Source organism: Streptomyces sp. NPDC087787 (genome assembly GCF_044743035.1).
Lineage (GTDB): Bacteria > Actinomycetota > Actinomycetes > Streptomycetales > Streptomycetaceae > Streptomyces.
The window spans coordinates 122741-236346 of record NZ_JBIUVQ010000003.1 but is presented as its reverse complement, the minus strand read 5'-3'; the positions used below and the strand labels follow the sequence as shown (position 1 = coordinate 236346).

The window sequence follows — 113606 nt, the reverse complement described above, 5'->3', positions numbered from 1 at the left end:
GAGTGAGGTCGTGGAAGCGGCGCCGGGACCGGGCCTCTTCCGGCGAGTGGCCGCCGATGCCCGTGATCCCGGTGACGGTGTGCTGCTGCCCGGGCAGGCCCGCGACGGCGTCGCCCTTGCGCAGGCCGTGGCGGCGGATCAGCGCGGGGGAGACACACGGGTCGGAGGGCGTGGGCAGGAGGTCCGCGCCGCGCAGATGACCCCTGCCGGTCGCGTCGATGTCCAGGACACCGGTGACGGACCGGAGGGCCGCGGACGTCTGCCGCGGTGCGACGGGGCGTTCGAGTGTGGTGGTCATAGGGGGGAGGTCCTTTCGCGGACGGACGGCACGGGACGTGCGGGGGGAAGCGGAAGCCGCGACGGGGAGGCGTGGAGCGGGGCCTCCGACGGCGGAAGACACCACCTCAGCCGGCGGCGCGCTGCCCGGGAGGGCGGAGCGCCGCTCGGGGAGAAGGTGAGGAGAAGCAGATCGCGCCGACCGCGACAGACGCGGCGACCCGGTGAGCTGATGAAGAACCGCACCGGCGCCCGCAACGGGGCGTACACAAGTGCTGACACCACGATACCACCCGGCTCGCGGGCACGGCGGACAGATGCGCCGCCAGGTCCGGCAGCCGGCCCACCGTTCGTCCAGCGGCTACCTCGGCACCGCGGACGGCCTCGTCCGCATCAAGCAGCCCGCCCCCATGCCGGGAGCGGGAACACCGCGGGCCCGGCAGCCGTTCACGCGGCTGCCGGGCCCGCGGGCATGGCAGGGATGTTCCGGAGCGTCAGGCGTACGCCCGCAGCCAGCGGAGCTTGGCCGCCTCCTGGTAGGGGCCGCCGCCCTCGTGGTCGTTGAAGTCGTACACCTCGATCTGCTTGTCCTGGTGCGCCCAGGCGTTGAACGCGGCGAACACCGTGGAGGGCGGGCAGGTCTGGTCCTCCAGGGCCGCCGAGAAGAGCGCGGGCGCGCGGCCGCGGGCGGCGAAGTGCACGCCGTCGAAGTAGGACAGCGTGCGCAGGGCGTCCTCGGTGCGGCCGCGGTGGGTCTTCAGGTAGAGGCCTATCTCGCGGTACGGGTGACGGTCGGTCAGTGTCGTCCCGCGCGGGAAGTCGCACAGGAACGGCACGTCGGGCGCGATCGCGACCAGGTCCGGCACCAGACCTCCCACCGCGATCGTGATGCCGCCGCCCTGGCTCGCGCCGATCGCCGCGGTCCGGCCCGCGTCGGTCAGCGGGTGCGCGCGGGCCGCCTCTATCGCCCGCACCGCGTCGGTGAACACCCGGCGGTAGTAGTAGTTCTCCGGCGCGTCCAGACCGCGGGTCATGAAGCCGGGGTACGCCGGCGTGCCGCCGACCGGGTCGGAAGTGCCGCCACCGCCGCCCCAGGCGCTGCCCTGCCCGCGCGTGTCCATCACGAAGTGCGCGCGGCCCGTCGACGCCCACAGCAGGTGTTCGTGCGGCAGGCCGCGCCCGCCGCCGTAGCCGACGAACTCCACGATCAGCGGCAGCGGAGCGTCGACCCGCGCGGCCAGCGTCAGCCAGCCCTTGACCGGGTGCCCGCCGAAGCCGGCGAAGGTCACGTCGTACACCTTCACCGTTGCCAGTCCCGTGTCCACCAGGTCGAACCGGGCGTCCAGGTCGTGCTCGCGGGCCTCCTGGAGCGTCTTGGACCAGAAGGCGTCGAAGTCCTCGGGCTCGACGGACGAACTGCGGTACTCGCGGAGCTCGTCGAGGGGAAGGTCGAACAGGGCCATCAACAACCGCCTTCGCGAAGAGACTGAAGAGAGCGTGGGGGCCACACGCTACGGCCTCGGTGCGGGCCGCCGTCAGCGGAGGTGTTCGATCCGGACGCGGCGCACGGCGGCCCCCGGGTGCGTCAGGTGCCGTCCTCGTTCCGGCCGGGCCAGGCGTTGTAGCGGGTGAGATAGCCCGCGAACCGTTCGAGATCGTCCTTCGGCCAGCCCGCCAGACGCTCGTGGAAGGCCGCGCGGCGGCTCTCGGTGACCCGGGCGAGGATCCGCCGCCCGGCGGCCGTCAAATGGAGCACCTGGACCCGGTGGTCGCCGGGGTCGGTGCGGCGCTCGACGAGGCCGGCGCGCTCCAGGGCGGACACCTGGCGGCTGACGGTGGACTTGTCCAGCGCGTAGTGCGCGGCCAGGTCGGTGGCCCGGCAGCCGCCGCTCTCCTCCAGATGCCCGAGCAGCGTGTACGACACCAGCGACAGCTCGGGGTGCATGCGTCCGGCCGAGGCCCGGGCCCGGCGGGCGAAGACCGTCATCTCGCGGTGGATGGTCTCGACGGCCGTCTCCGCGGCCGGCGCCCGCCGCGTGACGCCGCGGTCGTCCGGTTCTGTCCCTGCGGTCACCGAATGCCTCCCCTGCTCTTCCGGTTGCATAGTACAACTGGCGGATGGAGAAGGGGCGGCGGCCGAGCGTTGGGGTAGGGTGACCTGCGGCCGAGGAGGGTCCCGGTCGCAGGAAGCCGAGGAGGTGAGACCCATTACCGCTGTGTCAGGTCGGGTGCTCTCCCCTCGCAATGGCGCGGATCACCGTCGGTAGGTGACCGCGGGAGCGCCCTTCGGCTCCCGAAAGGTCCCGGCATTCCATGCCCGTACTGCCTCCCCTCTCCGCTTCTTCCTCTTCCGCTTCTCCGCCCCCGCGCGCCGGGGTGGTCGCCGCGTTGCGCGCCGCAGGCTGCGTGTTCGCCGAGGAGGAGGCGGAACTGATCCTCGCCGGCGCCCGCACGCCAGGGGAGATCGCCGCCCTGGTGGAGCGGCGCGTCGCCGGTCTCCCCCTCGAACAGGTCCTCGGCTGGGCCGGGTTCCACGGTCTGCGGATCGCGGTGGAACCGGGCGTCTTCGTCCCGCGGCGCCGTACCGAGTTCCTGGTGGACCAAGCGGTGGCCCGGTCCCCGGAAGCGTCCGTCGTCGTGGACCTGTGCTGCGGCTCGGGCGCGGTCGGCGCGGCGCTGGCCGAGGCGCTCGGCCCGGCCGAACTGCACGCCGCCGACATCGACCCGGCCGCGGTGCGCTGCGCCCGGCGCAACATCGTCCCCAGGGGCGGCACGGTGCACGAGGGCGACCTGTTCGACGCGCTCCCCGGCAGTCTGCGGGGCCGCGTCGACATACTCGCCGCCAATGTGCCCTACGTCCCCACGGGCGAGGTCGGCCTGCTGCCGCCCGAGGCCCGCGACCACGAGCCGCTGGTCGCCCTGGACGGCGGCCCCGACGGTCTCGACATCCTGCGCCGCGTCACCACCATGGCCCCCACCTGGCTCGCGCCCGGCGGCTGCCTCCTGGTCGAGACCAGCGAACACCAGACGCCGCGGGCCCTGGCCGCCTTCACCCGGGCCGGCCTGACCGCCCAGCTCGCCGTGTCGGAAGACCTCAGCGCCCACGTGGTGACAGGAACCAGACACTGACCCGCATCCGGCCGGTCCGCAGCACGTCCGAGAACACCTCGATCACCGCGGAGACTCCTTCGCGCCGTGCCGGCCGCAGGAGCGATGTCTCCCGGGTGAAGGCGAGCAGACCGGCGGCGGTGGTGTTCCGCCGGAAAGCGGTGCTTTGCTGGATTGTGCGAGTGGAGCGCCGTGCGGAGGGAACTTTGTGCGGTACCCAGGCCACGAGAGGAGTGATCGCGATGGCGAGCGAGCCGGAGCACCCCGAATCCGTCTCGGTTGAGCTGAGCGGATGCACCAAGGAAGACGCCCGGACCGTGTTCGACGCCCTGTGCGCCTGCTTCTCCTCCGACCGGTGCGCGGACGACGTGCCCCGGGACTGCCACGAGGTGCGCCCGACCGTGTGGCTCGGCACGTTCGACGTGGCCGAGGAGCACGGGGCGGACTGCGGGCCCACCCGGCTCGACGCGTCCGTCACGGCCGACGTGCAGGGCGGCTACTGGGCGATCGACCGTTTCCGCACGACCCTGGGCTCCCTGTTCACCGTCGAGGACCTGAGCATGGCCTCCGGTGACCAGGAGCGCGAACTCCACGTCCGTCTGGAGAGCCGCTGACGGCGGACACCGGGAGGACCCCGGGCCGTTTATGCAACTAGTTGCATAAACGGCCCGGGGTCCTCTACAACTACAGACATGAGCCGTTACCCGCATCTGCTGCGCCCGCTCGACCTGGGCTTCACCACGCTGCCCAACCGCGTCCTCATGGGCTCGATGCACGTCGGCCTCGAGGAGGCCGACCGAGGCTTCGAGCGGATGGCGGAGTTCTACGCGGCCCGCGCACGCGGCGGAGTGGGGCTCATCGTCACCGGCGGCATAGCCCCGAACGAGGAGGGGCGGCCCTACGAGGGCGGCGCGAAGCTCACCACCGAGCAGGAGGCCGAGCGGCACGCGCCCGTCACCGCCGCCGTGCACCGCGAGGGTGGCCGGATCGCCCTCCAGATCCTGCACTTCGGCCGCTACGCCTACCACCGCGACCTGGTCGCCCCCAGCCCCCTCAAGGCCCCCATCAGCCGGTTCGTGCCCCGCGAGCTCACCGACGCCGACGTCGAGCGGACCATCGACGACTACACCCGCACCGCCCTCCTCGCCCGCCGGGCCGGATACGACGGCGTCGAGATCATGGGCTCCGAGGGCTACCTGGTCAACGAGTTCATCGCCGCGCGGACCAACCACCGCGCCGACCGCTGGGGCGGCTCCTACGAGAACCGGACGCGCTTCCCGGTCGAGATCGTGCGCCGGGTGCGCGAGGCCGTCGGCGAGGACTTCATCATCATCTACCGGCTGTCGATGCTGGACCTGGTGCCCGACGGCTCGACCCTGGACGAGGTCGTCACCCTCGCCAAGGCGGTCGAGGCGGCCGGGGCGACCCTCATCAACACCGGCATCGGCTGGCACGAGGCCCGCATCCCCACCATCGCCACCTCCGTACCGCGTGGCGCCTACGCGTTCGCCACCAAGAGGCTGATGGGCCGGGTCTCCGTGCCCCTCGTCACCACCAACCGCATCAACACCCCCGAGATCGCCGAGCAGTTGCTCGCCGACGGGTACGCCGACATGGTGTCCGTGGCCCGCCCGATGCTCGCCGACCCCGACTTCGTCGCCAAGGCCGCCGCCGGCCGCCCCGAGGCCATCAACACCTGCATCGGCTGCAACCAGGCCTGCCTCGACCACACCTTCAGCGGGCAGATCACCTCCTGCCTGGTCAACCCGCGCGCCTGCCACGAGACCGAACTGGTCCTGTCCCCGACCCGGCGGCGCAAGCGGGTCGCCGTCGTCGGCGCCGGACCGGCCGGGCTCGCCTGCGCGGTCTCGGCCGCCGAACGCGGCCACCAGGTCACCCTGTTCGACGCGGCGGACGAGATCGGCGGACAGCTCAACGTGGCCCGCAAGGTCCCCGGCAAGCAGGAGTTCGGCGAGACGCTGCGCTACTTCCGCCACCAACTCGACGCGCACGGCGTGGACGTACGGCTGAACACGCGAGTGAGCGCCGGCGACCTCGCGGACTACGACGAGACCGTCGTCGCCACCGGCGTCACTCCGCGCATCCCCGACATCCCCGGCGTCGGCCACCCGAGCGTCCTCGGTTACCTCGACGTACTGCGCGACGGCGCGGCCGTCGGCGAGAGGGTGGCGATCCTCGGCGCCGGCGGCATCGGCTTCGACGTGGCCGAGTACCTCACCGACGGCGGTGACCGGACGAGCGAGGACCCGGCGGCGTACTTCCGGCTCTGGGGAGTCGACATGGACCAGCGCGAGCCCGGAGGACTCACCGCGCCGCGGCGGCCCGCGCCGCCGCGCGCGGTGCACCTGCTCCAGCGCAGGACCACCAAGGTCGGCGCCGGACTGGGCAGGACGACCGGCTGGATCCACCGCACGGAACTCAGGCACCGCGGGGTCACCATGGTGCCCGGCGTGCGCTACGACCGGATCGACGACCAGGGCCTGCACATCACCGTCGACGGCACGAGCACGGTCCTGGAGGTCGACACGATCGTGCTGTGCACCGGACAGGAGCCCCGGCGCGACCTGTACGAGGAACTGGTCGCCGCCGGGCGCCGCCCGCATCTGATCGGCGGCGCGGACGAGGCCGCCGAACTCGACGCGAAGCGCGCCGTCAAACAGGGCACGGAGCTGGCGGCGGCCCTGTAGGAGACCGCCGGCGGCACCCTCGCGGGACCGGGTGTCTGTGCGGCCCGTCCCTAGGATGATCCCCATGTCACTTCCGCACGCGATCCTCACCGCGCTGCTCGAGAAGCCGTCGTCGGGGCTCGAGCTGACGCGCCGCTTCGACAAGTCCATCGGCTACTTCTGGTCGGCGACGCATCAGCAGATCTATCGCGAGCTGGGACGACTGGAGGCCGCCGGCCTGATCCGCGGCCTGCCGGCGAAGGAGCCGGCCCGCGGGCAGAAGAAGGACTACGAGGTGCTGCCCGCGGGCCGCGCGGAACTGGCCCGCTGGACCGCCGCCTCCCAGGATCCGAAGCCGTACCGTGACGCCCTGCTGCTGCGGCTGCGCGCGGCGGCCGTGGTGGGCACCGCGGGCCTCCGGGCCGACCTGGAGCGCCATCTGGAGCTGCACGAGCGGCAGTTGGCGGAGTACCGGGAGATCGAGGAGCGTGACTTCCCGCCCGGCAAGGACAGTCCGGAGGACCGGCTGCGGCATTTGGTCCTGCGGGGCGGTGTCGACCTGGAGACCTTCTGGACGCAGTGGCTGCGCCACGCGCTGGACACGTTGACCGAACTGCCCGGCGAACAGACGGAACGGTCCGGTCAGGACCCGGAATTGTCCGGCGACGGCATGGAATTGCCCGGCGGGAACCAGGGACCGCCCGGCGGCGTACCGGAAACGCCAGGCGGCGAGGCGGAATTGCACGGAGGCGAAGCCGAATGGCCCGGCCGGGGCCCGGAATGACGTCGGTCGGGCCCGGCGGGGTGGTCGGTACGGGTGTGGCTCGGAGGGCGGCCGGTAGTGGTGCGGCTGCGACAGGCCGTCAGTACCGGTGGGCCTTCGCACGGCGCCGCAGCACCCACCCGGTGGCGACCACCGCCGCCCCGACCAGGGTCCCGCCGGCCGCGAGCGTGAGGGTGCCGTAGTCCTTGACGCCCCCGCCCAGGCCGCCCAGCACACCGCGGGTCGGCACCGCCGTGGGCACGGCGTTCGGCGCGTACGTGCGCACACCGTTCGGCGCGAAGGTGGGTGCGACGTTCGGCGCGGCGGGCTGCCGGTACGTGGGCGCGGCCGGTTGCCGGTACGTGGGCGCGGCCGGTTGCCGGTACGTAGGTGCGGCCGGTTGCCGGTACGTGGGTGCGGCCGGTTGCCGGTACGTGGGTGCGGCCGTCGGGGTGGCGCGGCCGCCGGTGACGGCGACGGACTGAGTGCCCGCCGAGATGTTGTTCGCGCAGAGGACGGCCACGGTGTAGGTGCCCGGGCTCACGCTCTGCCAGGCGGCGGACTGACCACTGGCCGTCCCGGTGAGTGCCACCTGGCGTCCTTGGGTGAAGCTCGTCTGGCCGGCGGAGAGCAGCGAGGCCGTGCCCCAACTGCCGTTGACCTGGCTGCAGACGCTGGTCGTCACGGTCACGGTCGAACCGTTGGCGGTCACGGATATCCCGGCGGCGTGGGCGGCGCCGGTGGCGAGGCCGAGTGAGAGTGCGGCGGCCGTCACGGCGACGGCTATGGAGTGGGAGGGTGGCTGAGTGTGGCGCATGGGACTGTCCTCCGGCGGCACGGTCGGCGGACCATCCCATGTGCCGCCGGAGATAGGGGAATCGCCCGTGCTGCCTCGGAGCCAGCCAACGTCTCCCGGACGCCCCCCGCATGCGGGGCGCGGCCGTACGGGTGGGCACCGCCCGAGCGGCCGACAGCCGCTCGGGTGCCCGGGGCATCCCCGCTGTTTTCGGGCGGCCGGGAGTTCATGGCTTCCCGGTCGTCACCGACCGTTCGGGTGAGAAGCCGCCCCAGGTGCCGTCCGGGAGCATCGCCCGGATCCGCACCCGGTGGCCGACCCCGGCCTCGCGCCCCAGGTAGAAGCTGTACGAGGCCTTCTCGCGGGGCGCCGTGCCGCCCCAGACGAGGGAGGTGGCCGGCTGTCCGTCCAACTGGATCTGGTACTGCGTCACCGTACCGTCGGTGTGCGGTGGGACCCAGCTCAGGTCGAGGTAGTACGCCCCGTCCGCCCGGTGGGTCGCGGCGCGGAAGGACGACGGCGCGGTGGCCCGCCCGTCGTCGGAGCCCGGCGCGGTGGTGAGCCGGACGGCGGCACTGGCGGGGGACAGGTTGTCGGCCGCGTCACGGGCCCGCACGGTGAACACGTAGGACGTGCCCGGACGCAGGCCGGTGACCACGGTGGCGGTCTGGCTGCCGCCGACACTGTGGATCTTCGTACCGCCCTGGTGGACGCCGTACGACACCACGCCCCGGTCGTCCGTCGAGGGGGACCAGGACAGCTGGACGGCCCGGCTGCCCACCGCCCGGCCGCGCACGTCGAGCGGGCGGCTGGGAGCCGAGTGGTCGGCCGCGACAGCGGCCGGTGTCCTCGCCCGCACCGGCCGGCTGCGCGGACCGAGCCGGCCGTCGGTGCCACGCGCCCGGACGGTGAAGACGTACGTGGTCGACGGGCTGAGCCGGGTGACGTCCACCATGCGCTCACGGGCCGGTACGGCCGTCACCTCGGTGGCGTCGCGGTACACCTCGTACCCGGCGATGTCCGAGGGCGCGGGCAGCGCGTTCCACATCACGTGCACGCTGGTCGCGCTCCCCGCGGCGGCGGTGACGCCGGTCGGCGCACCGGGCAGCCGGCCGCCCTCCCCGTCGTCCGCGGCGCTCCGGCCGCAGGAGGCGAGCAGCAGCAGCGCACCGCACAGCGCCACGACACGCCCGGGCACGCGGAGACGGCGGGAAGCGGGGGCGGGAACGCGTCGCACGGGTCTGCCTCCCAGGAGTGGCGGCGTGGGCGGCCCCGCACACCGTGCGGGACATTGGTCCGGACCAATATGGCGTGTCGACTGGAACGCATCAAGGGGGCCGGGGTTGGTGGGAGTCCCGGGGCGTTACGTATGCTGAGGCTCCTTCCGGGCTGAACTCCCCTTCTTCAGGGATGAGTTCACGCCATGGCGCGGGCAGCTGTCGTCGCTGCCTCCCGCGTCGTCACGGGCGGTCCGGGGGCCGGGCCGGTAGGGACCCGGGTCCCCGGCCGCCTGATGGGCGGTGCGGGCCATGCGCCGCCCGTTCCCCTAACGTGGGCCGCGCGACCGATTGCTCCGCGATTCACCCCCTGTGGGGTGAATGCCCGTCATGTCCCGAGGAGAGGGGTCCTCACTGTGCGTGCCCAGCCGCTGACGCTCGTCGCGGCGAGTACCGCCCTGCTCGCCCTCACGACTCTGCCGACGCCCACCGTGCCGTACGCGTACCGCACCCGCGGGGAGCCCGCGGCGCACGGCGACGACGGTGTCCAGGCCGCCGACCTGCTGGCCAGGGTGCGTGACTGCACGCCGGTCTCCCGCGGCCGCTACCGCCTCGGCGCCGGGCAGCCCGCCACTGTCCCGGTGTGCGAACTGCCCGGCGCCGTCTTCTGGAAGGCCGACATGGACATCGACTGCGACGGACGGCCCACCGCGCGCTGCAACCGCCGCACCGACCCGCAGTTCTCCCCGACCGCCGCCTACGAGCAGTCCAACGGCCACCGCCTGGACGCCGCACGGCTGCCGTACGTGGTCCTGCCCGCCCCCAGCCGCATCTGGGACCACCGCGCCCACGGCGTGGGCGGGGGATCGGTCGCGGCCGTCGTCTACCAGGACCGCGTGCAGTACGCGGTCGTCGGCGACATCGGGCCGCGCGAGGTGATCGGCGAGGCCTCCTACGCCACCGCCCGGCGCCTCGGCATCCCCGCCGACCCCCACGGCGGCGGTGTCCGCTCCGGCGTGACCTACATCGTCTTCCAGCACTCCCGGATCGGCGCCATCGAGGACCACGCGGCCGCCGTCGCCACCGGCGAACGGCTGGCACGCCGACTGGTGAACAGCGGCACGGCGACGCCGCCGGCGGACGCCCCGCGTCGTCGGCCGCCTGTGGCGGACGGCGGGGAGGGCGTCCCCGCGGACGAGTGACCTGCGCCGCCCGCCTGTGGTGAACGGCGGGACGGCGACGTCTCAGGCGGGCGACCCGCGTCGCCCACCGTCGGCGGCACGGCGGCACGGCGGCACGGCGGCACGGCGGGACGGCGGGACGGTGACGTCAGAGGAGTCGCGTTCGCACCGCCCCGACCGGCCCTCACACCTTCCGGTAGCCGTACGCCTCCGAGGCCGCCGCCTCCACGGCGTCCAGGTCGGCTCCCGCCGCCGCCGTGACCACCGCGGCGACCGCGCCCTCGACGAACGGGGCGTCCAGCAGCCGTGTGTTCTCGGGCAGTTCGTCACCCTCGGCGAGCAGCGCCTTCACCGTGAGCACCGCGCTGCCGAGGTCGGTGAGCAGGGCCACCCCGGCACCCCGGTCCACGGCCGCGGCGGCCGCGGCGACCAGTTCGGCACTGGTGCCAAGGCCGCCGTCCTCCCGGCCCCCGGCGGCGGCCACGGGCACGCCCGCCGCGCCGCCCGCCAGTCCCTTCGCCAGCTCGAGAACCGAGGACGCCACCTCGGCGCTGTGCGACACCAGTACGATCCCGACCGCCTTCTCGCCGCTCATGTCACGCCTCCGACGCGGCGGATTCGGCCAGTGCGGCGATCAGCAGGGCGGACGAGGTGGCCCCCGGGTCCTGGTGCCCGATGCTGCGCTCGCCCAGATAGCTCGCCCGGCCCTTGCGGGCCAGTAGCGGCGTGGTCGCCTCGGCGCCCGCATCGGCGGCGGCGCGGGCCGCCGAGAAGCCGTCACCGAGCGCGTCCACCGCCGGGACCAGCGCGTCGATCATGGTCTTGTCGCCCGGTGCGGCCCCGCCCAGTGTCATGACCCCGTCCACGCCGGCTCGCAGCGCATCGGCGAGCTGCTTCTCGCTCACCTCGGCGGCGTCCCCGAGCGCCTTACCGGTGCGCCGCAGCAGCGTCCCGTAAAGCGGCCCCGACGCGCCGCCGACCGTCGAGATCAGCTGCCGCCCGGCGAGTACCAGGACCGCGCCGGGCGTCTGCGGGTCCTCCTTCTCCAGCGCGGCCCGTACGGCCGTGAACCCGCGCTGCAGATTGCTGCCGTGGTCGGCGTCCCCGATGGGCGAGTCGAGGGCGGTGAGCCATTCCGCCTCGCGGGCCACGGACACGGCGGTCGCCGTCATCCAGCGGCGGAAGAAGTCGGCGTCGAGCACTGGATCTCCCTTGCGTGGTAGGTACGGTCGATGCGCTCGCCGGCTCACCTGCCCCAGCGCAGGCCCGGTGTGCTCACCGGCGCGTCCCACAGCCGCAGCAGTTCCTCGTCGATCTGGCACAGGGTGACCGAGGCGCCCGCCATGTCCAGGGAGGTGACGTAGTTGCCCACCAGCGTGCGGGCGACGGGCACGCCTCGCTCGGCGAGCACCCGGTGCACCTCCGCGTTGAAGCCGTACAGCTCCAGCAGCGGGGTCGCGCCCATGCCGTTGACCAGCAGCAGCACGGGGTTGCGCGGGCTCATGTCCTCCAGGATCGCGTGCACCGCGAAGTCGGCGATCTCGTGCGAGGTCATCATCGGCCGCCGCTCCCGGCCCGGCTCGCCGTGGATGCCGATGCCGAGCTCCAGCTCACCGGCGGGCAGGTCGAAGGTGGGGCTGCCCTTGGCGGGGGTGGTGCAGGCGCTCAGCGCGACGCCGAAGCTGCGGGAGTTCTCGTTGACCCGCCGGCCGATCGACTCCACCCGCTCGAGCGGCTGCCCCTCGTCGGCCGCGGCGCCCGCGATCTTCTCCACGAACAGGGTCGCGCCGGTACCGCGCCGCCCGGCCGTGTACAGGCTGTCGGTCACCGCCACGTCATCGTTGACCAGCACCTTCGCGATCTGGATGCCCTCGTCCTCGGCGAGTTCGGCGGCCATGTCGAAGTTGAGCACGTCGCCGGTGTAGTTCTTCACGATGAACAGGACGCCCGCTCCGCTGTCCACGGCCGCCGCGGCCCGCAGCATCTGGTCCGGCACCGGCGAGGTGAACACCTCCCCCGGACAGGCCGCCGAGAGCATCCCGGGCCCGACGAACCCGCCGTGCAGCGGCTCGTGCCCGGACCCGCCGCCGGAGACCAGCGCGACCTTACCCGCCACAGGCGCGTCCCGCCGCATGACCACCCGGTTCTCCACGTCGACCGTCAGCTCGGGGTGGGCCGCCGCCATACCACGCAGCGCGTCCGCCACGACGGTCTCGGCGACATTGATGAGCATTTTCATCGATACCTCCCAGTGATCTTAGCGAGTGCGGCTCCGACCTGCGCCTTTGCTGGTCGGGGCACATGACGGCTGTTGTTGATCTTGACGGTCCGTGACGGTCGAAGACGGTGCCTGGCGGTACTGATGCTGACCTAATACTTTACTGATGGATCATCAGGTAATTCGGGCGGTCGGATACGGGGAAGCCGGAGCGTTCCTACCGGCAGTATCGACCTTGCGGCAGCGAAGGTCACCTGTGGCGGCCGTACAGGCGAACGAGGAGCGGCGCGCCCACAGGCTTACCGGCCGTTCCGCTTGCTCGGCCTGTACCTGCCAGGCTGGAGCGGGCGGAGGCTGGTCGAGTGGTGGATCTCGGTGCGGTGGACGGGCTCTTCAGCCGGGTGGCGTACGAGTCGTGGTCTCACTTCTGCCGGCGGCGGGTGCAAGCCTGTGACGTGACGGCCTCGGTGATCCGCTGCCTCGACTGCACCCGTCGGAGGGGAGGTCACTTCCTGACCAGGCACTTGAGGCGCTTTGCCATACGGCAGTGAGTATCTGAGCGAAGCGCTACGAGGGTCTGCGAACTGCTGCGCGCGGCGCTGGCGGAGCCGAACAAGGTGGGCATCGCGACCTTCGTCATGCGCAGCAAGCAGTACCTGACCGCGCTGCGGTCATGGAGTCCAGGGTGCCGTACGGTTCGTGGACGAATCCTGCTGTGTGGCTGGCGGGTTCGGCTCCGTGGTTTCCGTGGGTGCAGACGACTTCGGCACGCCCGGTGATGAGCCCCGCAGACCGCCGAGCGCCAGGACTGTCATGGCCACCGCGGCTCCCGCCGCCACACCGAAACCGCCGTGCGCACCGACCGCGTCCACCGCCCGCCCTGCGACCGCCGCGGCGACCGCTGTTCCTGCCGCATTTGCGGAGTTTCCCCAGGTGAACGCCTGAGTGAGGACAGTGCGCGGGACCGCCGACTCTATGAGGACGGAGGAGAGGATCAGCAGGACCGGCACGACGAGTCCGGCCACGGCAAGGGTGACACCAACCGCGAGGGGCGCATCGAGGAGAGTCAGCGGGAGGCTCGCGAGGGCGAGGCAGGCGGCGGCCGCGGCCTGGCGGCGCCGGGGTGGGCCGCCAGGCCGCCATGCTCCATAGGCCCAACCACCCACCAGATTGGTGCAGTTGAAGGCGAAATAGAGCAGCGCTGCCGCGTCCGGAGTGCCGCGTCCGACGGCGTACGCGGTGACGGACACCTGCATCGCGCCGAAGAACACCCCAAGCGCGAGGCCGAGCGCGACCTGCCGCAGGAATACGGAGCGGAGCAGGGCGCGTCCGGCGTGCTGGCGATCGGAGCGGCCGGTAAGGGGCGGCATGGTGCGGCGCTGGACGGCGAGGGCAAGTCCGCCACCGACGACGAGCGCCGCGGCGAGCAGCACCCCGGAGCGCGGGTGGCCCGCCGCACCGAGGATGCTCACCAGGGCCGGGCCGGCCAGGTAGGACACGCCGTTGGCCAGGGCCTCCAGGGCGAAGGCGGTAGGCAGCGCGACAGCCCGTTCGCCGGACAGCAGGGCGGACCAGCGAGCGGCGGACAGGGCACCGAGCTGGGGCAGCGTCGCCCCGACGAGCACTCCGGCGACGAGTTCCGGAACGGCGCCGGCGAGCAGCAGTGCCACGGCCCCGGCATGGGCGCCCAGCGCGCAGGGAAGCACCCGAGCCTGCCCGAACCGGTCGACAAGGCGCCCGATCTGGGGCCCGGCAACGGCGTCCGCGACAGCGAATCCGCCGGTGACGAGACCCGCGGCGGCATACGACCCGGTGCGTGCGTGCACCAGCCAGACGATGCCGATCCCCGTCATGGCAATGCCCAGACGCCCGACGACGGAGGGGAGGAAGAAGGCCGCGGCACCCGAAGCGCGCAGCAAAGTACGGTAGTTCGCCGAAGCCGAAGGCACGACGCATCCCTTTCGCCGCCCGGCGGGACGCGCGCCACACGGGGTCGTCGGCGTCCGGATGTGCCGACCCGGGGCTGCGCCTGAAGCCGTCCAGTGGTGACGTGGAGCGGGGACGCGCGCCCCACGCCGACTCCGTCACCGGGCAGATGTCATGCGGTAGTTGATGACCTCCTCGATGAGCGTAGAGGAACGGCGCACAGAAACGAACAAGGGAGGCCGACCGAATCGGTATCACGGCTTGTGGTTGAGGTCCTCGGCCTGCGCGCTCGCGCGGAGGCTGCCGGCCAAGCAGGGAGCATCGGCCCACTGAGCCGTCAATTACCCCCGGGGGGTAGCATGTGGAATCCGGTGATCGGTCGGCACGGCACGGGTGGAGCGCATGACGGGACGGACAGCTCATCGCGGCGGCGCAGCCGTCCGCTGGGCGTACGGGGTGTTTCTCACCCTGTGCGTCGTGCTGGCCGTGCTCGTCCATCACGAGACGGCCACGATGGGCTCCTCGTCCTCCATGCCGAGTGCTGCCCGTGCTGGGCATGTGATGCCGGGGTCCGCGCATGCCGTACCCGTGATGCCGAACGGTGCCGCACCGTCCATCTCTGACATCCCACCGCGCGACGCCGCCGGTGCCTGTTCCGGGCCCGGCATGCAGCACTGCACGACGGCGAGTGTCGACTCCGTGCAGCTCGCCGTCCCCGGCCAGAGCGTGTCCGGCTCGCTGGCGTCCCTGCAGCGAGCAGCGGATGGGCGCATGCCCGCCACCGCGGTCGGCCGCGCCCCGCCCGATCTGTCGGTCCTCTCCCAACTGCGTCTGTAGGCCGCGCCGGACGACGTGCGATGCGTCGTCCCTCCGCGACCACGTGGCAGTTACGACACAGAGGACAACAACACAATGAACAGCATCAACCGCCGCTCCGTCCTGCTCGCCGGGCTGGGAGCGGCCGGCGCCGGCGCGCTGGCCGCGTGCAGCAGCGGCTCCACGAGTGGTAACGCCCTCGTCGACCCGTCCGGCTCGGCGGTCGCCGCCGCCGAGAAGAAGCGCAAGAGCACGGGGCGGCAGCAGAAGCTCACCCTGACCGCGGCGCCCGCCGTGATCGACCTGGGCGGCGGCGTCATGCCCAAGACCTGGGCCTTCGACGGACGCGCCCCGGGCAAGGAGGTCCGGCTCTCCGTCGGCGACACCCTCGTCGCCGAGCTCTCGAACCAGCTCCCGAACAGGACCACCACCTCGATCCACTGGCACGGCCTTGCGCTGCGCAACGATATGGACGGCGTGCCCCCGGCGATCCAGACTGCGGTCCGGTCCGGTTCCAGCTTCACCTACAAGTTCATCGCAGACGCCCCGGGCACCTACTTCTTCCACCCGCACGTCGGCGTCCAGCTCGACCGTGGCCTGTACGCCCCTCTGATCGTCGAGGACCCCAAGGAGACCCTCGCCTACGACGACGAGTGGGTGATCGTCCTCGACGACTGGGTCGACGGCGTCACCGGCACGCCCGACGAGGTCTTCGCCGAGATCCGGCACGGCATGGGCGACATGGGGCACACGGGCGGGCACGCGGCCTTCAGCAGCAGCTCCCCGTCCGGCGGCATGGACCACGGTGGTATGGACCACGGCGACATGGGACACATGGGCGGGATGGACATGAGTGAGGCCGCCTCGCCCTCGGCCTCGTCCGGAGGCATGTCCATGAAGTTCATGCACATGGGCGCCACCAGCAAGCTGCTCGGCGGCGACGCCGGTGATGTGAAGTACCCACACCACCTGATCAACGGCCGGGTGGCGACCGACCCGGCCGTCTGCACCGGCAAGCCGGGCAAGAAGGTGCGGCTGCGGATCATCAACGCCGGCGGCGACACCGCCTACCGGGTCGCCCTCGGTGGCCACAAGCTGACCATCACCCACACCGACGGCTTCCCGGTCCGGCACCAGGAGGTGGACGCGCTGCTGATCGGCATGGGCGAACGCTACGACGTCCTCGTCACCCTCGGCGACGGTGTCTTCCCGCTGGTCGCCCTGGCCGAGGGCAAGGACGCAGGCGGCCTGGCCCTGGTGCGCACCGGCTCGGGGAGCAAGCCGTCCGCGACCGTCCGCCCGAAGGAACTCGACGGAAAGATCATGACGGCCTCCCAACTCCGTGCCGCCGACGACGTACGGTTCACGTCCGCCAAGACCGACGTCACACACCAGGTCGACCTCACCGGCGGCATGGCCAAGTACGACTGGGCCATCAACGGCAAGCCGTTCGACATGGCCGATCCCGAGGCGAACCCCATCCTCATCGAGGAGGGCCAGCGCGTGAGGCTCGACTTCGTCAACGACACCGACATGTGGCACCCGATGCACCTGCACGGCCACACCTACCAGATCGGCACGTCCGGGCCGCGCAAGGACACCGCGATCGTGCTGCCCAAGCGGAAGATCTCCGTCTTCTTCGACGCCGACAACCCCGGCCAGTGGATGCTGCACTGCCACAACGCGTACCACGGCGAGGCCGGGATGATGGCGAACGTGGCCTACCGGGCCTGACGGTCGACGTGCGCTGTCCGGGCGGGCTCATCGACTGGCGATCGATGGGCGCGCCCGGAGGGAGCGGACGCTTCCCGCTTCATCTCCGAGACCGTGCCGGCCACCTGGCTGCCCAACATCCGCTGAGCCGACCGCGCGCTGCCCGCGGGGCCGCGCGGTCAGCCTGCGGATGCGGCCTGTCATGGAATCAGCTCAGCCCGTGGCGTCGGCACCGGCCCGCTCGCGATGCTTCCTCCGGTGCCGGGACACGATGCCGCGTCGCAGCGCGGCACGCCCGAAGAACAGGTGGCCGCCCACGAGCAACAGCTTCAGCAGGATGAGGGCCAGGACGGCGTTGGCGGCCCAGCCGGTCCACTGCGCGCCGGCCAGCGTCGCGCCGCCGATCCCGAGGTGTACCGCGACGATCAGTGCCCCGCCTGCCATCAGGCCCAAGGTGGTTCCCCGCGGGCCGCGGATCCCGCCCGCGCTGGGGGTTCCGCCTTCCGTGTCGCGCTCGGCCTGCGGCAGGGTTTCGGTCCCGACTCGCTGCCAGTGCGCCTGCAGTCCGTCACGTCGGCCGATCTTCTCGATCCGTGCGGCGATTCCGTCCTGGAGGCGCCGCAGGGCCTCCTCGTCGTCGGCGTCGACGCGCAGCGTGAGCGTATCCGCGGTGGCGTCCAAGGTCCACTGGCCGTCGGTGAAGCGGACGGTGCCGTGGGTGTCGGTGTAGTCGACATGCTGGACCGCGGGCATCATCCGGCCCCCGCCGTGACCGCCGAGCGGCCGGTGGCTCATGCGGGTCATCTGGACCAGATGGCGGCAGAGTTGGACGAGGTAGCGGCTCGCGCGGTCGGTCGCGAGGTGGGCTTCGGCGGTCGGCATGACCGCTCCTTTCTCAGGTACGGGGCACTGCGTCACAGGCGGGTCAGGCAGGTGCGCCAGCCGCGGATCCCGCCGGCCAGGGCGGGCAGGGAGCTGTCGACCGTCACCGGGTCGATGGCGTGGATCAGCCAGCCGTCGGCGAACGCGGCACGGATCTCGTCAGGGGTCACCCGGTGCACGCGCCCGGAGCGGTTCGGCGGTTCGTCGCGGAAGGAGAGCAGGCAGCACTGCCCGCCCGGCGCGGTCACGGCACGCAGGCCGTCGACGTAGCGCGCGCGGTCCTGGCGCTCGGGCGGCCGTCGGGCGACCTGCACCCGGCCTCACGGGGTCCGGCACCTGTTCGCCGCCTACGACCTGGCCCGGGACTGGCTCTACGGCCGCATCAAGCCGAGGAAGAACCGGACGAGGTTCCTTCAGTTCTGCCGTTACCTGCGCAGCCTCTGCAGAAGTTCAACTCCCGCGCCAGCCACGGCAGCCAGGACCGATCCACCTTTGTTTCAGCCGCCGTCGGCGCGGTGGTGCGGGGAGAAATGGCGTGCGGGCTCACCGCGGTCTTCGGGCTCTTGTGCCACATGCCGACCTGGGCCGGCGCCGGACGGTTTCACCGGTACCTTCCGCGGTACTGGGCCGGTGAGCGGCCCATGTACCGAGTGAAGGCCGCGCTGAGAGCGGACGGAGAGCTGTATCCCAGGTCCGAGGCGATCTCCGCGATGCGGTGATCGCCGGTGAGCAACCGGTGGGCCACGACGTGCACGCGCCAGCGGGCGGCGTACTCCGCCGGAGGCATCTGAGGACTCCGACCGCGCCTACACCGTCGCGCGGCAGTTGCGGTCCGGAACGGTCGGCCACAACGGTGTCCGCACCGACGCGACGATCGCTTTCGGCGGCTTCAAGCAGTCCGGCATCGGCCGCGAAGGCGGCGTCGAGGGGCTGCGCCCGTACTTGGAAAGCAAGACGGTGCTGCTGGACCAGGCGCCGACGACGCTCGCCTGACGGGGGTCCCGCAAGCCCCGCCGGCCGTGCCCAAACCTCCACTTCCACAGCGCAGATACTGGTGCCGGCGAACATCTTGAGGAACGAACTGGCGATCACCATCGAACGCCCTTCCGACGTGGTCTGTGCCTACCTCGCCACCCCTGGCAACCACATGGGCCTACACCCCTCCGGGAGTACAGAGCTACCTGTCGAGTTCGGAGTGCCGGCAGGTTCGCCTGCGACAGATAGCCCGCCGCCCGCCGGAGCACCTCGTTCTCCTGTTCCAGCAGCCGGATCCGTCTGCGGGCCTCGCGCAACTCGGCCGACTCACCCGACGTCGTTGCGGGCCTGGTGCCCTCGTCGGTGTCGGCACGGCGCAGCCACTCAGCCGCTCGGGTCGTCCGAAGCCGCCTCGTTCAGCGCCGTGATATGGGCACACCCACCAGGAGCGGGCCCCTTTCTTTCATGCGCGGGCCGAACGGTGGTACACGGCCGCGCGGTGACCGGGCTGGACCGACCACCGCACGCCGTCACGCTCGCCGCAGCAGCCTGCGGGTCAGTACCACACCTGCTGGCCCTTGGTGATTGTGTCGTAGTAGCCCTGCCCGCCGCCGAGGTGCAGCAGGTGACGGGGGCGGGCGCTCTGCCCGCCGTAGACGCCGCCGGCCGCTGTCAGGGACGCGTTGTGCACCAGGGAGAAGTGCAGGTGCGGTGCGAAGCCGCCGGTGCCGCCCACGGCGCCGATCACCGTGTCGTTGGTGATGTTCTGTCCCTTGCTCACGTAGATGGCGCTGAGGTGGCACACCACGCTCCACCAGCCGCCGCCGTGGTCGACGATCACGTACTGACCGCAGGTCTCCCAGCCGCTCGGTGCCCAGCCGGCATACAGGACCGTGCCGGCGCCTCCCGGCGACAGCGCGGGGTCGCCCTGGTTCATGCCGAGGTCGATCGCGCAGTACTGGTTCATCTTGGTTGCGGTGCTGCAGTTGACGTGGTAGCCCTCGCCGTAGTAACTGCCGTTCTGCCAGGCGTAACCGGCGCGGTTGTTGGCCGCGGAGGTGAGCGGAGTCTGCAGGTACTTGGTTGACGGCCAGTCCACGCAGCCGGCCGCAAGCGGGGGCAGGCTGCCCGCGCCGCAGTGCGGGATGCCCGGGCTGTAGCCGTCGGCGCCGACCGTCGGGGTGTTCATGTACCAGTCGTAGACCCATGTGCCGTCGCCCAGTTGGTCCCAGGTGGTGAACGGCTTGCCGTTGTACACCTTGCCGTCCACCTGGTCCCCGTTGTTGACCTGGCACACCACGTTCAGCGATGTGCCGTTGGGGACGTAGCGCAGCACATGGTTGACATGCGGTTCGCTCTGGACGGCCAGGCCCTGGCTGTCCGCTCCGGTCACCTGATAGGTGGCGGCCTGGGCGGGCGAGACGATCCCGACGACCGCGGCCGTCAGCACCACGGCCAGGACGAGGCGTGCGACCAGGCGCGCGAACGCGCCAGGCGCTGCCGCCCGTTCTGCGGCGTGTCCTCTGCGGTTGGTTGAGAGAACGGTGCGTGGTGAAGGACGTTTCACTCTGCCTCCAGGAAGCTGATGGGCGGCAGTGGTCCGCGAAGTCGGGCCGCCGGCACGTGTATAGCCTGAGGTATCTCGCCCTTCGACGGACAAAAGCGACCGGTGAACAGCACTGAACACCATGGCGTTTGTGCTCACCTCTCTTTACTGTCTTCTCTCGTGCAGAGGGCACCGTCGTCTTTCGTGCAAAGCCGTTCGCTCTCAACCGCGGTAGCGACAGTGGCGTGATCCACTCTCCAGCCAGGAGGTGGGCAGGTGAACAATGCTGAACACCACTGGGCGGGATGCGAGGAGAGCCGTGGCCGGAAAGAGGAGAGCGGCCGTGTTTTCAGACGGTCCTCGGGCAGACCTCGCATGCCGGTTGCGAGAGTTGCGGGACGGCGCGGGAGTCACTTTGCGGGCGCTGGCTCAGCGCACGGGCTACTCCCCGGCCACCCTGTCCGCGGCGGAGAGCGGGCGCAGGGCACCGACTTGGGAGGTGACGGCGTCCTTCGTCCGGGCGCTGGGGCAAGAGCCCCTGCTGTGGCGCTCGTTGTGGGAAGCAGCCCAGAGCGACGGCGTTCCGGCCGGCTCGCCCCGCCCGCCAACGACGCCGTCAACGGACGCTTCCTTTCCGGTGTCCGGTGACTGGTTGGGCGCAGCCGTCGCGGTAACCGCCTTCTCCGATTCGGTCGGGCAGCCTTCCCCCGGCTCCGCATCCACCCGGCGACGCCGGATCAGTCTCACGTCGATCGAGGTGGTCGCCGCGCTTCTCGCCGCCGTGGCTACCAGTCTTGCGTTGGGCCATCCAGACGCGGCGGCGGAGCGGTCTTCGTCAGCCCGGCACGAGGGCGCGATCCGTAACGAGTGGCGCACACTGCCGGAGGCACGGTCCACCCCCGGCTCTCCCGCGGACGCCACCGACCCCATCGAGACCGGCTGCGGCTCACCCAACGTCGTGGCACAGGTCATAACGTTCGACGAAGTCCCCTTGCGACTGTCCAACGGCATGGACTTCGGCCGGCTCCTGCTGCGCCACCAACCGCGCTGCCGCACCAGTTGGGGGCTGGTCAAGGGGCCGCACAACGCCCAGCGCCGCGTGCATATCAGCGTGCGCCGCCCCCTGGATCACATCGTCGTGACCAGTTCCTTCGCCGGGCAGAGCGTGGACAGCTACGGTCAGCAACTGTCCACGGCCGCCGGCTGCGTGTACGTGGAGGCTTTCGTCGAGACGCCCGAAGGGCGGGGACCCACGGCCCGCACACGTTGCGCCTGACAACAGCCGACGAACCGCCATGCGGAGGGACACGTGCAGCCGGGTGCCGTCGTGCCGCAGGAAGGGCCGCCCGTAGCTCGAAGACGAGCTCGGCGAAGTGTTGGCTTGTTATACCCGTGAATGCAGGATGGGGCGGGGCGGCAAGATTCGGAGCAGTGTCACATCTCCATGGTGCCGACCACCACTGACGTTCCGTCAGCCCCTCTCAACCGCCCCAAGGCCGTACGCGGGCATCGCCTGGCGATGCGCATCTCCCCGGAAGTGAGGCACCCATGGCGCCGTACGACGTGAAGCGAGAGCGGAAGGAGTTCTACGCGCCCAAGAACACGGAGTGGGCCCTCGTGGACGTTCCTGAGCAGCAGTTCATCGCCGTCGACGGTGCGGGGAACCCCAACACGGCTCCCGCCTACGCCCACGCGGTCGAGGCCCTCTACACGGTCGCCTACACCCTCAAGTTCGCCGGCAAGCGCACAGCGGGCGGTGACTTCGTCGTCGCTCCGCTGGAAGGGCTGTGGTGGGCTGACCGGCCCGAAGCCTTCACCAGCGGAGCCAAGGACGCCTGGAACTGGACCATGCTCATCAGCATGCCCTCCTGGATCACCAAGGGGATGATCGAGGACGCCAAGCAGACCGCGCTGGCCAAGAAGAAGATCCCCACGATCTCCCAGCTCCGGCACCTCACCCTCCACGAAGGCCCCAGCGCCCAGGTGCTGCACATCGGCTCCTACGACGACGAGGCACCCGTGCTGCACGAACTCCACCACTCCTACCTCGACGCCAACGGCCTGCGTCCATCGGGCCTGCATCACGAGATCTACCTCAGCGACCCCCGAAAGACCGCCCCCGAGAAGCTGAGGACCATCTTGCGCCAGCCGGTCGAAGGCCTCGACAGGTAGCCGCATGGCCGCTGCCGTGCTCGCACCCGTCCGCACGACGGCCCGCTCAGTAGTGGTGGAGCCCGGCCGGCCATGAAGCCTCAGGTCGTCTGCCGGCGCGGTCGACGGATCCCGTTCTCGCTCCACGCCGGGCCGAACCGGGACCGCTGGGAATCCTTCCCGGCGCGTAACGACCGCTGAGGGTGTCTGACCGCGCCCGCACTGTCGCAGAAACCTCCCGCAGGTGTTCGCATCCCACCCCTGGCCACGGACCGTGAGGACCGGCCTGTTCACCGAGGGTGCCGACAGCGTTCCACGGCGGCAGGCGTGGCCGGCACGACGTTCGACGGCCCGTCCGTGGCGCCTGTTGCATGGCGGGCAAGCGGCATCGACCGATCGGCCATTGAGGCGGTGAGCGCGGCGGCCGTGCTGCCGACGCCGACTGCTGCGGGAGTGACTTCAGCCCGAGCCGGGCGGCGGCGATGTCCTGCCGTCGTCCGGCTCCGCGGATGTCGGATGCGGCGCCTCCTCGAACGACTTCCGCCGCGGCAGCCTCTCCGCCTTCGCCACCCCGGCAGCAGCCCGAGCCAACTGCGCTCGCAGCTGATCGAACGCTGCCGGCCCCGACAGCTCCCGCAATCTGCGACTCCTGCTCATACCGGCCCAACGCCCCGGCACACCGCACGTAACCACAATGCACCCGAACGGAGCACCGCCGCAGGAAGATCAGCGTCCACTGCCACGGCAGTCGCTTGTAGCAGCACAGAGCGGCGCGGGTCCGAGAAAGGCAAGGTGGTCGCGGAGTGGCAGAACGCTCTGACGCCACTGCTGCCCGTGGCAGCGCGGTGGGTGGTGTAGACGCCGATCGCCACTGCGGCAGCGTCGTGCCGCGTGTGCTTGGGCGTCTGCGTCATCGTCGGCTCGTCGGTCAGCAGTCGCCCGCCCAGCGGTCTCACACCGCAATCTCCGTGTCTACTGCGGCAGGTTGGCCTTGGCCGCCTCGCGGAAGATGTCTCCGCACGTGGGGGAGGGCACCGACTCGCGGGCTGCAAGAACGGTCAGCGTATGGCGTACTTCCGTGCCCAGCCGAAGGAGTCGGAGGCTGGCCCGGCCGCCCTGGTAAGCGTGCAGGCGGAGGACTTTGACCGCGATTTCGTCGCGGTCGTCGGCGAAGGTCTCCGGGAGCCCGGCGAGTAGTTCGAAGTCTTGCTTGCCGGTCGCCGCGTCGGCCACGGCGCTGAGGGGCAGGGTCTCGAACTCTGATGCGGACGAGGAAGTGTCCACCGCGACAGCGTGGGCGGCCAAGGCCGCGAAGACCTCCATGAGTCGCTCCCCCACCGCCACGTCAATGCCCCAGAGGTGCAGCCGGTCTCGGCGGCGGTCCTGGCGCCACGGCTCCTGGTCCAGCAGTGGCAGCAGGGCGCGACCCAGGTACGCGCAGCGACGCCACAGCGTGTCGTGGTCCGAGGCCATGAGCGATCCTCTCCGCAGTAGTTGGAGGGCCTGCCGCCCGAGCCACGCAGGCCCTCCGACTTCCCACTACACGCAGGCCAGGTACAGGACGGGGGACCCCGCCTCGGCGGTTGACGGTTCTACCGCCCGGCACACGAGTCGGGAGCCTCCTCCAGGGCCGCCGCGTCGAGGGCCATGGTCAGCCGGTCGAGGCGGGTGCGCAGCTCGCGGACCTCGTCGAGGGTGAAACCGGTCGCCGCGCCGATACGGTGCGGCACCCGGAGCGCGCGCTCGCGCAGTGCAGCGCCCTCCTCGGTGAGCCGTACCTCGACCGAACGCTCGTCGCGCGCGCTGCGCTCCCGATGCACCAGGCCGGCCGCCTCCAGCCGCTTGAGCAGCGGGGACAGGGTGCCGGAGTCCAGCCGCAGATGCTCCCCGAGCCGCTTCACGGGCGTGTCGCCGTGCTCCCAGAGCACCAGCATCACCAGATATTGCGGGTAGGTCAGCCCGAGTTCCTTCAGGATCACGCGGTACACGCCGTTGAAGGCGCGCGAGGCGGCATGCAGCGAGAAGCAGATCTGGCGGTCCAGACGCAGCCACTCCTCGTCCGGCCGGGCGCTGGGCGGAACCTCGGTAGTCATACGGCCAGGATAACCGGACACCACGCCATTTGATTGTGCACAACTCAATTGTGTGCTCTACTTGTGTGCGCAATCGATTCTCGTCTCGCTTCGAGAGGACTTGGTCCCCCATGGACACGCTCTACACCGCCGTCGCCACCGCCACTCACGGCCGGGACGGCCGCGCCGTCAGCTCCGACGGCAAGCTCGACCTGCAGCTCGCCGTCCCAGTGGAGATGGGCGGCTCCGGGCAGGGCACCAACCCCGAGCAGCTGTTCGCCGCGGGGTACGCCGCCTGCTTCGCCGGTGCCCTCGGCGTGGTCGGCCGGCGGGCGAAGGTGGATGTCAGTGATGCCGCGGTCACCGGTGAGGTCGGCATCGGCAAGCAGGGCGAGGGTTTCGCGCTCGCCGTCACCCTCCGCGTCGAACTGCCCGACGGCATCGACGAGGCCACCGGCCGCAAGCTGGTCGAGCAGGCCCACCAGGTCTGTCCGTACTCCAACGCCACCCGCGGCAACATCCCGGTGGACCTCGTTGTCGAGTAGGTACTCCTAGCGGAACCAAGCCCCGCGAACCAGCGTTGGGCGCCGAGTCCGGAGCCGTGCTCGCGGTGCCGGGGCGGGCGATCAGTGGCTTCACGCCGAGATCCAGGACCAGGCGGCGGTACTTGTCCCGGTCGTAGCCGCGGTCGTCCGGCACCACGCCCGGGCGGCGTCGTGGCCGGCCGCGCTTGCCCCGCACCGGCGTGCGCCAGTACTCCGGCGGCGGCGCGTCCCCGGCCACGCCGGGCCCACGGTGCGGGGCCGGCGGCACCGCGGGGCCCGCCACTCGCGCTGCAGCCGGCGCGGCCGCCGTCCGTTCGCCGGCGAGTTGCTCGGCCGTCCGGTGCCAGGGCCCGTTCGGGGACTGAGACCGGATCGTGGGCGGCACCGGGCCCGCGACGTGGAGGTACCGGCGAAACCGCCCTGTCCCGCCCCGTCAGACGGTCAAGCCCGCGGACTCCCGCCCGCGGCCGGCGCGAGTGCGCACAGGGAGCGTCACGCCGGCGCCCCCGGCCGGCACGTTCGGAGACGGCGAGGGCTCAGTGGACCTCGACGCCCGGGCGGTCGGCCCGCACCGACCGCCCCGCGGCGCAGGAGGAGGCCCTCCTCGACCTGCTCACCCCCGCGGAGCGCGAACGGCATGCCGCGATGCCGCATGCGGCGCGCTCCCCGTACGTCACGGCCCACGCCCTGCTCCGCCTCGGTGTGGCCCGGGTTCTGAGGGTGGCACCGCATCGCCTGCACATGGCGCGGGACGCCGTCGGCCGACCGGTGGTACCCGCCGCCCCCTGGCTGCGACTGAGCCTGTCCCACACCAAGGGCGCCGTTCTGGCGGGCTGTTCGGCAACGGGCCCGCTGGGCGTGGACATCGAGCGGGTCCGCCCGGTGCGCAGGGAACGGGAGCTGGCCGCCCGCGTGCTCGACCCGGCGGACTTCTCGCGTTGGTCGCGACTGACCCGCCCGGCGGACCGGCTCGCCCTGCTGGCCCGCGATCAGCGCCGGCGCGAGCTCGCCGCTGCCACGGCACAGCACGATGTCGGGCCGGTGCTCGGCGAGCAGTTCGCGGGCCGCCACCGGTCCGCTGCACGCCCAGCTGTCCTGGACCGAGGGCACCGTGCGCAGCATGCTGGTGACCCCGCACCGTACCAACTCGTTCTCGAGCACCACGAGCACCGACGTCCGCGCCGGTCCGGGCGCCACGGCCTGCGTCTGTGTCTGCGTCTGCGTCTGCGGCATGGTCATCCCCGGTCCCGGATCAGCGCCCAGGTCAGGGCCGCGACCTCGGCCACGCTCATGCCGTCCTCGCCTTCGCCGTCGAACTCGCCACGGGCCCAGCGGCCGATGACCGCCAGCATGGCCCCGCTGAGGAAGTGCGCGCGCACCAGCAACGCCGTCTCGTCGAACGCGCCCGCGGGGGTCTCGGTCAGCAGCTGCTCGAACCAGGCCTGCGCCAGCAGGCGTTCGAGGCGGGCGGCGAAGCGTGGACTGCCGTCCTCGCCGAGCATCCGGCGGTAGACGGCGCGGTGATTGTCGATCTGTGTGAACAGGCTGACCAGATGCACCGGAGCGGTGTCGGACAGGGTGTGCTCGTCCGCGAGCAGCCGACAGGCGCGGGCCGCCTCGACCACACCCTCCATCGTCGACTCGGTGGCGTCGAGCAGCAGGTCCTCACGGTCCTTGTAGTGCAGGTAGACCGTGGCCCGGTTCACCTCCGCGCGCTGGGCGATGTCGCTCATGGTGATGCTGTCCAGGTCCTTGTCCATCGAGAGGTCCAGGACGGCGGTACGCAGCAGCGCCCTGGTCCGCCGGGCGCGAGGGTCGAGTGAGGTGCCTCGGGTGCTCGAGTTGTTCGCCATGGGGCCACGGTTCCACATCGCGTGACGTAAATGCAACGCCTGTTTGTTAAGCGACATGTGTCGTACAGTCGGGGAGAGTCGGCCGCGCCAGGCCGTGCGCAATCCCCGCAGACCTTCCTCCCTTCTCTCTGACAAGGAACAGTCGAGATGAGCGCGATATCCCAGGCCTACATCGTCGACGCGGTACGCACCCCGGTCGGCCGCCGCAAGGGCGGCCTCGCGGGCGTCCACTCCGCGGACCTCGGTGCCCACGTCCTGAACGCCCTGATGGACCGCACGGGCATCGACCCCGCCGCCGTCGACGACGTCGTCTTCGGCTGCCTCGACCAGCTCGGCTCGCAGTCCGGGGACATCGCCCGCACCAGCTGGCTGGCCGCCGGACTGCCGGAAAACGTGCCGGGCGTCACCGTCGACCGCCAGTGCGGCTCCTCCCAGCAGGCCGTGCACTTCGCCGCGCACGCGGTCATGAGCGGCCTGTCGGGGCTCGTCGTCGCCGGCGGCGTGCAGAACATGTCCCAGATCCCGCTCACCGCGGCGGCCCTCGTCGGCGGCCAGTTCGGCCACCCGGACCCCTACTCGGGCTCCCGCGGCTGGCGCAAGCGGTACGGCGACCAGACCGTCAGCCAGTTTCCCGCCGCCGAGCTGATGGCCCGCCACTGGGACATCTCCCGCGCGGAGATGGAGGAGTTCGCCCTGGCCAGCCACCGCCGGGCCGCCCAGGCGGTCGACTCCGGCTGGTTCGAGCGCGAGATCGAGCCCTACGACGACGGCGAGCACGCCCTCGCGGTTGACGAGGGCCCCCGCCGTGACACCAGTCTCGAGTCGATGGCGCAGCTGAAGACCCTGGACCCCGCGGGACGGATCACCGCCGCCACCGCCTCCCAGATCTCCGACGGTGCGGCCGCCCTGCTCATCGCCTCCGAGGAGGCAGTGCGCGAGCACGGCCTGACCCCCCGGGCCCGTATCCACCGGATGACCGTCCTGGGCGACGACCCGATCATGATGCTCAAGTGCCCCGATCCCCGCCACCCGCAAGGCACTCGCGGACGCCGGCCTCACCGAGGACGACATCGACGCCGTCGAGATCAACGAGGCCTTCGCCTCCGTCGTCCTGGCCTGGCAGCGTGAGATCGACATCGCACCGGAGCGGGTCAACCCCGTCGGCGGCGCGATCGCCCTCGGTCATCCCCTCGGCGCCACCGGCGCCCGGCTGATGACCACGATGCTGCACCACCTGGAACGCACTGGCGGCCGCTACGGCCTGCAGACCATGTGCGAGGGCGGCGGCCAGGCCAACGTCACCATCGTCGAACGCCTCTGACAAACACCCGGGCGGCCCCGGCACCTCACCGGCGGTTTCCACCAGGGCGCCGCGGACGGGTTCGGGGTGCGGCCAGGGGCAGGTGCGGGAGCGCAACGCAGCGGGCGGCGCGGTCGACCGGGGTGCCGATCGCCGAGGCGCCGTCCTCGCCGATGACCGCACGGGCACCGGGACGGCGCAGAAGGCGGCACCATGGAGTTGATCGATGGTGCCGCCCTGTTCTTGCCCGACGCGTTGCGTCCGTTACGCCGGCGCGGTCCGAACCTTTTTCCGCGCGCGCACGAGACGGCATGGGCGTGGGCTCACGCGACGACGTCACCGGGCGAATGCCGACGGAGGTCAGCCGGCCCTGCCGTACTCGGGATTCATCGCCGCGGCGATCCGCAGATGCGGCGCGGCCTCCTCCCGCGCCCCCTGACGCTCCAGGGTCCGGCCCAGCAGCAGCCGGACGTACGCGTCGTCAGGGTTCTCCGCCACCAGCGTCTCCAGCCCGCTGCGTGCCCGCGACAGCTGCGCCGAGTGGAAGTGGGCACGCGCGGCGAGCATCCGTACGCTCCGCTCCTCGGGGTACTCCGCCATCAGCGCGCCCAACAGCGTCAGGCAGCCCAGCGGATCGCCCTTGTCGAGCAGCGCCTCGGCCAGCCTCAGCCGCTCGACCTCGGCCGGCAGTTCACGCCGCGGCTCGGCCACGGCCCGCGCCACGAACCGCGCGATCACCTCGGGTGCGTGCGCCCCGGCCAGCGCCTCCCCGCCGATCACCAGGGTCGGCGAGGTCGTCACCCCGATCGCCTTGCCCCGCAGCAGGGTCTCCCGTACGTACTGCTCCGCCCCGCCCTCGCCCAGAAGCCGGGCCCCCTCGGCGAACCCGGCCGCGGAGGCGATCTCATAGAGCGTCTCCGCCAGGCTGATGTCCCTCTGCTCCACGAAGTGGGCCCGCAGCACCCCCTCCAGTACGACGTCCTGAAGGGCGGCTCCACCCTGTTCGTACGCCAGGGCGATCAGTCGGTGCGCATCATGACTCGAGGGCCGCCACGCGGCGCCCCAGCGCGGTCCAAGCCCCTCGGCGGCGGCGATCTCCGAGACCCTGACCCGGTTCTCGGCTGCGGTCATCCCGGACGCGCAGCCTTGCAGCGCCGCATCCACCACCGGATCCCGCAGCACCTCCTCCAGCGGCTTCGCCCGCGCAGGCGCCATCGGGTCGATCCGGAACGGCCGCCACACCACCTCTACGGGCTCGCCGTCCCACTCCTCGAGCGCCACTGCCAGCCGCCGTTTGCCGATGTACGCCCAGGCGCAGACCACGTCCGCCCACACTTCGATGTGCCTCATGCCCCCAAGTTATTCAACGCGTGTCGCTTATTCAACATCCGTCGCACATGCTGACCGGAAAGGGAATCGCCTCCGGCGTGAACGCTGACCCTCCGCCACCGGGGTGTCGGCGGGCTTGGGGTCCGGTCGCTGTGGGGCGGGATGCGTCGGAGACTGGATATGAGAGCTCGCCGACGCCCCGCCCAGGAGCACAGGAACGGCAGGGTAATGACACGCGATCGCGCACCTCTGGTCAGCTGGAGCCGATGGCCTTTTCTCGTGCCTGCCGCGGTGCTCCTCGTCGCGGTCGTCGTCGACGTACTGACCCCGTCAAAATTCAGTGTGTTTCCGCTGCTGTCGGCAGCCCCCGTACTGGCCGCCCCCGTGTACTCGTTGGCGGGCACGATCGCCACCGGTATCGCGGCAGAGCTGATCGGGACAATCCTGACGTACTCCAAGAAGGGGGACGTAGCCTTTACCGACTACGCCGTCCAGTTCACGAGCATCGCGGTCCTGACCCTTCTGGCCGCGATCCTCAACCAGGTAATGGCCAGAGACCGCAAACAGTTGAAGGACACCCGCGAGGTGGCCGAGGCCGTCCAGCGAGCGGTGCTCCCCGCCTCCCCTGACCGGGTCGGGCCGCTGGACGTGGCCTCCCGGTACCGGGCCGCTGCGAAGGAGGCCGCCATCGGCGGCGACCTCTACGCCATCCATCCCACACCCGACAGCGTTCGGATGATGATCGCCGACGTGCGGGGGAAGGGACTGGGGGCGGTCCAAACCGTCAACAGGCTGCTCGGCACCTTCTACGAGGCCGCGACTCACATCCCCGGCTTGACCGACGTGGTCGACCGGCTGGAGGAGCTCATGCAGAGGGTCAATGCCGAGACGGAGGAAGGCCTTGAATCCTTTGCCACCGCCGTCCTCATCGACGTCCCCGACGACGGCTCCGCCATATACGTGATCAATCTGGGACACCCTGCGCCGCTCCTCGTCCACCGGGGCCGCGCGAGACCACTGGAGCCGGCCGCCCCGTCCCTGCCCCTGGGCCTGGGCAACCTGGGCCGCAACCGGGTACCGGTCGATCGGTACACACTGCCGCACGACGCGACCCTGGTGCTGTTCACTGACGGCCTGGTGGAGGCACGCGACCGCCACGGCACCTTCTACGACCCCGTGCCATTCCTGTCCCGTCCCCTCCCGGCGGACCCCGGTGTGATCCTGGACGCTCTCCTCGCCGACCTGACCCGGTACACCGAAGGACACCTGGACGACGATGCCGCCCTCATGGCCGTCACCCGCCCGCCGGACGCGTCCGGATGACGCCGCCGGAGCGCTGACGAGGCGCAGGGCGAGCGCGGGTCGCTTGCAGCTCGGCCCGCTCACCACACCCCGGACGCGTTGGACCGGATGGTGAGCGACGCATGCCACGCGCTGTTCCGCGACGAACGGTCCTCCAGCCCCAACTCGCCGAGGATCGGCGACATGCTCGTCTCCGATCTGGCCGAAACCGGCCTGGACTCGGACGCACAGCCTGCTGGGCATCGGGGCCCGGCTCACCGTGGTCCCCGGTTCCTCCGGGTACCGGCACCGCACGGATGGGACGGAGCGGCCCGCGTCCGACACCACTGCTCTCATCGCGGTCGACACGGACATCGACACGTTCGCGCCCCGCACGATCTCCTTGACCACGTCGTCCAACGTCGTCCAACTCGCGACGCGCGGCCCGGATCTCCTCGGCCTGGCCGTCGCAGGACACGGGGTCACCCTCCTGTCGGCGCCACGCCCTGGTCACCGATCCCGTCGTACATTCCTGTGGCCTGCTCCAGTCGCAGCACGGCCCGTTCGTAGCGGCTGGCCAGGTCGGGGCGAGCCGTGCGCAGCGTGTCCACGGCGAACCGCCCGCGGTCCAGGGCCTCGGCGAGGATGACGGCACGCACCGTCTCCAGGACGACGGCCGCGTGCTCCGGGTCGCCCGTCGCCGCGTGGACACGGGCCGACCGCCGCGCGACGGCGGCGGCCTCGACCAGCACGGTCTCCTTGTCCGCGCGGGCGATCTGGGTGACGGACATCTGGTGCAGCAGGCGGAGCATCCAGTCGTACGCCTCGGCTGCCTCGCGAGGCCGACGGCTGTCCCAGGCCCGCTGGGCCCAGTTGCGGGCGGCGTCCAGCGCGGTCGTGGGCATGATCGGGGCCAGGGTCCGCACGGCCTGCCGGGACCGGTTCGACGCCTCGGCCCAGTCGTCGCTCAGGCCCGTCACGGCGGCGCGCATGTGCAGCATCTGGGCGAGCCCGGCTTCGGCGTGCGCCCGCTTCGCGGTTCCCTTCCGCAGCCGTTCGGTGTCCGCCGTACGCAACTCCAGCGCCCGTGCGAAGTCCTCGGCACGGCCGTCCCTGACCCCGCGCAGCACCAGTGCCTCCGCGTAACGCAGGCGTGCCGAGGGAATGATGTCCCGCCGCTGACCGGGGGAGCGCAGGACAACCTCCAGCAGACGGACGGCCTCGTCGACGTCGCTCGGATCGGGTTCGGAGGTCTCCGCGTAGCGGTGGTACAGGCACTGCGCCAGCGTCACCGCGGCCCCCGCCTCGTGCAGGCCGACGGCCGTACGCCGCGCCTCGCGGGCCAACCGCACAGCCTCCTGCACGTCCTGGTCGGCGCGCTCCGGCTGGGCGCGCCGCCGGTGGTGGGCGCGGGCCAGGCGGTGGTGCGCGGCGTCGCAGAGCATCGGAGCCCGTTTCGGGTCGTCCGGCGCCATGGCCCGGAGGTTCCGTTCGGCCAGCGCGATCGCCCGGTCGGCCTCCGACAGCCGTCCGGTGAGAGCCACCGAAAGGGCGGACCGGGTAGCCGCCAGCTGGGTGGACAGACCGGACGAGGCCAGGCCGGGCGACAGCCGGCCGTCGGGCCCTCCCGCGGGTTCCGGCACGGTGTCCAGCGCGGTCGGGTCCGTGCCGACCCGGATCACCTCCTGGCGTGCCGCCTCCAGGTTGGTCTCCAGCGCGGCGGTGAAGCCGACGATGGTGGAGTCACCGTCCGTCCGCGCCAGTTCCTCCATCAGATCCACCGCCCGCGCGGCGTCCGCGGGGTCTCCGGTGACCCGGCGGCTGCGCTCCAGCAGGGCGGTCGCCAGTGCCATCGCCAACGGGGTGCGTTCCTTGTCCGGGAGCGGGACCTCGAGCGCCCGGCCGAGGTGGTCCAAGGCGTTTGCGAGGTCGTCCGGGTGGTGGCGGAGCTCGTGCAGGGCCAGCTGAGCCTGTCCGATACGGCCGAGAATGTCCGCGTGCCGCGTGGACCCCTCACGCAGGCCGTCCAGCAGACCCCGCCACACCTCCACCGCCTCCTCCTGGTCCCGCGCCGTGCGGCCGTAGGAGAGACAGCCCGCGAGGTTCTGGCTCGCCGTACGCCGCTGCGAGAGCCCCTCGGGCACGAGACGCAGCGCGTCACGGGCTGCCTGTACCGCGTCCTCCCAGTGGCTCCGGTCTCCCGTGCAGCGGTACGCGGCCAGATGCGCCTGGCTCAGGTTCGTCCGGGCGACCGCGTGTCGCAGCTTCGACGCGTCGGGGCCGGGCAGCGCCGCTCGTGCGCGGCGCAACAGTTCCGGTACGCGCTCGCACGGAACCTCTTCGTTCAGCAGCCGGTCCAGGTCCACCTCGGTCCCTCTCAGCGCATGCGCGGCCGACGACAGACACGGAACCATCAAGTATCGCCAGGAGTCGCCCTGGTGTGACCGGAATCGCGAACTCTGCCGCCCAGAAGGTGAGTTCTTGAGGAACGTAGGACAATACATCCCCGAACGCCGCTACAGTGCGGCCCCGGAAGGCGCGTCACGATGTCAACATCGCAAGAGCGGCACACGCACGAGCGCCGGTGGGGGGACCATGGCCGCCATATCAGGCCCAGCGGACGGGGAATCGGCAAGGAGGTCCCGGGAGGACGGCCCGGCCGTCGCCCCGGAGGACGCCACGCGGCACGATCCCGTGGACGGTGTGGGTGCTCGGGCCGGCCGTACCGACGCCACCCGACGGGACGTCGATCCCGCCGCGGGCACGGGGGCAGGGGACGCCACGCGCGTCGACACCCGGCGTCAGGGGTCCGCCGGGAGCGGGTCCCGCACGGACGCGGACCCCACGGCGAACTGGATGCACGTGCCGGCCGTCATCATGGAGCGCTACGAGGTCGTCAAGCCGCTGCGCCCCGGCGGCGAGACCCTCGCCGTACTGCACGCCAGGGACCGCCTGGACGGCTCGGAGTGGGTGGTGAAGCTCTACCGGGGCTCGCTGCGCCGCAACACCCCGGTGATGACGGCGCTGAAGGAGGCGGACCACCCGCACGTCGTCCGGGTTCGGGACTTCGGTACGTCACGGGACACGCACGGCACCGACTGGCCCTGGGAAGTACTGGAGTACGTGCCCGGCGGCTCGCTCGACGTGATGCTGCGGGAGAACGGCGCGTTCCCCGAGGACGACGTGCGCGCGGTCCTGACGCAGACTGCCGAGGCACTGCACTATCTGCACACCGAACTGCGCGTCGCCGATCGCCGGGGCGCGGCGCACCGGGACGTGAAACCCGCCAACATCCTGCTGCGCCGCCAGAACGGCCCCATCGAGGTGGCCCTGGCCGACTTCGGACTCGTCGCGGAGACGCGCGAGACCCGGCAGACCGACCTGGCGGCGGGCAGTTGGATGTACCAGGCACCGGAGACCTTCTACCGGCCGGACCGGCGCCCCGCCCAGGACTGGTGGTCGCTCGGTGTGCTGGTCGTCCGCATGCTCACCGGACGGAACCCCAATGACGGCGGCGCCGGGGACTGGTCCGGACCGCAGGGGCTCTTCGAGCATCTGACCACGCACGACGTCGACCTCAGCGGCGTCGAGGACCAGCGCTGGCGGCTGCTCTGCGCGGGGTTGCTGACCCGCGCGCCCGAACACCGCTGGGGTCACGCGCAGGTGCGTACCTGGCTCAACGGCGGGAGCCCCGAGGTGCACAGCGCACCGGCGTCCCCGGGCGGCAAGCCCCTGCGGGTCGGCGGTGAGACCTACTACGACCTGGAGAGCCTGGCCGAGGCCATGGCGGAGGCGACCTGGCCCGTGGCCAACAGCCCGTTCCTGTCCGCCGAATGGCTCACCGCCCTGCGCGCCTGGCTGGAGAGGGAATTCAACGGCGGTGGCGTCCCCGGTGAACTCGTCGACCACCCGGCCCAGGACGCGCGGGCCGCGGCCGTGCGGGCGGCGGCGTTCCGGGCGGCGGTCCTCAAAGAGGCCCTGCCGAGATTCGCCGGCCACCATGCCGACGCGGCCGGGCTGACCGCGCTGGCGGCAGCCTCCGCCCCCGAGAACCGGCAGGCCATCGCCGTGATCAGCGGCGACCTGCTGCACATCTTCGCGTCCTACCCCTGCGCCACCCCGACCGCACCCGGCCACCGGCGGTGCGACGGAGGGTGCCGGGTCCTCGCGCGCGCCGCCGAGACGTTGCCGGAGGAAGAGGCGAGGCTCAGGCGCGAGATCGGGGGCCTGAAATCCCGGGTCGGGAGCACCGCGTCGGCGGGCCTGGCCGACGCCCTGCGCGGACTGCACCAGGACCGTGAACTACGCGTCCTGTGCCTGCGGGGCGTGCTCGACCCGGCGACTTTGCAGCGGCTGCGAGCGAGCATCCGTGTCCAGAGGGCGCGGTCCGGATTGCGGTCCTGCGCCTGGTGGATGGAGCTGTCGGCCAAGGCCCTGCGCGACCAGGACTCGTCAACCCTCCTTCTGCTCGCCCGGGTTCTGCTGCCGCAGGCGAAGGCCGAAGGGGCCATGGAGCTGCGCAGGCCGGGCGGAGCCAGGGAACGCCGGCGCGCCCGGGCCAAGAACACCGCGCTTCGCGTGCGGACGCACGCGAAGCGGTTGTCGGGCGACCTCCTCACCGCGGCCCTGCTCTTCTGTGCCTCGCTGCTCGCGCTGTACGCGGCGGTCGTGGCCTGGTTCACCTGGTCCGGGGACCGCCCCGAGACCGACCTCGGGAAGTACGCGACGACGGCCGCGCAGCTCCAGTACACCCTGAGCGTTCCGCTGGCCGCGGTGCTGCTCTCGCTCGTCCTGCTCCAGCGTGATCCCGCTCCGGCGGCCAAGGCCGGAGCCTGGTGCGTCGCGGCGTCCGGCGTCGCGGCCGCCCTGACCCTGTGGCACGGTCATCGGGGTGACATCCGCTTCCCCTACCTGCCCGGAGCGAACTTCAAGGACTCCCTGCTGGACCTGGAGACCCTGCCGGGCGTCCACGACCACCCCGGGACCACCGCCTGCGTCGCCGCCGTGATCGTGCTGGTCCTGCTGTTCGGCGTCGGCAAATGGGCGGGCCGACGTCCCGCACGCCGCTTCACCGCATCCGCGACGTGGACGGTCTGGGCCCGCGCGGTGACGACCCTGGTGGTCGTGGCGATGCTGGTCGGTCCCGCCTTCGACTGGTGGCCGACGGATCTCGTACCCGCCGAGACGAAGGAGCTGTGGTGACTGACCGGCCGGACGAGGTGCCGTCTTGAGCTCGATGGGAGCTGCTTCCTACCGGGTGGAGACCCCGGAGGAGATCGAGGCCGGACGGCGACGGGCGGCCCGCGAGCGCTACCACCTCGCGGCGGTCCGGCACGCGGCGCTGGTGACCGAGAGCGCCGCCTACCGCGCCTCGTACGGCAGGGCGATCTCCGCGGTCCGGCGGGCCGGTGAACCGTCCCCGCACGCCTCGGCGGACGACCTGGAAGCGGCGGCCGCGCGCCTGGACGCCGAGCGTGAACAGGCCCGAGCTGTCCTCGACGGCCAACTGACCGAGGCGTTCCGGATGTCGCTGTTCGCCATGGCGACCCGCCCCGCCCCGCGCGTCGCCCGCCGCGCGCCGACGGCGTCCAGCAGTGCCCGACAGTCCCAGGAGACACGCCTCCGCCAGGAGCGGGAGTCCGCCGCCCGCGTACAGCGACTGGCGGAGCGGGCCGCGGTCCTGCTGGCCCGGCTGCCCGCCGCCGCGCCCGCGCAGTTGCGGGAGGCTTGCCGGGCGGACGCCGCCGAGATCGCCTCGGCCAGTGAGCAGCGGGCGCGCCTCGTTCTCGCGTCGCTGGAGGACCGGGTCCGCGCCGCCGAACGCACACAGCGGGCCGTCGACGCAGCGGCCGAGCAGGCCGCGGTGCTCGTGGCACGCCTGCGGGACGTGCCGGGGGCGCAGGCCGTTCAACTGGCCCGCAGGCTCACCGAGGTGATCGAGGAACGGCAGGAGGAGGTGCCGCGGGCCCTCGCCGCGGAGGTCGAGCAGGCGGTGGCCGACGCCGATGCCGCACGCACCCGCCGGATCGCCGCCCAGGCTCTCGCCAGGGTACTGGTGGATCTGGATTACCACGTCGCGGAAGGGTTCGAGACCGCGCTCGTCGACCAGGGCACGGCCGTCGTCGGACTGCCCGGCGAACCGGGATACGGGCTGAAGGTCCTGTTCGACCGGGGGAGCAGCCGACTGGCTCACATCGTCGTACGCGACGTGGAAGCGGACGGGGGAGAGCACGCCGACCGGCGGGCGCAGCAGGCGTTCTGCGACGGACTCGGCGCCCTGCGCAACGGACTCGGCCGCCACCACGTGCAGTTGAAGGAGACACAGCGGGAGGAACCGGGGAGGCGGCCGGTGCCCAGGGTCGCCGCGGGCACCGTGCCCCGGCGTGACCAGGAGCAGGCCCGGGAGCACGGTGGAGAACGGGAGGCATAGGCATGTCCGACACGTATGCGACGGCCGGCGGACGGACCGGGAAGCCGTATCCCGAGCGCTCCGGCCGCACGGAGGATCCGCGACCAGCGTGGGTGCGGGAGGTGGAACTCGCCGTCAGCGCGCACCCACAGATCCTGCTCACCGGAAACGTGCACGACCAGTACCTGCTGCCCGACCCCGAACTCGACGGACGCCCGCGGTACATGCACCTGGTGGAGGTGCTGGCCACCGTCCTCGCGCAGCGAGGCTACGCGGGGCTGCTGAGCTGCGCCGGCGGGGAGGGCCTCGACCTCGCGTGGCCCGAGGGCACCCGACCGGACGCGGTACAGCAGGTGCTGGCCCGCGCGCAGGCCGACCTGGGACACCATCTGTCGCTGGGGCAACTGCGGGAGGTCGTGGCCGCCGTCGCCGGAGAACATCCGCCAAGGTCCGCACCGGTCGCCTTCGTGATCACGGATGCCTCCCGGCTGCTCTCCGGCGAGCAGGCCACGGCCGAGGAGCGGCTCTTCCTCTCGGTCGCGGACCGACTGGCCTACCGGGCCATCCCGTCCGAAGCCGGATACCCCGTGGTCTTCTGGGTGCTCGACCGGATCAACGACCTGCCCAGCTGGTTCACCACGGGGAACCACACCCTGAGGGTGACCGCGATCCCCGAGCCCGACCTCGGCACCAGGCAGCGCGCGGCGGCTGAGTACGCCCCACGAATGCTGAACGCGCCGGCCGATCCGGGGCAGCGGAGCGACCTCGCCCGGAGATTCGCCGAGGCCACACACGGCATGCGCCTGCGGCAGATGCGCGACGTGGTGGAACTGGCCCGCGCCGCGGACATCCCGGCCGCGCGCATCGAGGACGCCGTACGCACCTTCCGGGTGGGAGTGCCCGACAACCCCTGGCAGCATCCGACCCTGCGCACCCGGCTGGCCGGCGCCGAGGAGTCGCTGGGGCACCGGGTGCTCGGCCAGCCGGACGCGGTACGGCGTGCCGTGGACATCGTGGCCCGTTCGGTGACCGGCCTCGCCGGAGCGCAGAGCGGAGGTACGGGCACCAAGCCGCGCGGTGTGCTGTTCTTCTCGGGCCCGACCGGTGTGGGCAAGACCGAGTTGGCCAAGGCGCTCGCCGGTCTGCTCTTCGGTGACGAACAGGCGTATCTGCGCTTCGACATGAGCGAGTTCTCGGCGGAGCACTCCGAGGCCAGGCTGATCGGCGCACCCCCGGGCTACGTCGGCCACAACGCAGGCGGCGAACTCACCAACGGCGTCCGTGAACAGCCGTTCCGGGTGGTCCTCTTCGACGAGATCGAGAAGGCCCACCCGCGGCTGATGGACAAGTTCCTCCAGATCCTCGACGACGGTCGGCTCACCGACGGACGCGGCGCCACCGTCTTCTTCACCGAGACCCTGCTGGTGTTCACCACGAACCTCGGCGTCATCACGGCCGACGAGGAGGGCAAGCCGAAGGAGAACGTCACCCCGGACGACGATCTGGAGACCATCGAAAGCCGGGTCCGCGAACACCTCCAGCTGTACTTCCGGTACCTGCTGGGGCGTCCCGAGCTCTACAACCGCATCCAGCAGAACATCGTCGTCTTCGACTTCCTGCGGCCTCCGGTCACCGGGCAGATCGCCGACCGCGCCCTGGACCGGGTCGCCGAGACCGTGCAGCGGGTGCACGGCGTCTCCGTGCACTACACGGAGGAGGCCCGCGAGCGGCTGCGGGACCTCGCCACCTTCGACCTGCGCAACGGCGGTCGCGGAATCGTGTCGGAGGTCGAAGCCGTGCTGGTCAACCCGCTGGCCCGGGAGCTCTTCCTGAATCCCAGAACTCCGGGCAGCGGCTTGAGGATCACGGGTCTGAAACAGGACGGACAGAACTGGAAGCTGCAGACGGAATGATCCTTCACCTCGCACGGCTGCATCAGCCGGTCAGCGCGCTCGGCCCCGGCACCCGACTGGGCGTCTGGACACAGGGCTGCGCCCTGGCGTGCCCCGGCTGTCTGTCCCGGGACACCTGGGAGGCCGGACCGGAGCACGCCGTCGACACCCGGGTGGTCCTGGAGTGGTGTGACCGGCCGGACCCCGACGGGATCGACGGGGTGTCCATCAGCGGCGGGGAGCCATCCGAACAGCCGGCAGCCCTGGCCGAGTTGCTTACGGGGCTGGCCGAGCGCAGGGAACGGCACGGCTGGGACCTGCTGTGCTGGACGGGCCTGGAGGAGGAGGCCTTCGCGGACCGGTGCCCGGAGGCGTACGCGCTGCTCGATGGGCTGATCACCGGACCGTACCGGGTCGCCGAGGCCGGCGGCGGGCGCTGGCGCGGATCCGCGAACCAACGTCTGGTGCCGCTCACCGATCTCGGACGACGACGTTTCGGCCGGTGGGCGGGCGACGGTGTGGGACCGGGACACCCGCCGGAGATGCAGTTCCAGGTCGAGGACGACCGGCTCTACCTGATTGGGGTGCCGCGCCCGGGCGATCCGGTCCGGATCCAGAAGGCCCTGGCGGCACAGGGCATATCGCTGGACGGTGTGACATGGCGGCCCTGATCTGTCCGCGCGGTCATGAGGAGCCCGGCGACGGCACGGTCTGCGCGCACTGCGGAGAGTATCTGCGCAAGGCTCCCGTCTGCGCAGGCGCAGCCGCCGGGCCGGCCGCGGGCGGCGGATCACCGCACGGCCCCCGGCCCACGGCGTCCGCGCTGGAGGTCTGCGCGGAGCCAGGCTGCGAGCTCGAACTCCACCAGGGCGCATGCCCGTTGGGTCATGACTCCTCGGGCCGGAGTCCGTCGGGTGATGACCTGCGGGACGGGGAGGGCTCCCCGCCTCACGGGAGGGCCGTGCCCGCTTCCGGGGACGGCCCGCGCGAAACCGTCCGGATCGGTGGCCCCGGACACACCCTGGTCGTGGTCTTTCCCTGGGGGAGGTATCCGATCGGTTCCGCACCGCTCGTGGTCGGCCGTTCCGTCACCGAGGCGGGCGAGCTCGCGGAACGGATGCTCGAATACGGCCGCTGGGCGGGCAACGACTACGGCAACGTCTCCCGTGCCCACGCGATCCTCTGGTCCGACGCCGAGGGCACATGGATCCGCCATGTCAGCGGGACCAACGCCAGCCGCGTCAACGGTGCCCCTCTTCTGCCGGACCGGCCGCACCGCCTCCGCCCCGGGGACGTCCTCGCGTTCGCCGCGCAACTGCGGGCGCACGTCGAGGAGGCCGGAGCGGAGTGATCGGCCTTCGCGAGGCCGGACGGCCTTCAGGACCATATGGGGCGATCGACCCGCACAAGGGTGCGCTCGCCCCGCCCTGAAGGGACGAGGCCTGCGTAAGATCAGCGGTCAGCGACTCATCGGTGCGCTGTCCGGGTGCTCGCGGTCGGAGCCGAGCCGGATTTCCCGTCCCTGCCAGCGCTCCCGCAGCCAGCGGTCGTGGCTGGCCAGCACGATCGCGCCGGGGCCGGTGCCCAGCGCCGCCTCCAGCTCGTCGCACAGGCGCGGCGACAGGTGGTTGGTGGGTTCGTCGAGCAGCAGCAACTGCGGCGGTCGCGCCACCAGCAGCGCCAGCGCGAGCCGCCGGCGCTGTCCGACCGAGAGCCGGCCGACCGGCTTGTCCAGGTCCGCCTCGTGCATCAGACCGAGCGAACCCAGCGGCACCGCCTCGGCCCGCTCGGCGCCCAGCGACAGCTCATAGGTGTCCCGGACGGACCGGCCCGGCCGGTCGAAGACGGTGTCCTGGGCGAGCAGGCCCACGGTCAGTCCGCGCCGCCGCCGCACCTCGCCCTCGGGCGCGAGCCGCCCGGCGAGCACGGCCAGCAGAGTCGACTTCCCGGCCCCGTTCCCACCGGTGACCAACAGACGGTCGGTCGCCGACACCTCCGCACTCACCGGCGCGAGCCGGCCCGGCACCCGCACCTCATCCAGGGACACCAGGGGACCGTCGCCCTGCGCCGCCTGAGCGGCGAGCGCCGTGCTCTCGAACCGCAGCGGCTTCGGCGGCTCGCCGGCCTGGGAGCGCTCCAGTTCCTCCAGGCGACGGGCGGCATTGCGCACTCGCCGGGAGATCTGGCTCTGCACCCGCCCGGCGCGGTGCCCGTAGCCCATCTTCTCGTTGTCGCGCGGTCCCCGGTCCGGTGCGACGCGGCGCGCGGTGATCCCGGCGGAGACCCGCAGCGCCGCCAGTTCCTCCTGGTCCTCGGCCCAGCGCCGCTCCCAGCGGTCCCGCTCGGCCCGCTTCTCGGCCAGGTAGGCGCTGTAGTTGCCGCCATAGCGGACCGGCCCGTCCATCGCGGGGTCGAGGTCGAGCAGATCCGTGCACACGGCGTCCAGGAAGGCCCGATCGTGGCTGGCCACCACGACGACCCCGGACAGGGTGCGCACATGCTCCTCGACGAAGGCGGCGGCACCGTCGTCGAGATGGTTGGTCGGTTCGTCCAGCAGCAACACGGAGGGCCGCCGGACCAGCAGCGCGGCCAGCGCGAGCCGGCCGCGCTGCCCGCCGGACAGAGACCCGAGCGTCCGGTCGTGTGCGAAGGCGTCGAGGCCGAGGCCGTCGAGCACGAGCGCGGCACGCCGGTCGGCGTCCCAGGCCTCCTTCCCCTCGGCCTGTTCGAGCCGGACGCCGTACGCGTCGAGCAGGCCGGCGTACTCGGGCGCGTCCTGCGCGGTCCGCGCGAGCCGCCCGGCGAGCCGTTCCAGCTCGACGAGGTCCTCCCTGGCTTCGCGCAGAGCGTCGTCGAGCACGTCAGCGATCGTCGCGTCGGCGTCGTACGGCATCTCCTGATGAAGAAAGCCCAGGTCGGGCGGGCGCGTTACGCTGCCGGCGTCGGGCTCGTCCATCCCGGCCAGCAGACGCAGCAGGGTCGACTTGCCGACGCCGTTCTCCCCGATCAGCCCGATGCGATGCCCGGGCGAGGCGGTCAGGGAGACACCGTCGAGCAGCCGTCGGTCGCCGAGGGTGTGGACGAGGTCGTGGGCGAGCAGAGCGGTCTGAGGCATGAGGTCCGTCCAACGTGATCGGTGCTCGGCCCGCGGGGCGGCATGCCTCGGACACGGGCCAGGACGACACGTCGGCGGTTCACACCTCAGGGGCCCCCGTCTCCTCCAGCTTGCCGTCGGCCAGCCGCAGCCACCGGTCCACGCCGATCTCGCAAAGGAACCGCTCGTCGTGGCTGACCACGACGAAGGCCCCCTGATAGGAGTTCAGGGCGCTCTCCAACTGGCCCACGCTGACCAGGTCGAGGTTGTTCGTCGGCTCGTCCAGGAGCAGCAGGTGCGGAGCCGGCTCCGCGCACAGCACACAGGCCAGGGTCGCGCGCAGCCGTTCGCCTCCGGAGAGCACCCCGACGGGAAGATGGGCGCGAGGCCCCCGGAAGAGGAAGCGGGCGAGCAGGTTCATCCGCTCGGCCTCCGGCCGCTCCGGGGCGTAGTCGGCGAAGTTCTCGGCGACCGTGCGGCCCGGGTCCAGCAGGTCGAGGCGCTGCGAGAGGTGGGCGATGCGGCCGTCGGCCCGCCTGATCTCACCGCTCCGTGGTGTCAGGTCGCCGCCGAGCAGACGCAGCAACGTGCTCTTGCCGGCACCGTTGGGACCGGTCAGCGCGATGCGCTCGGGCCCCCGGACGGCCAGGTCGACACCCTGGCCGGCGAACACGTCCTTGTCGCCGAGGCGGACGCGGAGCTGCTCGCCGAGGAACAGGTTGCGTCCGGCGGGCACGTCGGTGTCCGGCAGGTCCAGCGTGATGCGCTGCTCCTCGCGCAACGCACGCCCGGCCTCGTCCAGCCGGGCCTTCGCCTCGCTGACCCGGCCGGCGTGCATCTGGCCCGCCCGTCCCGCGGACTCCTGCGCGCCCCGCTTCATGTTGCCGGCGAAGATACGGGGCAGACCGGCGTTCTTCAGGTTGCGGGCGGCGTTGCTCTGCCGACGTTCGGCGCGCTCGCGGGCCTGCTGCATTTCCCGCTTCTCCCGCTTCAGCTCCTGCTCGGCGTTGCGGATGTTCTTCTCCGCGACTTCCTGCTCGGTCCGCACGGCCTCCTCGTACGCGGTGAAGTTGCCGCCGTAGAAGCGCAGTTCGCCGCGGTCGAGTTCGGCGATGCGTTCCATGCGGTCGAGCAGGCCGCGGTCGTGGCTGACAAGGAGCAGGGAGCCGTTGAAGTCGTCCAGCACGTCGTAGAGCCCCCGCCGGGCGTCGAGGTCGAGGTTGTTGGTGGGCTCGTCGAGCAGCAGCACGTCGGGCCGCTTCAGCAACTGGGCGGCAAAACCGAGGGAGATGACCTGGCCGCCGCTGAGGGTGCTCAGGCTGCGATCCAGGGTGAGGCCGGCCAGGCCGAGGCGGTCGAGCTGGGCGCGGCTGCGTTCCTCGATGTCCCAGTCGTCGCCGATGGTGACGAAGTGCTCTTCGTCGACGTCCCCGGACTCCACGGCGTCGATGGCCCGGATGATCGCGGCGACGTCCAGCACCTCAGCGACCGTGAGGTCGCCGGTCAGGGGAAGGCTCTGCGGGAGGTAGCCGAGGGTGCCGGCCACGGAGATCGACCCGGCGCCGGGCCGCAGTTCACCGGCGATGAGCTTGAGCAGCGTGCTCTTGCCGGTGCCGTTGGGCGCGACCAGGCCGGTACGGCCGGGGCCGACGGTGAAGGACAGGTCCTGGAAGACGGGAGTGTCGTCGGGCCAGGTGAAGGACAGGTTCGAGCAGACGACGGAGGCGTCGGACATGAAGGTGACCTCGTGGGGAGGGGGCAGGGAAGACACTTCTGCCCCGGCGGCAGACAGGGGGGAAGAGGAGACGACAACGAGGCCACGTCGGCGGCGCTTCCACGCACCGGTCCGGTGGCCTTTCTGGTCCGGGTATCACCCGGAGATGTCGTCGTCCACCACCATGTCTGGGCTCCTCAACAAACGATCAACGTCTCTCCCAGTCTAACAACACACTTCCTGACCAAACTGCCCGGACCGGCCGCGGAAACACGGGGGCATTGCCCCGACATCTCGGTGTTGGCAGGTGCTGCGGCGGCCCGCCCGGCCGTCCGGCACGTCAGGAGGATCCACGGCGGTCCGCGCCGCGGTCCAGACGCGCCCTGATCAGTGCGGCGTCGTGGTCGAGGGCGGCACGGGATCGCTCCTGCCATCTGACCTCCAAGCGGAACCGGTCGTCCGCGGTGCGGGGAAAGACGTGCACGTGGAGGTGGAAGACCGTCTGATCGGCGGCCTCACCGTCGGCCAGGAATACGTTCACTCCAGCATGCAACAGCGGCTCTCGCAGTTGCTCCTGGCCGGGCCGCCTCCCCGTGCGGCTGGTCCGGCAGTCGGCCGGCCGACGCGTCCAGGAGCAGCCGGCGCACCGTGAGCACTCGCGCCGGACGACCGTGAGCGACGACGGCCACATCGCCGACTTCGTACGGGCAGCCAGGGCCGGCCGAGAAAGCCGCCCGCCTCGACGAGGAGGAGGCGCCCGCCGCCTCACGGCACCTCGCCCGCCCGCCGCCGCTCCTGCCGCAGCACTTCGTCGAGGTCGCCGAGCCGGTCCAGACCCTGTACCGGGCGCCGCATGCGGGCGTTGCCGGACAGCAGCCGCCGGTGCCGGTGCAGGAAGGCCCAGTACCCGGCGGTGTAGGGGCACGCGTGCGGACCGGTGCGCTCGGTGGGCCGGTAGGCGCAGTCGTCGCACAGGTCGCTCATGCGGTGGATGTAGGCGCCGCCCGACGTGTACGGCTTGGTGGTCATCCGGCCGCCGTCCGCGTACTGGGACATGCCCACCACGTTCGGCACCATCACCCATTCGTAGCCGTCGACGAAGCAGCGGTGGAACCAGTCGGTCACCGCGGCCGGGTCCCAGCCGCGCTGCAGGGCGTGGCTGCCCAGCACCATCAGCCGGGGGATGTGATGCGTCCACCCGGTGTCGCGCACCTGGGCGAGCACGGTGGCCAGGCAGCGCGCGGTGACCGCGTCCGCGTCCAGTCCGGCGAAGTACTCCGGCAGCCTCTCCGTGTGCCCGAGCGCGTTGTCGTGCCGGTAGTCCTCGCCGAAGTGCCAGTACAGCTGCCAGACGTACTCCCGCCAGCCCGCGACCTGCCGGACGAAGCCCTCCGCGCTGTTCACCGGGACGGCGCCCTCCCGCCAGGCCCGTTCGGCTCGCTCCACGCACTCCGCCGGGTGCAGCAGGCCCAGGTTCAGCGAGGACGACAGCAGGCTGTGGCTCATCACCGGATCACCGGTGAGCATCGCGTCCTCGTACGGCCCGAAGGACGCCAGCCGGTGTGTCACGAAGCGGCGCAGGGCCGACAGCGCCTCCCGCCGGGTGGCGGGGAAGCGGCGGGGCCCGTCCCGGCCGACGAATCGCACCCCGTCCTCGCGTTCCCACCGGTCGAGGTCGTCGCGCACCTCGGCGTCGATGTCGTCCTCCCGCGGCCGGTACGGGCCCGGCACGTCGAGCTCCCGGGCGCCGCCCGGCGGGGGCTCGCGGTTGTCGTGGTCGTGGTTGAACCGGCCGCCGGCCGGGTCGCCGCCCTCCATCAGCAGATCGTGCTCCTGGCGCACCCAGCGGTAGAAGTCCTCCTGGAGCAGCCGCCGCCCACCGTGCTCCCCGGCCCAGCCGGCGAACTCCTCGCGGGTCACCAGGAAGCCCCGGGCGGGCAGCACCCGCACCCGGGGCAGGGACCGCACCAGCCGGAGCGCCGCGTACGAGGTGGGGTGGCACACCGTGACCGGCGCGCCGCCCACCGCGCGGCGCAGTCCCTCCCGGTAGGTCTCGGCCCGCACGTAGGTCACCCGCCCGCCCAGTTCCGCCGCGCGGTGCCGCATCGCGGAGAGCACCAGGTGCGCCTTGGCACGGTGGAACCGGCGCCGCCGGAAGACCGATCTGGCTTCGATCATCACCACGGGCGCCCCGCGGTCGGGCCCGTCCTCGCCCGCGGGGACGAGGAAGTGCGGGCCGAGTTGGTCGCCGAAGATCCAGTGCGGGGTCGTCATGGCAGGGGCACCTTCCGTGCGATGCGGGTGTGGCGGCGTACACGTACGAGGTGTTGCGCGGGGTGCCCGGCGGCCCGGCGGGCGTCGCTCCTGTGCCGGAAGGTTCCACGGCTCGTGCACGAGCGCCCGCTTCACGTCCGCCAATTCCTCCGCCCAGCGCCGTACATGTGCTCCGTCCGGGGCGTACCGCCTGCCCCGGCGGACACGGCGGGCCGCCGGTGGTCGCCCGTTCGGGTGCGCGCGCATCCGCTGCGGTGGCCGGCGGGGAAGTACCCGGTGAAGACGCCGGACCCTGTTGACGTCCTCGGGGCAGCGGGGAGCGCGGCAGGTTCCGCCCGGCAGCAGGCCCTGGAGGAGCGAGGAGAGGTGGTGGCCGTGGCGGATGGAACGGCGGTCGCGGACGTCGTCGTGGTGGGTGCCGGGGTCGCCGGGCTGGCGTGCGCCCGCGACCTGGCCGCCGCGGGGCTGGGAGTCGCGGTGCTGGAGGCGGGCGACGCGGCGGGCGGGCGGATGCGGACCGACCGCCTGGACGGCTTCACGGTGGACCGCGGCTTCCAGGTCGTCAACCCGGCCTACCCGCAGTTGCGCCGCCGCCTGCCCGCCCGGTTCCTCGACCCGCGCCCCTTCCTGCCGGGCGTCCTGGTGCACACCGGTGACCGGCGCGTGCTGCTGGCCGATCCGCGCCGCCGCCCCGACGCGGTGGCGTCGCTGCTGTCCGCGCGGTTCGCCCGGCCGCGCGACCTGGTGGCGCTGGCCGCGCTCGGCGCCCGCGACGCGCTCGCCCCGGCCCGTGCGCTCAAGCACGCGCCTGAGCGCACCACCCGCGCCGCCCTGGCCGACGCGGGTTTCTCCGCCCCGTTCGTGGAGGGCTTCTTCCGGCCGTTCCTCTCCGGAGTCTTCCTGGAGGACTCCCTGGAGACCTCCAGCAGGGTGTTCCACCTCGTGTGGCGCAGCATGCTGCGCGGCGCGCTGTGCCTGCCCGCCTTCGGCGTGCAGTCCGTTCCGCGCGCCCTGGCCGCGGCCCTGCCCGAGGGCACCCTACGGCTCGGCACACCCGTGTCACGGCTCGCCGGCCGGGGCGTGGTCACGGCGGACGGCGCGGAGTTGCCGGCGCGCGCCGTCGTCGTGGCGGCCGGCGCCGCCGCGGCCGCACGGCTGCTGCCCGGCCTGGACGTCCCCGCCCATCGCACCGTCACCACGTACTACCACGTCGCCCCGCGCTCCCCCCTGGGCCGCCCCGTCCTGCTGGTCGACACCCGCCGCCGCGTGCTGAACACCTGCGTCCTCAGCGATGTCGCGCCCGAGTACGCCCCGCACGGCAGCGCCCTCATCGCGACCTCGGTCCTGGGCGGCGACACTGACTCAGTCCGGGCGGCTGTGGTCGCGGCGCTGTCCGAGATGTACGGCGCCGACGCCACCGCCTGGGACCTGCTGGTCGCGCGCACCGTCGAGAACGCGCTGCCGGCCATGCCGCCGCCCTGGCCGCTGAACCGGACCTGCCGCACCGGGCCGGGCCGCTACGTCTGCGGGGATCACCGCGGCACGGGTTCCGTCCAGGGCGCCCTCGCCTCCGGCGCGCGAGCCGCCCGGGAGGTGCTGGAGGACCTCGGCGGAAACTGACGCGCAGGAAAGCCCCGCCGCCCCGGCGGCTCGGCCGACCAGGGTGAAGTCCGCGTCGGGAACGATCCGGCTGACCGACTCCTCGATGACGGTCCTGGCCTCCGCGTTGTCCAGGGGCTTCATCCGACTCCAGCTCCTCCGGTTTCTGCGGCAGTCGGCCGATCGCCGTCGGGCAGCGCGCCCCTGCTGCACCGTCCGTGGCCCGGTGGTCGGCGGCCAGGGCCGCCGCTCCTTCCTGCGGGCCTTCTCCGACCCTCCGTCCGGTCCGCCCCGCCCGCCCTGGGCCGAACGGCCCCGGTACCCGGCCGGACGACTCACAGCCACGGTTGTCGCCGAGGGAGAGGGGGTGCTGATCACCTGCTGAGGCCGACGGGACCGAACAGGGCCAATGGACCCCATGGTTTGCCCGCATGGCTCTTTCGGCACGCCGACCTGGCCGGAATGCTGCGATCGTAGGCCTCGAAGGACAGCAGGCCCCATGCGCTGTCCGCGGTGCCGAAGGAGGTCGGTCGTGGACACCGACGCCGAAGGGAACGTCTCCCCGGCCCTCGGGCCCGACGGGCTCGTCCTGAGCAAGGACGGTGTGGCCGCGCTCGTGGACGTGCTGATGCGGCGGGGATTCACCGTGGTCGGCCCCACGGTGCGGGACGGTGCGATCGTGCTGGCCGAACTGCGGTCGGCCGACGAGCTGCCGTACGGGTGGGGCGTGGAACTGGAGGCCGGGCGGTACCGGCTGCGGGAGCGGCCGGACGGTGCCGCCTTCGCCAACGCGGCGGGCCCCCAGTCGTGGAAGCCGTTCCTGCATCCGCCGCGGGTGCGGCAGTGGAGCGCCGATCGCGTGGAGGGCGAACTGGTCCTCAAGGCCGAGCAGGCCGCACCGCCTCGATACGCCTTCCTCGGGGTCCGCCCCTGCGACCTTCGGGCCATCGCCATTCAGGACCGGGTGCTGACCGGTGGGACGTATCGCGACCCCGTCTACGAGGGGCGACGCTCCGGGGCCCTGCTGATCGTGGTCGAGTGCACGGAGCCCGGCGCCACCTGCTTCTGCGTCTCGATGGGCACCGGGCCCGCCGCCGGTCCCGGCTACGACCTGGTGATGACCGAAGTGGCCGACGAGGACGGGCACCGCTTCTGGATCCGCGGCGGCAGCCAGGAGGGCGAGGAGATCCTGGCCGAACTGCCCACGCGTCCGGCGGACCCGGAAACCCGGGAAACGGCGCGCGCGGACGTCACGGCCGCCGCGAGCCGCATGGGACGGAGCATGCCCGAAACCGACCTGCGGGAGCTGATGGCGGGCACTCTCGACGCGCCCCGCTGGGACGACGTCGCCGGGCGGTGCCTGACCTGCGGCAACTGCACCATGGTCTGTCCCACCTGCTTCTGCACCACCACCGAGGACGTCACGGACCTCACCGGCGACCACGCGGAGCGGTGGCGGCTGTGGGACTCCTGCTTCGACCTGGACTTCTCCCAGATGCACGGGGGCCCGGTCCGCGCCTCGGCGCGCAGCCGCTACCGGCAGTGGATGACCCACAAACTCGGCACCTGGTACGACCAGTTCGGCTCGTCCGGCTGCGTGGGCTGCGGACGGTGCATCGTGTGGTGCCCGGTCGGCATCGACATCACCGAGGAAGCCGCCGCCCTGCACGACTGGACCCGGTCAGGCGTACCGTCATCGGAACCGGAGGAGCGATGACCACCATGCTGCCCCCGCTGCCGTACCGCGTGGCCGACACCCGGGCCGAGACCGGCGACACCCGGTCGATCGAGCTGACACCGGCCGCAGGAGCACTCGCGCCCTTCTCGCCGGGGCAATTCGCGATGATCTACGCCTTCGGGGTCGGCGAGGTACCCATCTCGGCCAGTGCCCTGCGTGGCCCTCAGGGGGGACTCGTGCACACCGTGCGCGCGGTCGGCGCGGTCTCGACCGCCCTGTGCCGGCTGCGCCCGGGGGCATGCGTCGGACTCAGCGGGCCGTACGGAACCGGCTGGGACCTCGGCCCGGCAGTCGGCCACGATGTACTGGTGATCGCCGGCGGCATCGGGCTGGCTCCGCTGCGTCCGGTCGTACACGCGGTCCTGGACCGGCCGGACGTCTACGGCCGGCTCACGGTCCTGGTGGGCGCCCGTACCCCTGCCGATCTGATCTACCGGGACGAGATCGAGAGCTGGCGAGGCCCGGCCCGGGTGGAGGTGACCGTCGACCGCCCCGGGCCCGGCTGGCGCGGTGCGGTGGGCGTGGTCACCACGCTCCTCGACCGCCTCGACCTGCGCCCCGAACGGACCCGAGCGTTCGTGTGCGGGCCCGAGGTGATGATGCGGCACACCGCACGCTCCCTCCTGGCCCGGGGCCTGGACCCGCAGAGCGTTCAGGTGTCCTTGGAACGCAACATGCGCTGCGCCACCGGCCATTGCGGCCACTGCCAGCTCGGCCCGCTCCTGCTGTGCCGCGACGGGCCGGTCGTCGGCTACGACCGCGTGGCACACCTGCTCCTCGTGAGGGAGTTGTGACATGGTCACGGAGCCCGGATCGGCCCCCGACGCACGGCCGGCGCTGGCCGTGTGGAAGTTCGCCTCCTGCGACGGCTGCCAACTGACCCTGCTCGACTGCGAGGACGAACTCCTGGACCTCACCGAGCGCGTGCGGATCGACCACTTCGTGGAGATGACCCCGGTCGAGGGCGCCGACGGGGAGCGCGCGCGGCCGGACGGCCAGGGGCCGTACGACCTCTCCCTGGTCGAAGGATCGATCACCACCGCCGAGGACGCCGAGCGGATCCAGCGCATACGACGCGTCTCCCGGTACCTGGTGACCATCGGAGCCTGCGCCACCGCGGGCGGCATCCAGGCACTGCGCAACTTCGCCGACGTCGACGAGTTCCTCACCGCGGTGTACGCCCAGCCGGAGTACATCGCCACACTGGAGACCTCGACACCGATCTCGGCTCATGTCCGGGTCGACTTCGAACTGCGGGGCTGCCCCATCGACCGCGGCCAGCTCCTCGAAGTCATCACCGCCTTCCTGGCTGGACGCAAGCCCCGGATCCCGGGCCACAGCGTCTGCTTCGAGTGCAAGAGGCGCGGGACCACCTGCATCACCGTGGCCCACGGCACCCCCTGTCTGGGCCCGGTCACGCAGGCCGGGTGCGGAGCCATCTGCCCCGCCTACGGACGCGGGTGCTACGGCTGCTTCGGACCCACGAGCCGACCCAACCTGCGCTCCATGGTCGCGCAGCTGCGCCACGACGGGATGAGCGAACAGGACATCCAGCGTGTCTTCCGCACTTTCAACGCCGCGTCGCCGGAATATGCCCCCGTACCCGACCTCGTGGCCGAGGAGCAGCACAGCTCTCGTGCCGGGCGAGGATCCCGCCAGGAAAGGCCCGCATGAACCATCGCGGAACCCGCGTCCTGCGCCTGGACGCGCTGGCCAGGGTGGAGGGCGAGGCGGCCCTTCACCTGCGCATCCAGGAGGGCACCGTCACGGAGACGCGGCTGCGCATCTACGAGCCGCCGCGCTTCTTCGAGGCCTTCCTGACCGGCCGGGGCCACACCGAGCCGCCCGACATCACCGCCCGTATCTGCGGTATCTGTCCGGTCGCCTACCAGATGAGCGCCTGTCAGGCGATCGAGAACGCCTGTGGTGTCACGGTCGCCGGCCCCCTCGCGGAACTGCGCCGTCTCCTGTACTGCGGCGAGTGGATCGAGAGCCACACCCTGCACATCTACCTGCTGCACGCCCCGGACTTCCTCGGGCGAGCGGACATCGTGCAGCTGGCCCGTGACCAACGCGCCGCCGTCGAACGCGGACTGAGGATCAAACAGACCGGCAACGCGATCCTCGAGCAGCTCGGCGGCCGCCCCATCCATCCTGTCAACGTTCGGGTCGGCGGCTTCTACCGCACGCCGGCACCGGAAGAACTCCGCCCGCTCGCGGCACGGCTGCTGCAGGCCCGGGAAGACGCGCTGGAGACCGTCCGCTGGGTCGCGGCGTTCGACTTTCCCGACGCCGTGTGCGACCACGACCTTCTCGCGCTGCGCGACCCGGGCCGCTACGCCATCGACTCCGGAACGCCGGCGGTCATGGCCGCGAATGGCCGCGGCCGGGCGCTGCGCGAGTTCCCCGTGGCCGACTTCGAGCAGCACGTCCGGGAAGGGCAGGTACCGCATTCCACCGCTCTTACCGCCACTTTGGACGGCCGCCGCCACCTGACCGGCCCGCTGGCCCGCTACGCGATCAACGGCCGGTGGCTGCACCCCGTGGCCGCCGCGGCGGCGCAGGACGCCGGCCTGGGGGACCCGCTGACCGGTGCCGTCTGCGACAACCCCTTCCGGAGCATCGTCGTACGCGCCGTCGAAGTCGTACACGCCGTCGAGGAAGCCCTGCGGATCATCGACGGATACGAACGACCTGCCCAGCCGGCCGTCGAGGTCCCGCCCCGCCGTGGTGCCGGTGCCGGGGCGACCGAGGCTCCCCGAGGCCTGCTGTACCACCGCTACGCCCTCACGGAGGACGGCACGCTCACCGAGGCCCGCATCGTCCCGCCCACGGCCCAGAACCAGAACGCCATCGAGGAGGACGTCTGCCGGGCCGTCCAGGCGCGCCTGGACGCGGCCGGGCCCGCCGCTGATGACGAGGAGCTCACCCACCTGTGCGAACGGACCATTCGCAATCACGATCCCTGCATCTCCTGCGCCGCCCACTTCCTCGACGTGACCGTGGAACGCCCATGAGCGGCCGGATCGTGGTGATCGGCGTGGGCAACGCGCTGCGCGGTGACGACGGAGTCGGCCCGGCGGCGGTGGAGGCGTTGCGGGGCCGCGTTCCCGACGGCGTCGTCCTGGCGGTCAGCGACGGCGAACCCGCGCGCATGCTCGACCTGTGGAACGGCGCGGAGACGGTGGTCCTGCTGGAAGCCCTCCGAGCCCGGTCGGCCCGGCCGGGGGAGTTGCACACTCTCACGGCGGCGGAGGCGACCGGTCGCACGGCGGGTACGGCGAGCACGCATGCGCTCGGCCTCGGAGAGTGCCTCGCGCTGGCCGAGGCCCTCGGCCGACTGCCGCCGACGCTCGTGGTGCACGCCGTGGAAGTGGCCGGCATCGAACTCGGCACGGGCCTGAGCGAAGCCGTGCGATCAGCGCTGCCCGAACTGGTCGACCGCGCCGCCGCCTCCGTGCGACAGGCCTGCGAACAGAACCGGGGGACCTGAGGGACCGGAGCCGTGACTCCCGGATCAACCGTCCGGCAGGACGAGCGCGCACGTCTCCCCGGGTGCGATGGTCACCGTGCGGTCAGCCAGCGCCACACGAATCGGTGACTCCTCCGAATCCGGCACGCTGATCTCCAGCAGCCCGCTCCGGCGTCGCACGCCGACGCCCCAGTGACCGCGGTAGTGCACCGTGAAGCCGTACTCGGAGAGGGCAGGCAGCGGCACCGGGTCCAGCCACAGGGCGTCCTCGCGGGTCTCCAGTCCCGTCAGGCCGCGTTGGACCAGGTCAAGTGTTCCGGCCATCGCCCCGAGGTGGATGCCCTCGCCAGTGGTGCCGCCCTGAATGTCGGCGATGTCCGCCTCAAGGGCCTCCTGCACGTACTGCCATGTCTCGGCTCGTCTGGCTCTGGCGAGGACCAGACTGTGGACGAGCCCGCTGAGGGTGGAGCCGTGGCTGGTGCGCCGTAGGTAGTAGTCCACGGTTCTGCGCCAGACGTCGTCGTCGAGGTCATAGCCGAGACGCCGGAACAGGGCGCGCAGCTCAGCGGGCGAGAAGAGGTAGCCGAGCATGAGGGCGTCGGCTTGCTTGGACGCCTTGTAACGGTTGACCGTGTCGCCCTCGGCTTCAAGGATGCGGTCGAGGCGACGGATGCTGCCGTAGCGGGCGCGATAGGCGTCCCAGTCGAGCTCGGTCAGGTCGTCGTAGCCCTCGAACTGGCTGATGACCCCCTGATGGAACGGCACCCGCAGGCTGCGGGAGATCTCGTCCCACGCCGGCAGTTCGTCGGCGTTCAGCCGGACCCGGTGGAACAGTTCCTCGCGGCGCCATGCGGGAAGCCGCCGTAGGAGTTCCAGAGTGTGGGTGATGACCCAGGCGGCGCTGACGTTGGTGTACGCGTTGTCGTCCATCCCGGGGTGTGCGGCACCCGGGTAGCTGTCGTGGTACTCGTCGGGGCCGACCACACCGCGGATCCGGTAGCGGCCGGTGCCGGAGTCGAAGACGGCGAGGCTCGCCCAGAAGCGGGCGATCTGCAGCAGCATCTCCGCGCCCCTGGTGTGCAGGTACTCCGTGTCACCGGTGGCTTCGCAGTATCGCCAGACGTTGAGGGCGATCGCCGAGCCCACGTGGTGCTGGAGCCGGGAGCGGTCCGGCAGCCAGCGGCCCGAGGCGGGGTTGAGATGCCATTCCTGGGATTCCTCACGGCCGTTGCTTCCGCTCTGCCACGGATACATCGCCCCGGCCCGGCCGGCCGCGGCCGCCGCTGCGCAGGCCCGGGGGAGCCGCCGGTAGCGGTAGTTCAGCAGTGCCCGGGAGACGTCCGGGAAGTGCAGGTTGAGATAGGGAAGGACAAAGAGCTCGTCCCAGAAGACATGGCCCCGGTACGCCTCGCCGTGCAGCCCTCGGGCAGGGACGCCCACGTCCAGGTCGGCCGTGTGCGGTGACAGCGTCTGGAGGACGTGGAAGAGATGGAAGCGCAGAATGCGGCCGGCCTCGCCGGGCACCTGTACGTCCGCCCGGCGCCACAACCGCTCCCACGCTGCGACGTGCGAGTCCAGCAGGCCGCGGAAGTCCGCCGCCGCGGACACCCGGTCGACCGCTTCGCCGAGCGGGTCGCTGATCGCCGTGTCCCGTGAGGTGTGCACCGCGACCGTCTTGTCGACGGTGACGGGCCGGCCAGGAGTGATCGGGACGACCAGGTGGTGAACGGCACGGTGGCGGGCGGGACGAAGCACCGACGATGCCGGAATCCCGTCGCCGGCGACCGTCGAACGGGCGGCCAGGGCCACGACGATGTCCGATGTGCTGGTCCGGCAGGTGAGCCAGACCGTGTGGGGGTCCTCCGCCCCCGTGCGGACATGGGTCAGGTGGTGGTGGTCGAGGGCGCGGTAACGGTGCACATTCCCGTTGGTCACCTCGCCGTCCAGTGAACTTTCGATCTCGATCTCCCCGGACCAGTTCTCGGCCGTGAAGACCGTACGCAGTGTGGCCAGGTGCGGATCGCCCATGTGCACCAGCCGGGTCTGCGCCACGCTGAGCACCCCGTTCCGGTCGTCGCGGTGGCGGAAGGACCGGGTGAGCGTGCCGCGCCGAAGATTCAGGACGTGCCGGTGGTCGAGGAGCGCACGCGCACTGGGGGAGAACCACGGACCCCACACTTGCCGGGGCCGGTGCGTACGGAAACGGAGAAGCAGCCAGTTCGGGAGGTTCACCATGTCCTCGTTCACCACGTGGCGGCCCGCCACGGCCGACTCCAGACGGTTGTAGCATCCGGCCACGTAGGTTCCCGGGTAGTGCACCGGGCCGGCCCGGCACTCGGGCACCGCTCCCCGCGTGGCGAAGTAGCCGTTGCCGAGCGTGCAAAGGGACTCACGCAGCCGCTCGGCAGCGGGCTCGAAGCCCGCCCACTCCCATGTCCACTCCGACATGCGCCTCCTGTCTCCATCCCCCGTATGCCCTCGGTCCGCGACCACCGGCGATCCCGCCGCGCCCTCTTGTGAACACCGTCCCACTGCCTGCCCGGCGCCGCGACACGCCCTCGGGTCCGCTGTCTCCGGCAGGTTTGCGGCGGGCCCGGTCGCGGCGATGCTGGAGGCGATGGCCCGGTCAACTCGTCCGGCACGTCGTCAGGGACCGAGGGCATGCCTGTGAATGCTCCGCACATCGTGAGTGATGTGATGACGGCACCCGCGGTCGCCGTGGGACGCGACGCGCGGTTCAAACGGATCGTGCGGACGATGGACGAGCTGCATGTGAGTGCCGTCCCGGTCGTCGACGGGGAAGGCCGGGTCGTCGGTGTGGTGTCCGAGGCCGACCTGCTGCCCAAGGAGGAGTTCCGGGACCGTGGGCCCACCCGAGTCGAGCGGATCCGCCGCCGGTCCGAACTGGCCAAGGCGGAGGCGATGACAGCCGAGCAGGTGATGAGCCGGCCTGCCGTCGTGGTGCACCCGGACGCCACCCTGGCTCAGGCGGCTCGCCTCATGGCCGTGCACCGTGTCAAGCGGCTGCCCGTCGTCGATGACGAGGACACACTGTGCGGCATCGTCAGCCGCGGTGACCTTCTGAAAACGTTCCTGCGGTCGGACGAGGACATCGAGGAGGAGGTCCGCCGCACGGTGGTGTCCTACCTGTTCCCTCTGCACGCCCATGCCATCCATGTGTCCGTGCGGGAGGGGATCGTCACGCTCCACGGACCCGTCCACGACACGTCGCTGATCTGGGTTGCGGAGCGCCTTGTGCGCGGGCTGGAGGGCGTGGTGGACGTCGAGTCCCGGCTCAGTGGAGCCTGACGACGCCGCCGTCGCGCCTCGCGGCGAAGGTCACCGGGCTCTCGACGACCAGTCGGTCGCCGAGGTGGAGTCGCATGAGCGCCGGGCTCTTCTCAGAATGGTGGTGTAGCCGACCTGCCCGCCAGGTGGGCGGTCCGTATCCGGGAGGCACTGTGCACCACCGAACGGTCGAGGAACTCATGACCCGCGACGTCGTCCGGGCACGGCGTGACACGCCGTTCAAGGAGCTCGTCAGGTTGCTGGAGGAGAACGACGTCACCGCCGTGCCCGTCGTGGACGAGCTGGACCGCCCGATGGGTCTGGTTTCCGAGGCCGACCTGCTGCGGAAGACCACCGACCAGGCCGACTCGTCGGGGAGGACCCCGATCCCGCACCTGGAGGCATGGGAGCGGGCCAAGGCAGAGGGTTCACGGGCCGAGGAACTGATGTCCGCTCCCGCGGTGTGCGCGCGGCCGGAGTGGACAGTGGTGGAGGCCGCCCGCCTCATGGAGACCCAGCACGTGAAACGGCTTCCCGTGGTGGACGAGGCGGACCGGCTCCTGGGCATCGTCAGCCGTGGTGACCTGCTGCGGATCTTCCTACGCCGCGACGAGGCCATCCGCGACGAGATCACCGGAGATCTGCTGCGGCGCACCCTGGGGCTCGATCCACGGGACGTGACCGCGGAAGTGCGCGACGGGCGGGTCACTCTCACCGGCATCGTGGAATACAGGAGTCTGATTCCCGTCATCGAGCAGTTGTGCCGTGGCGTCGACGGCGTCGTGTCGGTTTCCGGGAACCTTGCCCCCCGCACGGACGGCCCCGGGAACGCACCCACCGGCACCTGACCGTCTCCTGTCCCGTGGCGGTCACATCTGCGGCACGACCGCGACGGGACACGGCGCGTGATGCAGCAGCGCGTGATTGATCAGGCCCAGTTGCAAGCCCGCATGCCCAAGCCGCCGCCGGGCGCCCACGACCAGCAGATCCGCCGTGGACGCGGCCTCCAACAGGGCACGGCGCGCCGGTTTCTCCATCAACTGCCGGCTCACCGCGGCGTTCCGGTACTTCTCGGCAGGGTGGCGCAGGGCGTCGTCGAGCACCTGCGCCGGCGGACGCCGGTGGGCTTCCAGGAACCACGACGGCGCCCGCGGTGTCGTACAGGCACCGGACGGTGCGCTCCAGGCGTGCACCGCCACCAGTCGACAACCCCGCACATGGGCCTCGCGCAGCGCGAAGTCCACCGCCGTGCCGCTTCCCTCACCGTCCTCGACTCCCACGACGACATTCCCGAACCGGGCGGCGCGATGCTCCTGGCTGCCTCGGACGACGACGACCGGGCAGTCTGCGTGTGCCGCCACGGCGAGGCTGACCGAGCCCAGGAGCATGCCGGAAAGGTCCCCGTGCCCCCTGGACCCCAGGACCAGCGCGAAGGCGTTGCGTCCCCTGTCGAGCAGAGCAGAGGCCGCGTCCTCGTGCGAGACCTCGCTGGACAACCGCACCGCGGGAGCGTCCTGCCTGGCACGCGCCGAAGCAGAGCCGATCACGTCGGACGCTTCCTGCTCACCGGCCGCCGCGTGCAGGAGATGGAGCGGGATTCCGTGCCGGGCCGCCTCGTTGGCCGCCCAGCCGACTGCCTCCAGGCTCGCCTCGGACCCGTCGACGCCCACCACCAGGGGGATCCTCACGCGCCCTTCTCCTCTCGTGTCGGATTCCATGGCTCCGATCCCTCCTCCGCGGGTCCGCATGCGCCGCGCTCGGGGCCGGGGGATCCTCGAAGAAGGAAAGCTCATCGCGTCCGGTCTGCAGGCGAACGTCCCGACCGCACACCCGGTCGGACGTTCACCGTCCTCTCCAGCTTCATGCGAGACGGAGGCCGCCGCCATGCAACCAGTCGTCACCGTGGGCCTCGACGGCTCGCCCGGGAGTCTGGCCGCTGCCCGCTGGGCCGCGGACGAAGCGGTCAGACGCAAGCTCGCGCTGCGGCTGCTGCACGCGTGGCCGCTGCTGGCACCGGAACCGACCCGGATCCCCGCCGAAGTCGATCAGAACTACTGGGCGAAGCGTCTCGTCCACACGGCGCAGGCGGAGCTGCAAGCACGCCATCCGGGCCTGTCCGTCGTCGGGGACCTGGTCGCCGACGATGCCCAGCACGCCCTGCTCCAGGCGGCCTCGGAGTCGGAGATGACCGTTCTCGGTTCCCGGGGGCTGGAGGCTGTCGAGAGCTACTTCCTGGGGGACGTCAGCATGCCTGTCGTGGCGCGCGCCGAGCGGCCCGTGGTGCTGGTGCGCGCCGAGCCACCGGGGCGGAGAACACCGACGTCGGCGAGCCGTGTCGTGGTGGCCCTGAAACTGCACGGATCCTCGGACGACCTGCTCGACTTCGCCTTTCACACCGCAGCGGCCAGGGGAGTCCCTCTCCTCGCCGTCCACGGTCGCGCCGTGCCGTTCCACGCACGTGTGCCCTGGGGAGTGGACCACCACATCAGTGAGGACATGAGCCGGGACGCGCACGAGCGGATGAGCCGAGAGCTGCGCTCGTGGCGGGAGAAGTACCCACAGGTGGACGTGGCGGACAGCATCGGTCTCGACAGTCCCGCCAAGGCCGTCGTGGAGGCCGGCGAGGGAGCCGCTGTGCTGGTCCTGGGCCGGCGTCGGCATCGGGCCGGCCTGGTGCCCCACCTCGGGCCTGTGGCGCAGGCCGCCATTCATCACGGACGCTGCCCTGTCGCCGTCGTGCCTCATGGCTGAGCCCACCGTCACGCGTGGCGGGCCGGGTGTGCGGCGCCGTGCCACTGGTCGGACCGAGGGCACCCGCCGCACGGATCGTGGTCGGCCGACGGCTCCGAGCCGTCGACACGCTGCGGGGGCGGGGCGGACCAATGGACCACGGCCGGCGTCCCCTGGCGACGTCTTCTGCCCAGCCGGGGACCACCGGCCCCTGGCGCGTCCCCGGACAGCCCATGGGCCGGCGGCCCGCGACGCCGGACGCTTGAAGCGTCCAGGCGATGACGTGTCGCACGCTCGGGAGAGCACTGGGATCCGCCATCCACGCCGGCTCGCCGAGGAGGGTTCGGACATGCAGCACGACAAGGTCGGGTCCGTGATGACCACCGAGGTCGTCCGGGCCGAGTACGGTACCCCGGTCAAGGAGGTGGCCCGCCTGCTCGCAGGCCACCGGATCAGCGGACTGCCGGTGATCGACGCCGACGAGCATGTCATGGGTGTGGTGTCGGAGACCGACCTCATGACGCGCCAGGCGGACCTGCCTGGCCGGCGCGAGCCGGCGCACCGGTTCCGCGCCATGCTGACCCGGGCCGCCCGCCGACAGGAGGCGAGGCTGAAGGCGCGTACGGCCGGTCAGTTGATGACCGAGCCGCCCGTCACCGTGCACGCCGACGACACGATCGTGGAGGCCGCCCGGACCATGGCCGGGCGGCACGTGGAGCGGTTGCCGGTGCTGGACGAGGAGGAGCGGCTCGTCGGGATGGTCACCAGGCGCGACCTGCTGCGGGTCTTCCTTCGCCCGGACGCCGATATCCGTGCGGAGGTCGTCGGCGAGGTGCTGGTACGCACGCTGGGGCTGGCCCCGCGCGGCGTCACCGTCGAGGTGACCGAGGGCGTCGTCCTCCTGGAGGGCGCCACGGAACGCCGGAGCGACGCCGAGATCGCCGTCTCGATGACCCGGCAGATCGACGGGGTGGTCGACGTGGTCGACAGGCTCACCCATCGGCTGGACGACTCGCGTGCTCGGCCTGAGGTCCGGGCCCCGCACGGCAGGGGCGACGACCGGCTGCACGGACGGTGAGCGGAAGTGAGCCACCGTGCCGCAGTTCACCGTGGCGGCTGGGACCGACGGTCCTCCTCCGGAGGTCCCAGCCGGCCGAGGACGAAGATGGCGGCCGTCGACGAGGACTACGAGAACGACGAGGACGGCGCCGAGGACGACGAGAAGATATCCTTGGATGTCGGGATCATCGCCGGAGCGGACCAGCCGGACCCGAGCCGATGACCAAGTGATCCATTGCTCCCTCGGCGCCGGGGAGGAGCTCGTGCATGAGAACACCACAGGCCGGGCCGACCCCGATCTCATCCGTCGCATTGAGGTACGGCTTGCGCAACTCGGTCTCACGGAGGAGGAGTTGGCGGGCCAGGCAGGAATGTCGCCGCGCTACTTCCGCCACCTCATCGGATCCGGGGCCGACTTCGACCCCGGTGGCTTCCTGCGGATAGCCGTCGCTCTCGGGATGACCTACCGGGAGTTGCTCGAAGGCCGGAGGGACGCGCCCGCGGGTCAGGGCGGAGCGGCACAGCATCCTGTGCTCGTGAGGCTCACCACCGACGAATGCTGGGCGCGGCTGGGCACCCACGGGATCGGGCGTATCGCGCTGCCCGCCCGTCGGCCCCATCCGGGGCCCGGGGTCTTCCCGGTCAACTACGTCGTTGACGGCATGACGGTCGTCTACCGCACGGATCCCCGAGGCGCCGCGGTGCCCGAACCCGGCAGCGAGGTCTCCTTCCAGGTCGATCACGTCGAGGAGAGCCGGAGTGTCGGCTGGAGCGTCCTGCTCGCCGGCACCGCGGAGCACGTCACCGAACCTGAAGCCGTCCAACGCCTCGCTGGACAGCACGTCGGCGAACCGTGGGCCGGCGGTGCGCGAAACCTGTGGATCCGCGTCGTCCCGGCGGAGATCAGCGGCCGCCGCATCCACGGCCTCTGAACGTTCCCTCGGGCGGTTGCTCGGCCGGCTCCTCGGCGGCAGGACCGTTCGCCGTCCGGCCGGCGGCGAGCTGGTTCACCGCCCTCCGCTCGCGGTTCCGCCGGTTCCCCCCGGGGCGACGCTGTAGCCGTGATGCCTGTCGGCCGGCTCGTGGAGACCCGCGAAGTCAGGGCTCATGCGGGGACGCGGTTTCCGAGGGAGGCCCGGGCGGCTCGTGCAGGACGCTCCAGGCGACCGGGCCCAGCAGGTCGGCGAGTCGCCGGAAGACCTCGAGGAACAGGTCGTCGATCGTCAGCACGCCGGCAACCCGCCCCGCATCCAGCACCGGAAGCCGGCGCACCCCCGTGCGACGGAAGGACCGGTAGGCCACCTGGAGGTCGTCGGCCGCTTCGACCGTGGCGACGCGTGGTGACATGACCGTCTCCACCCGGGCCTCCGTGCCCAGGCCGCCGCCCATGCCACGTACGGCCAGGTCGCGGTCGGTGACTATGCCGCGCAGTGCTCCGTCCTCGACCACGAGGACGGAGCCCACGGCGCACTCGGCCATCCGTCGGGACGCCTCGGCCAGAGAGACGTGCGGCGGTACGCACACCGCCGGAGCGGTCATCACCTCGGAAACCTTCACGCGACCGCTCCTCACGCTCGGGTGGGTCCGTCAGAGGACGTCGAGCAGACCGGCCACCGGCCGCCGTGGGCTCGCGTGGCCTTCGGGGCCGTAGCCGAGCCGGATCACCATCTGGACGTGGGCCATGGCCGAGACAGGATCGCGGACGGCCCACCTGGTCTCCGGCCATTCCAGGGGCTGGGAGGTGACCGAGGCGACCAGCCCGTCCGTGGTGGCCCGGAGCAGGACCCGCTCCAGTGCCTGACCGGCACGGAGCCAGTCCACGGGCTCATCGTGGGCCGTACCCAGCAGGGCGATGTTCGGCTCCTGCTCGAAGGTCGCCCAGCCTCGCCCGGGCATCGGACGGCCGGCGGCGAAGTCACGCACCGTTGCCGAGCTACCGCGTCGGCGAGGACCGAACGCCTCGCCGGGAACGCCGTCGGCCGTCCCGGCGGCGTCCGACAGGTCCGTGTGCGTCCAGCGCTCCGTCTCCCCGCGTACTTCCGGGTCGAGTGCCTCCCGGCCTTCGGCATCCCGGACCAGCTCCAGGATCGCCCGCACGTGCCAGGCACCGGGGAACGACAACTGGGCCCCCTCGGCACCGGCCGCTTCGTACAGCCTCTCCCGCACGGCGGCCGGGACTGCCTCGTCACGGAAGGGGAGGCGGCTGGAGTGACGGCGACGGATCGCGGGGGCCAGCCCGGCGAGCGCCCCGTCGGGTGGTCCGGTGCCGCAGAGATCCGCCTCGGCGAGGAAGTCCTGGTGGGTCGGGTCGGGCAGCAACGAGACGACTGGCGCCAGCCCTGCCGCGGCGGCGGCCGCGCGCAGGTTGAGGAGCGCGGCGCCGCACCCCATGCGCAGGCCGCGATCCACGGGGTCCGTTCGCGGCAGTGCGCGCTGCGGATCCGCGTACAGACGCAGGACACCGGTGTCCCGCAGATAGCGGAAGGCCCAGGGCTGCGCGTTGTGCAGCGAGGGGGCCGCGGCGGCGGCCTCGACGAGCGCCTCGACGGTGTCCACGCCGGGAGGTTCTGCGGTCACGGCGGTCTCCCTTCCTGACGGCCGGCCGCTCACCCGCGTGCCGGGACGGCGATGACGGGGCAGATGGCGTGGTGGAGCACGCCTTGGCTGACCGAGCCCAGCAGCATGCCGGCGAAGCCTCCCCGGCCCCGGGTCCCCACCACCAGACCCAGCGCGTGCGACGAGGCGTCCGTGAGCACCTGGACCGGATGCCCGACGACCACTTCGTGGCGCAGCTCCACCTCGGGGAAACGGGCGTGCCGGCCCGCCACGATCTCGGAGAGCAGCCGGCGGCACTCCTGCTGCGGCTCGTGCTCGTCGAAGACCCTGAGCGGCCCCGGCTCCCAGGCCAGCACGGCCCGCAGCTCGGCGCCGCGCAGGGCCGCCTCCTCGAACGCCAGATCGACCGCGGCGGTGGAGTGTTCGCTGCCGTCGACGCCGACGACGTAGTACGCGGGGTCCTGGGTGATGTGTTCCGGCTCGGGGACGACCACCAGAGGGCAGTGCGTGTGGGCCATCACCGGGAGGGCGACCGACGCGGAGCCGAACACCTCCTGCTTCCGGCTGAGATGCCGTGATCCCAGCACGAGAGCGGTGGCGTCGCGGCTCTGCTCGCGCAGCACCCACACCGGGTCGCCCTCCGCCAGCAGGGCTTCCACCTCCAGCCGCGGGTACCGGGCCGCGACGAAGTCCGTGACGTCACCGAGCACTTGCTTCCCGGCCGTGTGCAGCGACTCGTTCCACTTCTCCCACGACGCCGGGACCTCGTGCCGCCGGTAGCCTCCGGTCGGCACGCCCTCGACATGCACCGGACGCAACGGCAGTCCCCGGCGGACGGCCTCGTCGGCCGCCCAGGCCAGTGCCGTCCGGTGGGCCGGATCAGGATCGACGCCCACCACGATCGGCCGGGGGTCACCGGGCCGGGACATCGTCGCCTCCGGTCACCAGATGCCTGATGTACGCGTCAGGGCCGGGGAAATACAGGGTCACCCGTCCGCTCTCGGCCCAGCGCACGTCGTAGGGCGGGCCGCCGCCCGGATGGCGGAGACCGACGATCTCGCCGTCCCGGGCGATGACCCCGGCTGTGGTTCCCCGTACGACGATCTCGTCGCCGAGACGGGCGCGCATCCGGACGCCGGCCTCGGTGCCGGTGATCGGAACGGCCCGGTCGTTGTTCTTCGCTGGTGCGGGAGCGGACATCGCCCTCGCCTCCTCCCTGCGGTGGCGCGGAGAGGTGCCGCCTATTCCATGGAACGCCCTGAGGAGCGGAACCGGCCAGGGGCCATTGGTCCCCGCGACGGGCCTGCCGGCCCTCCGCTGCACACGCTTTCACTGGGCACCGAGAAGGCGGAGGCGAAGCACGTGAAGCACGTGGAGATCCGGCACGGCAAGTGACAGCGGCCGACGATCCATGGCGGGCCCACTCGGGGCCGCCGTCGGCGCGTGCGCAGGGTCCTCGCGGTTGGCCGGACGTTGCGGTATGTCCTCCGGCTATCGCGTCATGCTGTCGTGCGAGAGGTCGAACTCCACGTCCACCACACCTTCGACGGCCCTGATCAGCCGTGCGGCGACGGGGACGAGGGCGGTGTCACGTATCCGGCCGGTGAGCGTCACGACACCGTCGTGCACGTCCACGTGCACGGCCGACGACGGCAGCAGGAAGAGGTACGACACGACCTCGCGCCGCACCTCCTCGGCGATGTCCTCGTCACCGCGCAGGAAGACCTTGAGCAGGTCGACCCGGCTGACGACGCCCGCCAGCAGTCCGGCGCCGTCCACCACCGGCAGCCTCTTGACCCCCTCACGCGCCATGAGGCGCGCGGCCTCGGCGAGGGTGGCGTCGGCCCGGACCGTGATGGCGGGGGAGGACATGACATCTCCTGCGGTGAGGCCGCCGGCCTTCGCCATGTGGACCGGCTGGCGCCGCTGGAGAGAGCCCGTGTCGGGGCTGTCCCGGAGTTCCTCCTTGGGCAGCAGGTCGGCCTCGGAGACCACACCGACTACCCGGCCTTCACCCTCGATCACGGGCAGGGCGCTGACCTGCCAGTCCTGCATCAGCTGCACGATCTCCTTGAAGGGGGCCCGAGGGCCGACGGCGGCGACGGTGTGGGACATGACATCGCTGACGGTGTACGAGGTGCCGTACATGGTGACTCCGTAAGGGCCTCGATGGAGTGTCCGGACCCTTCCAGGGTGTGCCGGGAGACCGGGGACGGGCCAGGGGCCGCCACGCCGGGGACGCCTTGCGGGCGCCTCGCGCCGGGAGTGCCATGAGGGCCCATGGGTCATTCGGCGTCGGCGGCGGTGAGACGGCAGTCCACGCCCACGACCCCTTCGACACCCCGGACCATGCGCGTGGCCAGCGGAATCCGAGCGGACTCCCCGACGCGTCCGGTCAGGGTCACGACGCCGTCGGTCACCATGATGTGCACGGGCTCGACCGGGGCCGGGAACAGGACGTCCACGACGCCACGGCGGATCTCGTCGGCGAGTTCGTTGTCCGGGCGCAGGAACACCTTCAGCAGATCGCCACGGCTGACGACGCCTTCGAGCACACCCCCGGTGTTCACCACGGGCAGCCGTTTGACGTGCCGCAGGGCCATGATGCGTGCCGCCTCGGCGAGCGTGGCGTCCGTGTGGACGGTGACGGCCGGCGTGCTCATCAGCTCCTCGGCGCAGACCGCCCCGGCCTTGGCGAGGTCGGGTAGCCGGCGCAGCTGGGTGAACCGGTCGGGGTCGTCGTCCCGGAATTCCTCCTTGGGCAGCAGGTCGGCCTCGGAGACCACCCCGATCACCCGGCCGTCGCCCTCCAGTACCGGAAGGGCACTGACCCTCCACTGCTCCATGCGCTCGACGATGTCCTTGAACAGGGCCTTGCGGCCCACCGCTACGACGGCGCGCGTCATCACGTCACCGACCCGGTGCGGGCTGCTGTGCATGCTCTCCTCCTCGAATTCCCCGGAAGGGCCGAGTGCCTGCGGTCACGCCATGCCTCCGCTGCCGAAGGGGGCGTAGAGGCCGAGCAGCCGAATGCGCGACCGGCTTTCCCACCACTGCCAGCGCACCACCGGGATCCCCGGTACACCAGGGCCGACAGGCCCCGATGCGGGCCGGCGGCCGGCCGGTCGCCGAGATGGAGCGGGCCGGTACGCAGACAAGCCGCCCGTCCCCGCTGCGTTGAGCGCGGGGACGGGCGGGCTTGCGGGAGCCTTACGGCTTCACACGCAGAACCTGCGGGTCGTGGTCGCTGGTCTGGTCGGCGAACTCGGAGTTGATGTGCACCACGTCGTAGGTGACGCTGTTCAGCATGCTGGGGTTGACCAGCATGTGGTCGAGCACCTGCGAGTTGCCCTGGAAGACGTATGAGTAGCGCTCGTCCACCGGCAGGGTGTTGATCAGGTCGGTGAGCTGCTTGCCGTCACCGGTCAGGGTCTTCAGCGCGGAGGAGAACTGGTAGTCGTTGAAGTCGCCCAGGGAGACGATGAGGGCCTTGGGGTCGGCGGCCTCGAGCTTCTTGACGAAGGCGTTCTCCAGCGTGGCCTGCTTGTTGCGCTGGATCTCGGAGCTGCGGACGGGCTCCTGGACGCGGCCGGCGACGTTCTGGTCGCCGCCCTTGCTGTTGAAGTGGTTGGCGATCACGAAGATCTTCTTGTTGTTCTTCGTGACGAACTCACCCACCAGCGGCTTACGGCTGCTGTTCCACGCCTCGTCCGTCGGCGAGATGCGTCCCGGCGAGACACTCAGGTGGGTGTCCTTGCCCTTGCCGACGACGTCGACGGCGGTGACGGAGTCGCCGCCCGGCCGGTCAACGAAGCTGATCCGGGTCGGGTCGAACAGGAAGACGGTGCGGATGTTTCCACCCGGCTGGCCGCCGTCCTTGTCGTTGACCGGGTTGATCTGACGGTACTGGTAGCGCGGGCCGCCCGCGGCGACGACGGCGTCGGTGAGCTTGGCCAGCGTCTTGTCGGGGTCCACGGTGCCGTCGTCGATGGCGCCGCTGTTGTCCTGGATCTCCTCGACGCCGACGATGGCGGGCGCGCGGAGGTTGGTCACCAGGCCCTTGGCGAGCCGGTCGAACTTGGCCTGCGGGTCGCTCGGCGCGAGGTTCTGCACGTTGTACGTGCCGATGGTGACCTCGTTGGACTTCGCCTGGCTCGTGACCTCGGGCTTGAGGCCGTTGTCCTTGTAGGTGCCGAGCTGGCGCGCCTCGAGGATGTAGGTGCCGGCGAACTGGCTGTAGTCCAGCGGGCCCTCGGTGACACCGGTGAGCTCGTCGCCCACGTTCGCCATCGGGAACGGGTCCGTGGTGTTGACGGCCTGGACCATGAGACGCGCCACGTTCGGGTCGTCGTAACCCGGGTAGTAGACGCCACCGCGCTTGGTCTTGTTGTGGGTGGGGTCGGCCGTGACCCACAGCTCGTGGTAGGCGTCCGTGGCGTCGACGACGCGGACGTCGGAGACCTGGACGTTCATGCCCTCCAGGGACTCGTAGAAGTCCAGGGCGTACTTGGTCGGCTCGAGGTCGAGGTACTCGGTGTTGCCGGTGCTGTCACCCTTGGGGGACCAGGCGGCGGGGATGCTGTTCTTGTCGAGGACGACCGGCGCCGGCAGCGCGTTGCCGCTGGACAGCACGGTGACCGTCGGCTTCATGATCTCGGTCGTCGACTGGATGCCGGTGTCGTAGCCGCCCGGGTAGTACTCGGTGACCACACCGGAGACGGTGACGCTGTCGCCGACCTTCACCGTGGGGGTGGAGCTGGTGTAGACGAAGATGCCCTCGCTGGTGCGGGGGTCGTTGTCCGGGTTCGGGTCCTGCATCCAGAAGCCCTTGGACGTCGAGGACGTGCTGGTGGTGCGGACACCGGTGACGATGCCGGTGACGTCCTTGACGTTCTTGGTGGACAGCGGGGACCGCCGGTTCGTGCCCTGGATGTCGTGGATCTTCGCGGAGATCGCGTCGGCGGGAGGCGTCGCGGTCGGGCTCGGCGACGGGGAGGTGCCGCCGCCCGTGTCGCCGCTCTGGCCGCCGGAGTTCTCGGGGGTGGGGTCACCCGCGGCGAAGTCGGCCGCGTTGTCGTCGGTGTCGACCAGGTTCTTGCGGGCGACCGAGGCGGTGTTGCCCGCACCCGCGGCCGGGCCGGAGCCCTCGTGGACGACGGCGGTGCCGAAGCCGACCAGGTCCTTGACGCGGGGGTCGGCGGCGCAGTCGGCCTTGGTGACACAGGTGAGCAGGTCAGTGCCCTTGACCAGCGCGACGGTGCCGGTGGTGCCCGACATGTTGATGTTGCCGGTGGCGTCCGGGGCCGGCAGGGCGGCGGTGCCGCCGGTGCCCGCGGCCTCCTGGATCAGGTAGCGGCCGTTGCCGGCCAGGGTGCCGGTGAGCGGGGTGGACTGCCACTTGGTGGTCGGGCCGGGGCTGCCCGAGAGGTACTGGACGCTGTAGCCGGAGAGGTCCAGCGAACCGGCGCCCGCGTTGGCCAGCTCGATGAAGTCGTTGGTCAGGGTGGCGCCGGAGTTGCCGCCGCCTCCGTAGACCTCGGAGATGACGGCGTCGGCCGACGGGGTGGCGAAGGCGGAGTGGACGCCCACTCCGGCCAGTACGACCGAGCCGGTGATCGCGAGCGGTATCAGCCGCTTGCGCAGCGGGGTCGCGCGGTGTCTTGCCGGGCGGGGCGTTTCAGCGCTGGAATTCGACACAGGAGGGTCTCCTTGGGAGCCGGGAAAACATGAGGGCGCCTGGGGAAGCGCCGACCGCCCCGGGTCCGCTGTGGACGGCCGGGGGCTGGCACGCGGTCAAGCTACGCGCATAGATGCGTCCGAAAAAAGGCTGCGGGACCAACACTTGGCAAACTGTTATCCGGCACCCGGCTCGCCCGACGCCGGTGTGCGGGACGGCATAACCGGTGGTGAGCCCGATCCGACGGGTGCGGCGGCAGGCCGAGCCATGCCCGGCCCAGGCCTCCTGTCGCTGTCCCGCGACGAGTTCGAGGCCGATGCCGGGGCCCCGTGCGGGTGCACGTGCCGGGGCCGCGACGCGTGGGCGACATCGCCCGCTTTCCCCTGGAAAATGGAGAGTTCCTCAACGCCGGTGGAACTCCGGCCACATGGGCGCGGACCCGCCCTCGCCGCTCATCCACCGACGAGCCCTCTGCGCACTACAACTGATCGGCCGGAAGCGCGTGTTCGTGGCCGCGGCCGCTAGCGCGCCGCGGCCTCCAGGGCCGCCATCCGGCGGTCGTGGAGGCGGCTGAGCACCAACACCGAGACGGTGGCCCCGATCAGCGCGCAGAACATGTCCCACTGGGTGTCCCACACATCGCCCTGAGTGGCGAGGAACGCGTCCGCGTCGTGGCCGCCGATCACGGCCGCCGCCCACTCGAACAGTTCGAAGAGCGCGCTGAACGCGAGGCACGCGCACACCGTGAGCGGCGCCAGCCAGCGGCTGCCGCGCAGCGGGGACGTGCGGCTGAGCAGCTCCCGTACCAGCACGGCGGGCACGAAGCCCTGTATCAGGTGGCCCAGCCGGTCGTACGGGTTGCGCTGGAGGCCGAAGGTGTCCCGGATCCAGTCGCCGAGGGGCACCTGCGCGTAGGTGTAGTGGCCGCCCGTCGCCAGCACCAGCGCGTGCACGGCGAGCAGGCAGCACAGCAGGTCGGTGAGCGGGAAACGCCGCCGTGCCAGCACGGCCAGCGGCAGCCCGACGATCACCCACACGGTCTCCAGCAGCCAGGTCACGCGGTCGCGCGGGGCCCAGCCCGACACGATCATCCCGGCCACCACGATCCCGGCGAGCAGGAGGGGCGGAACGCGCCAGGGGGTGGGGCGTGCCGGTGCGGGCAGGGTCGGGGCGGACATGGGCGGACTCCTCGCCGTAGGGCGCTCCTTGCGGCAGGAGCGTGACAGGTGCCCTCATCCTGGCGCGGCGCCGGTAGCGGCGTGATGAGTACCGCTACTCATCCGGTTCTGGGGGCCAGGACGGCTTCGGCCGGAGCCCGGGCGGAGGCGGGGTCGGTCCGCGGAACTCTCCGGTGCCGGGTCATTGGCTCATTGAGGCCATCGAGGCCATCGAGGTCATCCAGGTTTCATCCAGGTCATCTGCCATTGAGGTCAGGATCTGACCTCAATGGCCCGTAGCGTCGTTCGGGTCGGGGCAGAAGTCCCGGCGCGAATCGACGAAAGGCGGCCGGACATGGTCACTCACGTTTCCGCCGAGGCGTACGGCGACGAGCGTGGAGCGCTGCTGGCGTTCATCGAGGAGCAGCGGGGCGGTATCCGCCGATCGGTGCTCGGCCTCACGGAGGAGCAGGCCGCGTCGCGGCCCAGTGCCAGCGGGCTGTCGCTGGGCGGGCTGGTCAAGCACGTGGCCGAGGTCGAGCAGAGCTGGATCGCGCGTGCCAAACAGGAGGCGCCGGCGGTCGAGCGGGACGAGTCCAACTGGCACGAGTGTTTCCAACTGGTCGGCGACGAGACCGTGGCCTCGCAACTGGCCCACTGGGAGAAGGTCGCAGCCGAGACGGAGGCGTTCCTTTGCGCGGTGCCCAGTCTCGACGACACCTTCCCGCTGCCGGCCCAGCCCTGGTTCCCGCCCGAGGGGCGCGTCTCCATGCGCTGGCTGGCCCTGCATCTGATCCGCGAGACCGCGCGGCACGCCGGCCACGCCGACATCATCCGCGAATCCCTCGACGGGGCCACGGCCTTCGAACTGGTCGCCAAGGAGCGGGGCAGTTCCGGCGAGTGAGCTGCGGCGTCCTACGCTGGACCGCATGTCAGCGATCCGTCTCCTCGTGCTCGGCGCGGTCCGCCAGCACGGGCGGGCCCACGGCTACCAGGTGCGCAACGACCTGGAGTACTGGGGCGCGCACGAGTGGTCCAACGCCAAGCCCGGCTCGGTCTATCACGCCCTGAAGCAGATGGCGAAGCAAGGACTGCTGCACGCGCACGAGATCGCGCCCTCGACGGCCGGCGGCCCCCCGCGCACCGAGTACGAGATCACCGCGGCGGGCGACGAGGAGTTCTTCACGCTGCTGCGCGAGGCCCTCGTCGCCTACGACCAGAAGATGGACGTGAAGTCGGCGGCCATCGGCTTCGTCGTCGACCTGCCGCGGCACGAGGCGACGGCGCTGCTCAAGGAGCGGATCCGGCGCATCGACGAGTGGCGGGCCACGGTCACCGGGCACTACGTGCCCGAGGGCGGCCCCGAACCGCTGGGCCACATCGGCGAGATCATGAACCTGTGGGTGCACGCGGCCGACGCGGAGGCCGAGTGGACCAGGGGGCTGATCGGGCGGGTCGAGGCCGGTGCCTACACCTTCGCCGGGGAGGGCGAGCCGTTCGTCGGCGTCCTGGCCGAGGGGCAGGAGAACCCGTACGCGACGGGGGAGCGGCACCCGGGGGACGAGCGCTGAGGTGCTCGTCCCGCGTTGATCAAGTTTGACTGATGAACCTGGCGCGCTTACCTTCGGACGCCTGTAGTCAAGTTTGACTAGCGAGGGGGTCCCAGTGGCCGACGCGGCGATCGTCGTCGAGGAAGCACGCAAGACATACGGCGGGAAGAACACGAAGAACGGCAGGGCCGCGCTGGACGGACTCGACCTCACGGTCGCGCGCGGCACGGTGCACGGGGTGCTCGGCCCGAACGGCGCGGGCAAGACCACCCTGGTCCGGATCCTGTCCACGCTGCTGCGGCCCGACGCGGGCCGGATCGAGGTGGCGGGCCACGACGTGGTGCGCGAAGCGTACGCGGTACGCCTGCGCATCGGCCTGCTCGGCCAGCACGCGGCACTCGACGAGGAGCTCGGCGGCCGGCAGAACCTGGAACTGTTCGGCCGCCTGCACCACCTGGGCGGGCGACGCGCACGCGCGCGTGCCGACGAACTCCTGGCGCGCTTCGGCCTGACCGAAACCGGCGGCAAGGCGGTGCGGCAGTACAGCGGAGGCATGCGGCGCCGCCTGGACCTCGCGGCTTCGCTGATCACCGAACCGGAGGTGCTCTTCCTGGACGAACCCACCACCGGTCTGGACCCGCGCGGCCGCGCGGAGGTGTGGGACTCGGTCCGTTCCCTGGTCGACGGCGGTACCACCGTCCTGCTCACCACCCAGTATCTGGAGGAGGCCGACCAACTCGCCGACCGTGTCTCGGTCGTGGACACCGGCCGGGTCATCGCCGACGGCACGGCGGACGAGCTCAAGGCGGCCGTCGGCGGCGACCGGGTCGACGTCGTCCTGCGCGACGCCGGGCAGTTGGGCGCGGCCGTCGCGCTGCTGCCCGTACCGGAGGACCGGATCACGGTGGACACCGACCGCCGACTGCTGAGCGCCCCGGTCGCCGACCGCATGGCGGCCCTGGCCGGGATCGTCCGCGCTCTGGAGGAGGCCGGCATCCAGGCCGAGGACATCGCGCTCAGGCGTCCGACGCTCGACGAGGCGTTCCTGAGGCTCACCGGACACGACCGAATGAAGGAGACCGCGTGACCGCCCACGCACTGACCGACTCCTGGACCATGACCCGCCGCGAACTCGCCCGCTGGGGACGGCAGCCGGTGACGGTGGTGGTGAACCTGGTCTTCCCCGTGATGCTGCTGCTGATGTTCGGCTATCTGGTCGGCGGCGGCCGGGGGGTGAGCGGCGACTACCTCGACTACCTGGTCCCCGGCATGCTCGCGCTCACCATGGCCTTCGGTCTGGAGGGCACGATGGTCGCCGTCACCCAGGATCTGAACAAGGGCGTCGTCGACCGCTTCCGCTCGATGCCCATGGCCAACGGCGCTGTCCTGGTGGGTCGTTGCGCCGCCGACATGCTGCAGTCGGCGATCGGCCTGGCGGTGCTCCTGGCCGTCGCCGCCGCGCTCGGCCGGCGCGGCGACGGCGGCCCGGCGGGATTCCTGGGCACCGTCGGACTGCTCCTGCTGTTCCGGTTCGCGATGCTGTGGATAGGTATTCACCTGGCGCTGGTGGCGGGGAAGCCCGAACTGGTCCAGGCGGTGCAGATCCTGGTCTGGCCGGTCGGTTTCCTGTCCAACGCGTTCGCCGTGCCCGGGTCCATGCCCGGCTGGCTCGGCGCGGTCGTCCAGTGGAACCCGATGTCCCACACGGCCACGGCCGTACGCGACCTGTTCGGCAGCCCCGGCGGCGAGCCGGGGCACGTGTGGGCGGCCGTCGCCTGGCCCCTGGCACTGCTCGCGGTGTTCTTCCCTCTGGCAGTACGGAGATTCGCGCGGCTGGGCCGCTAGGACCTGTCCGTAGCGGGAGAGCGGAGGGTGGTGTGAGGATGGCGCGATGTTGATCGTTTCTTCCTGTATGGCCGATGACCCCGCTCTGCGCTCATTGGTCGATGCGATGACGGCGGAACTGATTCCCGTGTACGGGCTTCCTCCCGACGTCCAGCCCACTCCGCTCGCTTCGGCGGCCCGGTATCTGCTGGCTCGGAAGGACGACCAGGCGGTGGGCTGTTGTGCGGTGCAGCCGATCGGTGCGGAGACATGGGAGCTCAAGCGGATGTTCGTCTCCCCGGCGGCCCGGGGAACGGGAGTGGCGGACCTGCTGCTGGCCGAGGCCGAGCAGCCCGCCGCGGGGCTCGGCGGCCGGCTGGTCCGCTTGGAGACGGGGGTGCGGCAGCCCGCTGCCATGCGCCTGTACGAGCGGACCGGGTACCGCAGGATCGCCAACTATTCGCCGCACGACGAGGATCCGCTGTCGGTGTGCTATGAGAAGGCGCTGCCCGCTCTGTCGCCGAGAGTTCCCGTCGGCGAGTAGGAGGCAGGAGCGAGGGGCTCAGCGGCACCCGGGCACACCCACCCGTCGATCACCCTGTCCTGTCGGGAGCCGCTGTCCGTCAGACCAGGGCCGGCAGGCCGAGGATCAGGTCGGCGGCGGCCGTGCGGCCGCCCGCGGCACGTTGCAGCGCGCCGATCCGTTCCGCGTTCTCGTGGAAGGACGGCTCGGTCAGGACCCGGTTGAGTTTGTCCACGACGTCGTCGACGGCGATGGTCTCCGGGTGGTCGAGGGTCAGGGAGACCCTGGAGTCCAGGCCGCGTACCGCCTGGTCGTAGCAGTTGACCCACAGGGGACGTACGACCAGCGGCTTGCCGAAGTAGAGACCCTCGTGGAAGCCGTTGCCGCCGCCGTGGGTGAAGAACGCCTTGACGGCCGGGTGGGCGAGGACGTCGAGCTGGGAGGGCACCCAGCTCTCGATGCGCAGGTTGTGCGGCAGTTCGCCGGCCGGCGGCAGCAGGCGCTGCTGTTCGGCCGGCAGCTTCCACAGCACCTGGTGCTCGTCCGCGAGCCGGCGGGCCACCTCCACCAGGGAGCCCACCTGCTCCCGGGTCAGCCGGGTGATGGTGCCGAAGCCCATGTAGACGACGGACGACTGGTCGTCGAGCCACTTGCGCACCGGATCGTCTCCGGTGGTCTCCGGCAGGGGCGGCAGCACCGCGCCGACGAGGCGCACCTTCTCCGGGATGTCGAACGGATAGTCCAGCTCCGCGACCGAGTTGCACAGCACCAGCTCGGCCTTGTCGATCCGCGTCATCGGGTTGGGCGGCGGAAGCCCCAGCTTCTTGCGGATACGGGCGTCCTCCTGGATCACTCTTCCCATGGCCGGGTTGAGGAACATGGCCAGGGTGCGGAGCTTGAACAGCTGGTTGGCCACCCGCTGCGCCAGGTTCATCCGGCGCGGCAGCCCCGAGTGAGGGACCGGGAAGTCACGCGGGGTGTGCCCCTTGGTGAGGGGATGGTGCGAGGTCAGCACGTTGCTGGGCAGGAACGGCACACTCAGCACGAACGGGATGTCCCGGGAGACCGCCAGGTCCACCGCGAAGCCGCTCATGCAGTCGACGACCATGAGCGTCGGCCGGACCTCGTCGACGATCTCCTGGAGCCGGCGGAACTTCTCGGCCTGGAGGACGGGCTTGTAGGACTGCCTGATGACCGCCCGATGAGCCCGGAAGCGGGAGGGCTGCGTGACCTGACGGTAGACGTCGTCGGGCCAGGTCACGGCCGACAGCTCCGGAATCACCTCGCCGAGGGAGGCGAACCGGACCGGCGTGCGGCGCACGGCCCCGCACACGTCCTCCCTGCGGGGCTCGTCGGTGGCGAACCACAGGTCCTCCACGCCCTGGCGGGAGAGTTCACCGGCCAGCACCAGCAGTGGGTTCAGCAGACCGCACTCGGGGAGACTGACGAACAGGATCGGCCGTCGGGCGGATTCCATCAAGTGCCTTGCGCCTTTCGTCGGTGGCCGCGGGTCGGGGAGCAACTCCCTGGGCGATCATCGCCCCGCACTGTGATCTCATGCCGGATGCCGGAAGATCCTTAGACCTCCCGCCGGGTGCCGGACGGGGCTGCCGGCGGAGCCCCTCGCGCCCGTGTTCAGTGCCCGTATTCCGTCGCGGCACCCGGAAAAGCCCTGGAAGCGGCGCCGCGCGAGCCGACGCCGGAGGGCTCCGGTGTGCCATGGCCGGGGAACCGGGCGCCCAGGAGGGACAGCAGTGGCCCGGCCTCGCGTGCGGTCTGCTCGAACACGGCGTCCGGGTCGCACGGCACGGTGACGGCGCCCCCGACGCCGTAGCGCAGCCGGTGGCCGCTGAACACCGCGGTGCGGGTGGCGAGGCCGAAGTCGGCCGCACCCGAGAGGGAGAAGTAGCCGATCGCCCCGGTGTGGATGCCGCGCGGCCCGCTCTCCAGCCGGTCCAGGGCCCGCATCGTCCCCGGCCGGGGGGCGCCGGTCACGGACCCGCCCGGGAAGGCCGAACGGAACGCCGCAACGGCCGTGGTGTCCTGGCGCAGCCGCGCGCTGACCGTGCTCACCCGACGGTGACCCTCGGGGCACGTCACCACGTCGAACAGCGGATCGACGGTGACGGCGCCCGCCTCGGCGCGGGAACCCAGATCGTGCCGTGCCAGGTCGACGAGGGTCAGATGCGCGGCCCGTTCCGGCTCACTGGTGGCGAGGTCCGCGATCAGCAGAGCGTCCGCCTCCGGCGTGCTCCCGCGGGGACGGGAGCCGTTGGTGACCGTGGACTCCGCCCACCCCTGACGGTCGACGCGCAGGAAACGCTCCGGGGCGGAGCTGAGCACGGACAGCGCGCCGAACCCGAGGAACGCCCCGAACGGCGCCGGGGCGAGCCGTCTCAGGACGCGGTACGCCTGCCACGGGTCGAGATCCGTCCTGGCCTCGACCATGTTGGCGAGAAACAGCGCATGGGCCTGCCCCGAGGCCAGTTCCTCCTGGCAGGCGGCGACGAGCTTGAGGTACCTCTCGCGCTCGTGACGCAGCCGCGGACGCGACCGAACCGGCCGGGAAGGTGCCGGGAAGCGGGCGCCCGGGAGGGGCGGAACGGGCATCGGCGGCAGCGCGGCAAGCCGCGCCGAGGCGAAGGTCAGCCAGGACCGGGCGGGGCCCTCGTCCCCTTCCTCGGCCAGGACGAGCAGATACGTGGTGTCCGTGCCGTGGTCGAGGACGACGGCACGGTCGGCGAAGACCATGACGGCGTCCGCTGCCGGTGACCGGTGTGCCCGTGTGCCGCCGCACTCGGCCTTCAACTCGTAGCCCAGGCAGCCGACCCAGCCGAGCGCGAAGTCGAAAGGCAGCTTGGGGACCTCCACCGTCAGGGACCGCAGATCCTCGTCGAGCAGGCGCAGGAACGGACTGCGGACCACCTCCGGCGCCGTACCCGCCCGCACGGAGACGGTGCCCCTGACCACGTTCGCGGTGGCCACCCGGGCGAGCGGCCCGTCCGCGTTGCCGAGGACGGAGACCCGGCCAGGTCCGCCGTCGGCCCTGCTGCTGTCCAGCCAGAAGGGATGGTCACCGGAACGGAACAGGTGGTCGAAGACCGTCTCCGCCTCCCAGCGCGTCTCCAGCCGTTCGGCCAGCACCCGCAGCCGGCGGCCTGGCGGCCGCGACCGGCCGGCGCCCGGGAGCCGCACAGGCGTCCTTCCGGCACTTGCGGTGACCGCCGCTGCCCTTCTCGTACCTGCGGCGACCGCCGATCTCTCTCCCGCACCGGTGACCGCCGCGGCTTTGCGTGGCCCGGCGGTGAGCAGGGAGGGCCCGGCGGTGAGTAGGGACGGTCCGGAGGCGAACAGGGTGGGCCCGCGGCGTGACGCGTGGTGCCGCTCGGTCAGTTCACCGAAGGCCGCCAGCAGTTGACGGCCCGTGTCCGTCCCGGCGGATTCCGGGTGGAACTGCACTCCGAACAGCGGCAGGCTCCGGTGGCGCAGCGCCATGACCACACCGTCGTCCGTCGCCCAGGCGGTGGGCTCCAGCGCGGGGGAGAGACCGGTGACCGCGAACGAGTGGTAGCGGACGACCTCCAGGGGGTTGGGCAGATGCCGCAGGAGCCCGGCACCGGTGTGCCGCACGGGTGAGATGCGTCCGTGGCACGGCCAGGGGGCCCGGTTCACCGCGCCGCCGTGCAGCAGCGCGATCGTCTGGTGGCCGAGACCCACGCCGAGCACGGGCAGCCGGTCCTGACGGCAGATCTCGGCACTGATGGCGTTGCCCAGCCGGTCGTGCGGGGCGCCCGGGCCGGGGCACAGCACCACGTTGTCGAAGCCCCTCAGCAGTCCGGGGCGCCAGGAGGGATCGTCGAATCGAACGATCTGGGGCTCCTTGTCGTTCACCTCTGAGAGGCGGTGGAACAGGTTGTGGGTGAAGGAATCGTCGTTGTCGACGAGCAGGGTGCGCATCGCGGGTCCTCGCTCCACTGGTGCGGGGACCGGGACCAGGGCGTCGGAGGGAGAGCGTCGTCAGCCGGAACCGGGGCATGCGTCGGTCCCCGTGCTGCGGATTGGGTGGCTCGGTTTCCGGAAGGTGGGAGAGGTGCGTCGAATCCGGCCGAGTGCAATTCGGTCATCAAGCGGGCGCCGCTCGGGCAGTCCCTTTTCTTGACACCATGACAAGGCTGTTCCTCTGCCTGAGAGGAACCGGGTGGGCGAAATTGAGCTGTTTTACGCGCGATTCATGCGAAGGTATTTACTGTCGGGAACTTGGATGTCTATCCTGGCTCGGGTTTCTGGGTGTGGACGCGCGCGGAAGCCCGAGTGCAGCGAGGGTGGTTCGACGATCCCGTGGTTCTCATCGGACTCCCGCTCCTTCCGGTCCCGGCGTGTATCGCCTCCCTATGTGATCTCATGCGCACCACCGGAAATTCCCTAGTGTCGAGCTCGCGGTCGGAGCAGGTGAATGGGTGTAAGGGCGGCGCGTTGGCGGGGTGACACGGGTCACGTCCTCCGGTTCGGTGGATGCCCTCTCGCCGGCGGGACGTCCGGGTCGGCGCCGGGCTGCGGTGCCCGGTCAATGACGGAGCCGGCGAGCGTTTTCCGGTCGGTCCCGGTGGCCCGCTCGCACCGCGCGACATCCCGCCGTCGGCCATGTGGGCATTCGTTGACTTTCGCAAAGCAAGGCGCTGGACATGAGGGTCCGACTCGTGCGAACACAGACATCGGCGCGTAATGCTGTTCGGTCGGACATTCACGCGTGAACCGTATGTCTCTGACTTGGCAATAGCTGACTGCACAACTGTTCTGGCATAGAATCTTTGAGTGCCTTCCTCGGACCTGATCGACCACCCCCTCATCACCACGTTCGGCCGCCTCGTGGAGACCCACTGTCATCTGGAGCGGCGCCTGGGTGCGGCCATGCAGACGGAAGCCGGCCTGCCCCACCTCTGGTTCGAGGTGCTGATACGGCTCGCCCGCGCGGAGAGAGGACAGTTGTCCATGAGCGCGCTGGCCGACCAGATCGCCCTGACCACCAGCGGGGTCACCAGGCTGATCGACCGGATCCAGGCGGCCGGCTACGTCGAGCGCTGCCCCTGCCTGAGGGACCGGCGGATCGCCTACGCCGCCATCACCGACGCCGGGCACGACATCCTCGCCCGGGCCGCCGTCGGGCACGTACGCAACCTGCGGGCCTCCTTCGCGAAGTTCAGCGAGGACGACCTGGCCGTCCTGGACGATCTGCTCGACCGCCTCCGGAGTACGACGTGATGCACGGCCGCGACAACGAGCTGACCGCACTCGGCGCCGGGGCGGCTGCCGCACGCCGCGGCGAAACGAGGTGCGTGGTCCTGACCGCGCCGCCCGGCTACGGCAAGACCGTTCTCCTCGACGCCCTGCTGCGGGCCCCCGCCTGCCGGGACGTGACGGTGCTGCGGGCGCACTGCGGCGAGGCGGCCGGAGGCGCCGGAGCCTACGCGGGGCTGAGGGCGCTGTTCACGCCGGCGGGCGCACCGGCCCCGGACCGGCGGGAGCCGGCACCGGGCACGGACAGCCCGGCCATGATCCTGCCCGGTCCCGGGGACGCCCAGCAGTTCGCCCTCACCACGGCCTACCCGGTGTTCCGCCGGCTCGTCGGGCACGTGCTGCGGCTCACCGCGAAGCGGCCACTGCTGCTCGTACTCGACGACGCCCACCACTGCGACGAACACTCCCTGCGCTGGCTGGAGTTCCTGATGCGGCGGGCGGTCGGGCAACCGCTTCTCATGGTCCTCGCCCGCGGCTCCGGCACCGAACCGCGCGCTCCCCGGGCCTGGGCCGACCTCCTCGCCCACCCCGCGGTGTCCGTGACGCACCTCGGGCCGCTCGGCACCGACGCCGTCGGCAGCCTCGCCGAAGAGGTCTTCGGCGGGCCGGTGCACCCCCTGCTCGCCGAGCGCGTCGCCACGGTCACCGGCGGCAACCCGCGCACCGCCGTAGGACTGCTGCGCGAGCTCAGAAGACGCGGCGCCGTTCCGGACGAGGCCGGAGCACTTCAGGCGTGGGACCTCGGCGGCGGCATGGCCGCCCGGGCGGTGCGCCGTGTGCTCGACCGCGAGTCGCCCGCCGTCCGCGGCGTCGCCACGGCGGTGGCGCTGCTCGGCGGCACCCAGCCCCCGGAGCGCGTCGCGGTACTGGCGGGGGTGGACCGCGCGCAGGCCGACGAGGCGATCGCCGTGCTGCGCCACGCGGGAGCCCTCACCTGCGACGGCACCGCACTGGTGCACGAGGCCGTACGTTCCGCGCTGGGCGAACCGCTCGGCACCGAGCGGACCGCCGACATGCCCGCCCGTGCCGCGCTGCTGCTCAGTGACGCCGGCCGGCCCGCCGAAGAGGTGGCCGGCCATCTGATGCGGATGCCGGGCGCCCTGGAACCCTGGATGACCGCGGTCCTGCGGGACGCCGCCGCCCGGGCCGAGCAGCGCGGCGCCTTCGCCGAGGCCGCCGACTTCCTGCGCCGGGTCCTGGAGGCCGAGCCCGACGACACCGAGACGCGACTTCGGCTGGCGCTCGCCGTGGCACCCGGCGACCCCCTGAGCGCCGTTCCGCTGTTCCGCGCGGCGCTCGCCGGCACGGCCGACACGCACGAGAGAGCCGGCATCGCGGTCCAGTTCGCCATGGCCTGCCTGGCCGTACCGCTTCCCGCGGCCTCCCGGGCGGAGATCGTGGGCGCCCTGGAGACCGCCTGGGATGCCCTGACGACCGGCCCCGAGCGCGCCCCCCACCTGCGTGACCAGGTGGCGGCCGTACTGCTGCTCATGGGACGGCGCGGGACCGGCGTGGCGGCGCGGGAGCACCGCGGTACGGTGGCCGCCTCGTACCGGCTGCGCACCGACCGCCACCAGACGGAGGCGCTGGCCGCGCTGCGCACCGCGCTGGCCGGCGACTCCCGGGAGGCGGCCGTGAAGGGCGCCCGGCGCGCGCTGGAGACGACCTCCCCCCAGCAGCCGCCCTGGCTGCGGTTCACCGCCGCCGCCACACTCGTCCTCGCGGACGAGACCACCGGGGCGCACGCCGCGCTCGACACCATGCTGCGGAGCGCGGGCGACGAACCGACGACCTGGGTCCGCGTGCTCGCCGGCTCCCTGAGGTCCCATCTGCTGCACCGTGACGGAGCCCTCGTCGACGCCGCCGCGGAGGCCCGCGCGACGATCGCCGCGGTGGGCCGGACGAACTGCGAGGCCCGGCTGGTGACGGCACGGGCGGTGCTGGCGTCGGTGCTCGTCGACCGCGGCGAACCGCAGCAGGCCGAGCGGCTGCTGGACCGGATCGGGCGCGGCGAGGCGACCGGCTCGGCCCTCGCCTACCTGGTGTATCTGCACACCCGCGCCCGCACCCGCTGGGCGACCGGCCACCCCCGTCAGGCGCTGCGGCTGATGCGCGAGTGCGGCGCCGTGCAGGAGACCGCCGGTGTGCTGAACCCGGTGCTGACTTCCTGGTGGGTGGACAGCTGCCTGATCCTCGCGTCCATCCGCCCCGCCGAGGGCAGGGAACTGGCCGAGCAGGGAGCCGAACGCGCCCGCCGCTGGGGAACGCCCCGCGCTCTCGGCCTCGCCGCCCTCGCCGCGGGCGCCCTCACACCGGGCCGGGCCGGGATCGACCTGCTCGCCGAGTCGGCCCACGAACTGTCCCGGTCGCCGGCGGTGTCCGCGTACGCCCGCGCCGAATACGCGCTGGGCCGGGCCCTGCTGGTGCACGGCGACGAGGCCGGTGCCCGGGAGCGGCTGCGCCAGGCGGCCGGTATCGCGGGGGGTTGCGGGGCGCTCGCGCTGGCGGAGTCGGCCCGCAGCCTGCTGGTCTCCGCCGGGGGACGCATGGGCCAGGCCGCCGACGCGCCGACCGGAGGCCTGCTCACCTCCACCGAGCTCAAGGTGGCCGGTCTCGCGGTGTCCGGGGCGAGCAACCGCCAGATCGCGCAACGGCTGTTCGTCACGGTACGCACCGTGGAGTCCCATCTGACCAACGTCTACCGCAAGCTCGGGGTGCGTCGACGGGACCAGCTCACGGACGCGCTGCGCGCCGTGCACGGCGGCTCCTGGCCGGGCCGGCCGGTGCTGGAAGGGGCGTGAGGGTCCGTCCTGTCGGGGACTCAGGCGCCGCAGACACGAACGGGGGCAGGAAGACAGGGTGATGGACGGATGACGGGGTGGACACCATCTCCCCACGTGTGGCACCGCACACGGTCGGCGGCGGCCGTCGAGGATCCGCCGTCCCGCGTCCGGGCGCGGGAGCGGTCGATGATGACGGCCGTTCTCGACGGGCTCGACACCTCGGGCCCGGTGCTCGTCACGTTGTCGGGCCGAAGCGGCCTCGGCCAGTCCGCGCTGGTGCGCTGGGCCGCCGACCGGGCCGGCGCGTCGGGCCGCCGCGTGCTGCGCGCCCGGGCGGCGCTGTCGGAGTCGGAGCTGCCGTACGCAGGGGTCACGCAGCTCCTCGAACCGCTCGGCCTCCCGGCGGCGTCCCCGGGGCCGACGCGGCACGAGCCCTTCCCGGGGCTGGCCGCGCTGCTGCGCGCGGCACGGACATGTCCGACCGTCCTGGCCGTCGAGGACGCGCACTGGCTCGACCGGGAGTCGCTGCACTGGCTCCAGGCACTGCTGCGAAGATCCGCCGGCACACCGCTCGCGGTGGTGTGCGGCGGTGACGACGCGGCGGCGGTCGATCCCGGATGGTCCGGTCGCCTCGGCTCCGTGCCCGGCCCGGCCGCCCACCACCTGACCCTGGCACCGCTGCCCCCGGACGAGATCGCCGCCGAGGTGGACCGGGTGTGCGGACGCGCGGACGAGGCGTTCACGGCCGAGGCCGGCCGGATCAGCGGCGGTCATCCAGCGGTGCTGCACGACCTGTTGCAGCGGTTCGCCGCGCTCGGCCACCGGCCGGCCGCGGCCGAGGTGCCGGTGCTGCGGACGACCGGCACCGCCGTGCTCGGCGACCACCTGATGAGCGCCGTGCGGACACTCGGCGCCGAAGCGGGCGAGATGGTGCGGGTGCTGGCGGTCTGCGGAGACCTGCTCGACTTCTCCCTCGTGCGCACGCTCGCCCACGCCGGCTCACTCAACGAACGCCGGCTGCGGGCGGCCCTGACCCGGACCACCGGAATCCGGGCGCTGCCGGACGGCCGCCTCGTGGTCGACCCGGCCCTGCGGGTCCGCGTGCTGGAGGAGATGACCGCCGGCGAACGGGCCGACCTGCACGTCCGGGCCGCCGAACTCGCCCATCGTGCCGGAGCCGAGGACCGTGCCGTGGCCGACCTGCTGCTCGCCGCGCGTCCGACCGGGTCCGCCTGGGCGATCCACACCCTGCGACGCGAAGCGGACCACGCCGTACGGGAGGGCGAGCACGACCGCGCCGCCGTGCTCCTGGCGCGTGCGGCGGAGGAGGAACGGGACCCCGGCGAGCGCGCCCGCCTCCGCCTCGAACTGGCCGCCGTCCACCTGGTCACCGAACCCGAGGCCGGCGACCTGCGGATCGAGCGGCTGATCCGCACACCGCGGACACCCGCCGCCGTACGCCTGCACGCCGCGGACCTCGGCCTCACCGGTGGCGGGACCGACGTGGTGCGCCGGTCGCTCGCCGACGCGCTGACCACCGCGGCCGCGCCCGAACGGGACGACCTGCTCGCGCTCTTCTGGGCCGCCGACCCCACCGGCCAGGCGATCGGCGCGCCCACCGTACCCACGGTGCCGCCGCTGCCACAGGTCCCGGCCTCACCCACGCAGGCCGCCGTGCGCGCCTGGCAACTCGCCCTGTACGGCGAGAGCCTGGAGGAGGTCGGGAGCCTGGCCCGGGCCGCCCTCGCCGACGACCGGCGGCCGGACGGCCCGCTCATCCAGACCGCCCTGGCCGCCTGCAAGGCCCTCTGCCTCGCCGACGCGCTCGACGACGCCGAGTCAGGCCTGAACCGGCTGCTCGGCGCACTCGACGGCAGCAGGCTCCGGCTCGCCGCCCCCCAGATCCTCGCCCTGCGCGGCGAACTCAACACCCGCCGAGGCAGGCATGCCGAGGCCGATCGCGACCTGGAGGCGGCCGAACAGGGGGCGAGCCGGCTCGGCAGAGCGGATGCCCTGCTGCCCCATGTGTACGGCATCCGCGCCATCGTGGACGTGGAGAGCGGCCGTGAGGACGCCGCACGCGAGCGTGCCGCCACGCCCCTGCCACCCGCGGCGGAGGGCAGCGAGCACTGGCCCCGCCTGCTGTTCGCGCGCGGCGTGGTCGCGCTGCGCGGTGGCAACCCCCTCGAGGCGCGCGACCAGTTCCGGGAGTGCGGCCGCCGACTGCTCAGTCACCATCACCTCAACTCCGCACTGGTACCGTGGCGTTCGCTGACGGCACTGACCTGCCACACCCTGGGCGAGTCGGCCGAGGCGCGGCGGCTGAGCGAACAGGAACTGGCGCTCGCCCGGCGCTGGGGCACGGGCAGCACCCTCGCCTGGGCCCAGTTGACGGCTGTGCTGGTGGCCGGACGGGAGGACCGCCTGACGGGCATCCGCTCGGCCATGGGAGCGGTGCGCTCGGCGCCCACCGGCCCGGAGTACGCCCGGGTCCTGGCGGAGTACACCGCCCTGGAGATGACCGAGAACGGCGGTGACCGGCGGATGGCCGCCCTGTCGCTCGCCGAACTGAGCGCGCTCACCTCCGCTCACCCGGCCGCCCCCATGGCGGTCAGGGCCCGCGCCCTGGCCGGAGCGGCCACCGGAACGGTGTCGGTCCCCGGCTGGGACGCCCTCTCGGAGGCCGAGCAGCAGTCGGCACTCCTCGCCGGCCGCGGCCGCAGCAACCGCGACATCGCCGCGCTTCTGGAGATCTCCAGCCGTGCGGTCGAACTCCGGCTCGCCCGCGTCTACCGCAAGCTGCGGATCAACGGGCGCCAGGAACTGCGGGAACTGGTCCGCGCGATGGAAGGACACTGAACGGGATGCTGCTCGAACGAGGTGCCGAGCTCGCGGCGGTGCGACAGGCCCTGCGTGCCGCCGCCGAGGGGCGCTCCTCCGTCATGGTGCTGGCCGGGCCCCTCGGCATCGGCCGCTCGGCGCTGCTGCACGAGCTGCCGCTCTGCGCCGACGAGGGCACCGTGCATGTGCTGCGGGCCGGCGCCGCACCGACGGAACAGGGGCTCGCCCACGGTGTGGTGCGTCAGCTGTTCGACAGCCTGCTGACCACGGCATCCGGACCGGTGCGGAAACGGCTGCTCGCCGGCGCGGGGGCCGCCCGGCAGGTGCTCGGCGACGACGTGGTGCCCGGCCCCGACGCCTCGGACGGGACGGTTCTGCGCGATCTGCGCGGCCTGCTGGCCACGTTGAGCGCCGCGGCGCCCCTGCTCGTCCTCATCGACGACCTTCAGTGGACGGACCCCCGGTCGCTGAGCTGGCTCGCCCGTCTCGCCCAGCGGCTGGACGGACTGCGGCTGCTGCTCGTGTGCACCCTGCGGGACGGCGATCCCGGCTCACGCGACCCGTTGGTGCAGGAGCTGGTGAGCGCCTCGGCCCGCGTTCTGCGACCCAAGCCCCTGTCCCCGGCCGCCACCGGTCAACTCGTTCGCACTCACCTGGGGGAACCCGCGGACGAGGACTTCGTCCACGCCTGCCACGAACTCTCCCGGGGCCGCCCGCTGTTCCTCCGGTCCGTACTGTCCGAGGCCGCCCTCACGGGCTGTCCGCCCGTGGCCGCGAGCACCGGCCTCCTGCACACGGCGCACCCCGCCCAGCTCCGCGACCGCTTAGTGAACTGCCTGCTGCTCCAGCCCCAACCGGTCCGGGACACGGCGGCCGCGATCGCCACGCTGGCCGGGCACGAGGATCCCGCACTCCTCGGCCGCCTCGCGGGACTCGACGACGTCGGCCTCACGACGGCGCTGCGCGTCCTGCGCCAACTGGGGCTGACCGCCGAGGAGGACGAGACCCGCTTCGCCCACCCGTCCGTACGGGAGGCCGTCGAATGCTCGATGAGCGCCGCCGAACGGCAGCGCTGGCAGGAGACCGCCGCGGTGGTCCTGTACGACAGCGGGCTCCCGGCGGAGCAGGTCGCCGCCCAGCTCATGGAGGTCCCGACGCCCGGGTACGCCTGGGCCGTCCCGGTACTGCGCAGCGCGGCGGACAGCGTACGCCGCAAGGGGAGGCCGGAGTTGGCCGCCCGGTATCTGCGCCGGGCGCTGCTGGAAACGGTGGAGCAGGACCGGACCAGGGCCCAACTGCTGGTCGAGCTGGCCTCTGTCGAGCTGTCCTTCGACCCTCCGGCCGCCGAATCCCATGTCGCGCAGGCGCTCCCCCTGCTTCCCACGGCCCGTGACCGCGCCGCCGCGGTGCTGCGGCTCTCGCCCTGTGTGACCAGCCCCGTGACCCCGTCGGGCGCCGCGCTGCTCAGGCGCGCCGTCGACGACCTCGTCGACCCCTGCGTGCGCGACGAATCCGGAGGCGAGGAGGCGCTCGGCCTGGAGGCGAGACTGCGGTACGCGGGTCTGGACGACTATGCCCAACTCGCCGACGCCGTCGCGAGACTGCGCGTCCTGGAACCCCCGGTCCGCTCACGCGGCGGCAGGGAACTGCTGGCCGTGCTGCTGCACGCGGCGACGCTCAGCGCCGACGGAGAGGCGTCGGAGATCGTGCGCCGGGCCCGCGCCGTCCTCGACTGGGAACCGGCGACCACCGCGGGCGGTGGTTCGGTGATGCAGCTCGTGCTGTTCTCCCTGGTGGGCGCCGACGCCCTGCAGGCCGCCGAGTCCTGGCAGAACGCGGCGGAGCGCGGCGGCCACGGAGACGACGGCGCCGATGCCATGGCGCACGCGCGGCGCGCGCTGTTCCACATCGCGCGCGGCCGGCTGCCCCAGGCCCGGGAGCAGGCGGAACACATCGTCGAGCTGGCCGGCACGATCCGCGAGGAGAGCCGCTGCTTCGTCTACGGTGTGCTGGGCGCGCTGGCGCTGTCGACCCGTGACATGCACCTCGGCTCACGCATCGTGGGCGATGCGGCCGACCGGTGCCTCGGGCCGGTCCCGTCCGCGCTGCTGAGCCTGCTCCGGATGGCGGAGCAGGCCCAGCAGGGCGATGCCGACGCGGCGTTGGAGACGGCCATGGAATGCGGCCGGCAGCTGGAGTGCGCGGGCTGGCGCAATCCCGTGCTGTTCCCCTGGCGCCCCTGGGCGGTCTCCCTCTCCCACCAGCTCGGCGACCATCACCTGGCCCGGACCCTGGCGGCGGAGGAGTACGCGCGGGCGAAGGAGTGGGGGGCGCCGGTGGCCATCGGCCGGGCACTGCGGCTGCGCGCCCGCACCGACGGGGCGGACGAGCGGGTCGATCTGCTGCGGGAGGCGGTGGGAACACTGCGCGACTCCGCAAACCAACTCGAACTCTTCCTGGCGGTACGGGATCTGGGGCGGCTGCTGGGTGACGGCGCCGAGGCCCGGGAGTCCTTGCGTGAGGCCGGTGAACTGGCGGAGTCCTGCGGCGTTCCCTGGTTGCCCGGGCCGGTCACCGGGGAGGGCCGGCCCTCGGCCCCCGCCGTACGGACGGCACTCACCCGGACCGAGAGCCGGGTGGCATCACTCGTTGTCAACGGCCTCACCAATCAGGAAATTGCAGCTGAACTTCAAGTGAGTGCCCGGGCTGTGGAAAAGCACCTGACTAACTCCTATCGTAAACTCGGCATTACGGGCAGGCGAGAGTTGGCCGCAGTTGTACAGGAAACCGGGGTGCACGCTCCCGGCTGACCGGGCATTCGGTCCCCGCGTTCCATCGATGCGCTCTCTGACCTGCGGTTTAGCAACCGTACCGAACCTTGTGTGCGGTGCCTGGGCGGGAGACCGAACCTTCTCCCGCAACTCCACAGAATCGGCGGGATCGGGCCGGTTCACGTTGACCCGGTCGCCGTCAACTCTCTAGAGTTCCTGGTGTGGTTCCAGTGGTAGTGGCGAATTGAATGGTCGGGAGAACCGAGTGCTTCTCGGCTTTTCTCTTCCGTGAGGAAGGAGAAGAGGAAAAACCCTGGAGGACCGGTGACTGTTCCGACCGGGAAGACCACGGGAACCCGCTACCTGTTCACCCATCTCATGAGTACCAACCGCTGCGCAGACCGACGGTCCGGTGACGGTGACGAGAGGTCGCTGCCCGGCAACGTTGTCAGACGCGTGAGGCACTGCACGCCGCCGTACTCGTCGGCGCGCGCCCTCCACGCGGGGTCGCCCGGGCGCCCTCGTGCCGAACCGTCTTGCCGGGCCCGAACCCATCGGGTCCACCGCGCGCGGAGTACACCCCCCACCGCACGAAGGGCGATTATGCCGCAGGTCACCAACTCACGACGCGAGACGATCACGCTCACGTCCACCCTTGCCGCTTCGGGCAGGGGGACCGCCCGCGACCTTCCGGAGGGCGGCCGATCGCCGCAGACCGCGCCACTCGACGAGGGCCGCCTCAACATGGCCCGTCTCGACCGTTCCCTGACCATCCAACAGGCCAGTGAGGGCTTCTTCTGGCAGTTCGGAGGCTCGTCCGCGGACCTGTGCGGCCGGACCTTCAGCGATCTCGTCCACCCCAGTGTCCAGCAGCCGCTGATGCGGCAGTTCACCGGCCTGATCGAGGGCCGGCGTGACCGCTTCGCCACCGACGTCATCGCGGTGGGACGGGACGACGCCACGTTCACCGTCCCGTTGACGGCCCTCATGGTGCGCGGCGGTCTCCCGGACGAGTCCTCGATCCTGGTCATGATGCCCAGCGCGCAGAACGACCCGTCCGACTCGGAGGTCGTCGGCGGACGCGGCAAGAAGCTCCTGAGCCAGATCGACGCCCGGATCCTCGAAGGCATAGCCTCCGGACTCTCCACGATCCCGCTCGCCTCACGGCTGCACCTGAGCCGGCAGGGCATCGAGTACCACGTGACCTGTCTGCTGCGGAAACTCCGGGTGCCCAACCGGGCGGCGCTGGTGTCCCGCGCGTACTCCATGGGCGTGCTGAAGGTCGGCGTCTGGCCGCCGAAGGTGGTCCCGGACTTCATCAAGGACTGACGCCACGGAACACACCGGCGGCCGGCCAGGCTCAGGCCCGGCCGCCGGTGCGGGTCTCCCACGAGCCGTCCGCCGAACCGGACGGCTCGTATCAAGTAGTGAAGGCATCGGGCGCCAACCCCTGGGATTTCGGCTTCAGTTGTTGACGCCGGTCGGTGGTGGGGATACAACCCGGGGAGAGCGCTCTCACGTCTGCTACCGCTCCACCCCCACGCACGCCGAACCGGCTTGAGGAGACCTGTATGCAGCCCTTCTCCGGCGTACCCACCCGCAGACCGGCGACCACCGCCCGTGCCCGTGCGGCACTCGGCCTGGTCGTCGTCCTGCTCGCCGCCTGCTTCACCGCTCTGACACCGTCGTCCGCGCACGCCGCGGACCAACTGCTCTCCCAGGGGCGGCCCGCCGTGGCCTCCTCGGTCGAGAACGACACCTTCCCGGCCTCCGCCGCGGTCGACGGCAACACCGGCACCCGCTGGTCCTCCGCCTTCTCCGACCCGCAGTGGCTCCGGGTGGACCTCGGATCCGTCCAGCAACTGACCCGCGTCTCCCTCAGCTGGGAAGCCGCGTACGCCAAGTCCTTCCAGATCCAGACCTCCACCGACGCGAACACCTGGACCACGGTCCACTCCACCGCCAACGCCACCGGCGGCACCCAGAACCTCGCCGTCACGGGCAGCGGCCGCTACGTGCGCGTCTACGGAACCGCGCGAGCCACCCCCTATGGCTACTCCCTGTGGGAGTTCCAGGTCTACGGACCCGGCGGCACCACCACGCCGCCGGACGACTTCTGGGGCGGCACCAGTGACATTCCCGCCACGAAGAACGCCGTCGAGGTGAAGATCCTCAACCGCACCAACGGCAAGTACCCCGACAGCCAGGTGTACTGGAGCTTCAACGGCCAGGTCCACTCCATCGCCGAGCAGCCCTACCTCGACATGCCGGCGAACTCGGCGGGCCGCATGTACTTCTACCTCGGCTCGCCGAACGGCCCCTACTACGACTTCATCGAGTTCACCGTCGGCAACAACGTCTTCAACGGCAACACGACCCGCGTCGACGCCTTCGGCCTGAAGCTCGCCATGCGCCTGCACTCCAAGGACGGCTACGACGTGGAGGTCGGCGAGAACCGGCAGACCTTCGCCGAGGACCGCGCCACGACCTTCCAGCGGTTCACCAGCGCCGTTCCCGACCAGTTCAAGGTCCTGGCCCAGACCCAGGCCCCCTACCGGATCACCGCCCCTGGCAGCGACCCCAGCTTCCGCGCGGGCGGCGCGAACGCCAACTACTTCACGTCCTACGCCCAGTCGGCCGGCGTGAACGCGGCCACCTCCGACATCTTCGGCTGTGCCGCCTCCCTGGCCGGCAACCCCGACATGTGCGCCGCCCTGAACCGGCACGTCGCCACGCTCCCGGCCGCCCAGCAGTCCGACCCGGCCCAGTACTACAAGGCGGCACCGGCCAACTACTACGCCAAGTTCTGGCACGACAACGCCATCAACCGGCTCGCCTACGGCTTCCCCTACGACGACGTGGCGGGCCAGTCCTCGTTCATCTCCCATGGCAACCCGCAGTGGCTGCTGGTGGCCGTCGGCTGGTGACCGGCCATGAGAGGACGCCCGGGGCCGTCGTGACAGCCGGCCCCGGACACCCTCTCCTCGGGTCCGCGCCCGCATCCGCAGTGAGAAGGGCATCCGCCGCGGCGGACGCCCGCTTACGACGGCGGCCTGACCCAAAACGCTCTGACGACTCAGATGTCGCTACAACTGCGTGACCCTCCGTGTCGACGGCGAGGGCGGTGCCAGGCGGCAGAGCGGTACAAGCTGGCGGAAACCAGCGCTTCGGCCAGCACTTGTCGCCGGGTGTCACCGGCGACCTGAGTCGCAAGTGCCCGCACGCGCCGCGCAGCTGTGTGGTACCTCGCCTCGAAGGCGGAGGTCTCAGCTGCGTCCCTGTCCTGTTCGAGGTACATCCAGCGGCCCGCTTCCGCAGGGTCTCCGTACAGGCGGTACACCTCGGCCAGGCGCCGGCGGAGCATCAGGTCGTTCGGAAAGGAAGACACCAGGCCGCGCAGGCGCTGGCGCGCGACGGGGACCCGGCCGGCGACCAGGTCCGCATCGACTCGGGCCAGGGTGTCTCCGAGAGGCATGAACGCATGATCGGGTATCGCGGTGACCACCGTCGACCTGGTTTTGTCGCTCAGCGCCCGCTCGCCCCCGAAGACGTCGGCCGGCCCTCACCGAGACGGGGACACCAACAGTTACGGGACAGCCCTTCAGCGAGGAGTCGCCGCCCCGGGTGTGGGAATGACCCGGGACCGCTCCGGGGCGGCCGGAATCGTGCGGACCGGGTCGGGCCCGGCCGTTCTGCGCGTGCCGGTCTCCGCGGTGCGGCTCGGTGCGCCGGGGGCCCTCCTGGTCGCGGCGTCCTTGCGGGGGCTGGGGGTGGCGGAGTCCGAGGGGCGAGCCGTCCGTGCCGTCGTGGGCCAGGGGGCCGGTGTGGTCGCGGCGGGCGGCGGAGGCGGCGGAGCCAGGGGGACCGTGGGCGTGACGGGGGCGGAGGGTGCCGACGGATGCAGCGGCAGTACGACGACGGCGACCGCCGCACAGGTCACGGCCGCTCCGGCCGCGGCCCGCAACAGCCTGCGGCGGCCGGCCGCGCGGCGGATCGCCTCGTAGCGGCCCGGGGGCGGGCCGAGGCGGTCGGCGGGAGGCCGCAGGATCACCGCGAGCGGGTCGTCGGGCGCGAACTCCGGGTCGTTGTCAAAGCGAGTGGTCAAGGCTTCTCCTGAGGTGGACGCGGAGCAGTTCTCGGGCCGCATGGAGGTCGGCTTTGACGGTTCCTTCCTTGCGTCCGGTCAGCACGGACACCTCCCGGATCGGCATGTCAGCGTAGTAGTGGAGCAGGATCGGGACGCGCAGCCGTTCCGGCAGGGACTGCACGAGCAGGCGTACCGACGGGTCCGTCTGCTCGGTGTGGGGACGGAGCGCGGCCTCGGTGGTGGCGCGGCGCACGGCGCGGCGCTCGCGTTCCTGCTTGCGCCAGTGGTCGCGGACGATGTTGGCCGCGGTCACATAGAGGAAGCCGTGCGGCTCCTCCACCGACGTCCAGCGGGCCCAGAGCCGGGTGAACGCCTCGGAGGCGATCTCGTGGGCCGTCTCGTCGTCGTCGACGAGCCGGCGGCACCAGCCGGCGAGGCGCGGGTACAGGGCGGCGAACAGTTCGGCCGCTGCCTTGTCGCGGGACCGTTTCAACGCTCTCCAGGGTCGGGGTGCCGGTTCGGGCACGGGTGGATGGGGGAGGGGGCTGCGGGCGGGGCGGCTGCTCCTGAGGAAGGATGCCGGGCCGGCGGTGCAGTGTTCCGCCGGCCCGGCCGCTGTGGCCGTATCGGCCGTCGCCGTCAGCGGAAGACGGCACTGAGGACGGCGAACACGATCACGTTGTCGCGGTAGCCGTCACCGTCGCGCGGGCCACCGCAGGTGATGAGCCGCAGCTCCGGGCGGTCCACGTCTCCGTAGACGTCGTCGGTCGGGAAGCGCGCCTTGGCCACCGTCCGGCTGGACGTGACGGCGAACTGCGCCTGTGTGCCGTTCTCCAGGCGGGCGACGATCGTCTCGCCGGTCCGCAGCCGGTCCAGGTGACGGAAGACTCCGTCGCCGTAGGGGCCGACCGTGACATGGCCGAGGACGACCGACGGCCCGAGCTGGCCCGGTGCGGGGGAGTTCCGGTACCAGCCCGCTCGGTCGTGTGCGGTGACCGGGGGCACCTGCACGGTGCCGTCCTGTTCCAGCCCGAGGCTCAGCAGCGGGGTGTCGACCCCGATGGCCGGGATACGGAGCCGGACCGGGACGGAACGCGGCAGGGGGCGCGGGGAGCCGGTGGCACCCGGGGCGGCCGGCGTGGTGCCGGCCGTGTCCGGGGTGCCGCCATGGGCGGTGGGGTGGGAGGTCACGGACCCGCCCCTCCCCGTGCCGCCGCAGCCCGCGAGCAGTCCGGCCAGCGCCGCGGTGCCGAACGCGCGCCTGGAGAGCGGTGTCATGCGCCGGTCGTCCGGCGCTTGCGGACGACGAGGACGGCCCCGCCGGCCACGACGAGCGCCATGCCGGCGCCGCCGCCGATCAGGCCGTCCCGGGAGCCGGAGTCCTGGGCCGGGGTGGTGACACCGGTGTCGGGCGCGCCCGCGGGCACCGCGCGGACCTGGCCGCGGGCCGGGGCGCGGGTCGGCTCGTCGGCCGGCGCGGCCGGCGCGGGCGTGGCGGCCCTGGTCGGGACCGGGGAGGGGGTGGCGGCCCGGGTGGGGACCGGGGAGGGAGCGTCCTGTGCGAAAGCGGGTGCGGTTCCCGCCAGCACGGCAGTGCAGGCGACTGCCGCGACGGTGAGGATGGTTCGGCGCATCGATTCGCTCTCTTTCGTCGGCGCCCGCCGGGTCGGCGGGCGGTTGCGGATCGAGCGGAGAGACGAGGCGGGGCGGGACCAGGTTGTAAAGGAATGGCAAAGCCGTGTGTGCGTGTCCGGCCGTCCGGCATGCGACCGCCGGTCCGCGGGCCGCCGTTTCAGCGTTGTCCGGCAGGAAACCCCGACCAGAACGCCGAGTCGCCGAGGGAGCATCCGTATGAAGGCCGTCGTCTGGCACGGACTCGGGAACATCGGTCTCGAGGACGTGCCCGAACCAGTGATCAAGGCCGCGCGGGCTACTACGCGCAGTGCGACGACGCCAATCCCGGCGGACCGCTGGCGGGCACCGTGTTCTTCGGCGGCCCGCAGGCCGCGGGCGGTCTGGACGGGCTGCAGGCCGAGTACGCCAGCCGCCTCAGGCGCGAACGGGGACCCACCACGCCCCCACGCTGAGCCGCTCACCACGCCGCCGCGCGGGGCCCGGCCGGCCTCCTGCCGTCACACGGTTTTCGCGAAGCTCGAGGCGGCCGTCGTCGCCGGGGCAAGCGTCGTGGCCCTGGGCTTCGCCCTGGAGGGTCCGGCGCAGCTCGACCGCGTCGCGGCGCTGATGCCGCGAAGCCGCACGGCCGTGTGCGGGTGAGGTCAGTGGTCCTCGTGGTGGTGGGTCCACGCCTTCTCGCGCAGGGCCGCGCTCGACAGTACGTCCGCCGCCGTGCACGCCAGTGCGCCGGTCACGGCGACGAGGGTGTCGCGGGCCCGTGGGGAGGCGGCGGCCGCGGCGAACTCGGGGGTGTGGTCGGACCCTTCGTCGGTGATGGCGACGAAGGGGTGGATGGCGGGCACGCGGGTGCTGACGTTGCCGATGTCCGACGAACCCAGGTAGACGCCGGGCACAGGCGGGGTCAGCGTGATCCCGGCCCGTGACAGGTGCTCGGCGAACCGCTCGGACAGGACGCCGCTGTCACGGAAGTGCTCGTAGCGGAGCGTCGTGCGTTCCATCTCGGCCCTTGTGTCCGTGGCCAGCGCCACGCCCTCGGCGCACGCGCGCAGCCGCCCGGTCAGGTCGCGCAGCGCACGGCTCGTCTCCGCGCGCAGGCCGAACAGGCCCTCCGCGTACTCCGGGACGATGTTGGTGGCCGTGCCCCCGGCGGTGATGACGCCCTGGACATGGGAGGCTTCCGGCAGGCGCCTGCCCAGCGTGGTCAGGACGTTGAACAGCTCCACGAGCGCCAGGAGCGCGTCGATGCCTTCGGCCGGGTTGCCGGTGGGGTGCGCGGCGCGGCCGTGGAAGGCCACCCGGTACTGCACCGACGCGGTCAGCGGCGCCCGCGTCCAGCTGCACACCCCCGGGTGGAACATCAGCGCGGCGTCGACGCCGTCGAACACACCGGCCTCCACCTCCACTACCTTTCCGCCGCCGCCCTCCTCGGCCGGGGAGCCCACCGCCATCACGCACCCGGCCGAACCGTCGAGCACCGTGTTCAGCGCGAGAGCCGCTCCCAGGCCGGCGGCCGCGATCAGGTTGTGCCCGCAGGCGTGGCCGAGGCCCGGCAGGGCGTCGTACTCGAGGAGCAGCGCCACGGCGGGATGCCCGTGACCCGTGCGGGCGGTGAACGCGGTCGGCATGTCGGCCACCCCACGCTCCACCGCGAACCCGGCCCGTTCCAGCTCGCCCGTCAGCAGGGCGGCGGCCCGGTGCTCGGCGAAGGCGTACTCCGGTTCGGCGTGCAGGCTGAGGGCGACGTCCCACAGCAGGTCCGCCCGTTCGCCGACCGCCGCGCGAAGCCTGTCGTGGACGTCGGCGCTCACGTCGTCGGGCGTACGGGCCACCTGATCTCCTCGGGGTGCGGGAGCCGGTCGTGAGGTGTCCACCGCCGGGTGCCACTCTCCCGGGCCGCGACACCTCCGGGTTTCGACGGCGCCACCGGTGCACGTGCGGTGAGTGGCGGGCGGACAAGCTACTCCGGTCGGGCGTGCCCCGCGGCCGACGCGTGCCGCTGGGGTGGCGTGCACATGACCGCGACGGCCGCCGCGTCGTCGGTGAGCCGGCCCCCGACGTACGCGAGCAGGTCGCCACGCAGATGCCGGAGCACGTCGTCGGGCGCGCGGTCCCCCCACGCGGAGAGACGTTCGGTCAGCAGGTAGAAGGCGCCGGACTTGTCACGGGCCTCGACGAAACCGTCGGTGTAGAGCAGCAGCAGGTCGTCCTCCTCGAAGGGGAACTTGTCGAGGAGGTAGTCGCCGCGGTTGAACTCGCCGAGTCCGAGCGGCGGCGCCGACGGGCTGCGGTCGAGTGGCACCACCGTGCCGCGGTGCAGCATGAGCGGAGGGGGGTGCCCGCAGTTGACCATGTGGACGCAGCCGCCGTGGTCGGGGAAGTCGAGGAGCACCGCCGTGACGAACTGCTCCTCGCCGCTGTCCTCGCCGCTGTGCGGATCCCACCTGACGCTGCCGTCCAGGTGGGCAGCGAGGGCGGGCAGGTTCTCCTGGCGGTGGGCGAACCCGTAGAAGGATCCGAGCAGCATCGCGGCGTCCCCGACCGCCGCCAGCCCCTTGCCCCGGACGTCGCCGATGAGCAGCCGGGTGCTGGTGTGGGTGCGCGCCGCGGCGTACAGGTCACCGCCGATCTGCGCCTCGGCCTCGGCGGCGAGGTAGACGGAGGCGACCGTCAGCGGCCCGATCCGGTCCGGCAGCGGCCGCAGCAGCACCTTCTGCGCGGCTTCGGACACGGAGCGCACCTGGCTCAGCACGCGCCTGTGCCGGTCGCGTACCGCCGTGAAGACGACCACCACGATCGCGCCGGCGGCCAGCGCGGCGATCTCCCCGTCCCGGCTCGCGATCCCCGCCGTGTGCTGGAACGAGGCGACCGCGAGCCGGGCTCCCACGGCCAGGACACCGACCAGCGCGGTGAGCCGGGGCCCGGCGAACGCGGCGGTGACGGCGGGTGCCGCCATCAGCAGCGGTCCGAGCTCGACGTACGCCGGAGTCAGGGCGTCGATGAGGGAGATCAGCGCGATCAGCGCGAACGGCAGCGCCACCAGCGCACGCCTCGGCCGCCCCCGCACCCCCGTGAACAGTTCACTGGCTCCCATGTCCGTCACCCAGACCTCACCCTGCGGCCTTCGGCGTTCGCGCCGGGCTGGTGCCACCGGCACTCACAAGGCTCATACAAGACCATATAGCGACAAAGTCACCGCCGTGCGAGTGCCCCGTCGCCCCGCGACCCCACGGGAGCCGTCCGAGGAGCCGTGGATCCGGACGCCCCCTCCCGTGCCGTGCGGCATGTCGACGGCGGGTCCAAGCTGGAGGGGGATCTGCGAGGGAGTGACCATGCGGGTGGGAGTGCTGACCGGAGGCGGCGACTGTCCCGGTCTGAACGCGGTGATCCGCAGCGTCGTGCGCAAGGGCGCGCAGGAGTACGCCTGGGAGTTCGTCGGGATCGCGGACGGCTGGGGCGGCGCCGTCAAGGGCGTCACCCGTTCCCTGGACGTCGCGGCCGTGCGCGGGATCCTGCCGCTCGGCGGCACGATCCTCGGCTCCTCCCGCACCAACCCGCTCCGGATCGACGGGGGCATCGACCGCATCCGCGAGACGCTCCGCGACCACGGGATCGACGCCCTCGTCGTCATCGGCGGCGAGGACACACTCGGCGTCGCGAGCGCGCTGTCCGACGCGGGGGTCGACCTGGTCGGCGTGCCCAAGACCATCGACAACGACGTCGGCGGCACCGACTACACCTTCGGCTTCGACACCGCCGTCGGCATCGCGACCGAGGCCATCGACCGCCTGCACACCACCGCGGAGTCGCACAAGCGCACGCTGGTCGTCGAGGTGATGGGACGCCACTCCGGCTGGATCGCCCTGCACGCGGGCGTCGCGGGCGGCGCGAACGCCATCCTCATCCCGGAGGTGGAGTTCGACGTCGACCGGGTGTGCGCCTGGGTGGAGAGGCGCTTCGAGATCAACTACGCGCCGATCGTCGTCGTCGCGGAGGGCGCGGTCCCGCGGGCCGGGCAGATGGTGGTCAAGGACGAGTCGCGCGACGAGTTCGGGCACGTGCGGCTGTCCGGCATCGGCGACTGGCTGGCCCGGGAGCTGGAGAGCCGTACGCAGAAGGAGGCGCGTACGACGGTGCTCGGCCACGTCCAGCGGGGCGGCACGCCGTCCGCCTACGACCGGTGGCTCGCCACCCGCTTCGGACTGCACGCCGTGGACGCCCTCAGGGACGGAGCCTTCGGCACCATGGTGGCGCTGCGCGGCACGGATGTCGTCCGCCTACCGCTCGCGGACGTCACCGGCACGAACAAGCGGGTTCCCATGGAGCTCTACGAGGAGTTCGACGTCTTCTTCGGCACCTGACGCGCGGTCACCGTACGCGCGGTCACCGTACGCGCGGTCACGGTACGCGCGGTCACCGCACGTACGGTCAGCCGTGGGGCACGACGGCCACCGGGCAGTGGGAGTGGTGCAGCACGGCGTGGGCCACGGGACCCAGCCGCTGCTCGGCCGCCCGCGGGCTCGTACGCCGCCCGACGACGAGCAGGCCCGCCCGCTGCGAGGCGTGCACCAGCGCGTGGGCCGGGTGGAGCAGGACGACGTCGGGCAGCACGGAGACGTCCGGATACCTCTCCCGCGGCTCCCGGAGCACGTCGGACAGCCGCTGGACCTCCTCGTCCTCCCACGCCGCCCGGTCCTCCTCGGGCACCGCGAGCGCGGTCCACGGCGGAGCGCCGGTGAGGGCCCACGCGTGCACGGCACGCAGCCTGTCCGTATGGAGCCGAGCCGCGTCGAAGGCGAACTCCACGGCGGGCTCGGCCGGCCTGCGGGCGTCGACTCCCACGGCCACCTCCGCCTCGTGCCGCGCGGCGGCGGGCGGCCGGGGCACGACCACCACGGGACAGGGCGCGCGGCTCGCCGCCGCCAGCGCCGTCGAGCCCACCGCGAGACCGTCGAATCCGCCGTCCCCGCGCGCCCCGACGACGAGTAGCTCGGCCGTCCTGGCGGCGGAGAGCAGGGCGGCCGGGGCCGAGCCGGTCACCTGCACGCTGCTCATCGCCACACCGGGACGCCTCGCCGCGAGAGCGGCCTCGGCGCGCCCCAGCACCTCCTCACCGGACCGCTGCCAGGAAAGGGCGAACGCCGGTTCGGCGACGCCGTCGGCGGGGTCGGGAACGGCGAGAACCAGCCGTAGTTCCAGACCGCGGCGGCCCGCCTCCTCGGCCGCCCACTCGCCCGCGACGAGGCTCTCCCGGGACGCGTCGATCCCGGCCATGAGGAAACGGGTCATCCGGTCCTCCCCTGCGGCACAGAGGACCATTGTGGACGGGCCGTCATCGCGGCACCAGTGGAACCGGCCGGGCTCCCGGTGCCCTGGCCTGCCGGGGCCGTTAATGTGGCTGGCAGGTGGGTGTGAGGGCTTTCGGTGGTGCGCGGGGGTTTGGAGGGTCGCCGGTGAGTGGTTCCGGGGAGTCGGGGGAGGCCCGTCTGCGGCTGCCGCAGTTGCGGCTGGACGAGTTGCTGGGGGAGTTGCAGGCACGCCTTGACGCGGCGCGGGGCACCCGGGACCGGGTGCACAGTCTGCTGGAGGCGGTGCTCGCGGTCGGCCGGGAGCTGGACCTGGAGCAGGTGCTGTACAGCATCGTGGACGCCGCGGCGACGCTGGTGGACGCCGAGTACGCGGCACTGGGCGTGATCGGACCGGACGGCAGGCGGCTGTCGGCGTTCCACACGGTCGGGGTGAGCGAGGAGCGGATCGCGCGGATCGGACCGTTCCCCGAAGGGCACGGCATCCTGGGCGAGCTGATCCGGCATCCGGAGCCGCTGCGGCTGACGAAGCTGTCGGAGCATCCGGCGTCGTACGGCTTCCCCGAGCACCATCCGCCGATGAACACGTTCCTCGGCGTTCCGATCCGGGTGCGGGACCACGTCTTCGGCAATTTGTACCTGACCGAGAAGCGCGGCGGTCTGGAGTTCGACGAGGACGACGAGTCGGTGCTGGCCACGCTGGCGGTTGCGGCGGGCGTGGCGATCGACAACGCGCGGCTGTACGAGGAGTCGCGGCTCCGGGAGCGCTGGCTGCGGGCGATGGCGGAGATCACGCAGAGCCTGATGTCGGGTGCCGACCAGGCGGAGGTCCTGGGGCTGATAGCCGAGCGCGCGCGGGAGATCACGGGGGCGGCGCTGGCGGCCATGTCGACGCCGGTGAAGGAGACCGGGACGCTGAGCGTGGAACTGGCGATCGGCCAGGAGGCGGAGGCGCACCGGGGTCTGGTGCTGCCGGTCGAGGGCACGCTGACCGGGGAGGCGTTCACCGGCGGCGTACCGGTGAGCAGCCCGGACATCTCGCGTGACCCGCGGGTGACGGCGGGCCCGCCACGATTCGCGGGCCTGGGTCCCGCGGTGGCGGTGCCGGTCGGGGGCCCGGGCGATCATGTGCGCGGGGTCGTCCTGCTCGTGCGGGAGGCCGGCGGGAACGACTTCTCCAGCAAGGAGCTGGAGCTGCTGAAGGGATTCGCGGCGCAGGCAGCCGTGGCGATGGAGCTGGCCGGGCGGCGGCGGGACGCGGAGCAGATCGCGCTGCTGGAGGACCGCGACCGGATCGCCCGGGACCTGCACGACCTCGCCATCCAGAGGTTGTTCGCGACGGGCATGACCCTGCAGAGCGCGGGCCGGTTCATCGACCATCCGGGAGCCAAGGAGCGGGTGCTGCGCGCGGTCGACGACCTGGACGAGACCATCAAGATCGTCAGGTCGACGATCTTCGGTCTGCGGGCGCACGACGAGGAGGCGGGCGCCGGACTGCGGACGCGGGCGGTACAGGTGGTCGGAAAGGCCGCGCCGGTGCTCGGGTTCGCACCCGGGGTGCGGATGGAGGGGCTGCTGGACACCCATGTGTCCCGGGAGACCGCGGACGAGGTGGTGGCGGTGCTGTCCGAGGCGCTGACGAACATCGCCCGGCACGCGCACGCCGACCGTGCGGAGGTGGCACTGGAGACCGACGGCCGCAGCGTACGGCTGACGGTCACGGACAACGGCGTGGGGATCCCCCCCGAGGGCCGCCGCAGCGGACTGTCCAACATGGCCGAACGGGCCCGCCGGCTGGACGGCGGCCTTGAGTGGACCACACCCGAGGGCGGAGGCACGAGGCTGGTCTGGCACGCGCCCGTGGGCTCTGCGGGAGCCGCGCGCCCTTCGTCGAAGGCGTGACCGGGGCGGCGTCAAGGGGAGTGCCCGGGGTTCCACCCGGGAAGTGACCGGCGCCGGGGCGCGCCGCACGGACGTGGGACGGATCAGCCGGGCCGGTCGTGGTCCGGGCGTACCTCGTGGTCCGGGCGTACCACGACCACCGGGCAGGCAGCGTGCTGGGCGCAGCGCTGGCTGACCGAGCCAAGCATCGCGCGGGCGAAGCCGCCGCGGCCCCGGCTGCCCACGACGAGGACGTCCGCCCCCGCCGAGGCGCGGATCAGCACCTCCGACGGATCGCCCTCGACCAGGTACTCGACCAGATACGCCGGCCGGTCGTCGCCGAAGACACCCCGCAGACCCTCCGCGAAGCGTTCCCGGGCCTGCTCCAGGTCGAACTCCGGATCGATCGCGGGGCCGGTCCAGCCGACGGCCGACGGCGTGTCCCAGGCGTGGATCGCCTCCACGACACCGCCGACGAGCCGCGCGTATTCCGCCGCCCAGCGCAGTGCTGCGCACGAGGACGGCGAACCGTCCACGCCGACGACCACCCGGCGTCGCGGTGCGGAGGGTTGCATGGCCACCTCACTGAGCAGTCGTTGTGCCTACGTCCACGCTGCCCGGCCCGGGGCGACCGTGCCAGCCGGGGGCCGTCCCGGTCAGGGGGCCGGTCGGCCCTGGTGCGGGACCAGCGGCCCATGGCCGCCGCGCCGGCCGACGGCGATTCTCGGAAGCGGATCAACGGATCAAGCGGCGGATGAACGAAGTTTCCGTCGCGGCAGCGCCTCAGGAGGTGGCAGTCCATGCCCCGCACCGTCACCGTCGGTCTCGACGGCTCACCCGAGAGCCTGGCCGCCGCCGAATGGGCGGCGCGGGAGGCCGGGATGCTCGGGCTGCCGGTGCGGCTCGTCCACGTGGGGGAGCCGGTCCCCGAATCCTTGGTGCTCCACGAGGCCGCCGAGGGGCTCCGGTTGCGCCATCCGGGTGTCGAGGTCCGTGCCGAGCACCTGTCCGGCCGTCCCGCCGAGGTGCTCACCGAGGAGGCGGCCGGCGCCGAAGTGCTCGTGCTCGGCTCGCGCGCCCTCGGCGGAATCGGCGGCTTCCTGGTCGGCTCGGCCGGGCTGTCCGTCCTGGCGCACGCCGAGCGGCCCGTCGTGCTGGTACGGGCCGGGGAACAGGCCGCCGACGAGCACGAGACGGACCGGGCGGGTCTCCCCTCCGCCGCGGCCGCCTGCCGGCCCGTCGTCCTGGGCCTCGACACCGCGCACCCGGACGAGGACCTGATCCGGTTCGCCTTCGAGGCGGCCGCCCGCCGCGGCACGACGCTGCGCGTCGTGCACGGCTGGTACCCGCCGCTGTACTACGGCTACGGCGTGCCCGCCGACGCCGAACTGCTCACCTCGCCCGCGGTGGCCGAGGCCGCCGCACTGACCGAGGCGCTGTGCCCCTGGCGGCGGAAGTACCCGGACGTCGAGGTCGCCGAGGTCTCCCGCCCCGGCAGCGCCGCGGAACTGCTCGCCGACGCCTCCCGCGAGGCATCCCTCGTCGTGGTGGGCCGGCGCGTGCGCCGCAGCCCCCTGGGCGCCCGCGTCGGGCACGTCACCCACGCCGTCCTGCACCACGCCGCCGCCCCTGTGGCGGTCGTCGCGCACCCCTGACCGTCACCCGAGCAACCGCCCCGGCCTGCACGAGCACCGGCCCGCACGCGCACCGGCACCACGAGCACCCGCGCACCGGCACCACGAGCACAGCCCACCGAACACCACAGGCCCCGTCCGAGGAGTGAGGATCATGAAGGCTGCGGTCGTACGGACCTTCGGCGAACCCCTGGTCATCGAGGAGCGCCCGGACCCCGAGCCAGGACCCGGCCGGGTGCGCGTCCGTGTCGAGGCCTGCGGGCTGTGCCACACCGACATCCACGCCGCCCACGGCGACTGGCCGGTCAGGCCGGACCCGCCGTTCGTGCCCGGCCACGAGGGCGTGGGCCTCGTGGAGAAACTCGGTGAGGGCGTCACCCATCTGGCCGTGGGACAGCGGGTGGCCGTGCCGTGGCTCGGCCACGCCTGCGGTCGCTGCGAGCACTGCCTGTCCGGCTGGGAGACGCTGTGCGAGCGGCAGATCAACACCGGATACGGCTGCGACGGCGGCTACGCCGAGAAGATGACGGCCTGGGCGGACTTCGCGCAGCCGGTGCCCGACGGCGTCTCCCCCCTCGACGCGGCCCCGCTGACCTGCGCGGGCGTCACCACGTACAAGGCACTCAAGGTCGCCGGCGTCCGTCCGGCCCAGCTCGTGGCGATCTCCGGGGTCGGCGGCCTCGGCCACCTGGCCGTGCAGTACGCCAGGATCGCCGGCGCCCGTGTCGCCGCGATCGACGTCACCGACGACAAGCTCGAACTCGCCGCCGAACTCGGCGCGGACATCCTCATCGACGCCCGCACCCAGGACGTCGGCCGGGAGCTCGGACGGTACGGTGGCGCCCACGCGGCCATCGCCCTCGCGGTGAACGAGGCCGCCTTCGAGGCGGTCGCCTCCGGGTTGCGGCGCGGCGGCAAGCTCGTCATGGTGGCCCTGCCCGCGCAGGGCACCGTCCGGGTGCCGATCTTCGACACCGTGCTCGGCGGCACCTCCGTGATCGGCTCGATCGTCGGCACCCGGCAGGACCTCGCCGAGGTCTTCCAACTGCACGCGCAGGGCCGCACCCGGGTCATCCGGGAGAGCCGGCCGCTCGGCGCCGTGAACGAGTCCATCGACGAGGTGCTGCGCGGTCAGGTCAAGGCCCGCATCGTGTTCGACCTCGGAGAGGGAGGCTGAGGACCATGGATCTGCCGCTGGTCGTCGGAGTCGACGGTTCCGAATCCAGCCTGCGGGCCGCCGACTGGGCCGCCGACGAGGCCGCCCTGCGCGCGGTGCCGCTACGGGTCGTCCACGGCTCGCTCTGGGAGCGCTACGAGGGGGCCGCGCTCGCGCGCGAACTCGGCAAGCCGGACGGCCAGGCGGAGGCCGAGGAGGTGGTCGCGGCCGCCGCCCGGCGCGCCCGCGCCCGCCATCCCGGCCTGCCGATCAGCAGGGCCGCGCTGCCCGAGGCGCCCGAATACGCGCTGGTGCGGGAGGGCAGGAACGCCTCCGCCCTGGTCGTCGGCGCCCGCGGCCGCAGCCCGGTCGTCGATCTGCTGCTGGGCTCCGTCAGCCTGTGGGTGGCCGCGCACGCCGACTGCCCCGTGATCGTGATCCGCGGCAGCCACGACAACCAGGCCCGCGTCCCGGTGCACGGCCGTGTCGTCGTCGGCGTCGGGGACCGGTCAGCGGCGGCGGTGCGCTTCGCCGCCGAGGAGGCCCTGCGCCGCGCGGCCGAACTGGAGGCCGTACGGGCCTGGCGGTGCCCCGCGCACGAGGCCCTCGACCATCCGCTGATCGGCGGGGAGCCCGAGCGGGTGTACGAGGAGCGGGCCGCCGACGCCCTGGAGTCGGCGCTGCGGGACGTGCCGCCGGAGGTGAAGGTGCGCCGGCGCACCGCGGAGGGACCCGCCCGCCGGGTGCTGCTGGACGCCTCGCCGGGCGCGGACCTGCTCGTGGTCGGAACCCGGCGCCGGTCGGGACGGTTCGGCCTCCAGCTCGGCCGGGTCGCCCACACCGCCCTGCACCACGCGGCCTGCCCGGTGGCGGTGGTTCCCGAACGGGCGTGAGGTCACAGGTCCGCCGTGCGGTCGGGGACGTAGGTCTGAAGATCGCGCGGCGGCCGCTCGTAGCCGGTCGGCGCCGGCCGCTCGGGCAGCCGCAGCACCGTCGGCGAGACCTCGTGGTACGGCACGGTGCCGAGCAGATGGGCGATCATGTTCAGCCGGGCGCGGCGCTTGTCGTCGCTCTCCACGACGTACCACGGCGCCTCGGAGATGTCCGTGTGCACCATCATCTCGTCCTTGGCCCGCGAGTACGCCTCCCAGTGCGTGATGGACTCCAGGTCCATCGGCGACAGCTTCCAGCGTCGCAGCGGGTCCTCCAGACGGCGCCGGAAACGCTCCTGCTGGACGGCGTCGCTCACCGAGAACCAGTACTTGCGCAGCAGGACTCCGTCCTCCACCAGCATCCGCTCGAAGATGGGGCACTGGCGCAGGAACCGCTGGTGCTCCTCCTTGGTGCAGAAGCCCATCACATGCTCGACCCCGGCCCGGTTGTACCAGGACCGGTCGAACAGCACGATCTCCCCGGCGGCCGGCAACTGCTCGACGTACCGCTGGAAGTACCACTGGGTGCGCTGACGCTCGGTCGGCGCGGGCAGTGCCACGATCCGGGCGATGCGCGGGTTGAGGTGCTCGGTCACCCGCTTGATGGTGCCGCCCTTGCCGGCCGCGTCCCGCCCCTCGAACACCACGACCAGCCGGGCCCCGGTGACCCGCACCCACTCCTGGAGCTTGGCCAACTCCGTCTGAAGACGCAGGAGTTCGCTCTCGTAGGTCTTGCGCGGCAGCGCCGCCCGGTTGCCGGCCGTCACAGCAGGAAACCGTACTTTCCGGCGGGCGTGGGCGCACCCGGGCGGCCGCGCGGACGACGGGCGCCGCTCACGCCGACGTCAGGGGCCTCGCCGCCCCCTCCGGCCGGGCGTGATGGGCGGTGAACCAGTCCCGGGCCAGCTCCGCCGCCGTCTCCACCGTGTCCGGTGCGGTGAACAGGTCGCCGGCGCCGGGGACGGGGACCACGCGGTGGTCGCAGCACATCCAGTCCGCCGCGAGCCGGTTGAGGCCGAGGAGCCGTGTGTCCTGGGCGCCGACGACGAACAGGCAGGGGGCGCGCACCCGGGCCAGCGCCGAGGGCTGGGCCAGGTCGGGGCGGCCGCCGAGGCACACCACGGCACGGATGTCGTCGCCCGCCGCGGCCTCCACCGCCGCGCCGGCGCCCGTACCCGCCCCGCAGTGACTGACGGGCAGGCCGGTCTCGCGGCGCAGCCAGTCGGTCACGGCCCGCAGGCGCCGGGCCAGCAGCACGATGTCGAAGGCGTTGTGCGGGGTGCGTTCCTCGTCCTCGGTGAGCAGGTCGATCAGCAGCGTGCCCAGGCCCGCCCGGCGCAGGACGGCGGCGACGCGCTGGTGCGGCGGGCGGTGCCGGCCGCTGCCGCCGCCGAGGGCGTAGGCCACCGCCACCGGCGGCGTGTGCGGCAGGGCGAGCCGCGCGGCCAGGCGCACCGGACCCGCCGGCACCTCCACCTCCTGGTCCGGCGAGGGTGCTGCCGAGGCAGGCTCGGGGATCGGTCCGGCGGCGGTCGTGGCGGTCGTGGCGATCGTGGTGGCCTGCCGGGTCTCGGCGAGCAGCGTGGCGACCTCGGCGTCGGTGACGCGCCCGAAGTCCGTGTACCAGGCGCCGGCCGAACCGAGGTGGCGCAGCGGCTGGAGACAGACGACCCGGTCGGCCACCGTGCGCAGATGCGGCAGCGCCGCCTCCGGTCCGACCGGGACCGCGAGTACCACCTGCCCGGCGCCGCGGGTCCGGGCCACCCGGCAGGCGGCCTCCGCGGTGGCGCCGGTCGACAGCGAGTCGTCCACGACGAGCGCGGTCCGCCCGGCCACGGGCAGCGGTGGGCAGTCGTCGCGCAGGTGCCGCAGCCGGCGCTCCAGTTCGGCGCGCTCGGCACGTTCGACGGTTTCCCGCCCGGCGGGATCGAGGCCGCTCTCGCTCAGGACGGCCCGGTCGATGACGCGTACGCCGTGCTCACCGAGGGCGCCGAATCCGAGGTCCGGCTGCCAGGGCACGCGCAGCTTGCGCACCACGGCCAGGTCGAGCGGGGCGCCCAGGTGCCGGGCCACCTCGAAGGCCACCGGGAGGCCGCCCCGGGGCACTCCGAGCACCACCACGTCCTCGTCCCGCAGGTACTCCAGGCACCGGGCCAGGCGCCGTCCGGCGTCCGCGCGGTTCTTGTAGCGCATGCGCCGCCACCTCCTCGTACGTGGTCCCGGCGGCGCGGCGGCAAACCGCCTCGAATCCATTCGAACGCTTCCGGCGTGCGCCCGCCTCCGGGGCGGGCCGCGCCGTCCTGGCGGGTCAGCTCGCCGTCCGGCCCCGGCGCGGACCGACGAGGTCCCACGCGCCCCACAGGTCGCGGCGGCGCCCATCCAGCCGCCGGCGGACCGGAGCCGTCGTCCCGTAGGCCGGCCCGCCGAAGGCGAGCGCGGCCGCGGTGCCGAACAGGGCGGCCTGCGCGGTCGCCTCCGCCGGGCCGGGCGGCTCGGCGGCCGGGAGGCCCCGGCCGTCCTGCCGGACGGCGGCCGCCGCCCCGGCGGGCAGGTCCGTGCCCACCAGGGCGTGCCCGGTGCGGGTGGTGCCGTGGGGGCCGGTCCAGCGGACCTTCGCCGGTGCCCGGTAGCTCGCGTCACCCGTCGGCGCGGTCTTTGGGGCGGCCGTGAGCGGCACGGCCCGCACCGGCCGCCGGTCGGCGCGCCGCCCGGCGAGCTCCTGGCCCAGCGCGCCCCGCCGCCGTACCGGCGACCACGATGTTCTCGGCGCGTGTGTCATCCCGGTCCCGCGGCGACCACCCCCTGCCGGGGGACCGGCCCGGCGCTCGGAGGCTCCCCGAACTCCGGCAGCACCTGGAAGACACCGGTCAGGCCGGTGTGCCGCAGGATCCGCCGGAAGGACGAACTGCCGCTGACCAGCCGCAGCCGGCCGCCGCGTGCGGTGACACGGTTGCGGACCCGGCACAGCAGACCGAGCCCGGCGCAGTCTATGAAGGGCACCGGCCGCAGGTCGAGCACCAGATCCGGCCGGGGCCCGTCGGTCAGCGTGTCGAGGCGCGCGGCGAGGGACAGCCTCGTGACCAGGTCGACGTCGCCGTTCAGTGTCACGACGGTCGTGGTGCCGACGGTGCGTTCCGCATGGCTGTCGGCGGGCCCGGTGGGACGTTCGGACATACGGCCAGCCAAGCCGGTCCGGCCGGGTGCGCGGAAGGGCCGTTCGGTCCCCTCTGCGGCGGCCGAGGAGCCCGTGGGCGCCCCTGCACCGCGGGTACGCGCCCCCGCGGGCGGCCGATGGGGCCGACCGGCCCATGCGGAACCCCCGGTCGTCGGAGAAGCTGAAGACGTGGGCGGTCCCGGTCCATGTGCCGCGCCGAGCGCGGCTCGCGCCCGCAGGCCGCGGACCGCCGGCTCCCGGCCGACCGATCAAGAAGGCCGGCCGACCGGGAGGACGGTCCGACCGTGAAGGCCGTACGATCGGCCGTCCGTCCGCGAAGGCCACCGGTCCCGGAGCGAAGAGGGTGAGGTTCGGCATGAAAGGCTACGTCTTCCACGGCCCCGGGCAGTCCGCCTGGGACGAGGTCCCCGACCCGGACCTCGACGAGGCCACCGACGCCGTGGTCCGCGTCGACGCCGTGACCATCTGCGGGACCGACCTGCACATCCTCAAGGGCGATGTGCCCGAGGTCCGCCCCGGCACAGTGCTGGGGCACGAGGCCGTCGGCGAGATCGTCGAGGTCGGCGCCGAGGTGGGCACCGTACGGCCCGGCGACCGCGTCCTCGTCTCCTGCGTCACCGCATGCGGCCGGTGCCGCTTCTGCCGCGAGGCCATGTACAGCCAGTGCCGCGGCGGCGGGGGCTGGATCCTCGGCCACCTGGTCGACGGCACCCAGGCGGAGTTCGTCCGGGTGCCCTTCGCGGACCTCTCCGTGCATCCGCTGCCCGCCGCGGTGACCGACGTGGACGCCGTGCTGCTGGCCGACGTCTTTCCCACCGCCTACGAGGTCGGAGTGCTCAACGGGCGGGTACGCCCCGGGGACACCGTGGTCGTGGTCGGCGCCGGGCCCGTCGGACTCGCGGCGATCGCCACCGCCCGGCTGTTCGCACCCGAGCGGATCATCGTGGTGGACCTGGCCGCCGCCCGTCTGGAGGCCGCCCGCAAGCTCGGCGCCGAGGCCGTCGCCGACGCGCGCGAGGCCCCCGAGCAACTGGTCGAGGACCTCACCGGCGGCCTCGGCGCGGACGTGGTCGTCGAGGCGGTGGGCGTACCGGAGACCTTCGAGCTGTGCACGCGCATGGTGCGGCCCGGAGGACACGTGGCCAACGTCGGAGTGCACGGCAAGCCCGCCACCCTGCACCTGGAAGACCTGTGGAGCAGGAACGTCACCATCACCACGGGCCTGGTCGACACCCGCTCCACGCCGACCCTGCTGCGGATGGCGGCGGCCGGCCGGCTGCCCACCTCCCAGCTCGTCACGCACACGTTCCCGATGGAGCGCATGGAGGAGGCGTACGACGTCTTCGCCCACGCCGCCGAGACGGGGGCCCTGAAGGTCGTGCTCGGCGGTCCGCGGCGCGAGGTCGTCCCGGTGCCCGCGGCCTGACGGGCCGGACGACGCGACGGGCCGGGCGATGCGATGGGCCGGGCGATGCGATGGGCCGGACGACGGGAGCATGCGCGCGGGAGAGACGCGGACGTGCGGGAGAGGCGCGGGAGACACCCAGGAGACGCGGTGCGGAACGGCCGCACGCGCTCCGCCAGGCGGAAAAGACGGATGACTGATGTATCGCAACGACGGGTTCCGTGAGCTCGGCCGGCAGGAGTGCCTCCGGCTGCTGGCCAAGGTGCCGGTGGGCCGTATCGTCCATACGCGGCACGCCCTGCCCGCGGTACTCCCGGTCAACTTCGCCCTGGACGGCGACGGCGCGGTGCTGCTGTGCACCTCGGCCACATCCGAACTGGTCCGCGCGATCGACGGCGCGGTGGTCGCCTTCGAGGCCGACGAGGTGGACGCGGTCGCGCACTCCGGCTGGAGCGTCGTCGTCACCGGCCCCGCCTCGGTGGTGGCCGACCCGGCCGAGCACCGGCGCCTGCTCCACGACGGTCCGCGGTCCTGGGTGCCCTCGCCTCGGGTGGTGTTCGTCCGTGTCGAACCGGAACTGGTCACGGGCCGTGAACTCGTCGGCGGACGCAGCATGTACGGCCTGGACTCCGTCGTCTGACCCTCGAGCGGTCCTCGACCCGCCCCCTTGCCGGCCCCCTCTTCTTCGAGCCCGCCGGAGGACGCCATGCAGGGTTCCCAGTACACCGTCGGCGACGTCATGACCCCGACCGTCGTCGCCCTGGCCGGTGGAGCGATGTTCAAGGAGATCGTGCGGACCATGGAGGAGTGGGGCGTCAGCGCGATGCCCGTGCTGGACGGCCGGGGCCGGGTGCTCGGCGTCGTCTCCGAGGCCGATCTGCTGCGCAAGGAGGAGCTGCGTGAGGAGGACCCGGACCTGGCCGGTGGGCTGCATCGGCCCGTGGCAGGGCCGGGCTCGGCCAAGGCCCGGGCCGTGACCGCCCAGGAGCTGATGAACACCCCGGCCGTCACCGTCCACCCCGCCGCCACCCTGGGCCAGGCCGCCCGGCTCATGGCCCGGCACGGCGTCAAGCGCCTCCCGGTCGTCGGCGACGACGGCGTGCTCGTCGGCATCGTCAGCCGCTCCGACCTGCTCAAGGTGTTCCTCCGCGGCGACGAGGACATCGCCGCGGACGTGCGCCGTCAGATCGTCGCCGCCGGTTTTCTGGCGGACTCGGTGGAAGTGGCGGTGCGCGAGGGCGTGGTCACTCTGACCGGCCGGCTCCCGGACGCCTCCCTGATCCCGCTCGTCGTCCGCCTGGCGCGCACCGTCGGGGGTGTGGTGGACGTGCGGTGCGACGACCTCACGGGACCACGCCGCCGCCCCCTCCTGGAACCCGATCTGGCCCACGAGCGGCCCTCGCCCCGCGCCACGGGGACGGGGACCGGCCCCGAGACCTGACGGCAGGGGGCCGAACGGCCCGCTGAGGGACCGAACCGCTCTCGCGCCGAGCCGTGCCGGATGCGACGGTGAAGGTGGCAGACGCTGCCGCAGGAGGGCGGCAGCCCCAGTGGAAGGCGGTGGGGTCGATGGAACTGCCCCTGGTGGTGGGTGTCGACGGGTCGGACCCGAGCCTGACAGCGGTGGACTGGGCGGTGGCCGAGGCCGCCCGGTTCGGGCTGCCGCTGCGCCTGGTGTACGCGTCCCTGTGGGAGCGGTACGAGGGCGCGATGCCGTCGGGGACCGTGGAACGTCCATCGGAGCAGGTGATGGCGGAGCACGTCGTCGCCTCCGCCGCGGAGCGAGCCCAGCGGTGCGACCCGGAGGTGAAGGTGTCCACGGAGGTCCTTCCGCAGGACGCGGTCACCGCCCTGCTCGCCGAGGCCGCCAACGCCTCCGCGCTGATCACCGGCTCTCGCGGGCGTGGACAGCTCAAGGGACTGCTGCTGGGTTCGGTGGGCCTTGCCGTGGCGGCCCGGGCGCACTGCCCGGTGGTCGTGGTCCGCGGCGACCCGGCGGGCCTGGCCGGCACCCACGAGCGGATCCTGCTCGCCGCCGGCGAGGCCGACACCGGGCACGAGGCCGCGCGGTTCGCGTTCCGGGAGGCCGAGGTGCGCGGCTGCGTCCTCGACGTCGTACGCGCCTGGCGGCGTCCCGTGCACGAGGGCGTCGGCAACCCGCAGCTCGCCGACGAGCCGGCCCAGCGGCACGAGGAGCATGCCGCCGCCGTCCTCGAGGAGCTGCTGCGCGAACCGGAGGCCGAACACCCGGCGGTACGGGTGCGTCCCGCGACGGTCGAAGGTCCGGCGCACCGGGTGCTCGTGGACCGGTCGGCCGCCGCCGACCTGGTGATCGTCGGGGTACGGCGCAGGGAGGGCCACTTCGGTCTCCAGCTCGGCCGGACGGCCCACACCCTCCTGCACCACGCGCACTGCCCGGTGGCCGTCGTACCGCAGGGGGCGTGACCGCGCGGTGCCGGCGCGGGCGGCGCGCTGCGTGTCCTGCCCGAGCCTCGCCGCCATGGAAGGCCCCTCGACCTGGTGCGGCGCGGCCTCACCGGGCTGGAGACCCGTGAGGGCGCCGGCCCCCTCCCGGACCCTTCCTCCCCACCGCGAAGAGGCGTGGAAATACCCCCGGGGGTACTCGTGCTACTGTCGGTACGAGATACCCCCGGGGGTAATTCTTCGCAAGGAAGGGAGCGCCCTGTGTTCTTCGTCGACACCATCGAGCTGGCAGGACTCGGCAATCGCAGCTACCTGGCCGGAGGCGGGCGCACGGCGGTGGCGGTCGACCCGCCCAGAGACGTCGACCGGGTGCTGGCGGCGGCGGCCCGGCGCGGGGTGCGCGTCGCGTACGTCGTGGAGACCCACGTCCACAACGACTACGTCTCCGGCGGCCTGGAACTCGCCCGGCTCACCGGAGCCGACTACCTCGTCCCGGAAGGTGCCCGCGTCAGCTTCGCGCGCACCCCCGTCCGCGACGGCGACACGGTGACCGTCGACGAGGACGCCCGGCTGACCCTGCACGCCCTGGCCACCCCGGGACACACCCCGCACCACACCTCGTACGTCCTGCGCGAGGCCGGCACCGCCCTCGCCGTGTTCACCGGCGGCTCCCTGCTGATCGGCACCGTCGGCCGCCCCGACCTGGTCGAAGCGCGGCTGACCGAGGGCCTGGCCCGCGCCCAGCACGCCTCCGCCCACCGGCTGGCCGACGCACTGCCCGACGCCACCGCGGTGCTGCCCACCCACGGCTTCGGCAGCTTTTGCTCCTCCGGGCAGACGGAGGGCGACAGCACGACCATCGGCCGGGAACGCGTGGTCAACGACGCGCTCACCCGCGACGTCGACGCCTTCGTGGCGGACCTGCTCGCGGGCCTGGACGACATACCCGCCTACTACACGCACATGGGACCGGCCAACGCCGCCGGCCCCGAGCCGGTCGACCTGACCCCGCCCGCCGTCGCCGACCCCGAGGAGATAGCCGCCCGGCTGGCCGCCGGGGAGTGGGTCGTCGACCTGCGCAACCGGGTGGCCTTCGCCGAAGGGCACGTCGCCGGGTCGTTCAACTTCGAGGCCGAGGGCAAGCTCGCCACCTACCTGGCCTGGCTGGTGCCCTGGGGCCGGCCGGTGACGCTGCTCGCCGGGACGGCCGCACAACTGGCCGACGCGCAGCGGGAGCTGGCCAGGGTCGGCATCGACCGCCCGGCCGCCGCGGCCACCGGCGGGCCGTCCGCCTGGCTCCGCCCCGGCGAGGAGCCCGCCTCCTTCCCGCGGGCCACCTTCGCGGACCTCGCCGAGCGGCACCCGGGGGAGGGCGTCGTCGTACTGGACGTGCGGCGCGACTCCGAACGCGCCGGGGGCTTCGTCGAGGGCTCGGTGCACATCCCGCTCCACGAGCTGCACCGGCGGACCGGCGAGGTCCCCGGCGGCCAGGTCTGGGTGCACTGCGCGGGCGGCATGCGGGCCGCCGTGGCCGCCTCCCTGCTCGACGCGGCGGGCCGCGACGTGGTCGCGGTGGACGACGGGTTCGAGTCCGCGGAGAAGGCCGGACTCACCGTACGGACCGCACGGGAGGAACAGTGCCGATGAGTCCGGTCCGCCCCGCTCCCGCCCGGATCACCGCCCTGGAGGCCGCCACACGCACGGGCCGTGCCCGGACCGGCGGCGGATCCGGCGGCCCGCGCGAGGACGGCGCGATCGCGTGAGTGCTCTGCTCCTCGCCCTGGCCGCCGGGGCCGTCGTCGGCCTGGCACTGGGCGCGCTCGGGGGCGGCGGCAGCGTCCTGGCCGTCCCCGCGCTGATCTACCTGCTCGGCTTCACCCCGGCCGCGGCCACCACCGCGAGCCTGGTCGTCGTCACCGTCACCTCGGCCACGGCACTGGTCGCGCACGCCCGCGACGGCCAGGTGCGGTGGCGCACCGGCCTGTCGTTCGCCGCCGCGGGCATCGGCCCGGCCATGCTGGGCGGCGCGGTCGCCGGACGGCTGCCGGACGCCGTGCTGGCCGCCGCCTTCGCGCTGGTCGCGGCGGTCGCCGCGGCCCGGATGCTGCGCCCGCGTCCGGCGCCGCAGGAGGACCGTCCGGTACGGCGCGGGCGAGCCGCGGCCGCCGGCGCCGGACTCGGCGCGGTCACCGGAGTGCTCGGCGTCGGCGGTGGCTTCCTCGCCGTCCCCGCCCTGGTCGGCGCGCTCTCCCTGCGCATGCGCGAGGCCGTGGGTACCAGCCTGCTGGTCATCACCGTCAACTCACTGGCCGCGCTGGCGCTGCGCGCCGGGACGGTCGACGGGCTGGACTGGGCGGTGATCGCGCCGTTCGCCGGTGCGGCGGTCCTCGCCGCCTGGGACGGCAGGCGGCTGGCCGCCAAGGTGTCCGGGGCGGTGTTGCAACGGATCTTCGCCGCGGCCCTGCTGGCGGTGGCGGCGTTCATGCTCGTCGACGCGGTGGCCTGATGCGCGCCGGCCGGCCGGGCCCGGGACGGCCCGCTCTCACGCCAGCGACAGGAACAGCTTCTCCATGCGGGCCCGCATCTGCGCGGGGTCCTGGCCGTTCGTCCGCCCCGCTTCGATGTCGGCCACGCACTTCTGCAGGCCGGTGGCGATGATGGCGAAACCGGCGCGGTCAAGGGCGCGGGAGGCGGCGGCGAGCTGAGTCACGACCTCCTCGCAGTCGCGGCCCTCCTCGATCATCCGGATCACCCCGGAGATCTGGCCCTGCGCCCGGCGCAACCGGTTCAGCACGGCCTTGAGGTCCGTGCCCTCGAGCTCCAGTTCCACGATCACTCCTTGCGAAATACCCCTGGGGGTACTGTACGTCCGTCCTCGGGACGACGTCGACCACTCCACCGACCGGAAAGGACCCGTTCCGCCGTGACCGTTCCCTCCATCCCCGTCCCCCTGGCCGTCGAGCAGGCGCGCTCACGGCTCGACGAGCTGACCGTCATCGATGTGCGCACACCCGGCGAGTACGCCTCCGGACACCTCCCCGGCGCGCTCAACGTCCCACTGGACCGTGTCGGGCAGGCCCTGCCCGAGATACG

The 113606-nt window shown here is 72.4% G+C and carries 97 protein-coding genes and 7 pseudogenes (2 of these 104 running past the window's edge); 54 read left to right on the top strand and 50 right to left on the bottom strand.

The annotated features are described in order from the left end of the window. From rho to ACIOWN_RS07015, 3 genes are all read right to left on the bottom strand, one after another. Positions 1–298, bottom strand: the start of a protein-coding gene (gene rho / locus ACIOWN_RS07025; RefSeq protein WP_362349607.1) for a transcription termination factor Rho. Its footprint begins 908 nt before the window's first position; the window shows 298 of its 1206 coding nt (coding positions 1–298); the start codon lies at positions 296–298; its stop codon lies beyond the left edge, outside the window. A gap of 472 nt (positions 299–770) precedes the next feature. Then, positions 771–1739, bottom strand: coding sequence for an acetylxylan esterase (locus tag ACIOWN_RS07020; RefSeq protein WP_362349605.1), 969 nt, complete (start codon positions 1737–1739; stop codon positions 771–773). 122 nt (positions 1740–1861) lie between these two features. Beyond that, positions 1862–2263 (bottom strand): MarR family winged helix-turn-helix transcriptional regulator, encoded by a 402-nt coding sequence (locus ACIOWN_RS07015; protein WP_362349878.1) that lies wholly within the window; start codon positions 2261–2263, stop codon positions 1862–1864. A 326-nt stretch (positions 2264–2589) separates the two neighbouring features. On the opposite strand from ACIOWN_RS07015, the gene ACIOWN_RS07010 reads away from it, so the two are divergent. The 4 genes and pseudogenes from ACIOWN_RS07010 to ACIOWN_RS06995 all read left to right on the top strand — a co-directional run. Continuing rightward, positions 2590–3405, top strand: a complete 816-nt coding sequence (locus tag ACIOWN_RS07010) for a putative protein N(5)-glutamine methyltransferase (protein WP_362349604.1) — start codon at positions 2590–2592, stop codon at positions 3403–3405. A 221-nt stretch (positions 3406–3626) separates the two neighbouring features. Next, a complete protein-coding gene (locus tag ACIOWN_RS07005) occupies positions 3627–3998 on the top strand; it encodes a hypothetical protein (RefSeq protein ID WP_362349602.1) in 372 nt (123 codons plus the stop codon). A 78-nt stretch (positions 3999–4076) separates the two neighbouring features. After that, positions 4077–6092 carry an NADPH-dependent 2,4-dienoyl-CoA reductase gene (locus tag ACIOWN_RS07000; RefSeq protein ID WP_362349600.1) on the top strand — a complete coding sequence of 672 codons (2016 nt, stop codon included), beginning with the start codon at positions 4077–4079 and terminating at the stop codon, positions 6090–6092. A gap of 64 nt (positions 6093–6156) precedes the next feature. Then, a pseudogene (locus ACIOWN_RS06995) lies at positions 6157–6699 on the top strand (PadR family transcriptional regulator); the annotation flags it as partial. A 235-nt stretch (positions 6700–6934) separates the two neighbouring features. Here the strand turns inward: ACIOWN_RS06995 and ACIOWN_RS06990 are convergent. Continuing rightward, positions 6935–7651, bottom strand: a complete 717-nt coding sequence (locus tag ACIOWN_RS06990; RefSeq protein ID WP_362349596.1) for a hypothetical protein — start codon at positions 7649–7651, stop codon at positions 6935–6937. A 205-nt stretch (positions 7652–7856) separates the two neighbouring features. Then, positions 7857–8867: a fibronectin type III domain-containing protein gene (locus ACIOWN_RS06985; RefSeq protein WP_401980894.1), complete on the bottom strand. Its 1011-nt coding sequence runs from the start codon at positions 8865–8867 to the stop codon at positions 7857–7859. Between the two features lie 396 nt (positions 8868–9263). Here ACIOWN_RS06985 and ACIOWN_RS06980 point away from each other — a divergent pair, with 396 nt between their 5' ends. Beyond that, complete coding sequence (locus ACIOWN_RS06980) at positions 9264–10049, top strand: glycoside hydrolase family 75 protein (protein ID WP_362349593.1); 786 nt, start codon at positions 9264–9266, stop codon at positions 10047–10049. Between the two features lie 163 nt (positions 10050–10212). On the opposite strand, the gene ACIOWN_RS06975 is transcribed toward ACIOWN_RS06980, so the two are convergent. Genes ACIOWN_RS06975 through dhaK form a run of 3 tightly spaced genes read right to left on the bottom strand, consistent with a single transcriptional unit; the run spans position 10213 to position 12267 of the window. After that, a complete protein-coding gene (locus tag ACIOWN_RS06975) occupies positions 10213–10623 on the bottom strand; it encodes a PTS-dependent dihydroxyacetone kinase phosphotransferase subunit DhaM (RefSeq protein ID WP_100567584.1) in 411 nt (136 codons plus the stop codon). 1 nt (position 10624) lies between these two features. Beyond that, on the bottom strand, positions 10625–11230 hold the full coding sequence (dhaL, locus tag ACIOWN_RS06970) for a dihydroxyacetone kinase subunit DhaL (RefSeq protein WP_362349591.1): 606 nt from the start codon (positions 11228–11230) through the stop codon (positions 10625–10627). Between the two features lie 44 nt (positions 11231–11274). After that, on the bottom strand, positions 11275–12267 hold the full coding sequence (gene dhaK, locus ACIOWN_RS06965) for a dihydroxyacetone kinase subunit DhaK (protein ID WP_362349589.1): 993 nt from the start codon (positions 12265–12267) through the stop codon (positions 11275–11277). A 548-nt stretch (positions 12268–12815) separates the two neighbouring features. Here dhaK and ACIOWN_RS06960 point away from each other — a divergent pair. Continuing rightward, positions 12816–12905 (top strand): annotated as a pseudogene (locus ACIOWN_RS06960) (hypothetical protein); the annotation flags it as partial. Between the two features lie 12 nt (positions 12906–12917). On the opposite strand, the gene ACIOWN_RS06955 reads toward ACIOWN_RS06960, so the two are convergent. Continuing rightward, positions 12918–14195 carry an MFS transporter gene (locus tag ACIOWN_RS06955; protein ID WP_362349588.1) on the bottom strand — a complete coding sequence of 426 codons (1278 nt, stop codon included), beginning with the start codon at positions 14193–14195 and terminating at the stop codon, positions 12918–12920. A 379-nt stretch (positions 14196–14574) separates the two neighbouring features. On the opposite strand from ACIOWN_RS06955, the gene ACIOWN_RS06950 reads away from it, so the two are divergent. Both ACIOWN_RS06950 and ACIOWN_RS06945 read left to right on the top strand, forming a co-directional pair. Further along, positions 14575–15009 carry a hypothetical protein gene (locus tag ACIOWN_RS06950; RefSeq protein WP_362349586.1) on the top strand — a complete coding sequence of 145 codons (435 nt, stop codon included), beginning with the start codon at positions 14575–14577 and terminating at the stop codon, positions 15007–15009. Positions 15010–15084: 75 nt separating this feature from the next. Next, positions 15085–16722, top strand: a complete 1638-nt coding sequence (locus tag ACIOWN_RS06945) for a multicopper oxidase family protein (protein ID WP_401980888.1) — start codon at positions 15085–15087, stop codon at positions 16720–16722. 192 nt (positions 16723–16914) lie between these two features. Here the strand turns inward: ACIOWN_RS06945 and ACIOWN_RS06940 are convergent, their stop codons facing one another. Together ACIOWN_RS06940 and ACIOWN_RS06935 are read right to left on the bottom strand one after the other, a co-directional pair. Beyond that, positions 16915–17583: a DUF2218 domain-containing protein gene (locus ACIOWN_RS06940; protein WP_401980885.1), complete on the bottom strand. Its 669-nt coding sequence runs from the start codon at positions 17581–17583 to the stop codon at positions 16915–16917. Positions 17584–17615: 32 nt separating this feature from the next. Further along, complete coding sequence (locus ACIOWN_RS06935; protein ID WP_401980882.1) at positions 17616–17897, bottom strand: hypothetical protein; 282 nt, start codon at positions 17895–17897, stop codon at positions 17616–17618. Between ACIOWN_RS06935 and ACIOWN_RS06930 the strand changes: the two are divergent. After that, positions 17881–18024 (top strand): annotated as a pseudogene (locus ACIOWN_RS06930) (IS630 family transposase); the annotation flags it as partial. The gene ACIOWN_RS06935 and the pseudogene ACIOWN_RS06930 overlap by 17 nt on opposite strands. Before the next feature lie 160 nt (positions 18025–18184). Here ACIOWN_RS06930 and ACIOWN_RS06925 read toward each other — a convergent pair. Further along, positions 18185–18370 (bottom strand): helix-turn-helix domain-containing protein, encoded by a 186-nt coding sequence (locus tag ACIOWN_RS06925; protein WP_401980880.1) that lies wholly within the window; start codon positions 18368–18370, stop codon positions 18185–18187. Positions 18371–18408: 38 nt separating this feature from the next. Between ACIOWN_RS06925 and ACIOWN_RS06920 the strand changes: the two genes are divergently transcribed. After that, a complete protein-coding gene (locus ACIOWN_RS06920; protein WP_401980877.1) occupies positions 18409–18576 on the top strand; it encodes an aldehyde dehydrogenase family protein in 168 nt (55 codons plus the stop codon). A gap of 218 nt (positions 18577–18794) precedes the next feature. On the opposite strand, the pseudogene ACIOWN_RS06915 reads toward ACIOWN_RS06920, so the two are convergent. Then, positions 18795–18923 (bottom strand): annotated as a pseudogene (locus ACIOWN_RS06915) (IS3 family transposase); the annotation flags it as partial. Positions 18924–19114: 191 nt separating this feature from the next. Then, entirely contained in the window at positions 19115–20011 is an 897-nt protein-coding gene (locus ACIOWN_RS06910; RefSeq protein ID WP_401980874.1) for a murein hydrolase activator EnvC family protein, read from the bottom strand. 376 nt (positions 20012–20387) lie between these two features. Between ACIOWN_RS06910 and ACIOWN_RS06905 the strand changes: the two genes are divergently transcribed. Both ACIOWN_RS06905 and ACIOWN_RS06900 read left to right on the top strand, forming a co-directional pair. Then, positions 20388–21380 carry a helix-turn-helix domain-containing protein gene (locus tag ACIOWN_RS06905; protein WP_401980871.1) on the top strand — a complete coding sequence of 331 codons (993 nt, stop codon included), beginning with the start codon at positions 20388–20390 and terminating at the stop codon, positions 21378–21380. Positions 21381–21652: 272 nt separating this feature from the next. Further along, positions 21653–22276: a GyrI-like domain-containing protein gene (locus ACIOWN_RS06900; protein ID WP_362349583.1), complete on the top strand. Its 624-nt coding sequence runs from the start codon at positions 21653–21655 to the stop codon at positions 22274–22276. Between the two features lie 951 nt (positions 22277–23227). Here ACIOWN_RS06900 and ACIOWN_RS06895 read toward each other — a convergent pair. After that, complete coding sequence (locus ACIOWN_RS06895; RefSeq protein WP_362349581.1) at positions 23228–23728, bottom strand: hypothetical protein; 501 nt, start codon at positions 23726–23728, stop codon at positions 23228–23230. 119 nt (positions 23729–23847) lie between these two features. Beyond that, positions 23848–24348, bottom strand: a complete 501-nt coding sequence (locus ACIOWN_RS06890; protein WP_362349579.1) for a MarR family transcriptional regulator — start codon at positions 24346–24348, stop codon at positions 23848–23850. A 110-nt stretch (positions 24349–24458) separates the two neighbouring features. Between ACIOWN_RS06890 and ACIOWN_RS06885 the strand changes: the two genes are divergently transcribed. Further along, a complete protein-coding gene (locus ACIOWN_RS06885) occupies positions 24459–24872 on the top strand; it encodes an organic hydroperoxide resistance protein (protein ID WP_362349577.1) in 414 nt (137 codons plus the stop codon). Positions 24873–24901: 29 nt separating this feature from the next. On the opposite strand, the pseudogene ACIOWN_RS06880 reads toward ACIOWN_RS06885, so the two are convergent. Together ACIOWN_RS06880 and ACIOWN_RS06875 are read right to left on the bottom strand one after the other, a co-directional pair. Next, positions 24902–25071 (bottom strand): annotated as a pseudogene (locus tag ACIOWN_RS06880) (IS5/IS1182 family transposase); the annotation flags it as partial. A 1036-nt stretch (positions 25072–26107) separates the two neighbouring features. Beyond that, positions 26108–26725: a TetR/AcrR family transcriptional regulator gene (locus tag ACIOWN_RS06875; RefSeq protein WP_362349573.1), complete on the bottom strand. Its 618-nt coding sequence runs from the start codon at positions 26723–26725 to the stop codon at positions 26108–26110. Positions 26726–26881: 156 nt separating this feature from the next. On the opposite strand from ACIOWN_RS06875, the pseudogene ACIOWN_RS06870 reads away from it, so the two are divergent. Beyond that, a pseudogene (locus ACIOWN_RS06870) lies at positions 26882–28046 on the top strand (acetyl-CoA C-acetyltransferase). 339 nt (positions 28047–28385) lie between these two features. On the opposite strand, the gene ACIOWN_RS06865 reads toward ACIOWN_RS06870, so the two are convergent. Continuing rightward, positions 28386–29375, bottom strand: coding sequence for a DsbA family protein (locus ACIOWN_RS06865; RefSeq protein WP_362349571.1), 990 nt, complete (start codon positions 29373–29375; stop codon positions 28386–28388). 258 nt (positions 29376–29633) lie between these two features. On the opposite strand from ACIOWN_RS06865, the gene ACIOWN_RS06860 reads away from it, so the two are divergent. Beyond that, complete coding sequence (locus tag ACIOWN_RS06860) at positions 29634–30677, top strand: PP2C family protein-serine/threonine phosphatase (protein WP_362349569.1); 1044 nt, start codon at positions 29634–29636, stop codon at positions 30675–30677. A gap of 440 nt (positions 30678–31117) precedes the next feature. Here the strand turns inward: ACIOWN_RS06860 and ACIOWN_RS06855 are convergent, their stop codons facing one another. After that, positions 31118–33001, bottom strand: a complete 1884-nt coding sequence (locus tag ACIOWN_RS06855) for a hypothetical protein (RefSeq protein ID WP_362349568.1) — start codon at positions 32999–33001, stop codon at positions 31118–31120. A gap of 337 nt (positions 33002–33338) precedes the next feature. Here ACIOWN_RS06855 and ACIOWN_RS06850 point away from each other — a divergent pair, with 337 nt between their 5' ends. The 5 genes from ACIOWN_RS06850 to ACIOWN_RS06830 all read left to right on the top strand — a co-directional run bounded on the left by ACIOWN_RS06850 (position 33339) and on the right by ACIOWN_RS06830 (position 40287). Then, a complete protein-coding gene (locus ACIOWN_RS06850) occupies positions 33339–35837 on the top strand; it encodes a serine/threonine-protein kinase (protein WP_362349567.1) in 2499 nt (832 codons plus the stop codon). 34 nt (positions 35838–35871) lie between these two features. After that, complete coding sequence (locus tag ACIOWN_RS06845) at positions 35872–37065, top strand: hypothetical protein (RefSeq protein WP_401980865.1); 1194 nt, start codon at positions 35872–35874, stop codon at positions 37063–37065. Positions 37066–37067: 2 nt separating this feature from the next. Continuing rightward, the gene (locus ACIOWN_RS06840; protein ID WP_401980863.1) at positions 37068–38957 is read left to right on the top strand and encodes an AAA family ATPase; all 1890 of its coding nucleotides are present in this window, start codon (positions 37068–37070) and stop codon (positions 38955–38957) included. Then, positions 38954–39607: a 4Fe-4S single cluster domain-containing protein gene (locus ACIOWN_RS06835; RefSeq protein WP_362349561.1), complete on the top strand. Its 654-nt coding sequence runs from the start codon at positions 38954–38956 to the stop codon at positions 39605–39607. Before ACIOWN_RS06840 ends, ACIOWN_RS06835 begins: the two co-directional genes overlap by 4 nt. A 290-nt stretch (positions 39608–39897) precedes the next feature. After that, a complete protein-coding gene (locus tag ACIOWN_RS06830; RefSeq protein ID WP_362349560.1) occupies positions 39898–40287 on the top strand; it encodes an FHA domain-containing protein in 390 nt (129 codons plus the stop codon). A 108-nt stretch (positions 40288–40395) separates the two neighbouring features. On the opposite strand, the gene ACIOWN_RS06825 is transcribed toward ACIOWN_RS06830, so the two are convergent. The 4 genes from ACIOWN_RS06825 to ACIOWN_RS06810 all read right to left on the bottom strand — a co-directional run bounded on the left by ACIOWN_RS06825 (position 40396) and on the right by ACIOWN_RS06810 (position 46018). After that, on the bottom strand, positions 40396–42051 hold the full coding sequence (locus ACIOWN_RS06825; protein ID WP_362349558.1) for an ABC-F family ATP-binding cassette domain-containing protein: 1656 nt from the start codon (positions 42049–42051) through the stop codon (positions 40396–40398). Positions 42052–42130: 79 nt separating this feature from the next. Further along, positions 42131–43765, bottom strand: a complete 1635-nt coding sequence (locus ACIOWN_RS06820; protein ID WP_401980859.1) for an ABC-F family ATP-binding cassette domain-containing protein — start codon at positions 43763–43765, stop codon at positions 42131–42133. A gap of 319 nt (positions 43766–44084) precedes the next feature. Continuing rightward, positions 44085–44435, bottom strand: a complete 351-nt coding sequence (locus tag ACIOWN_RS06815; protein WP_362349554.1) for an HIT family protein — start codon at positions 44433–44435, stop codon at positions 44085–44087. 74 nt (positions 44436–44509) lie between these two features. After that, positions 44510–46018 (bottom strand): cryptochrome/photolyase family protein, encoded by a 1509-nt coding sequence (locus tag ACIOWN_RS06810; RefSeq protein WP_362349552.1) that lies wholly within the window; start codon positions 46016–46018, stop codon positions 44510–44512. A gap of 369 nt (positions 46019–46387) precedes the next feature. Here ACIOWN_RS06810 and ACIOWN_RS06805 point away from each other — a divergent pair, with 369 nt between their 5' ends. The 6 genes from ACIOWN_RS06805 (at position 46388) to ACIOWN_RS06780 (ending at position 52848) form a co-directional block, all read left to right on the top strand. Next, positions 46388–47638 (top strand): NAD(P)/FAD-dependent oxidoreductase, encoded by a 1251-nt coding sequence (locus ACIOWN_RS06805; protein WP_401981085.1) that lies wholly within the window; start codon positions 46388–46390, stop codon positions 47636–47638. Between the two features lie 607 nt (positions 47639–48245). Continuing rightward, positions 48246–49334, top strand: a complete 1089-nt coding sequence (locus tag ACIOWN_RS06800; protein ID WP_362349876.1) for a 4Fe-4S dicluster domain-containing protein — start codon at positions 48246–48248, stop codon at positions 49332–49334. Then, entirely contained in the window at positions 49331–50149 is an 819-nt protein-coding gene (locus tag ACIOWN_RS06795) for an FAD/NAD(P)-binding protein (RefSeq protein WP_362349549.1), read from the top strand. Before ACIOWN_RS06800 ends, ACIOWN_RS06795 begins: the two co-directional genes overlap by 4 nt. A 1-nt stretch (position 50150) precedes the next feature. Continuing rightward, positions 50151–51029, top strand: coding sequence for an oxidoreductase (locus ACIOWN_RS06790; RefSeq protein WP_362349547.1), 879 nt, complete (start codon positions 50151–50153; stop codon positions 51027–51029). Continuing rightward, entirely contained in the window at positions 51026–52372 is a 1347-nt protein-coding gene (locus ACIOWN_RS06785) for a nickel-dependent hydrogenase large subunit (RefSeq protein WP_362349545.1), read from the top strand. Before ACIOWN_RS06790 ends, ACIOWN_RS06785 begins: the two co-directional genes overlap by 4 nt. Continuing rightward, on the top strand, positions 52369–52848 hold the full coding sequence (locus ACIOWN_RS06780; protein ID WP_362349544.1) for a hydrogenase maturation protease: 480 nt from the start codon (positions 52369–52371) through the stop codon (positions 52846–52848). The genes ACIOWN_RS06785 and ACIOWN_RS06780 overlap by 4 nt, the downstream gene beginning before the upstream one ends. Before the next feature lie 24 nt (positions 52849–52872). Here the strand turns inward: ACIOWN_RS06780 and ACIOWN_RS06775 are convergent, their stop codons facing one another. Further along, the gene (locus tag ACIOWN_RS06775; protein ID WP_401980853.1) at positions 52873–55275 is read right to left on the bottom strand and encodes a glycoside hydrolase family 65 protein; all 2403 of its coding nucleotides are present in this window, start codon (positions 55273–55275) and stop codon (positions 52873–52875) included. 213 nt (positions 55276–55488) lie between these two features. Between ACIOWN_RS06775 and ACIOWN_RS06770 the strand changes: the two genes are divergently transcribed. Together ACIOWN_RS06770 and ACIOWN_RS06765 are read left to right on the top strand one after the other, a co-directional pair. Then, on the top strand, positions 55489–56136 hold the full coding sequence (locus ACIOWN_RS06770) for a CBS domain-containing protein (RefSeq protein ID WP_362349541.1): 648 nt from the start codon (positions 55489–55491) through the stop codon (positions 56134–56136). A 152-nt stretch (positions 56137–56288) separates the two neighbouring features. After that, a complete protein-coding gene (locus ACIOWN_RS06765) occupies positions 56289–56963 on the top strand; it encodes a CBS domain-containing protein (protein ID WP_401980851.1) in 675 nt (224 codons plus the stop codon). Between the two features lie 21 nt (positions 56964–56984). On the opposite strand, the gene ACIOWN_RS06760 is transcribed toward ACIOWN_RS06765, so the two are convergent. Beyond that, positions 56985–57803, bottom strand: coding sequence for a universal stress protein (locus ACIOWN_RS06760; RefSeq protein WP_362349538.1), 819 nt, complete (start codon positions 57801–57803; stop codon positions 56985–56987). A gap of 196 nt (positions 57804–57999) precedes the next feature. On the opposite strand from ACIOWN_RS06760, the gene ACIOWN_RS06755 reads away from it, so the two are divergent. The 3 genes from ACIOWN_RS06755 (at position 58000) to ACIOWN_RS06745 (ending at position 60836) form a co-directional block, all read left to right on the top strand. Next, positions 58000–58866 (top strand): universal stress protein, encoded by an 867-nt coding sequence (locus ACIOWN_RS06755; protein WP_362349537.1) that lies wholly within the window; start codon positions 58000–58002, stop codon positions 58864–58866. Between the two features lie 328 nt (positions 58867–59194). Continuing rightward, positions 59195–59923 carry a CBS domain-containing protein gene (locus ACIOWN_RS06750; RefSeq protein WP_401980848.1) on the top strand — a complete coding sequence of 243 codons (729 nt, stop codon included), beginning with the start codon at positions 59195–59197 and terminating at the stop codon, positions 59921–59923. Between the two features lie 244 nt (positions 59924–60167). Beyond that, entirely contained in the window at positions 60168–60836 is a 669-nt protein-coding gene (locus ACIOWN_RS06745) for a pyridoxamine 5'-phosphate oxidase family protein (RefSeq protein WP_362349533.1), read from the top strand. Positions 60837–61002: 166 nt separating this feature from the next. Here ACIOWN_RS06745 and ACIOWN_RS06740 read toward each other — a convergent pair whose 3' ends face one another. From ACIOWN_RS06740 to ACIOWN_RS06705, 8 genes are all read right to left on the bottom strand, one after another. Further along, positions 61003–61461 carry a CBS domain-containing protein gene (locus ACIOWN_RS06740; RefSeq protein WP_362349531.1) on the bottom strand — a complete coding sequence of 153 codons (459 nt, stop codon included), beginning with the start codon at positions 61459–61461 and terminating at the stop codon, positions 61003–61005. Between the two features lie 30 nt (positions 61462–61491). Continuing rightward, entirely contained in the window at positions 61492–62481 is a 990-nt protein-coding gene (locus tag ACIOWN_RS06735; protein ID WP_401980846.1) for an Acg family FMN-binding oxidoreductase, read from the bottom strand. A gap of 29 nt (positions 62482–62510) precedes the next feature. Beyond that, positions 62511–63389 (bottom strand): universal stress protein, encoded by an 879-nt coding sequence (locus ACIOWN_RS06730; protein ID WP_401980843.1) that lies wholly within the window; start codon positions 63387–63389, stop codon positions 62511–62513. After that, positions 63373–63660 carry a DUF1918 domain-containing protein gene (locus ACIOWN_RS06725; RefSeq protein WP_362349526.1) on the bottom strand — a complete coding sequence of 96 codons (288 nt, stop codon included), beginning with the start codon at positions 63658–63660 and terminating at the stop codon, positions 63373–63375. The genes ACIOWN_RS06730 and ACIOWN_RS06725 overlap by 17 nt, the downstream gene beginning before the upstream one ends. Before the next feature lie 291 nt (positions 63661–63951). After that, entirely contained in the window at positions 63952–64608 is a 657-nt protein-coding gene (locus ACIOWN_RS06720; RefSeq protein WP_401980839.1) for a CBS domain-containing protein, read from the bottom strand. Positions 64609–64745: 137 nt separating this feature from the next. After that, entirely contained in the window at positions 64746–65399 is a 654-nt protein-coding gene (locus tag ACIOWN_RS06715; RefSeq protein WP_362349523.1) for a CBS domain-containing protein, read from the bottom strand. A gap of 271 nt (positions 65400–65670) precedes the next feature. Continuing rightward, complete coding sequence (locus ACIOWN_RS06710; protein ID WP_362349521.1) at positions 65671–68157, bottom strand: lamin tail domain-containing protein; 2487 nt, start codon at positions 68155–68157, stop codon at positions 65671–65673. 501 nt (positions 68158–68658) lie between these two features. Further along, entirely contained in the window at positions 68659–69315 is a 657-nt protein-coding gene (locus ACIOWN_RS06705; protein WP_362354519.1) for a DUF2238 domain-containing protein, read from the bottom strand. 334 nt (positions 69316–69649) lie between these two features. On the opposite strand from ACIOWN_RS06705, the gene ACIOWN_RS06700 reads away from it, so the two are divergent. From ACIOWN_RS06700 to ACIOWN_RS06680, 5 genes are all read left to right on the top strand, one after another. Next, entirely contained in the window at positions 69650–70198 is a 549-nt protein-coding gene (locus ACIOWN_RS06700; protein WP_362354517.1) for a DinB family protein, read from the top strand. 25 nt (positions 70199–70223) lie between these two features. Next, positions 70224–70865, top strand: a complete 642-nt coding sequence (locus ACIOWN_RS06695; protein WP_362354515.1) for a PadR family transcriptional regulator — start codon at positions 70224–70226, stop codon at positions 70863–70865. Between the two features lie 94 nt (positions 70866–70959). Continuing rightward, on the top strand, positions 70960–71931 hold the full coding sequence (locus ACIOWN_RS06690) for an ATP-binding cassette domain-containing protein (protein WP_401980834.1): 972 nt from the start codon (positions 70960–70962) through the stop codon (positions 71929–71931). Continuing rightward, positions 71928–72689 (top strand): ABC transporter permease, encoded by a 762-nt coding sequence (locus ACIOWN_RS06685; protein WP_401980831.1) that lies wholly within the window; start codon positions 71928–71930, stop codon positions 72687–72689. The genes ACIOWN_RS06690 and ACIOWN_RS06685 overlap by 4 nt, the downstream gene beginning before the upstream one ends. 106 nt (positions 72690–72795) lie before the next feature. Next, positions 72796–73212 carry a GNAT family N-acetyltransferase gene (locus ACIOWN_RS06680; protein WP_401980829.1) on the top strand — a complete coding sequence of 139 codons (417 nt, stop codon included), beginning with the start codon at positions 72796–72798 and terminating at the stop codon, positions 73210–73212. 79 nt (positions 73213–73291) lie between these two features. Here the strand turns inward: ACIOWN_RS06680 and ACIOWN_RS06675 are convergent, their stop codons facing one another. Continuing rightward, entirely contained in the window at positions 73292–74668 is a 1377-nt protein-coding gene (locus tag ACIOWN_RS06675; RefSeq protein ID WP_362354507.1) for a glycosyltransferase, read from the bottom strand. 158 nt (positions 74669–74826) lie between these two features. Continuing rightward, the gene (locus tag ACIOWN_RS06670; protein ID WP_401980826.1) at positions 74827–77148 is read right to left on the bottom strand and encodes a chorismate-binding protein; all 2322 of its coding nucleotides are present in this window, start codon (positions 77146–77148) and stop codon (positions 74827–74829) included. Positions 77149–78003: 855 nt separating this feature from the next. Between ACIOWN_RS06670 and ACIOWN_RS06665 the strand changes: the two genes are divergently transcribed. The 6 genes from ACIOWN_RS06665 to ACIOWN_RS06640 all read left to right on the top strand — a co-directional run bounded on the left by ACIOWN_RS06665 (position 78004) and on the right by ACIOWN_RS06640 (position 89808). Further along, on the top strand, positions 78004–78450 hold the full coding sequence (locus ACIOWN_RS06665; protein ID WP_401980824.1) for a MarR family winged helix-turn-helix transcriptional regulator: 447 nt from the start codon (positions 78004–78006) through the stop codon (positions 78448–78450). Further along, complete coding sequence (locus ACIOWN_RS06660) at positions 78450–81287, top strand: AAA family ATPase (RefSeq protein ID WP_362354529.1); 2838 nt, start codon at positions 78450–78452, stop codon at positions 81285–81287. Before ACIOWN_RS06665 ends, ACIOWN_RS06660 begins: the two co-directional genes overlap by 1 nt. A gap of 96 nt (positions 81288–81383) precedes the next feature. After that, positions 81384–84128 (top strand): AAA family ATPase, encoded by a 2745-nt coding sequence (locus ACIOWN_RS06655; RefSeq protein WP_401980822.1) that lies wholly within the window; start codon positions 81384–81386, stop codon positions 84126–84128. Positions 84129–84133: 5 nt separating this feature from the next. Beyond that, a complete protein-coding gene (locus ACIOWN_RS06650) occupies positions 84134–86920 on the top strand; it encodes an ATP-binding protein (RefSeq protein ID WP_401980820.1) in 2787 nt (928 codons plus the stop codon). Between the two features lie 564 nt (positions 86921–87484). Then, positions 87485–88210, top strand: a complete 726-nt coding sequence (locus ACIOWN_RS06645) for a LuxR C-terminal-related transcriptional regulator (RefSeq protein ID WP_401980817.1) — start codon at positions 87485–87487, stop codon at positions 88208–88210. A 242-nt stretch (positions 88211–88452) separates the two neighbouring features. Continuing rightward, positions 88453–89808 carry a beta-1,3-glucanase family protein gene (locus ACIOWN_RS06640; protein ID WP_401980815.1) on the top strand — a complete coding sequence of 452 codons (1356 nt, stop codon included), beginning with the start codon at positions 88453–88455 and terminating at the stop codon, positions 89806–89808. Between the two features lie 281 nt (positions 89809–90089). On the opposite strand, the pseudogene ACIOWN_RS06635 reads toward ACIOWN_RS06640, so the two are convergent. From ACIOWN_RS06635 to ACIOWN_RS06605, 7 genes and pseudogenes are all read right to left on the bottom strand, one after another. After that, positions 90090–90356 (bottom strand): annotated as a pseudogene (locus ACIOWN_RS06635) (DUF6584 family protein); the annotation flags it as partial. Between the two features lie 126 nt (positions 90357–90482). After that, entirely contained in the window at positions 90483–90986 is a 504-nt protein-coding gene (locus ACIOWN_RS06630) for a hypothetical protein (RefSeq protein WP_401980812.1), read from the bottom strand. After that, positions 90970–91461, bottom strand: a complete 492-nt coding sequence (locus ACIOWN_RS06625) for an RNA polymerase sigma factor (protein WP_362354494.1) — start codon at positions 91459–91461, stop codon at positions 90970–90972. Before ACIOWN_RS06625 ends, ACIOWN_RS06630 begins: the two co-directional genes overlap by 17 nt. Positions 91462–91607: 146 nt before the next feature. Beyond that, positions 91608–92246 (bottom strand): class F sortase, encoded by a 639-nt coding sequence (locus tag ACIOWN_RS06620; protein WP_362354492.1) that lies wholly within the window; start codon positions 92244–92246, stop codon positions 91608–91610. Continuing rightward, a complete protein-coding gene (locus ACIOWN_RS06615) occupies positions 92243–92602 on the bottom strand; it encodes a sortase-dependent protein (RefSeq protein ID WP_398143366.1) in 360 nt (119 codons plus the stop codon). The genes ACIOWN_RS06620 and ACIOWN_RS06615 overlap by 4 nt, the downstream gene beginning before the upstream one ends. Positions 92603–93244: 642 nt before the next feature. Further along, complete coding sequence (locus tag ACIOWN_RS06610; protein ID WP_362354488.1) at positions 93245–94432, bottom strand: amidohydrolase; 1188 nt, start codon at positions 94430–94432, stop codon at positions 93245–93247. 128 nt (positions 94433–94560) lie between these two features. After that, the gene (locus ACIOWN_RS06605) at positions 94561–95694 is read right to left on the bottom strand and encodes a PP2C family protein-serine/threonine phosphatase (protein WP_362354525.1); all 1134 of its coding nucleotides are present in this window, start codon (positions 95692–95694) and stop codon (positions 94561–94563) included. A gap of 238 nt (positions 95695–95932) precedes the next feature. Between ACIOWN_RS06605 and ACIOWN_RS06600 the strand changes: the two genes are divergently transcribed. After that, positions 95933–96961 carry a 6-phosphofructokinase gene (locus ACIOWN_RS06600; protein ID WP_362354486.1) on the top strand — a complete coding sequence of 343 codons (1029 nt, stop codon included), beginning with the start codon at positions 95933–95935 and terminating at the stop codon, positions 96959–96961. A 67-nt stretch (positions 96962–97028) separates the two neighbouring features. On the opposite strand, the gene ACIOWN_RS06595 is transcribed toward ACIOWN_RS06600, so the two are convergent. Beyond that, on the bottom strand, positions 97029–97889 hold the full coding sequence (locus ACIOWN_RS06595; RefSeq protein WP_362354484.1) for a universal stress protein: 861 nt from the start codon (positions 97887–97889) through the stop codon (positions 97029–97031). Between the two features lie 164 nt (positions 97890–98053). Here ACIOWN_RS06595 and ACIOWN_RS06590 point away from each other — a divergent pair, with 164 nt between their 5' ends. Continuing rightward, complete coding sequence (locus ACIOWN_RS06590; RefSeq protein ID WP_401980807.1) at positions 98054–99808, top strand: GAF domain-containing protein; 1755 nt, start codon at positions 98054–98056, stop codon at positions 99806–99808. A gap of 83 nt (positions 99809–99891) precedes the next feature. Here the strand turns inward: ACIOWN_RS06590 and ACIOWN_RS06585 are convergent, their stop codons facing one another. Further along, the gene (locus tag ACIOWN_RS06585) at positions 99892–100362 is read right to left on the bottom strand and encodes a universal stress protein (RefSeq protein ID WP_401980805.1); all 471 of its coding nucleotides are present in this window, start codon (positions 100360–100362) and stop codon (positions 99892–99894) included. Between the two features lie 225 nt (positions 100363–100587). On the opposite strand from ACIOWN_RS06585, the gene ACIOWN_RS06580 reads away from it, so the two are divergent. The 3 genes from ACIOWN_RS06580 to ACIOWN_RS06570 all read left to right on the top strand — a co-directional run bounded on the left by ACIOWN_RS06580 (position 100588) and on the right by ACIOWN_RS06570 (position 103470). After that, a complete protein-coding gene (locus ACIOWN_RS06580; protein WP_401980804.1) occupies positions 100588–101442 on the top strand; it encodes a universal stress protein in 855 nt (284 codons plus the stop codon). A 133-nt stretch (positions 101443–101575) separates the two neighbouring features. Then, positions 101576–102598, top strand: a complete 1023-nt coding sequence (locus ACIOWN_RS06575) for a zinc-dependent alcohol dehydrogenase (RefSeq protein WP_362354476.1) — start codon at positions 101576–101578, stop codon at positions 102596–102598. A gap of 5 nt (positions 102599–102603) precedes the next feature. Next, a complete protein-coding gene (locus ACIOWN_RS06570; protein ID WP_401980801.1) occupies positions 102604–103470 on the top strand; it encodes a universal stress protein in 867 nt (288 codons plus the stop codon). 2 nt (positions 103471–103472) lie between these two features. Here the strand turns inward: ACIOWN_RS06570 and ppk2 are convergent, their stop codons facing one another. The 4 genes from ppk2 to ACIOWN_RS06550 all read right to left on the bottom strand — a co-directional run bounded on the left by ppk2 (position 103473) and on the right by ACIOWN_RS06550 (position 106683). Beyond that, a complete protein-coding gene (gene ppk2 / locus ACIOWN_RS06565; protein WP_362354472.1) occupies positions 103473–104276 on the bottom strand; it encodes a polyphosphate kinase 2 in 804 nt (267 codons plus the stop codon). Between the two features lie 67 nt (positions 104277–104343). Further along, the gene (locus tag ACIOWN_RS06560) at positions 104344–105702 is read right to left on the bottom strand and encodes a phosphoribosyltransferase (protein ID WP_362354470.1); all 1359 of its coding nucleotides are present in this window, start codon (positions 105700–105702) and stop codon (positions 104344–104346) included. A 115-nt stretch (positions 105703–105817) separates the two neighbouring features. Continuing rightward, complete coding sequence (locus ACIOWN_RS06555) at positions 105818–106288, bottom strand: hypothetical protein (RefSeq protein ID WP_362354468.1); 471 nt, start codon at positions 106286–106288, stop codon at positions 105818–105820. Continuing rightward, complete coding sequence (locus ACIOWN_RS06550) at positions 106285–106683, bottom strand: STAS domain-containing protein (protein WP_362354466.1); 399 nt, start codon at positions 106681–106683, stop codon at positions 106285–106287. The genes ACIOWN_RS06555 and ACIOWN_RS06550 overlap by 4 nt, the downstream gene beginning before the upstream one ends. A gap of 356 nt (positions 106684–107039) precedes the next feature. On the opposite strand from ACIOWN_RS06550, the gene ACIOWN_RS06545 reads away from it, so the two are divergent. From ACIOWN_RS06545 to ACIOWN_RS06520, 6 genes are all read left to right on the top strand, one after another. Beyond that, positions 107040–108110 (top strand): alcohol dehydrogenase catalytic domain-containing protein, encoded by a 1071-nt coding sequence (locus tag ACIOWN_RS06545; protein WP_401980796.1) that lies wholly within the window; start codon positions 107040–107042, stop codon positions 108108–108110. A gap of 178 nt (positions 108111–108288) precedes the next feature. Beyond that, positions 108289–108729 (top strand): pyridoxamine 5'-phosphate oxidase family protein, encoded by a 441-nt coding sequence (locus ACIOWN_RS06540; protein WP_362354462.1) that lies wholly within the window; start codon positions 108289–108291, stop codon positions 108727–108729. A gap of 66 nt (positions 108730–108795) precedes the next feature. Beyond that, the gene (locus ACIOWN_RS06535) at positions 108796–109530 is read left to right on the top strand and encodes a CBS domain-containing protein (RefSeq protein WP_401980794.1); all 735 of its coding nucleotides are present in this window, start codon (positions 108796–108798) and stop codon (positions 109528–109530) included. A 128-nt stretch (positions 109531–109658) separates the two neighbouring features. Next, positions 109659–110534 carry a universal stress protein gene (locus ACIOWN_RS06530; RefSeq protein WP_362354458.1) on the top strand — a complete coding sequence of 292 codons (876 nt, stop codon included), beginning with the start codon at positions 109659–109661 and terminating at the stop codon, positions 110532–110534. 240 nt (positions 110535–110774) lie between these two features. After that, complete coding sequence (locus ACIOWN_RS06525; protein ID WP_362354456.1) at positions 110775–112160, top strand: MBL fold metallo-hydrolase; 1386 nt, start codon at positions 110775–110777, stop codon at positions 112158–112160. 112 nt (positions 112161–112272) lie between these two features. Then, a complete protein-coding gene (locus tag ACIOWN_RS06520) occupies positions 112273–113019 on the top strand; it encodes a sulfite exporter TauE/SafE family protein (protein WP_362354454.1) in 747 nt (248 codons plus the stop codon). Between the two features lie 36 nt (positions 113020–113055). Here ACIOWN_RS06520 and ACIOWN_RS06515 read toward each other — a convergent pair whose 3' ends face one another. Continuing rightward, entirely contained in the window at positions 113056–113343 is a 288-nt protein-coding gene (locus ACIOWN_RS06515) for a metal-sensitive transcriptional regulator (RefSeq protein WP_326801077.1), read from the bottom strand. A gap of 93 nt (positions 113344–113436) precedes the next feature. Between ACIOWN_RS06515 and ACIOWN_RS06510 the strand changes: the two genes are divergently transcribed. Next, positions 113437–113606, top strand: the start of a protein-coding gene (locus ACIOWN_RS06510) for a rhodanese-like domain-containing protein (protein ID WP_362354452.1). Its footprint extends 418 nt past the window's final position; the window shows 170 of its 588 coding nt (coding positions 1–170); it begins with the start codon at positions 113437–113439; its stop codon lies off the right edge, out of view.

Coding starts and splice junctions, on each gene's coding strand:
- ACIOWN_RS07020 (WP_362349605.1), bottom strand. CDS start 1,739: ATGGCCCTGTTCGACCTTCCCCTCGACGAGCTCCGCGAGTACCGCAGT.
- ACIOWN_RS07015 (WP_362349878.1), bottom strand. CDS start 2,263: ATGACGGTCTTCGCCCGCCGGGCCCGGGCCTCGGCCGGACGCATGCAC.
- ACIOWN_RS07010 (WP_362349604.1), top strand. CDS start 2,590: ATGCCCGTACTGCCTCCCCTCTCCGCTTCTTCCTCTTCCGCTTCTCCG.
- ACIOWN_RS07005 (WP_362349602.1), top strand. CDS start 3,627: ATGGCGAGCGAGCCGGAGCACCCCGAATCCGTCTCGGTTGAGCTGAGC.
- ACIOWN_RS07000 (WP_362349600.1), top strand. CDS start 4,077: ATGAGCCGTTACCCGCATCTGCTGCGCCCGCTCGACCTGGGCTTCACC.
- ACIOWN_RS06990 (WP_362349596.1), bottom strand. CDS start 7,651: ATGCGCCACACTCAGCCACCCTCCCACTCCATAGCCGTCGCCGTGACG.
- ACIOWN_RS06975 (WP_100567584.1), bottom strand. CDS start 10,623: ATGAGCGGCGAGAAGGCGGTCGGGATCGTACTGGTGTCGCACAGCGCC.
- dhaK (WP_362349589.1), bottom strand. CDS start 12,267: ATGAAAATGCTCATCAATGTCGCCGAGACCGTCGTGGCGGACGCGCTG.
- ACIOWN_RS06950 (WP_362349586.1), top strand. CDS start 14,575: ATGACGGGACGGACAGCTCATCGCGGCGGCGCAGCCGTCCGCTGGGCG.
- ACIOWN_RS06945 (WP_401980888.1), top strand. CDS start 15,085: ATGAACAGCATCAACCGCCGCTCCGTCCTGCTCGCCGGGCTGGGAGCG.
- ACIOWN_RS06940 (WP_401980885.1), bottom strand. CDS start 17,583: ATGCCGACCGCCGAAGCCCACCTCGCGACCGACCGCGCGAGCCGCTAC.
- ACIOWN_RS06925 (WP_401980880.1), bottom strand. CDS start 18,370: ATGCCTCCGGCGGAGTACGCCGCCCGCTGGCGCGTGCACGTCGTGGCC.
- ACIOWN_RS06905 (WP_401980871.1), top strand. CDS start 20,388: ATGCTGAACACCACTGGGCGGGATGCGAGGAGAGCCGTGGCCGGAAAG.
- ACIOWN_RS06900 (WP_362349583.1), top strand. CDS start 21,653: ATGGCGCCGTACGACGTGAAGCGAGAGCGGAAGGAGTTCTACGCGCCC.
- ACIOWN_RS06895 (WP_362349581.1), bottom strand. CDS start 23,728: ATGGCCTCGGACCACGACACGCTGTGGCGTCGCTGCGCGTACCTGGGT.
- ACIOWN_RS06890 (WP_362349579.1), bottom strand. CDS start 24,348: ATGACTACCGAGGTTCCGCCCAGCGCCCGGCCGGACGAGGAGTGGCTG.
- ACIOWN_RS06885 (WP_362349577.1), top strand. CDS start 24,459: ATGGACACGCTCTACACCGCCGTCGCCACCGCCACTCACGGCCGGGAC.
- ACIOWN_RS06875 (WP_362349573.1), bottom strand. CDS start 26,725: ATGGCGAACAACTCGAGCACCCGAGGCACCTCACTCGACCCTCGCGCC.
- ACIOWN_RS06865 (WP_362349571.1), bottom strand. CDS start 29,375: ATGAGGCACATCGAAGTGTGGGCGGACGTGGTCTGCGCCTGGGCGTAC.
- ACIOWN_RS06845 (WP_401980865.1), top strand. CDS start 35,872: ATGGGAGCTGCTTCCTACCGGGTGGAGACCCCGGAGGAGATCGAGGCC.
- ACIOWN_RS06840 (WP_401980863.1), top strand. CDS start 37,068: ATGTCCGACACGTATGCGACGGCCGGCGGACGGACCGGGAAGCCGTAT.
- ACIOWN_RS06835 (WP_362349561.1), top strand. CDS start 38,954: ATGATCCTTCACCTCGCACGGCTGCATCAGCCGGTCAGCGCGCTCGGC.
- ACIOWN_RS06825 (WP_362349558.1), bottom strand. CDS start 42,051: ATGCCTCAGACCGCTCTGCTCGCCCACGACCTCGTCCACACCCTCGGC.
- ACIOWN_RS06820 (WP_401980859.1), bottom strand. CDS start 43,765: ATGTCCGACGCCTCCGTCGTCTGCTCGAACCTGTCCTTCACCTGGCCC.
- ACIOWN_RS06815 (WP_362349554.1), bottom strand. CDS start 44,435: ATGTGGCCGTCGTCGCTCACGGTCGTCCGGCGCGAGTGCTCACGGTGC.
- ACIOWN_RS06810 (WP_362349552.1), bottom strand. CDS start 46,018: ATGACGACCCCGCACTGGATCTTCGGCGACCAACTCGGCCCGCACTTC.
- ACIOWN_RS06800 (WP_362349876.1), top strand. CDS start 48,246: ATGCGGCGGGGATTCACCGTGGTCGGCCCCACGGTGCGGGACGGTGCG.
- ACIOWN_RS06795 (WP_362349549.1), top strand. CDS start 49,331: ATGACCACCATGCTGCCCCCGCTGCCGTACCGCGTGGCCGACACCCGG.
- ACIOWN_RS06790 (WP_362349547.1), top strand. CDS start 50,151: ATGGTCACGGAGCCCGGATCGGCCCCCGACGCACGGCCGGCGCTGGCC.
- ACIOWN_RS06785 (WP_362349545.1), top strand. CDS start 51,026: ATGAACCATCGCGGAACCCGCGTCCTGCGCCTGGACGCGCTGGCCAGG.
- ACIOWN_RS06780 (WP_362349544.1), top strand. CDS start 52,369: ATGAGCGGCCGGATCGTGGTGATCGGCGTGGGCAACGCGCTGCGCGGT.
- ACIOWN_RS06775 (WP_401980853.1), bottom strand. CDS start 55,275: ATGTCGGAGTGGACATGGGAGTGGGCGGGCTTCGAGCCCGCTGCCGAG.
- ACIOWN_RS06770 (WP_362349541.1), top strand. CDS start 55,489: ATGCCTGTGAATGCTCCGCACATCGTGAGTGATGTGATGACGGCACCC.
- ACIOWN_RS06755 (WP_362349537.1), top strand. CDS start 58,000: ATGCAACCAGTCGTCACCGTGGGCCTCGACGGCTCGCCCGGGAGTCTG.
- ACIOWN_RS06750 (WP_401980848.1), top strand. CDS start 59,195: ATGCAGCACGACAAGGTCGGGTCCGTGATGACCACCGAGGTCGTCCGG.
- ACIOWN_RS06730 (WP_401980843.1), bottom strand. CDS start 63,389: ATGTCCCGGCCCGGTGACCCCCGGCCGATCGTGGTGGGCGTCGATCCT.
- ACIOWN_RS06725 (WP_362349526.1), bottom strand. CDS start 63,660: ATGTCCGCTCCCGCACCAGCGAAGAACAACGACCGGGCCGTTCCGATC.
- ACIOWN_RS06720 (WP_401980839.1), bottom strand. CDS start 64,608: ATGTACGGCACCTCGTACACCGTCAGCGATGTCATGTCCCACACCGTC.
- ACIOWN_RS06715 (WP_362349523.1), bottom strand. CDS start 65,399: ATGCACAGCAGCCCGCACCGGGTCGGTGACGTGATGACGCGCGCCGTC.
- ACIOWN_RS06705 (WP_362354519.1), bottom strand. CDS start 69,315: ATGTCCGCCCCGACCCTGCCCGCACCGGCACGCCCCACCCCCTGGCGC.
- ACIOWN_RS06700 (WP_362354517.1), top strand. CDS start 69,650: ATGGTCACTCACGTTTCCGCCGAGGCGTACGGCGACGAGCGTGGAGCG.
- ACIOWN_RS06695 (WP_362354515.1), top strand. CDS start 70,224: ATGTCAGCGATCCGTCTCCTCGTGCTCGGCGCGGTCCGCCAGCACGGG.
- ACIOWN_RS06680 (WP_401980829.1), top strand. CDS start 72,796: ATGACGGCGGAACTGATTCCCGTGTACGGGCTTCCTCCCGACGTCCAG.
- ACIOWN_RS06675 (WP_362354507.1), bottom strand. CDS start 74,668: ATGGAATCCGCCCGACGGCCGATCCTGTTCGTCAGTCTCCCCGAGTGC.
- ACIOWN_RS06670 (WP_401980826.1), bottom strand. CDS start 77,148: ATGCGCACCCTGCTCGTCGACAACGACGATTCCTTCACCCACAACCTG.
- ACIOWN_RS06660 (WP_362354529.1), top strand. CDS start 78,450: ATGCACGGCCGCGACAACGAGCTGACCGCACTCGGCGCCGGGGCGGCT.
- ACIOWN_RS06650 (WP_401980820.1), top strand. CDS start 84,134: ATGCTGCTCGAACGAGGTGCCGAGCTCGCGGCGGTGCGACAGGCCCTG.
- ACIOWN_RS06645 (WP_401980817.1), top strand. CDS start 87,485: ATGCCGCAGGTCACCAACTCACGACGCGAGACGATCACGCTCACGTCC.
- ACIOWN_RS06640 (WP_401980815.1), top strand. CDS start 88,453: ATGCAGCCCTTCTCCGGCGTACCCACCCGCAGACCGGCGACCACCGCC.
- ACIOWN_RS06620 (WP_362354492.1), bottom strand. CDS start 92,246: ATGACACCGCTCTCCAGGCGCGCGTTCGGCACCGCGGCGCTGGCCGGA.
- ACIOWN_RS06615 (WP_398143366.1), bottom strand. CDS start 92,602: ATGCGCCGAACCATCCTCACCGTCGCGGCAGTCGCCTGCACTGCCGTG.
- ACIOWN_RS06605 (WP_362354525.1), bottom strand. CDS start 95,694: ATGGGAGCCAGTGAACTGTTCACGGGGGTGCGGGGGCGGCCGAGGCGT.
- ACIOWN_RS06600 (WP_362354486.1), top strand. CDS start 95,933: ATGCGGGTGGGAGTGCTGACCGGAGGCGGCGACTGTCCCGGTCTGAAC.
- ACIOWN_RS06595 (WP_362354484.1), bottom strand. CDS start 97,889: ATGACCCGTTTCCTCATGGCCGGGATCGACGCGTCCCGGGAGAGCCTC.
- ACIOWN_RS06585 (WP_401980805.1), bottom strand. CDS start 100,362: ATGCAACCCTCCGCACCGCGACGCCGGGTGGTCGTCGGCGTGGACGGT.
- ACIOWN_RS06580 (WP_401980804.1), top strand. CDS start 100,588: ATGCCCCGCACCGTCACCGTCGGTCTCGACGGCTCACCCGAGAGCCTG.
- ACIOWN_RS06575 (WP_362354476.1), top strand. CDS start 101,576: ATGAAGGCTGCGGTCGTACGGACCTTCGGCGAACCCCTGGTCATCGAG.
- ACIOWN_RS06570 (WP_401980801.1), top strand. CDS start 102,604: ATGGATCTGCCGCTGGTCGTCGGAGTCGACGGTTCCGAATCCAGCCTG.
- ACIOWN_RS06560 (WP_362354470.1), bottom strand. CDS start 105,702: ATGCGCTACAAGAACCGCGCGGACGCCGGACGGCGCCTGGCCCGGTGC.
- ACIOWN_RS06555 (WP_362354468.1), bottom strand. CDS start 106,288: ATGACACACGCGCCGAGAACATCGTGGTCGCCGGTACGGCGGCGGGGC.
- ACIOWN_RS06550 (WP_362354466.1), bottom strand. CDS start 106,683: ATGTCCGAACGTCCCACCGGGCCCGCCGACAGCCATGCGGAACGCACC.
- ACIOWN_RS06545 (WP_401980796.1), top strand. CDS start 107,040: ATGAAAGGCTACGTCTTCCACGGCCCCGGGCAGTCCGCCTGGGACGAG.
- ACIOWN_RS06540 (WP_362354462.1), top strand. CDS start 108,289: ATGTATCGCAACGACGGGTTCCGTGAGCTCGGCCGGCAGGAGTGCCTC.
- ACIOWN_RS06535 (WP_401980794.1), top strand. CDS start 108,796: ATGCAGGGTTCCCAGTACACCGTCGGCGACGTCATGACCCCGACCGTC.
- ACIOWN_RS06530 (WP_362354458.1), top strand. CDS start 109,659: ATGGAACTGCCCCTGGTGGTGGGTGTCGACGGGTCGGACCCGAGCCTG.